The 114,326-nt window shown below is 38.8% G+C and carries 102 protein-coding genes, 1 tRNA gene and 1 pseudogene; 63 read left to right on the top strand and 41 right to left on the bottom strand.

All coding sequences use genetic code 11. The features are described 5' to 3' along the window. The 11 genes from M9949_10765 to M9949_10715 form a co-directional block, all read left to right on the top strand. On the top strand, positions 1-1,422 hold a 1,422-nt coding region (locus tag M9949_10765), incomplete at its 5' end, for a phage tail tape measure protein (GenBank protein ID MCO5251886.1). Positions 1,423-1,459: 37 nt separating this feature from the next. Further along, positions 1,460-1,765 (top strand): hypothetical protein, encoded by a 306-nt coding sequence (locus M9949_10760; protein MCO5251885.1) that lies wholly within the window; start codon positions 1,460-1,462, stop codon positions 1,763-1,765. A 76-nt stretch (positions 1,766-1,841) separates the two neighbouring features. Further along, entirely contained in the window at positions 1,842-2,123 is a 282-nt protein-coding gene (locus M9949_10755) for a hypothetical protein (protein ID MCO5251884.1), read from the top strand. A 194-nt stretch (positions 2,124-2,317) separates the two neighbouring features. Further along, positions 2,318-2,455: a hypothetical protein gene (locus M9949_10750; GenBank protein ID MCO5251883.1), complete on the top strand. Its 138-nt coding sequence runs from the start codon at positions 2,318-2,320 to the stop codon at positions 2,453-2,455. 132 nt (positions 2,456-2,587) lie between these two features. Next, a complete protein-coding gene (locus M9949_10745; GenBank protein MCO5251882.1) occupies positions 2,588-2,785 on the top strand; it encodes a hypothetical protein in 198 nt (65 codons plus the stop codon). 314 nt (positions 2,786-3,099) lie between these two features. Continuing rightward, positions 3,100-3,336, top strand: coding sequence for a hypothetical protein (locus tag M9949_10740; protein MCO5251881.1), 237 nt, complete (start codon positions 3,100-3,102; stop codon positions 3,334-3,336). Between the two features lie 72 nt (positions 3,337-3,408). Further along, the gene (locus M9949_10735) at positions 3,409-3,807 is read left to right on the top strand and encodes a hypothetical protein (protein ID MCO5251880.1); all 399 of its coding nucleotides are present in this window, start codon (positions 3,409-3,411) and stop codon (positions 3,805-3,807) included. A gap of 18 nt (positions 3,808-3,825) precedes the next feature. Further along, entirely contained in the window at positions 3,826-4,098 is a 273-nt protein-coding gene (locus tag M9949_10730; GenBank protein MCO5251879.1) for a hypothetical protein, read from the top strand. A gap of 78 nt (positions 4,099-4,176) precedes the next feature. After that, the gene (locus M9949_10725) at positions 4,177-4,425 is read left to right on the top strand and encodes a hypothetical protein (protein ID MCO5251878.1); all 249 of its coding nucleotides are present in this window, start codon (positions 4,177-4,179) and stop codon (positions 4,423-4,425) included. Between the two features lie 103 nt (positions 4,426-4,528). Then, positions 4,529-4,897 (top strand): hypothetical protein, encoded by a 369-nt coding sequence (locus M9949_10720; GenBank protein MCO5251877.1) that lies wholly within the window; start codon positions 4,529-4,531, stop codon positions 4,895-4,897. Beyond that, positions 4,894-5,058 carry a hypothetical protein gene (locus M9949_10715; protein MCO5251876.1) on the top strand — a complete coding sequence of 55 codons (165 nt, stop codon included), beginning with the start codon at positions 4,894-4,896 and terminating at the stop codon, positions 5,056-5,058. Before M9949_10720 ends, M9949_10715 begins: the two co-directional genes overlap by 4 nt. Positions 5,059-5,148: 90 nt before the next feature. On the opposite strand, the gene M9949_10710 is transcribed toward M9949_10715, so the two are convergent. The 8 genes from M9949_10710 to lysS all read right to left on the bottom strand — a co-directional run bounded on the left by M9949_10710 (position 5,149) and on the right by lysS (position 14,192). After that, a tRNA-Gln gene (locus tag M9949_10710) sits at positions 5,149-5,221 on the bottom strand. A gap of 93 nt (positions 5,222-5,314) precedes the next feature. Further along, a complete protein-coding gene (gene aspS, locus M9949_10705; protein ID MCO5251875.1) occupies positions 5,315-7,099 on the bottom strand; it encodes an aspartate--tRNA ligase in 1,785 nt (594 codons plus the stop codon). A 41-nt stretch (positions 7,100-7,140) separates the two neighbouring features. After that, on the bottom strand, positions 7,141-8,397 hold the full coding sequence (locus M9949_10700) for a serine/threonine-protein phosphatase (protein ID MCO5251874.1): 1,257 nt from the start codon (positions 8,395-8,397) through the stop codon (positions 7,141-7,143). 15 nt (positions 8,398-8,412) lie between these two features. Then, entirely contained in the window at positions 8,413-9,309 is an 897-nt protein-coding gene (gene dapA / locus M9949_10695) for a 4-hydroxy-tetrahydrodipicolinate synthase (protein MCO5251873.1), read from the bottom strand. A 110-nt stretch (positions 9,310-9,419) separates the two neighbouring features. After that, complete coding sequence (locus M9949_10690) at positions 9,420-10,721, bottom strand: aminotransferase class I/II-fold pyridoxal phosphate-dependent enzyme (protein ID MCO5251872.1); 1,302 nt, start codon at positions 10,719-10,721, stop codon at positions 9,420-9,422. A gap of 15 nt (positions 10,722-10,736) precedes the next feature. Beyond that, a complete protein-coding gene (locus M9949_10685) occupies positions 10,737-11,765 on the bottom strand; it encodes a site-2 protease family protein (protein MCO5251871.1) in 1,029 nt (342 codons plus the stop codon). After that, positions 11,765-12,667 carry a mechanosensitive ion channel family protein gene (locus tag M9949_10680; protein ID MCO5251870.1) on the bottom strand — a complete coding sequence of 301 codons (903 nt, stop codon included), beginning with the start codon at positions 12,665-12,667 and terminating at the stop codon, positions 11,765-11,767. Before M9949_10680 ends, M9949_10685 begins: the two co-directional genes overlap by 1 nt. Further along, positions 12,660-14,192 carry a lysine--tRNA ligase gene (gene lysS, locus M9949_10675; GenBank protein ID MCO5251869.1) on the bottom strand — a complete coding sequence of 511 codons (1,533 nt, stop codon included), beginning with the start codon at positions 14,190-14,192 and terminating at the stop codon, positions 12,660-12,662. Before lysS ends, M9949_10680 begins: the two co-directional genes overlap by 8 nt. Before the next feature lie 199 nt (positions 14,193-14,391). Here lysS and infC point away from each other — a divergent pair, with 199 nt between their 5' ends. Further along, positions 14,392-14,931, top strand: a complete 540-nt coding sequence (gene infC, locus M9949_10670; GenBank protein ID MCO5251868.1) for a translation initiation factor IF-3 — start codon at positions 14,392-14,394, stop codon at positions 14,929-14,931. Positions 14,932-14,936: 5 nt separating this feature from the next. Here the strand turns inward: infC and M9949_10665 are convergent, their stop codons facing one another. Beyond that, the gene (locus M9949_10665) at positions 14,937-17,309 is read right to left on the bottom strand and encodes a T9SS type A sorting domain-containing protein (GenBank protein MCO5251867.1); all 2,373 of its coding nucleotides are present in this window, start codon (positions 17,307-17,309) and stop codon (positions 14,937-14,939) included. Positions 17,310-17,414: 105 nt separating this feature from the next. Then, positions 17,415-19,790 (bottom strand): T9SS type A sorting domain-containing protein, encoded by a 2,376-nt coding sequence (locus M9949_10660; protein MCO5251866.1) that lies wholly within the window; start codon positions 19,788-19,790, stop codon positions 17,415-17,417. A 160-nt stretch (positions 19,791-19,950) separates the two neighbouring features. On the opposite strand from M9949_10660, the gene M9949_10655 reads away from it, so the two are divergent. From M9949_10655 to M9949_10620, 8 genes are all read left to right on the top strand, one after another. Next, positions 19,951-20,682, top strand: a complete 732-nt coding sequence (locus tag M9949_10655; protein ID MCO5251865.1) for a ribonuclease H-like domain-containing protein — start codon at positions 19,951-19,953, stop codon at positions 20,680-20,682. Between the two features lie 82 nt (positions 20,683-20,764). Further along, complete coding sequence (locus tag M9949_10650; protein ID MCO5251864.1) at positions 20,765-21,217, top strand: hypothetical protein; 453 nt, start codon at positions 20,765-20,767, stop codon at positions 21,215-21,217. Positions 21,218-21,230: 13 nt separating this feature from the next. Further along, positions 21,231-22,178 (top strand): N-acetylmuramic acid 6-phosphate etherase, encoded by a 948-nt coding sequence (gene murQ / locus M9949_10645; protein MCO5251863.1) that lies wholly within the window; start codon positions 21,231-21,233, stop codon positions 22,176-22,178. Continuing rightward, positions 22,175-22,801, top strand: a complete 627-nt coding sequence (locus tag M9949_10640; GenBank protein MCO5251862.1) for a tetratricopeptide repeat protein — start codon at positions 22,175-22,177, stop codon at positions 22,799-22,801. The genes murQ and M9949_10640 overlap by 4 nt, the downstream gene beginning before the upstream one ends. Before the next feature lie 15 nt (positions 22,802-22,816). Then, positions 22,817-24,475: a DUF6029 family protein gene (locus M9949_10635; GenBank protein MCO5251861.1), complete on the top strand. Its 1,659-nt coding sequence runs from the start codon at positions 22,817-22,819 to the stop codon at positions 24,473-24,475. A 22-nt stretch (positions 24,476-24,497) separates the two neighbouring features. Further along, on the top strand, positions 24,498-25,340 hold the full coding sequence (locus M9949_10630; protein MCO5251860.1) for an Omp28 family outer membrane lipoprotein: 843 nt from the start codon (positions 24,498-24,500) through the stop codon (positions 25,338-25,340). Positions 25,341-25,384: 44 nt separating this feature from the next. Then, entirely contained in the window at positions 25,385-25,669 is a 285-nt protein-coding gene (locus M9949_10625; protein MCO5251859.1) for a DUF2007 domain-containing protein, read from the top strand. 3 nt (positions 25,670-25,672) lie between these two features. Then, positions 25,673-25,906 (top strand): NifU family protein, encoded by a 234-nt coding sequence (locus M9949_10620; GenBank protein ID MCO5251858.1) that lies wholly within the window; start codon positions 25,673-25,675, stop codon positions 25,904-25,906. Positions 25,907-25,910: 4 nt separating this feature from the next. On the opposite strand, the gene M9949_10615 is transcribed toward M9949_10620, so the two are convergent. Then, entirely contained in the window at positions 25,911-27,518 is a 1,608-nt protein-coding gene (locus M9949_10615; protein ID MCO5251857.1) for a hypothetical protein, read from the bottom strand. A 208-nt stretch (positions 27,519-27,726) separates the two neighbouring features. On the opposite strand from M9949_10615, the gene M9949_10610 reads away from it, so the two are divergent. After that, a complete protein-coding gene (locus tag M9949_10610; protein MCO5251856.1) occupies positions 27,727-28,263 on the top strand; it encodes a helix-hairpin-helix domain-containing protein in 537 nt (178 codons plus the stop codon). A gap of 67 nt (positions 28,264-28,330) precedes the next feature. After that, complete coding sequence (gene gcvT, locus M9949_10605; protein ID MCO5251855.1) at positions 28,331-29,428, top strand: glycine cleavage system aminomethyltransferase GcvT; 1,098 nt, start codon at positions 28,331-28,333, stop codon at positions 29,426-29,428. Positions 29,429-29,489: 61 nt separating this feature from the next. Here the strand turns inward: gcvT and mcrC are convergent, their stop codons facing one another. The 6 genes and pseudogenes from mcrC to M9949_10575 form a co-directional block, all read right to left on the bottom strand. Continuing rightward, complete coding sequence (gene mcrC, locus M9949_10600; protein ID MCO5251854.1) at positions 29,490-30,563, bottom strand: 5-methylcytosine-specific restriction endonuclease system specificity protein McrC; 1,074 nt, start codon at positions 30,561-30,563, stop codon at positions 29,490-29,492. 28 nt (positions 30,564-30,591) lie between these two features. Beyond that, positions 30,592-31,608, bottom strand: a complete 1,017-nt coding sequence (locus tag M9949_10595; protein MCO5251853.1) for an AAA family ATPase — start codon at positions 31,606-31,608, stop codon at positions 30,592-30,594. A 39-nt stretch (positions 31,609-31,647) separates the two neighbouring features. Beyond that, a pseudogene (locus M9949_10590) lies at positions 31,648-31,893 on the bottom strand (winged helix-turn-helix domain-containing protein). A 1,456-nt stretch (positions 31,894-33,349) separates the two neighbouring features. Further along, complete coding sequence (locus tag M9949_10585; GenBank protein ID MCO5251852.1) at positions 33,350-34,474, bottom strand: anhydro-N-acetylmuramic acid kinase; 1,125 nt, start codon at positions 34,472-34,474, stop codon at positions 33,350-33,352. Between the two features lie 92 nt (positions 34,475-34,566). Then, on the bottom strand, positions 34,567-35,139 hold the full coding sequence (locus M9949_10580) for a hypothetical protein (protein MCO5251851.1): 573 nt from the start codon (positions 35,137-35,139) through the stop codon (positions 34,567-34,569). 22 nt (positions 35,140-35,161) lie between these two features. After that, on the bottom strand, positions 35,162-36,181 hold the full coding sequence (locus M9949_10575; protein ID MCO5251850.1) for a Gfo/Idh/MocA family oxidoreductase: 1,020 nt from the start codon (positions 36,179-36,181) through the stop codon (positions 35,162-35,164). 166 nt (positions 36,182-36,347) lie between these two features. Here M9949_10575 and M9949_10570 point away from each other — a divergent pair, with 166 nt between their 5' ends. Together M9949_10570 and acpS are read left to right on the top strand one after the other, a co-directional pair. Then, a complete protein-coding gene (locus M9949_10570; protein ID MCO5251849.1) occupies positions 36,348-37,094 on the top strand; it encodes an NAD-dependent deacylase in 747 nt (248 codons plus the stop codon). Then, the gene (gene acpS, locus M9949_10565; protein ID MCO5251848.1) at positions 37,091-37,465 is read left to right on the top strand and encodes a holo-ACP synthase; all 375 of its coding nucleotides are present in this window, start codon (positions 37,091-37,093) and stop codon (positions 37,463-37,465) included. The genes M9949_10570 and acpS overlap by 4 nt, the downstream gene beginning before the upstream one ends. 3 nt (positions 37,466-37,468) lie before the next feature. On the opposite strand, the gene M9949_10560 is transcribed toward acpS, so the two are convergent. After that, the gene (locus M9949_10560; protein MCO5251847.1) at positions 37,469-37,885 is read right to left on the bottom strand and encodes a secondary thiamine-phosphate synthase enzyme YjbQ; all 417 of its coding nucleotides are present in this window, start codon (positions 37,883-37,885) and stop codon (positions 37,469-37,471) included. Between the two features lie 121 nt (positions 37,886-38,006). On the opposite strand from M9949_10560, the gene pheT reads away from it, so the two are divergent. From pheT to M9949_10530, 6 genes are all read left to right on the top strand, one after another. Then, positions 38,007-40,421 carry a phenylalanine--tRNA ligase subunit beta gene (pheT, locus tag M9949_10555; GenBank protein ID MCO5251846.1) on the top strand — a complete coding sequence of 805 codons (2,415 nt, stop codon included), beginning with the start codon at positions 38,007-38,009 and terminating at the stop codon, positions 40,419-40,421. A gap of 19 nt (positions 40,422-40,440) precedes the next feature. Next, the gene (locus M9949_10550; protein ID MCO5251845.1) at positions 40,441-42,084 is read left to right on the top strand and encodes a hypothetical protein; all 1,644 of its coding nucleotides are present in this window, start codon (positions 40,441-40,443) and stop codon (positions 42,082-42,084) included. 112 nt (positions 42,085-42,196) lie between these two features. Continuing rightward, complete coding sequence (locus M9949_10545; GenBank protein ID MCO5251844.1) at positions 42,197-42,481, top strand: cell division protein ZapA; 285 nt, start codon at positions 42,197-42,199, stop codon at positions 42,479-42,481. 375 nt (positions 42,482-42,856) lie between these two features. Continuing rightward, positions 42,857-44,416, top strand: a complete 1,560-nt coding sequence (rny, locus tag M9949_10540; protein ID MCO5251843.1) for a ribonuclease Y — start codon at positions 42,857-42,859, stop codon at positions 44,414-44,416. Between the two features lie 194 nt (positions 44,417-44,610). Then, entirely contained in the window at positions 44,611-46,641 is a 2,031-nt protein-coding gene (locus tag M9949_10535; GenBank protein ID MCO5251842.1) for an agmatine deiminase family protein, read from the top strand. Between the two features lie 290 nt (positions 46,642-46,931). Further along, positions 46,932-48,200 (top strand): carboxypeptidase regulatory-like domain-containing protein, encoded by a 1,269-nt coding sequence (locus M9949_10530; GenBank protein ID MCO5251841.1) that lies wholly within the window; start codon positions 46,932-46,934, stop codon positions 48,198-48,200. A gap of 98 nt (positions 48,201-48,298) precedes the next feature. Here the strand turns inward: M9949_10530 and M9949_10525 are convergent, their stop codons facing one another. Continuing rightward, positions 48,299-49,225 carry a DnaJ domain-containing protein gene (locus M9949_10525; GenBank protein MCO5251840.1) on the bottom strand — a complete coding sequence of 309 codons (927 nt, stop codon included), beginning with the start codon at positions 49,223-49,225 and terminating at the stop codon, positions 48,299-48,301. A 118-nt stretch (positions 49,226-49,343) separates the two neighbouring features. On the opposite strand from M9949_10525, the gene M9949_10520 reads away from it, so the two are divergent. The 3 genes from M9949_10520 to M9949_10510 are packed head-to-tail and all read left to right on the top strand — an operon-like array spanning position 49,344 to position 52,316. After that, positions 49,344-50,672 carry a hypothetical protein gene (locus M9949_10520; GenBank protein ID MCO5251839.1) on the top strand — a complete coding sequence of 443 codons (1,329 nt, stop codon included), beginning with the start codon at positions 49,344-49,346 and terminating at the stop codon, positions 50,670-50,672. After that, positions 50,662-51,411, top strand: coding sequence for a 3-deoxy-manno-octulosonate cytidylyltransferase (kdsB, locus tag M9949_10515; protein MCO5251838.1), 750 nt, complete (start codon positions 50,662-50,664; stop codon positions 51,409-51,411). Before M9949_10520 ends, kdsB begins: the two co-directional genes overlap by 11 nt. Then, on the top strand, positions 51,408-52,316 hold the full coding sequence (locus M9949_10510) for an alpha-1,2-fucosyltransferase (protein MCO5251837.1): 909 nt from the start codon (positions 51,408-51,410) through the stop codon (positions 52,314-52,316). The genes kdsB and M9949_10510 overlap by 4 nt, the downstream gene beginning before the upstream one ends. On the opposite strand, the gene M9949_10505 is transcribed toward M9949_10510, so the two are convergent. From M9949_10505 to M9949_10485, 5 genes are all read right to left on the bottom strand, one after another. Next, on the bottom strand, positions 52,317-52,754 hold the full coding sequence (locus tag M9949_10505; GenBank protein ID MCO5251836.1) for a hypothetical protein: 438 nt from the start codon (positions 52,752-52,754) through the stop codon (positions 52,317-52,319). Then, complete coding sequence (locus M9949_10500; protein ID MCO5251835.1) at positions 52,751-54,184, bottom strand: aldehyde dehydrogenase family protein; 1,434 nt, start codon at positions 54,182-54,184, stop codon at positions 52,751-52,753. The genes M9949_10505 and M9949_10500 overlap by 4 nt, the downstream gene beginning before the upstream one ends. A 1-nt stretch (position 54,185) precedes the next feature. Further along, complete coding sequence (locus M9949_10495) at positions 54,186-54,635, bottom strand: CoA-binding protein (protein ID MCO5251834.1); 450 nt, start codon at positions 54,633-54,635, stop codon at positions 54,186-54,188. A 70-nt stretch (positions 54,636-54,705) separates the two neighbouring features. Next, positions 54,706-55,524: a haloacid dehalogenase-like hydrolase gene (locus M9949_10490; protein MCO5251833.1), complete on the bottom strand. Its 819-nt coding sequence runs from the start codon at positions 55,522-55,524 to the stop codon at positions 54,706-54,708. 151 nt (positions 55,525-55,675) lie between these two features. Next, positions 55,676-58,999 (bottom strand): S8 family peptidase, encoded by a 3,324-nt coding sequence (locus tag M9949_10485; GenBank protein ID MCO5251832.1) that lies wholly within the window; start codon positions 58,997-58,999, stop codon positions 55,676-55,678. A gap of 290 nt (positions 59,000-59,289) precedes the next feature. Here M9949_10485 and M9949_10480 point away from each other — a divergent pair, with 290 nt between their 5' ends. Continuing rightward, positions 59,290-60,297, top strand: a complete 1,008-nt coding sequence (locus M9949_10480; GenBank protein MCO5251831.1) for a hypothetical protein — start codon at positions 59,290-59,292, stop codon at positions 60,295-60,297. A 78-nt stretch (positions 60,298-60,375) separates the two neighbouring features. Here the strand turns inward: M9949_10480 and M9949_10475 are convergent, their stop codons facing one another. Further along, positions 60,376-60,717 (bottom strand): STAS domain-containing protein, encoded by a 342-nt coding sequence (locus tag M9949_10475; protein MCO5251830.1) that lies wholly within the window; start codon positions 60,715-60,717, stop codon positions 60,376-60,378. A gap of 53 nt (positions 60,718-60,770) precedes the next feature. On the opposite strand from M9949_10475, the gene M9949_10470 reads away from it, so the two are divergent. Then, the gene (locus tag M9949_10470; protein ID MCO5251829.1) at positions 60,771-61,817 is read left to right on the top strand and encodes a glycosyltransferase family 9 protein; all 1,047 of its coding nucleotides are present in this window, start codon (positions 60,771-60,773) and stop codon (positions 61,815-61,817) included. 110 nt (positions 61,818-61,927) lie between these two features. Further along, on the top strand, positions 61,928-62,929 hold the full coding sequence (locus M9949_10465) for a Gfo/Idh/MocA family oxidoreductase (GenBank protein MCO5251828.1): 1,002 nt from the start codon (positions 61,928-61,930) through the stop codon (positions 62,927-62,929). Here M9949_10465 and M9949_10460 read toward each other — a convergent pair whose 3' ends face one another. The 6 genes from M9949_10460 to M9949_10435 form a co-directional block, all read right to left on the bottom strand. Further along, positions 62,930-67,141, bottom strand: coding sequence for a choice-of-anchor D domain-containing protein (locus M9949_10460; GenBank protein ID MCO5251827.1), 4,212 nt, complete (start codon positions 67,139-67,141; stop codon positions 62,930-62,932). A 108-nt stretch (positions 67,142-67,249) separates the two neighbouring features. Beyond that, positions 67,250-68,038 (bottom strand): prolipoprotein diacylglyceryl transferase, encoded by a 789-nt coding sequence (gene lgt / locus M9949_10455; protein MCO5251826.1) that lies wholly within the window; start codon positions 68,036-68,038, stop codon positions 67,250-67,252. Between the two features lie 4 nt (positions 68,039-68,042). Further along, on the bottom strand, positions 68,043-68,921 hold the full coding sequence (locus tag M9949_10450) for an NAD(+)/NADH kinase (protein ID MCO5251825.1): 879 nt from the start codon (positions 68,919-68,921) through the stop codon (positions 68,043-68,045). 21 nt (positions 68,922-68,942) lie between these two features. Further along, positions 68,943-69,902 (bottom strand): 6-phosphofructokinase, encoded by a 960-nt coding sequence (gene pfkA / locus M9949_10445; protein ID MCO5251824.1) that lies wholly within the window; start codon positions 69,900-69,902, stop codon positions 68,943-68,945. Between the two features lie 78 nt (positions 69,903-69,980). Then, entirely contained in the window at positions 69,981-70,868 is an 888-nt protein-coding gene (era, locus tag M9949_10440; GenBank protein MCO5251823.1) for a GTPase Era, read from the bottom strand. A gap of 7 nt (positions 70,869-70,875) precedes the next feature. Continuing rightward, the gene (locus M9949_10435) at positions 70,876-71,154 is read right to left on the bottom strand and encodes a DUF3098 domain-containing protein (GenBank protein MCO5251822.1); all 279 of its coding nucleotides are present in this window, start codon (positions 71,152-71,154) and stop codon (positions 70,876-70,878) included. A 153-nt stretch (positions 71,155-71,307) separates the two neighbouring features. Here M9949_10435 and rsmI point away from each other — a divergent pair, with 153 nt between their 5' ends. From rsmI to fmt, 5 genes are all read left to right on the top strand, one after another. Further along, complete coding sequence (rsmI, locus tag M9949_10430) at positions 71,308-72,723, top strand: 16S rRNA (cytidine(1402)-2'-O)-methyltransferase (GenBank protein ID MCO5251821.1); 1,416 nt, start codon at positions 71,308-71,310, stop codon at positions 72,721-72,723. 93 nt (positions 72,724-72,816) lie between these two features. Continuing rightward, complete coding sequence (gene ade, locus M9949_10425) at positions 72,817-74,454, top strand: adenine deaminase (protein ID MCO5251820.1); 1,638 nt, start codon at positions 72,817-72,819, stop codon at positions 74,452-74,454. Beyond that, a complete protein-coding gene (gene dut, locus M9949_10420; protein ID MCO5251819.1) occupies positions 74,451-74,903 on the top strand; it encodes a dUTP diphosphatase in 453 nt (150 codons plus the stop codon). Before ade ends, dut begins: the two co-directional genes overlap by 4 nt. Continuing rightward, positions 74,900-75,673: a sulfite exporter TauE/SafE family protein gene (locus M9949_10415; protein ID MCO5251818.1), complete on the top strand. Its 774-nt coding sequence runs from the start codon at positions 74,900-74,902 to the stop codon at positions 75,671-75,673. The genes dut and M9949_10415 overlap by 4 nt, the downstream gene beginning before the upstream one ends. After that, a complete protein-coding gene (fmt, locus tag M9949_10410; protein MCO5251817.1) occupies positions 75,664-76,587 on the top strand; it encodes a methionyl-tRNA formyltransferase in 924 nt (307 codons plus the stop codon). The genes M9949_10415 and fmt overlap by 10 nt, the downstream gene beginning before the upstream one ends. On the opposite strand, the gene M9949_10405 is transcribed toward fmt, so the two are convergent. Then, positions 76,584-77,882, bottom strand: a complete 1,299-nt coding sequence (locus M9949_10405) for a bifunctional folylpolyglutamate synthase/dihydrofolate synthase (GenBank protein MCO5251816.1) — start codon at positions 77,880-77,882, stop codon at positions 76,584-76,586. The two genes, fmt and M9949_10405, sit on opposite strands and share 4 nt — an antisense overlap. Positions 77,883-77,927: 45 nt before the next feature. On the opposite strand from M9949_10405, the gene M9949_10400 reads away from it, so the two are divergent. The 6 genes from M9949_10400 to M9949_10375 all read left to right on the top strand — a co-directional run bounded on the left by M9949_10400 (position 77,928) and on the right by M9949_10375 (position 81,740). Beyond that, complete coding sequence (locus M9949_10400) at positions 77,928-78,668, top strand: SDR family oxidoreductase (protein ID MCO5251815.1); 741 nt, start codon at positions 77,928-77,930, stop codon at positions 78,666-78,668. Then, positions 78,668-79,129 (top strand): hypothetical protein, encoded by a 462-nt coding sequence (locus tag M9949_10395; protein MCO5251814.1) that lies wholly within the window; start codon positions 78,668-78,670, stop codon positions 79,127-79,129. Before M9949_10400 ends, M9949_10395 begins: the two co-directional genes overlap by 1 nt. Positions 79,130-79,219: 90 nt before the next feature. Beyond that, positions 79,220-79,774, top strand: coding sequence for a deaminase (locus M9949_10390; GenBank protein ID MCO5251813.1), 555 nt, complete (start codon positions 79,220-79,222; stop codon positions 79,772-79,774). Continuing rightward, the gene (locus tag M9949_10385; GenBank protein ID MCO5251812.1) at positions 79,761-80,426 is read left to right on the top strand and encodes a hypothetical protein; all 666 of its coding nucleotides are present in this window, start codon (positions 79,761-79,763) and stop codon (positions 80,424-80,426) included. Before M9949_10390 ends, M9949_10385 begins: the two co-directional genes overlap by 14 nt. After that, positions 80,413-81,303, top strand: a complete 891-nt coding sequence (locus tag M9949_10380) for a glycosyltransferase (GenBank protein ID MCO5251811.1) — start codon at positions 80,413-80,415, stop codon at positions 81,301-81,303. Before M9949_10385 ends, M9949_10380 begins: the two co-directional genes overlap by 14 nt. A 65-nt stretch (positions 81,304-81,368) precedes the next feature. Then, positions 81,369-81,740, top strand: coding sequence for a hypothetical protein (locus tag M9949_10375; GenBank protein ID MCO5251810.1), 372 nt, complete (start codon positions 81,369-81,371; stop codon positions 81,738-81,740). Here the strand turns inward: M9949_10375 and M9949_10370 are convergent. The 3 genes from M9949_10370 to pgi all read right to left on the bottom strand — a co-directional run bounded on the left by M9949_10370 (position 81,729) and on the right by pgi (position 85,255). Next, the gene (locus M9949_10370; protein MCO5251809.1) at positions 81,729-82,871 is read right to left on the bottom strand and encodes a DUF1624 domain-containing protein; all 1,143 of its coding nucleotides are present in this window, start codon (positions 82,869-82,871) and stop codon (positions 81,729-81,731) included. The genes M9949_10375 and M9949_10370 overlap by 12 nt on opposite strands. Continuing rightward, complete coding sequence (locus M9949_10365; protein ID MCO5251808.1) at positions 82,864-83,196, bottom strand: hypothetical protein; 333 nt, start codon at positions 83,194-83,196, stop codon at positions 82,864-82,866. Before M9949_10365 ends, M9949_10370 begins: the two co-directional genes overlap by 8 nt. Before the next feature lie 427 nt (positions 83,197-83,623). After that, positions 83,624-85,255, bottom strand: coding sequence for a glucose-6-phosphate isomerase (gene pgi, locus M9949_10360; protein MCO5251807.1), 1,632 nt, complete (start codon positions 85,253-85,255; stop codon positions 83,624-83,626). A 110-nt stretch (positions 85,256-85,365) separates the two neighbouring features. Between pgi and M9949_10355 the strand changes: the two genes are divergently transcribed. Then, on the top strand, positions 85,366-86,739 hold the full coding sequence (locus tag M9949_10355; GenBank protein ID MCO5251806.1) for a deoxyribodipyrimidine photo-lyase: 1,374 nt from the start codon (positions 85,366-85,368) through the stop codon (positions 86,737-86,739). After that, the gene (locus tag M9949_10350) at positions 86,687-87,028 is read left to right on the top strand and encodes a hypothetical protein (GenBank protein ID MCO5251805.1); all 342 of its coding nucleotides are present in this window, start codon (positions 86,687-86,689) and stop codon (positions 87,026-87,028) included. Before M9949_10355 ends, M9949_10350 begins: the two co-directional genes overlap by 53 nt. A gap of 4 nt (positions 87,029-87,032) precedes the next feature. Here the strand turns inward: M9949_10350 and M9949_10345 are convergent, their stop codons facing one another. After that, positions 87,033-87,383: an ArsC family transcriptional regulator gene (locus M9949_10345; protein ID MCO5251804.1), complete on the bottom strand. Its 351-nt coding sequence runs from the start codon at positions 87,381-87,383 to the stop codon at positions 87,033-87,035. A gap of 142 nt (positions 87,384-87,525) precedes the next feature. On the opposite strand from M9949_10345, the gene M9949_10340 reads away from it, so the two are divergent. Further along, the gene (locus M9949_10340; GenBank protein MCO5251803.1) at positions 87,526-88,101 is read left to right on the top strand and encodes a superoxide dismutase; all 576 of its coding nucleotides are present in this window, start codon (positions 87,526-87,528) and stop codon (positions 88,099-88,101) included. A gap of 273 nt (positions 88,102-88,374) precedes the next feature. On the opposite strand, the gene M9949_10335 is transcribed toward M9949_10340, so the two are convergent. Next, positions 88,375-90,732, bottom strand: a complete 2,358-nt coding sequence (locus M9949_10335) for a hypothetical protein (protein ID MCO5251802.1) — start codon at positions 90,730-90,732, stop codon at positions 88,375-88,377. 208 nt (positions 90,733-90,940) lie between these two features. Here M9949_10335 and M9949_10330 point away from each other — a divergent pair, with 208 nt between their 5' ends. Continuing rightward, positions 90,941-92,479 (top strand): YifB family Mg chelatase-like AAA ATPase, encoded by a 1,539-nt coding sequence (locus M9949_10330; GenBank protein ID MCO5251801.1) that lies wholly within the window; start codon positions 90,941-90,943, stop codon positions 92,477-92,479. Here M9949_10330 and M9949_10325 read toward each other — a convergent pair. From M9949_10325 to M9949_10315, 3 genes are all read right to left on the bottom strand, one after another. After that, positions 92,476-93,858: a hypothetical protein gene (locus tag M9949_10325; protein MCO5251800.1), complete on the bottom strand. Its 1,383-nt coding sequence runs from the start codon at positions 93,856-93,858 to the stop codon at positions 92,476-92,478. The genes M9949_10330 and M9949_10325 overlap by 4 nt on opposite strands. Positions 93,859-94,004: 146 nt before the next feature. Beyond that, positions 94,005-96,311, bottom strand: coding sequence for a TonB-dependent receptor (locus M9949_10320; GenBank protein MCO5251799.1), 2,307 nt, complete (start codon positions 96,309-96,311; stop codon positions 94,005-94,007). Positions 96,312-96,444: 133 nt separating this feature from the next. Next, a complete protein-coding gene (locus tag M9949_10315; protein ID MCO5251798.1) occupies positions 96,445-96,822 on the bottom strand; it encodes a hypothetical protein in 378 nt (125 codons plus the stop codon). A 175-nt stretch (positions 96,823-96,997) separates the two neighbouring features. Between M9949_10315 and M9949_10310 the strand changes: the two genes are divergently transcribed. From M9949_10310 to M9949_10285, 6 genes are all read left to right on the top strand, one after another. Continuing rightward, positions 96,998-97,465 carry a 2TM domain-containing protein gene (locus M9949_10310; GenBank protein ID MCO5251797.1) on the top strand — a complete coding sequence of 156 codons (468 nt, stop codon included), beginning with the start codon at positions 96,998-97,000 and terminating at the stop codon, positions 97,463-97,465. A 33-nt stretch (positions 97,466-97,498) separates the two neighbouring features. Beyond that, complete coding sequence (locus M9949_10305; GenBank protein MCO5251796.1) at positions 97,499-98,425, top strand: squalene/phytoene synthase family protein; 927 nt, start codon at positions 97,499-97,501, stop codon at positions 98,423-98,425. 4 nt (positions 98,426-98,429) lie between these two features. Beyond that, positions 98,430-99,326: a squalene/phytoene synthase family protein gene (locus tag M9949_10300; GenBank protein MCO5251795.1), complete on the top strand. Its 897-nt coding sequence runs from the start codon at positions 98,430-98,432 to the stop codon at positions 99,324-99,326. 77 nt (positions 99,327-99,403) lie between these two features. Then, entirely contained in the window at positions 99,404-99,877 is a 474-nt protein-coding gene (gene nuoE, locus M9949_10295; protein ID MCO5251794.1) for an NADH-quinone oxidoreductase subunit NuoE, read from the top strand. Positions 99,878-99,971: 94 nt separating this feature from the next. Further along, positions 99,972-100,853 carry a rhomboid family intramembrane serine protease gene (locus M9949_10290; protein MCO5251793.1) on the top strand — a complete coding sequence of 294 codons (882 nt, stop codon included), beginning with the start codon at positions 99,972-99,974 and terminating at the stop codon, positions 100,851-100,853. A 46-nt stretch (positions 100,854-100,899) separates the two neighbouring features. After that, positions 100,900-101,928, top strand: coding sequence for a deoxyhypusine synthase (locus tag M9949_10285; GenBank protein ID MCO5251792.1), 1,029 nt, complete (start codon positions 100,900-100,902; stop codon positions 101,926-101,928). Between the two features lie 102 nt (positions 101,929-102,030). On the opposite strand, the gene M9949_10280 is transcribed toward M9949_10285, so the two are convergent. Further along, positions 102,031-103,113, bottom strand: coding sequence for a PLP-dependent cysteine synthase family protein (locus M9949_10280; GenBank protein MCO5251791.1), 1,083 nt, complete (start codon positions 103,111-103,113; stop codon positions 102,031-102,033). Between the two features lie 297 nt (positions 103,114-103,410). Between M9949_10280 and M9949_10275 the strand changes: the two genes are divergently transcribed. The 6 genes from M9949_10275 to M9949_10250 form a co-directional block, all read left to right on the top strand. Further along, entirely contained in the window at positions 103,411-103,968 is a 558-nt protein-coding gene (locus M9949_10275) for a cupin domain-containing protein (protein ID MCO5251790.1), read from the top strand. Between the two features lie 149 nt (positions 103,969-104,117). Further along, the gene (locus M9949_10270; protein ID MCO5251789.1) at positions 104,118-105,407 is read left to right on the top strand and encodes a hypothetical protein; all 1,290 of its coding nucleotides are present in this window, start codon (positions 104,118-104,120) and stop codon (positions 105,405-105,407) included. Positions 105,408-105,555: 148 nt separating this feature from the next. Beyond that, on the top strand, positions 105,556-106,734 hold the full coding sequence (locus M9949_10265) for a T9SS type A sorting domain-containing protein (GenBank protein MCO5251788.1): 1,179 nt from the start codon (positions 105,556-105,558) through the stop codon (positions 106,732-106,734). A gap of 144 nt (positions 106,735-106,878) precedes the next feature. Then, positions 106,879-110,220 (top strand): PAS domain S-box protein, encoded by a 3,342-nt coding sequence (locus M9949_10260; protein MCO5251787.1) that lies wholly within the window; start codon positions 106,879-106,881, stop codon positions 110,218-110,220. A 9-nt stretch (positions 110,221-110,229) separates the two neighbouring features. After that, complete coding sequence (locus tag M9949_10255; protein MCO5251786.1) at positions 110,230-113,052, top strand: ATP-binding protein; 2,823 nt, start codon at positions 110,230-110,232, stop codon at positions 113,050-113,052. 74 nt (positions 113,053-113,126) lie between these two features. Then, on the top strand, positions 113,127-114,326 hold a 1,200-nt coding region (locus M9949_10250; protein MCO5251785.1), incomplete at its 3' end, for a hypothetical protein.

The following is a 114,326-nucleotide window of genomic DNA, read 5'->3' as shown; positions in this document are numbered from 1 at the left end:
ATTGTTGGCTCTCTTGACAGATTCGTACAACCTTTCGTAGAGCTTGACAAGCAAGTAAAAAATATCGGCACCTTGGGTGTGAAGAATTTTGAAGAGTTTGCCTCATTAGCTACGAATCTAAGCAAAACCGTACCAGATAGCGCCGCCAACATTGCCTTGGGTGTTTATCAAGCAGTATCGGCAGGTATATCAGGAACAAATCAAGAAATTATAAAGTTCACCGAAACAGCCGCTAAAGTTGCTGTTGCAGGTGTGGCGACAACTGAACAGGCTGTAAATGGCTTAACAAGCGTTCTGAATGCTTATGGACTAAAAGCTGCGGACGTATCCGGGGTTTCAGACGGTTTCTTTGCCGGGATTAAGTTAGGTAAAACAACGTTTAATGAATTGAATGGTGCACTCGCCAACGTAATACCTTCGGCAAGTGCAGCAGGCGTAAACTTCGACGAGGTTGTAGCATCAATCGCTCAAATGACTGCTTTGGGGGTCCCAACAGCACAAGCAACTACTCAAATCCGGTCTGCACTTGTAGAATTGCAAAAACCGACAGGCCAATTGCAAGAGTTCATGAAAAAGCTTGGTTTGTCAGCGCAAGATATGCAAGAAAAACTCTCAAATCAGGGTCTAATTGCTACATTGCAGGAACTTGAAAAATCAGCAACTGCTCAGGGCAAACCGTTTAATCTTCTGTTTGGTTCTATGGAAGCCGGATCTGCTGCTGCCTTATTGACAGGAAAGAATGCAGAACGTGCTACTCAAACATTAGCAAGTGTACGCGAGGAGATTGAAAAAGGTGTTTCAACCGAAGCGTATGATGTAGCGGCTCAAAGCATTGATGTCAAAACAAAGATATTCCTTAACAAAATTCAAGCAGGATTTTCTCAAGTTTTCGATACGATTGGCACAGGTGCGGTCACCGCAATAAATTCTTTCTCTCAAATTGGACCGGCAATTGCATCTTTTGCAGGTTTTAGCCAACTCCTGCCATCAAAAGCGGACATGGTTGAGGGACTTAAAGATTTTCAGAAAACATTAAATAATAAAACTTTGCCTGCAATAAAAAGTTTCTCTACATCAATAACAAACTTAATACCAGGACTTGCTACCTTTGGGACCTCAGCGTCAACTTCTTTTGGTGCGGCAGGTGCGGCAGGTGCAGCAAGTGGAACTGCAACATCGGCAGCTTGGATGACAGCATTGGCTCCTATAGTAGCAGTTATTGCGGCTGTTGTGGCCTCTGGTGCACTTTTCTTGTATCTTTATAACAATGTTGAGGGATTCCGAAACCTGATAAATGGTGGGTCGGGGAAGTGGCGGAGTATGGTTTCACTCGGCTGTGGGATATTTTTAAAGAGAGTAGGCGATATATTCTTTCATATGGGGCAGCAATTTTCGAAGGTATGGTTCTGCTGTTTAGGTTAGTGATTGATGTAATTTCCGGCACGTGGGAAGCTTCAGCATGTCTGGAGAAGCAATAACTGTTGAAGACGTGATTAATGCTTTGGGTGTCGCATCTGATTTTGTGACCAATCAACTAACTTTGATGAGCAACAATAGACGGCTTTGTTGCAGGATAAAATCTGTCACCGGTTCAGTTTCGAATATAATTAAAGCAATTTTTTCAGGCAACATTGGCGGTGAAGCAGTTAAAGAATTCGGCAATATGGGCAGCAATGCCGGTAAAGCGATACTTGACGGCGCAAATGAGTCGTTGCGAGATGCTAAATTTGAAGATATAACAAAAGCATTAGAAGAGAATTGCTGACGGCATCAAAATCAATGCGAAAATTCAGGAAATTGAAGGTATTGATACTTTAATTGAAAATTATCAAGACACTACTTTGCAAATCAAAACTTTGCAGGCGAAGCCTGAATCAGATTTGACAGAAGATGAGCGTAATCAACTTCAAATGCTCGAAGAAAAAGCTAAACAAACGGCTGATGCAATCGGCAAAATCGTACCTGAAGCAAGAGAAAACTTCAGAAGGATTACTGATGAATCGGGTAATCTTGTAAAGGTTTACGATATCAACATTGATAAACAAAAGAACTTGCTGAGGAGCGAGAAAAAGCATACAAACAGCAACAACTTGATGACCAAGCAGCATATACACAAGGCTTGACAACTCAATCCGATAGACTTGGTAGACCAGACCTCCGTAAACTAAAAGAAGCTGAAGCAGAAGCTAAAAAATTATGCAGCCGGCAATATGATGTTTGCTCTGCAAAATAAAAAAGTAATTGAGTTAAAAGATGGAATTCAAGCAACGCGTGATTCTATGGTAGATTCATTTCTACTAAAGGAGCTAAAGCAGGTTTGCTGACAAGTGATGCAACCAGAAAAATCGGCAAACAACTTGGGCTCAATAGTGCAAGTATCGTTGATGCTAAAACCCAACAAGGCGCATTTACTGCCGAAGTGGAAGGCACTGGCGAAGCAGTTAAAAAGCCTTAAATCGTTCTCGGAAGCCATGAATAAAGCCAAAAAAGGACAAAGTGAAGCAACAAGCGCGTTGGCTGAGTTGGCAAGACAGCTTAAAAATAACGAGATTACGCGTGAAGAATACGAAGAAAAGAGAAAAATGAATTGATTGCCGGTAAAGCAGCGAACAAAGAAGTGTTGTTTTTGACTGAACTCGAAAAACAAGCTAAAAAAGACTTAGGAATCCTCGAAGGTCAACGAGCCAAAACAACAGCAACAAATCTTTTCAGAATGCAAAAAAACTATTCGACACAGAAAAGAAAAGCATCACTAACGCGCTTGAGCAAAGCGTATAATTGCTGAAACTTCACGCTTGAAATCGGGTCGTGAAAAACAATAATTGATGATATTGCAGCACAAAAAGATGCGATAAAGGCTTTGCAACAAGAGAAGGGATGTTCTTCAAGAAATTTACAAACTCAAACTCGATGCGAATGGCGTTGTGGTTGATGTAGGAATTAAAACTTGGTAAAGATGAGAAAAAATCAGACGTAATTGATGGCATAAATGACCAAATTACTCAGCTCAACAACTCCATTTCCAAAGAAAAGAATAAGGATATTGAGCTAAATTTAAAGCAAATTGGAAGATGAAGAATTCGTAAAAAACTCGACGAATTGGCATTATCTGAGTTGCGTTATGAGATCGAACTCGGAATTAAACTTCCAGAGGATTTAGTTGCTAAATTAAAAGAAAGTCAATCTAAAATTACAAGCACTATTGTTGAAGAACAAAAAACTATTGATGCTTTATTATCGGAATTAGGCTCTGAAAAAGGAGAAAATCAACTGACAGCCGAACGTCGTGCTGAAATCGAATCCGAAATTAAGGACCGTAAAAAGCAAGTTAGTTGATTTGAAAAAAACAGAGTTAGGACGGTAGAAAGGGAGATTAATTCTGAAGAAAAAGCCATACGCACAAAACGTATGCAGGACTTGCAAACACAGCATCATGAAGAAATGCAGTTGATTGAAAAGCGTAAACAGGCTGAACTTGAATTAAATAAAGCAATTATCGGCTCATCATCCGGCGCACTCGACAGAATTTCTGATGTCAGACATAAAAACCAAATCGAGAAATTGGAGGAGATGAAGGAAGCTGAAATCATTACAGAAGTTGAGTATAATAAACGCAAGGAAGATTTAGAAAGAGAGCATCAAAATAATAAAAAGGCGATTCAGGATGCCGCAAGAGGTGCAGAGATTGAAGCTCAGAGACAACATGATTTAGCTTTACTAAATGAACAAAGAGCACGGGAACAGGCTATACTTAATGCTATAGACCCAACAGATACAAAGCCATTGAAGCCCAAAGAGCGAAATTAGGAAGGGATGATAAGGTAATTGCTGAGAAGGGAGATATTTTATTGGCATCTGCTGAAGCGTTGCAAGGAAGTATTGGCGATATTTTCGTTTCACCTTTTCGATGGCGGAGAAGCAATGAAAGATTCCGCCAGGACAATGTTGGTAAATATGGGTGGTATTTTGAAAGCAGCGGTAAGTGCTGCCGTCTCAAAACTAATAATTTCTTTGTTTACATCCACGACCGGATTTTGGGCTGTATTGACAATCCCTATGATTAAAGGGTTGGTTACCGCTGCTATGAATACCATTTAGGACCGGCATTATCTGCACTCAGTAGTTTTCATACCGGTGGGCGCGTGGATAGTCCAACTGTAGCAATCGTGGGTGGATATGCATTTCTTAGGACGTCCGGGGGACGATACTGAATGGATATTACGCGATGACCATCTTTGGTTGATTGTAACAGAAGCCGTTCGCCAACAAGAGCATCATTTAATGAATGCAGTTAAGTTGTTATCATCAGATTTCTCGCAAGAAATGCAAAAAATGGCGAATAATTTAGATTTGGGTTATTATGGGTTTAATGGAGACAGATGTAACTGTAGAAAAGCACCTAAGACAACTCGAAATAGTAAATAAAGGACTTTCTCGAATTAATGAAGGAGTTAATCTCCTCGAAAAATCCTTAAACACTCAATTGTCGCCTGATAAAACAATTAAATTATTGTCGGAAATGTCAAAAATGATGAAAATACAAGTTGATTATCAGACCGAAGTAACAGATGCAGATGAATATTTACAACAATACGGTCAACAAGAGCTAAAAATTCGTTCATTTGCAAGTGGTAGTGGGTTTTTAACTAAACCGGAGTTGGCACTTGTGGGCGATGCAGGGAGTAATAACCCGGAAATCGTTTTAAATAATCCTCAGCTACAAGCGTTGATAAGCGAAGCATCGAAATCAGGAAATGAAATGTTAATCCGGAAGATGGATCAATTAATTAATGTTGTAGAAAGTCTGGATTTTGATGTATATTTGAATTCACAAACTGTAACTGATGAAGTAAATCGTGAAAATAATCGCCGAAAAAGGAGAACAAATATATCATGACAATAATTAAAGCAGATGGTGTTTATTTACTTAATAATAAGATATTGCGAAAGCGATTAATTAAGAGTCTTGAGAAGAATCAAAACGACGGAAAAATCACATTAAGAAAAACTTTGATGGATGAAACCGAAAAGATGATAAAAGAGTTGAAATATGACTGACTTTTAAAATCATTTTGCACGCATTTTGCACACGCCCACTACGAAAAAAGCCTCGATACAGATGTATCAAGGCTTTTCGCTCCCTCTGAGCTGCCCCGTCAGGACTCGAACCTGAACTCTTCTGATCCAGAATCAGACGTGTTGCCGGTTACACTACAGGGCAATTGCGTTACAAAAATAGCGAATATTTCGCATATGCAAAAACTTTTTTGTCCGAAAAGTCACAAAAAAGCGATTTTTCTTAATTTTTTTTCATTTAGTCCGGATTTTGCTTCTCAGAAAGCAATTTCAAGCCCAATTCTTTGAGTTGCTCATCGACAACAAATGACGGCGAACCATCCATGAGAGATAGTCCACTGGTGGTTTTGGGGAATGCGATTACGTCGCGGATGTTGTCTGTACCGGCTAATGTCATCACGATGCGGTCTAATCCAAGTGCTATCCCGCCGTGTGGTGGTGTGCCGTATTTGAGTGCCTTGATGAAGAAGCCGAATTTGTCCTCGATTTCCTTGTCGCCCAATCCCAACTTGTTGAACATTTTTTGCTGCAAGTCGCTGCTAAAGATTCGTATGCTGCCACCGCCAAGCTCGGCGCCGTTGACAACTAAGTCATAGGCTTTGGCTCGGACGCTTCCCGGGTCTGTGTCTAAGAGTGCGATGTCTTCGTCCATGGGCGATGTAAATGGATGGTGCATTGCCACCCAGCGCTCGTTGTCTTCGTCGTACTCGAATAGCGGGAAGTCTATCACCCAATGGAATGAGAATTTGTCTTTGACGGCGTCCATAATGCCCAATCTCTTGGCACATTCGAGCCTCAAAGCTCCCAAAATTGTTTGAGCACGGCGCTTTTTATCGGAGGAAATGAGGACTAAATCGCCGTCTTGGGCGTTGAGTTGACTTCTCAGTTGGCTGATTACGGCTTCGTCTAAAAATTTCGCAATCGGTGAATTGACTTCGCCATTTGCAAATTTCATCCATGCTAAGCCTTTGGCGCCGTATTTTTTGGCAAATTCTGTTAATTCGTCAATATTTTTGCGTGACATTTCGCTGCCACCTTTGACGTTGATTGCCGCTATGATTCCGCCTTCGCCGATTGTGTCGTTGAATACTTTGAATTCTGTGCTGCGTACTGCATCTGTGATGTCGGATATTTCCATGCCAAATCGCAAATCGGGTTTGTCGCTGCCGAATCTGTTCATTGCTTCGTCGTAGCTCATTCGCATAAATGGTGCTGCAACGTCGTAATCGAGCACTTCTTTCCATAATTCAACTATGAAGCCTTCGATTAAATTCAAGATGTCGTCGCGGTCAATGAATGACATTTCGACGTCAATTTGGGTGAATTCGGGTTGGCGGTCGGAACGTAAATCTTCATCACGGAAGCACTTAACGATTTGCATGTAGCGCTCGAATCCCGATAGCATCAGGATTTGCTTGAATATTTGCGGTGATTGTGGCAATGCGTAAAATTTGCCCTTGCTGATACGGCTCGGCACAAGGAAATCGCGTGCTCCTTCCGGAGTGGATTTCATCAGAACGGGTGTTTCTACTTCGATGAAATCATTCTTCTCGAAATATCTATGACATACTTGATAAGTTTTGTTTCTGATTGCGAAATAATTTTGCATTACGGGGCGACGCAAATCCAAATAGCGGTAACGTAATTTTGTTTCTTCGCCTGTTTCGATGTTGTCATCAACCGGAAATGGCGGCAATTCGCTTTTGTTTATGATGTCGAAATCTTCGACTACGACTTCAATCAATCCTGTCGGGATTTTTGTATTTGGGTTAGAGCGGCTTCGGACAGTTCCTTCAGCCCATAGTACAAATTCGTCGCGAATGTCTTTGGCTTTTTCAGCCAAATCGGGACGATTTTCGGGTTCGATAACGATTTGAACCAAACCCCATCTATCTCGCAAATCTATAAATATCAATCCGCCTAAATCTCGTCTCGATGCCACCCATCCGTTTAAAACTATTTTTTTGCCTTCATCTTCCTGACGTAAAATACCACAATTAGTATTTCTTTTTTTAAATAACATTAATTTCTCCAAATAATTAATTATCGTTTGATAATTATTAATTAATTCATATCTCTTTTAATTATAACTAAGGTACGGTCATCGGTATAATCATTTCCGGTGGCGAATTTCTGAACATGTTCAATAATATGCAAAGTCATTTCTTTGGGCGGTAAATCTTTATATTTTTTAACTAATTCGACCAATCTTTCTTCGCCAAAAAAATCGCCCTCTTTATTTGAGGCTTCAGTAATTCCGTCTGTGTAAATTGCCAAAATATCGCCGGGGCGCATGATTATATTTTCTACATTAAATTTCTGATGTTTTACAATGCCGAGTAATCCGCCTGTGGGTTGCAAAAATTCATGAGTATCTTTGTCTCGGCGGTAATAAATTGGAGCACAGTGACCGGCATTTGCGTATAAAACGAGACGATTGCTCGTGAGAGTCAATTCGCAATAAAACAATGTCACAAATCTTTCATAAGGAAATGTTTCGTAAATCAATGTGTTAAGCCGCGAAAACAGGGTTGAAATCTTAGGAGTGAATGCTTGTGCCATTCGCATCGCACCGGAAACGAACAGAGCTTGAATTGCCGCCGGAAGTCCTTTGCTTGCCGCATCGCTAATTACGATACCGATTCGTTCTTCTTCATCGTCGTTATTTTTGAGATAATCGAAATAATCTCCCCCGACATCACTATCGGGAATGCAGACACCGTAAATTTTATAATCTTGAAATTCGAGATAATGCTCGGGCAATAAATTGCGTTGTATTTCAGAAGCTTTTGTTATATCTTTTTGATATTTTTCTTGCTGTTGGCGCGAATTCAATCCTTGGATTGTAATCGTAGCAAAGCTGGAAATTACTGACAGTGTTTCGTAAAATGATTGCAAAATTTCGTTTGCATTAAATCCGAGTACATATTTAAAAAATTTTCCCTTCCCTGTTTTTATTATTTCGCCAACACCCGTAACCGAATAAATCACAATACCTTTTTCAATTAGTAATGGGTCAACTTCTCGGTTTAATGTAGTTCGTTTTTCGACCAATTCATCTAAAATTGGCTGTTCGGAAATTTTGACTTCGTAATTGTCGGGAATTTTTTGCACATTACCGTGCTGATAACGCAGAACATAAGTTCCGTTGGGAATGTTCGCTTCCCAAATTCTACCACCAATGATTTCAAATTGGTCGTTACTGACAATTTCGGAAACTAAATGCTTCAAAAATTCAAGTTCATTCTTAAAGTTGCCGGTGGTTATCCGTTCAACTAATTTGTAAACATCTCTTTGGTTTACTGTTTCACCGTATTGCATTAAAATCCAAAATAATTAATTCAACAATCCTACTTCTTGAAGAGCAGTTTTGATTAGTTTTTTGTTTGGTGCAGTAATCGGTACTAATGGTAATCTTAAATGTTCTTTAATCATTCCCATCAATGCCAAAGCTGCTTTTGCCGGAGTAGGATTGGATTCGGAAAAATTCAGAATCATCAAATCCAGCAATTTGTAATGTAGCTCGCGAGCATTATCCCATTTTCCTTTCAATGCCAGTCTTGTCATTTCGGAAAATTCAGCCGGAGCGTAATTTGATATAACCGAGATTACACCCTTGCCACCTAATGCGATAATAGGTAAAGTCAGCACATCATCTCCCGAGAAAAGGTTGAAGCCTTCGGGAGCATACTTCATAATTTGCGACATTTGCTCCAAATCCGCAGATGCTTCTTTGGTTGCGATTACATTCGGGCATTCTTCGGCTAATCGCAATTGTGTTTCAGCCGTAATATTGATACCTGAACGCCCCGGAACGTTGTAGATAATAATCGGAATATCTACTTTTTCGGCAATTGCCATGTAATGATTATACAAACCTTCCTGAGTGGGCTTATTGTAGTACGGAGCTACGAGCAATACACCATTTGCACCTTGTTCCTTTGCCAAAATTGTCAAGTCAATGGTCTCAAAAGTGTTGTTGCTACCCGTGCCGGCGATAATCGGAATTTTGCCGTCGGCAATTTCGAGTGCCTTTACTATCAAAGCAATTTTTTCAGTTTTAGATAGTGTGGCGCTTTCGCCGGTTGACCCGCAAATCACCAATCCTTCTACTTTTGATTCAATCTGATGTTTGACTAAACGCTCGAAAGCATCAAAATCAATAGACAAATCTTTGTTAAAAGGCGTTACCAAAGCCGTAATTGTGCCTCTAAGTTTAGAATTAATCATCATTATTCTCCCGTAATCGTTTTATAATCATGTTATAAAAATTAAATCATTCCATTGGGGTTGATTTAATTTTACAAAATAACATTTTCTTTCCAACAAAAAAAGCTATTATTTTACAAATCACCTAACCATTGTTCAAGTTTTTCAAATGCTACAGAAATATTTCCGCAATGATTTAGGACAAAATCGCCATCTAATGGACGTATTCCATTGTTTTTTCGTGATGCTTCCAAAGCTTCGGCACCATTAAAATCAACAAAAGCAATTCGCGAAGTCAGTTCTTCGGGCTGACGACCGAAATCTGTACCGGGCAACATCGCAAAACCTGTATCCTCAAGCAATCTCTCGCAAAGCTCTACTGAAGTGTAAATATCTTTGGATTTCAGTTTTTCTCTGTAAAATTCAAAATCCGGGAAAATGTAGAAAGCTCCATGAACTGTTGGGTACGTAATATTCAATTTATCGAATTTGTGGGAAATGAATTTGTAAATTTCACGCAAAACGCGTCGCGCATGGTATAGATAGTCGTCCATCCAGATTCCGCCATTAAAAGCAGTAACAGCGGCATATTGAATAGGTGCACTTGTAGAAGTGAATGTTTCGCTCGCTACGGTAGAAATTGCATCACGCAGCCAATATAGATTCTCCGGGAATGAAAATGCCCCCAATCTCCAACCGCCGGCACCGCACCATTTACTAAGTCCGGTGCTGATAATTGTGCCTTCGGGATAATACCTTGCTATAGAAACATGTTGATTATTGTAATGCAATAGCCCGTAAATTTCATCTGAAACTAAAATCACCTGATATTTGCGGGCGACTTCAGCCAATTCTTTCAATCTTTCGATAGAATATGTGCTACCGGTAGGATTTGCAGGGTAATTCAGAATCACAACACGTGGTTTCTTTGGGTCTGTCCTGCAAATCATATCTAATTTTTCAGGAGACAATCTGTAATTTTCTTCTTTTTTTGTGGGAACCCAATGCACATGGCGTCCGATAATTCTGGCTTGAGGCGAATATGACACCCAACTTGGAGTCGGGATTATCAAATCTCCGTAATAGACTAATTGGAGCAAAAATATTAGTTCCTTCGAGCCGGGACCGATTATTATATTTCGAGGAGATGAATCCACTTTTTGTGTTACGCTCAGAAAATTCGCGACTGCTTCTCTTAGCGGGTATAAACCTCTAACGGGCTGGTAATCTTTTTGAAAAGCATTATCTTTAAGAGTTTGGACGACGTTCTCCGGCACAGGGAACGGAGATTGCCCGAGCCCGAATCTGTAAACGGGTTTGCCTTCGGTTTTGAGTTTGGCGCATTTTTCGTTAATAGCTAAAGTAGCAGATGTAACCAAACCTCTTACGTTTAGATTCAAATTGATTTGCAGCTCGTCTATTCTACTTTTTGACATTTTAAAATTCCTGAATTATTCAATAATATAAATTCCTGAGTATGAAAAACTCAAAAACAATATGACGAATGAAACCCAACCGATTATCATCCTTTTGGTTCCGATTGGCGATTCATCTTCAACTTGGGGGTGTCTCAGCTTGATAAAGAACTTTGCAATCAATCCCCAAATCAGCCACCCACCCCAACCTTGGAATGCAATTGGAAATAGATTATACAAAAAATTGAGAGGAGGCAAGAAAATATCTTTCAAAAATATTACAAATTTAACATCGGATTGTAAACTCAAAAATTCCCGTGCAAATGATAAAATCGCGAAAAAGCCGATTGTCATCAAAATCCACCAAGTGATTTTAGCGATTTTGAATTGCATTTTTCTGCCAAACATTGCGTACGATATGTGTCCACCATCAAGTTGACCAATCGGCATCATATTCAAAGTAGTCACAAATAGCCCAAACCAACCGACATTCAAGAAGGGATAATGATAAATTTCATTCATCGGTGGCAAAAATCCATTACTCGTATCAATCACATTTGTCAGAAAAGAATAAAGCATCGTATTGCCAAAATGCAAACCGTGAGTAGGAATTATGCCATTGTGTTCGAGCAAATATTCAGGGTGAATAGCGTAAATAAAATCAATTGGCGGAAGATTGTTCAATCCGTATATAAGATAAAGCACACAAACCACAAATCCTGCTAATGGTCCGGCGACACCAATATCGAATAGAGCCTTTCGGCTTAGAATTGGAGTCCGAGTTTTGATGACTGCCCCGAAAGTGCCGAAATTGATTGTGAAAGTAAAGGGAAATGGAATGTAATAGGGCAATGTGACATCTACACCATGTAAACGTGCTGCAAAATAATGCCCAAACTCATGGAAGGATAAAAATATCATCACCAAAGCAGCGTATTCGATGCCATAAATCCAATTCGTGATTTCCCAAAAGTCTTTGAACGCCCATTGAGCCCCTGCCATCATACATGTAGCGAAAGTTGCTATAAAAAGCAACAAATGGATTGCAATCGTGCGAGCTTTCATTATTTTTCGTCAGCTTTATCGGATTTAATTTGCAATACTGTCTCTGAAAGCTGCTTGCCACCCTTGATACCAAAATCAAGAGTACGTATTGGGAATGGAATCGTAATATCATTTTCATTGAAAGCAGCTTTGATTTTTATAATTGCATCGCTCAATGAATGTTTGTAGTCCGGCTCGCGGTCATATGCAATCCAGTAACGGCACATGAAATTAATTGAGCTATCGCCAAATTCGGTAAAGAAAAATTCTACCGGCTTGTCTTTCAATCTGCCATCAATCGAATTAATTGTTTCGAGGACAACTTTTTTGACTTTTTCCAAATCTTCACCGTATGAAATACCAACTTCGACTACCACACGTCTCGTTCCGGTGGCGGAATAATTGGTCAGAGGTTGTTGCAATACCAAGCGACTTGGAATCAGGACTTCTTGCCCATCCAAATTGTTAATGGCAATCGAACGGAGTTTGATTCCTTTTACAGAGCCAAAAATGCCATTCGATTCGATATAATCACCGACTCGGAACACTTGCTTCATGGTGATATAAGCCCCCGAAAAGATATTTGCCATAATATCTTGGAAAGCGAATGAAATCCCCAGCCCGATTATACCCGCACCGGCAAGTAATTTATTGACAGTACCGTCTAATTTCAAAATTCCCAGAGCTATAAGTAAACCAATAGTGACAATTGTCACATAACTTATATTAACTATCAGCTTGTAAACAGGGTTATAGTCAATAGTTTTTTCGAGAAGCCTGACCAAAGCACGTTTTAACCAACGGAAAAATAGAATATATACAAGTAAAAACAGAATGGCAGCTATCAAATTTGGAAATGTGCTCCAAAAATTTATATACCAAGTATGAAGTTGCTCTAATATTAATTCTATTGCACTATCCATTTTCGCTTTGCTCGGCTTTTTTTACTTTTTCTGGTCGCATTTGAGGGAAAAATAAGACGTCGCGAATAGAAGTTTCGCCTGTCATCAACATTACCAATCTATCAATGCCTACTCCCAATCCTGCAGTCGGAGGCATTCCGATTTCCAAAGCATTCAAGAAATCTTCATCAACGACCATTGCTTCATCGTCGCCGTCGGCTCTAATACGGGATTGTTCTTCGAGACGCGCTCTTTGGTCGCGTGGGTCATTCAATTCCGAGAAGCAATTCGCAATTTCGCTACCGTTTACAAATAGTTCAAAACGCTCTACCAAACCGTCTTCAGTACGGTGTTTTTTGGCTAAAGGCGACATTTCAATCGGGTAATCAACTACGAATGTAGGCTCTATCAGGCGATGCTCCACTTTTTCACCAAAAATCAAATCGAGAATTTTCATCGAGCTCATCGTTTTGTCGGTTTCGATTCCCATTTCCTTTGCGGCAGATGCAAGCTCGTCACGCGATAGACCTTTCAAATCTTTGCCTGTATATTCCTTGTACAAATCAAACATCTTAGCACGTCGGAATGGCAGCGCAAAACTTATGCTATTATCGCCGAGCGTGACATTTTCGCTTCCGTTGACTTCTTTGCAAATTTTATTGATTAATTCCTCAGTCAGTTGCATCATCCAATTATAATCCTTGTAGGCAACGTAGATTTCCATTGCAGTAAACTCAGGATTGTGCATCTTGTCCATACCTTCGTTACGGAAGTTTTTGCTGATTTCGTAAACGCCTTCAAAACCACCCACAATCAATCTTTTGAGGTATAGCTCATCTGCAATACGCAAGTAAAGCGGAATATCGAGTGCATTGTGGTGACTCACAAATGGGCGTGCAGTAGCACCGCCATAAATAGGTTGCAAGATTGGAGTTTCTACCTCGAGCCAACCGCGACTATCGAAGAAATTTCGCATTGTGCTGATAATTTTTGCTCGCTTGACGAAAGTATTGCGGATTTCGCTATTGACAATCAAATCAATATAACGCTTACGATAGCGAGATTCCTTGTCGGTAAAGGCATCGTGGACAATTTTGTTGCCGGCTTCGTCAACTTCTTCTTTCGCTACAGGAAGTGGTTTGAGAGATTTCGCAAGCAATTCTTGAGATTTAACATGAACCGAGATTTCGCCCATCTTCGTTCTGAACACGTAGCCATGCACTCCGATAATGTCGCCAATATCGTATAGTTTTAAATTATCATAATTTTCACCTATTTCGTCTTTCTTGAAGTATAGTTGAATTTTACCGCTTTGGTCTAAAATGTGGCAAAAAGTAGCTTTACCCATACGGCGGAAACTCATGATTCTCCCCGCGATACTTACTGATGCGAAGTTTGCAGGATTTTCATCGTCAAAATTGTTCAATATTTCCGATGAATTGTGAGTTTTCTCGAATGAATATGGATACGGGTTGATTCCTTTGGACTCTAATAGTTCAATCTCTTCAAGCCTTCTTAATTCGGGGTCTATGTGTTGTTCTGTCATATTTTGAAAAATAATTTTCGTTTAAGTTGAAAATAAACATGCAAATTAACAAAATTTTGAGGTAAAATAGCACTATGTGGTTTTTTTTTATTATTTTTAACAAATAGAAATACTGTATTTAGCACAATTTTGTATTATTAACATTTTGAGGAACTGATTGAAGTCAATTTATTTCGCGCATTTTGTAGCCCCAAGGGGTATGAAAGAACCACAAAAATCTCACAGGACTAACAACGAAATTAAAGTACCCGAAGTACGTGTCATTGATGCCGAAGGTGAAATGCTTGGCGTTATGAAAACTCGTGACGCTATTAAACTTGCTGAACAAAAAGAGCTTGATTTGGTAGAAGTTGCACCAAAAGCCGAACCACCGGTGTGTAAAATCATTGATTTCGGCAAATTTGCATATGAATTGCAGAAAAAAGATAAGTTGCAAAAACGCAACCAAGTCCAACAGCAAATGAAAGAAGTCAGATTCAAATGGAGAACTGACACTCACGATTTTAATTTCAAAGCTCGTCACGCCCGTGCTTTCCTCGAAGAAGGCAACAAGGTGAAGGCTTCCGTTATGTTCCGTGGTCGCGAAATTACTCACCAAGAAATCGGCAAAGAACTCTTGATGCGATTCATCGAAGAATTGCAAGATATAGCTAAAGTTGACGTATTGCCCAAAATGGAAGGCAGAAATCTGTCTGTTATTCTATCTCCTGACCCAACGAAAATCAAGAAAACGAAATAAATTAGCTATTGCAGAATAATTTTTTCTACTAAGAAATTTAGACCATCGGTGACATGAATGAAATACATTCCCGATGGTAATTTTTTATCTGCTAAATTAATCGGGACTGAACTTGCATCCGTTTCTAACTCTGCCCGATAGATTTCTTCACCTACAAGGTTACGAATTATAATCGTTCGCGGAACAAAATGGGCGCAATGCACTGTCAGCAAATCTCTTGCCGGATTTGGGTATATAAACATCTGTGGAATGGTCAAATCCGAAACTGACGACACATAATCATCATCTCCACCGGACTTTACCTCTCCGGAGGGTTTGTAATTTGTGTTAATAATTTCAAATGGCTCAGACCAAATTTCACCACATTCATTCCAGAATTTGTATTTGTAAATGCCGGATTTGAGATTTGTGTTGTAGCCACCAATGTAGAAAGCATGGAATTTTTCGAGGTAACCGGTGATTTTACGTTCTTCAACTTTTCCCAAGGGTTCATCTTCGAAATACAGTTGTGCATACAGTATTGGTCCATGCGAATAAACAGCACAATTCTTATGTGGCAAGTAGTTGTCTTGATTGACTATCGTTGGGGGGAATTGCTTTCTAACTTCAGGCGAACCTTTGACTTCGAGATAAATTAAGCCCAAATATTCGAGTTCTCCGCTTTCTTTATGTTGTCGCCAAGCTTCGTAGGAACCGGTATCATCCACTATTACCCAAGTAAAATCAAGTTTATGTGTTCCGTTGCCTTTGATACGGAAATTGGGAACAAGGGACTTCTTGTCTTTGTGCCAAATGTAATTGTAATTTTCTTCACCATCATTTGCTTTTTCAAATTCGAGGACTCCTTTGTCGAAAGTGCAATAAATGACATCTTCATTGCCCCAATATACATTTACAGTATTAGTTACCAACGTTGTGCAAGGATGCGTGATAACGCAATAATATTTGCCAACGTCAGATGGCACAGCCATGCGTGGAAAGCCTCTTTCTCCCAAATCATAATTCGAGGCGGACATATGATATTCGGATTTGACACTCGAGTCATCTTGGAACCACTCAAATTTGCACAATCTATTGCTATAGATATAAGTCCTGAGTTCGACTTGACCGGCATAAAAATTAGCTCTATCAAGAACAACAAAATCCTCCGGCTGTCTCGTAATAAAAGGTAAAAAAGCAGGGTCTATTGTGAATAGTTGCGAATTTTGAGAAATATCAAATTCCGGCATCGTTACCCTGCAATAATAGGCTATCGCATCTTTATTTTGAACGTCGTTTATCTGAAGTCTTTTGGTTTTGGTTCCTACAAACTTTTCTGATTCTTTAACCAGCCTCAGCCCGGTATTGTACCATTGATATTCTAATTTGGCATCAACCAATGTTTCGACTTCTACCTCGAGATATGCAGTGCCGCCTTCGCAATCGTCGTAATCAAACCCAATATTGTGAATTTTCATATAAAAACCATCGCCAATAGAGGTGTAAATAGTATCCTTTCCGCAGCGCCCCTCAGCGATGCAAAAGTATGTGCCTCTGTCGGAATATACCATATCTTTAATTATCAAATGGTCAGACCAAGCTCCGCTGATTCTGCCGCCATCTTTGAGTGCGATGATTTCCGGCACTCTTGTAAAAACATTTAAAGTGTCGCGATACCAGCGAAATTTAGTATTTCCGGCTTCTTCCAAATCCAAGGAGTGAATTCCCACTTTGAATTCTGCCGTTGCTTTATATGTCCATTGTTTACTAAGCGGGGCAACTGTAAATTGAGTTTTTGTTGATACAAATACGCTGATAGGACTGCTCATAACTGATTGACACGAATAATCGGATGATACGACGCATTGGTAAGTGCCATTTAATTCATACTCTGCATTCTCGAAAATCAATGCTGTCTTGTTCGCACCGGGGATTAATTTCCCGTCTCTGTACCATTGATATTTTAGTCCGCTACCATCGGCATCAATCTTCAACACGATTGGCTCGCCTTTGCATACAATTGCAGATTCGGTTTGGGAAGTGATTTTCGGAGTAGTGGCGATTCGTATATTATCAACTCTCGCTATTTGGTCGCTTAATTCGCCGTTGTCAACAATGATGTTTAAATCTATATCATACCAATAAGGGTCATCAATAATCAAAGTAAATTCGTTTCCGCTAAAACTATTGGTCAACAGTTTTGATTCGCCGAATTGATATTCAGCCAAGCTAATTCTTACGTTTTCAACATTATCGCTGAATTTGATAATAAGTGGAGAATCCGAACAAATTACAGAATATGGCTCCGGGCTGACAATATCAAGTTTCTCTTGAGCAAATGAAATTTGAAAATGAAGAAGCCCAATTATGATTAATTTCAAAATATTATTTCGTGACATAAACACTCCGATTGAATTCATACCATTGTTTTTTTTAGGCAAAGAACATCTATTCAGATATTATAAACATCTAATTTAACTAAAAGCACAGAACGGTTTCTAAGGCTATTCGACTATAAATCTATCATACAGAATTCGAGAACCATCTGTTGCTTGAATGAAATATGCGCCTTTAGGCAAATTATATCCTGATAAATCTATTATCACCGAATTAGAATGGTTTTCGATTGCTATTTTATCTATTTCGACGCCTAATAAATCTCTAATAGTTATAACTGAAGCTTTTAAGTCCGCAAAATGTACAGTCAGATAATCTCTTGCCGGATTTGGGTATATAAACATCTGTGGAATTGCAAAATCCGAGACAGAAGACACATAATCATCGTCTCCACCGGGCTTTACTTCGCCCGAAGGCTTATAATTTGAGTTAATAATTTCAAATTGTTCAGACCAAGATTCGCCACATTCATTCCAGAATTTGTATTTGTAAATGCCGGATTGTAGATTTGTATTATAGCCACCAAGATAGTAAGCATGAAATTTGTGGTTGATATTTGTAATTTCACGAACTTCAACTTCACCCAAAGGGGCATCTTCATAATAAAGTTGGGCAAATAGCATAGGTCCATGCGAATAGACAGCACAATTCTTCTTTGGCAAGTAGTTCCCTTCATTGACTATCAAAGCGGGGAATTGCTTTCTAACTTCAGGCGGTCCTTTGACTTCGAGATAAATTTTGCCCAAATATTCGAGCTCTCCGCTTTCTTTATGTTGACGCCATACTTCGTACGAACCACTATCATCAACTATTACCCAAGAAAATTCGAGTTTATGTGTTCCGTTGCCTTTAATTCTGAAATTAGGTACAAATGGTTTCTTTTCCTTATGCCAAATGTAAGTGTATTTTTCTTCGCCATCTTTAGCTTTATCAACTTCGAGGACACCTTTTTCGAAATTGCATAGAATGACATCGTCATAACCCCAAACTACATTTACGGATTTAGTTGTCAATGTTGTACATTGGTGCGTTATAACGCAGTGATATCTCCCGACGTCCGTAGGGACAGCCATACGAGGATTCCAGGGTGGTCCGATCAAATAAGTCGAACTTCCCATACTATAACCAGTGTTGACTAAGGTATCATTTCGGAACCACTCAAATTTACAAATTCTATTACTACTGATTCCTGTCAAAATGGCAAGTTGTCCGATGTATAAATTTTCGCGGTCACGTACTATATAATCTTTCGGCTCGCGTATAATTTCAGGAAGGTAAGCAGGGTTAATTGTGAAAATTTCCGAATTTTGAAATATATCATATTTCGGCATTGTCACCCTACAATAATATGCTTTTGCATCTGCTTTTTGCACATCATTAATTTGCAGCTTTGATGTTTTTGTCCCCACAAATTTTTCTGATTCTTCAATCAGTCTCAGCCCTGTGTTGTACCATTGGTATTCAATTTCGGCATCCACCAATTTTTCAACCTCAACTTCGAGAAAGGCAACGCCGCCTTCACAATCGTTATAATCATATCCTAAGTTGGTAATTTTCATGAACAAGTCATCACCAATAAAGGTGTAAATAGTATCCTTTCCGCAGCGTCCTTCAGCAATGCAAAAGTATCTGCCTCTGTCGGAATGTATCATATCCTTGATTATTAAATGGTCAGACCAAGCTCCGCTGATTCTGCCGCCATCTTCAAGTGCGATGATTTCAGGCGACAAGGTATAAATATTTAAAGTATCGCGATACCAGCGAAATTTTGTGTTTCTGGCTTCCTCCAAATCCAAAGAGTGAATTCCAACTTTGAATCCTATAGTTGCCTTATATGTCCATTGAATATTGAGCGGTGCAACTGTAAATTGAGTTTTTGTTGAAACAAATACGCTGATAGGACTGCTCATAACTGATTGGCACGAATAATCGGAGGAAACGACACAATGGTAAATGCCAATTAAATCATGCTCTGCATTCTCGAAAATCAATGCAGTTTTGTTTGCATCGGGGATTAATTCACCGTCTCTGTACCATTGATATTTTAGACCACTACCATCGGCATCTACTTGCAAAACGATTAGTTCGCCTTTGCAAACAATTGCAGATTCGGTTTGGGAAGTGATTTTCGGGGATATGGCAATTTTTAGTGGGGCTATTTGTGTCAATAATTCTTGTGTTTGAGAATTTTCGATTACAAGTCCTATCTCTTTATCATACCATGCAGGGTCGTTAATTTCCCAAATGAAAGTCGAGCCCGTGAATGATTTTGCCAATAGCTTCCTTTCATGGAATTGGAAATCAATGAGGGAAATATCGACAGCTTGCGTCATGATTTCCTCGAATTGCACGACTAATGCATCGTCTGAGCAAATGACGGCTCCTGTAGCCGGGCTAATGAGCGTAATCTCTTCACTATGCAAATCTGCATAAAGGAACATCAACACCACCAAAATTGAAAACTGTAAACTTAAATTTTTCATGTTTTTTATTTCCTGAATTCTCCTTACTGTAAAAAACAAGTGAAACTTCGTTTTGTTACATTTGAAAGCCATTTTTTTTTTCAAATCGGTAGAAATAAATTAGGTCAATCGCTATAAATTTGATATTTTTAAATCAATTAGAACTTATAAATTGAAAATAATGAATGAATATATAGTTTTTGATATAGAAACATCGTCTGTCAATTGGGATGAACTTAGCAGTTCGCAGCAAGAATACCTGATTCGGAGGGCAGATACACCAGAGGAAATCGAAAAAACCAAGTTTGAAATGTCTCTATCGCCTTTCACCGCACAAGTAGTTTGTATTGGGCTAATCTTTGCACAAAAAAATGAATTAGGCGAATTGGATATCAAAGCCAAATCTGCTTTTTCGGCAAATAACTCATTTGACGAAGATTCACCATTGGAAAAAACTGAACTTGCCGATGGAACGATAAATTTAACCGGCAATGAAAAAGTCATTCTCGAAAAATTTTGGAAAACGCTCGAAGGGCACCCAAGGGCGATTTTGCTATCGTTCAATGGCAGAAATTTCGATTGTCCTTTTTTGATGCTGCGCTCGGCATTGTTGCGTGTGAAAGCATCGCGAAATCTGATGCAAGGTACAAAATTCAATTACGATAAGCATATTGATTTGGCAGACCAATTGACTTTCTTTTCGGGCTCATTTTACGGTCCCACTCGGCGATACAACTTCGATTTCTATTCCCAAGCTTTTGGCATAGTATCTCCGAAATCAGCCGGTGTTGACGGCTCGATGGTGCCACAACTTTTCCGCGACGGCAAAACCGATGTTATAGCCGAATACTGCATGAGAGATGTGGTCGCTACGTGGGAATTATACTTAATTTTGCGTGAGTATTTGATGTAAGAAATATATTAAAATTGAAGTGGGTATTTTGTAACTTTATATCGCTTTCTACGGTCTTTTGATTATTGTACATGGAGAAAAAATGAAAATATTTTTAAAAATTACGATTTTATTGCTGTTGATGATGTCTATAAGTGGATGTTTTGAAGAAAATCCGACTTATATCGAAAATTATGAAATCAACATGCACACCGAATATTTCACGCTTAATCCTAATTTTTGGGAGCAAGACGAAACGACAAGTTTCCAATGGTTCCAAAAATATGCAGTACCCGTGCACAAATTATACAACCCGCAAAATATGTCAGTAATGTGCTACTACAAGAATCGTTATGGCAATTGGGAAGCACTACCTTCAACCAGAATATTCTGGACTGACGAAGGAGTAATATATTCCGATGAGCTTTGGTTCTCCCATGATGCACAATTTCTTTATATTGACTACCGAAATACGATACCAACAAATCCTTTACCACCACAAGACCCATTAAATATGAAAGTCGTATTTATTGACAAGGGTGTAATCAAACAATAAATTAAGCCGAAGCATGCATCCGAGCGACTTATTTAACGAAATATCATCACTGCGAACCGAGCAAATCAATCGTCGTACAGTCACAATTGACGAAATGACGACAGCCGAAATATTGGCTCTCATCAACGATGAGGACAAGACTGTGGCTGCTGCCGTTCAGATGGAATTGGAGCATATCGAAAAAGCCGTAGAAATGATTGTAGATGCTTTTCGTAACAGCGGGCATTTGATTTATGTAGGTGCAGGCACAAGCGGCAGGCTCGGAGTGGTTGATGCTTCGGAATGTCCTCCTACTTTTGGTGCTGCCCCCGAGATGGTCCGTGGAATAATTGCAGGTGGCAAAGAAGCGGTTTTTCGTTCGCAAGAGGGCGCAGAAGATTCCGAAGAATCCGGCAAACAGGCTCTGATTGAAGCGAATATTACCGACAAAGATATTATTTGCGGGATTGCAGCATCAGGCAGGACGCCATTTGTAATCGGAGCTTTGAAATATGCTGAATCAATCCAAGCGGCAACAATTTATATTTCGACATCTTCAAAAGAGAGCATCACTAAATATGGTGTCTCACCCGACGTGATAATTGCACCAAATGTAGGTCCCGAAGTGATTGCCGGAAGCACGAGAATGAAATCCGGAACAGCCCAAAAGTTGATTTTGAATATGCTGACAACTACTTCATTTATAAAAATCGGTAAAACTTACGGCAATGTGATGGTAGATTTGCAGCTTACAAATCAAAAACTTCGCGAAAGAGCCAAACGAATTCTCATTGATATAGCCGGAATTGAATATTCCGAAGCAGAAAATTTGCTTGATAATGCAAAAGGGCATGTAAAAACTGCATTATTAATGAAATTAAGTGATTCAGATTATGATACTGCCCAAAAATTTCTTAATTTAGCTGATGGAAAAATTAAAATTGCGTTAAAAATGATTAAAGATAAGGATTTGAATTTATGAAAAAATTATTGATGATTCTCATCATATTTTTTGGCTGTCTCAGTGTTCATGCTCAACAGCAGAGCATATTGCAAACTGCATATAATGCGTTAAAAAGCAAGAATTATGATGTATCAATCCAGAATTATACAAAAGCCATAGAAATAAACGACCATTATGCACCGAGTTACTACGGGCGTGGTTTGGCTTATTATTATACAGGAAGCTACAGACAGGCACTGCTTGATTTTAACAAAGCTATCGAATTGGATAAGACCATGAAAGATGCTTACTTTGCAAGAGCACTATGCAACACCCAAACATCTGATTATAACAGAGCTATCGAAGATTTGACAAAATTAATCGAGATGAATCCAAAGGATGCAACTGCATATTATGCTCGTGGCAATGCTTATTATTATTTGGAAAACGATTTATTTGCGATGCAAGATTACAGCAAAGCTATTGAGCATGACCCAAGTTACGGGAAAGCTTATTACGGCAGGGCTGTTGTCAGAAAATATCTCAAGCAATATGATTCCGCTTTGAAAGATTTTGACCAATACCTCGAATTAAATGGCAATTCCGACGGTTTGCAAGAGGAAGTGAACCGATTGATAGAAGAAATTTTAGCTCAAAACTAAACAAAAGGACTAATTATGAAATTGATAAATACTGCTCTAATCATTTTATTATTTATTGGAACGCAAAATGCCATAAGTCAGGGATTTGGCGATGGCGGCACCTTGAGTGGCAATTTTCAAATTGATGCTCAAACATATAACGCCGATTCTGTAATCGGCGCTCCCAAAGTTGATGAGCAAATTCTAAGCAATGCATATTTGAACTTGATTTACCGAAATTCAGATATTGAAATCGGTTTCCGCTACGAGAATTATATGAATCCTTTGTTAGGATATGACCCAAGATTTCAAGGGCAAGGCATCGCTTCTCGTTATATTCGATACAATACCGAAATGCTCGACATCACCGCAGGTGATTTTTACGAACAATTCGGAAGCGGACTAATTTTCCGTGCTTACGAAGAGCGTTCTCTCGGATTTGACAATGCCGTTGATGGTATCAGAGTCAAATTCCGTCCTACCGCCGGAATAGAATTGACGGGTTTGCTCGGCAAACAACGTCTATTTTGGGACAAAGGTGCCGGAATTGTGAGAGGAGCAAATCTCAATATTGATTTAAATGAATTGGCAGAAGAAATTTTACCGGATGATTTGAGCGTTCGGCTTGGCGGTAGCCTTGTAAGCAGATTCCAAACAGACAGAGACCCATTTCTCAGATTGCCCGAAAATGTGCTTGCTTATTCGGGACGATTGTCAGTTTCGTCAATGTCATTCATGTTCGATGCCGAATATTCCTACAAATATAATGACCCAAGTAGTACGAATAAGCTGAATTACAATCCGGGTCAAGGGCTATTGCTAACGGGTTCCATCTTTGGTGATGGATTTGGCTTTTCGCTCAACACGCATTGGGTGGACAATATGGATTTCCGGGGCGACAGAACAGCAAGGTCGAATGAATTGTTAATCAATTTCATCCCACCGCTTACGAAGCAACACGGCTACGCTCTATCAGCATTCTATCCTTACGCATCTCAACCAAATGGCGAAGCAGGTGTACAAGCCGAATTTACTTATAAAATCCCCAGAAAAACATTCTTAGGTGGCAAATACGGAACTACTCTTGATGTAAATTTTTCATTAGTCAATTCTATTGATTCTACCGGAATAGACAAATACACTTATGATGCACCATTTTTGGGAATTGGCGACAGAACTTTTTTCCGCGATATAAATTTTGATATTGCTCATCGTTGGTCTGAAAATTTCAAAACAAATCTCAATATCGTAAGTCTTATGTATGATAAGGATGTAATGGAAAATGAAGGAGCACCTAAATACGGTAAAGTCAACGCAAACATTATAATTCTGGATATGACTTACAATACGAGCGAAACAAATGCTATACGCATGGAGTTGCAGCATATGACATCATCGCAGGATTCGGCTTTTTTTGAGCCGGACAACGTTAACGGGGATTGGTTCCATGCCTTGTTGGAATTTACAGTAGCACCGAATTGGTTCTTTACGATTTACGACCAATACAATTACGGAAACGAATTCGAAGACAAACGCATACATTATTTGAATGGCTCGGTAGCTTATCTGACAGGTCCTACTCGCATTCAAGTCGGGTTTGGCAGACAACGCGGCGGTATAATTTGTGTAGGCGGAGTTTGCCGTGCAGTACCGGCTTCTAACGGCTTATTTTTATCATTAACTACATCATTTTAGATTGATTTTTGGGAGAATAAAAATGAAAACATTAAAATATATAATTCCGTCGCTTATACTAATTTCCATGCTGTTTTATTCATGCGATATAATCGAGCCGCCGTACGAAGAAAATTTCACTCCTGTAGAAATTGATTCGACTAAGAAGAAAGTGCTTATCGAGGATATTACCGGATTTCGCTGCGGCAATTGCCCTGAAGCAGCAGCCTTAGCTCACGAAATTGTCGAGCTATACCCTAACAATGTCATTGTAATTGCAGTTCATGCAGGTGCTTTAGCGGTACCTACTCCATCACGTAAGTATAATTTCCTAACTCAAGCCGGACAGGATATAGCAAATAGATTCAATCTGCCTGCTACACCATATGGTTTGATTAACAGAAAAGCTGTTGGCGGTCAATTTCTATTAAGCCCGAAAGCTTGGGCAACCGCAGCTACGGCTCAAATTCAACTTGATGCAGTCTATAAGTTAGAATTAGCTGCGGAATTTGAGGGTTCGAGCAAAACGATTAACCTCGAAGCAAATGTAAAGGCGCTGGCAATGGGAGCGAACAATCATTTTATCGCGGCATATATCATCGAAGATAGTGTGATTCAATATCAACAAGACGACAGGCTTTATCCCAACATTCATGTCGAAGATTTCGTACATATGCACGTTTTGAGAAGTGCTATGAATGGTTCGTGGGGAACTGAACTCAGCGATGAACCCTTGCTGCTTAACCAAAGCATCAAGAAGAATTTATCATTCACTATTCCTGAAGAAAAAGACTGGGTGCCTAAGAATCTTTCGCTCGTTGTTATGATTCGGGACAACGATACAGAGGAAATCTTGCAGGTTGAAAAAGTGAAATTGATAAAATAATGCGACAAAAAATAAAATGCACTAATTGTTTGAACGAAATTGAAATGAGTTCGATTTGCCCTATTTGCGATTCGGAAAATGAAGTCACATACGATAAGAACAAGGAGTGGGAAGTAGTTTATACTACCAATAATGTAATAGAAGCGGAAATGTTTGCTGCAAATATCGAGGGTGCCGAAATTCCTGTTCATGTGATGTCTCAGATTGATTCAACAAGGATGTTCACTGTTGGGGACCTGGCAATTGTCAAAATATTTGTGCCCTATCCATTCCTACTTGCCGCTTCTCGGATAATTAAGTCAATTGAAGACACCGATATAGAAGGCTGAGAAATGGACAATGATATAAAGCGAAAAATTCAAGATGTGATTGAAAATGACATCAAAGGATTTATAGAAAGCGACGGTGGCAAAATTAAGTTTATGGGATTCGAGGACGGAATTGTCAAAGTTCGTCTCTCCGGAGCTTGTGCACATTGCTCGGCGATAGATTATACTTTAAAAGGCGGAATCGAGAAGATTTTGCAACTTCAATTGCCTGAAGTCAAATCTGTAGAATTAGTCTAAAAAATTATTCTAAGTCAATATCTCTGCCGAAAACTGTCGGCAATTTATAGTCATGATTGCCAAATGCCGAAAATAATTGGCGAGTGGAAAATATTATACCGCCAAATCTCTTTTCGTCCATATTATATGCGAAATCAACTCGAAAAGTATGACTGGGCGACGCTGATTTCGTAAAATGAATACGAAAGCCTGCACCAATCGAGCTATGAAATTTTGAATCGGTAATCTTAGTTTCTCGCTTCCAAACCGAACCAATATCATAAAAAATGGCACCCGAAAAATTGAATATCCAAAAAGGTAAATCCGGGAACCATCGTAGTTCAGTGTTCGATAATAATCTGTTGTCGCCGACTAATTCATTAGCTCTATAGCCGCGCAAACCACGCAAATCATCCAGAATCAGTTGCCTGAATGCAAACCAATTCCATGTGGTTTGTTGCCAAATTCGGGAAGTTAATATCAATCCATCGGCAATTTTATAAAATGCAGTACCAAGGAAGTCCTGATAGGTATATTTTGCAATACTACCTTTGAACGATGTCGCTCCTGTCATCATAGCAAACATATATAAATTGTCGCTATATCGCGAGATTTCGCCTTGTGCACCAACATAGAAGAGATTTTCGCCATTTCTACCCAAAGAGAAAATCTTGCCCAAAGTTGCTGAGCCATAGCCACCAACCGGCATATCTTCGAGATTGTAATAATTTATTTTCCTGACTGTATAAAAATCTTGCGACACCGATGAAAATTGCAATAGAAATTTTCCGGAATTATCGTATGCTTGCCTTACTCCGAGCGATCCTCGGTCAGTTTTGTCCAATTCGACACCAATTGCTGCAAAAATCCTGTCGTGTCGCATCCAAGCTCGAGATATTTGGAATTTGCCAACTTGAATATGAAATGGGTCGAGAATTTTATCCTCAGTTGTATTAAAAATAAAATTACTACCGAAGGAATTGGCAAATGAAAGTCCATAAGAAAACTTGGTATCTAAGGTTCTGAACGGTTTGCCCAATGCAGCGAATTGGTCTGTACGATATTGATTAGCAGTCAATGAGAAATTCCCGCCAATTTCGCTTCGGAACAAGCGCCTTTGAGACAAACTCAAATTGCCCTGCCAGCCTATGTCATTCACAGACCGATATAAGGCTTCGGCACCTATGTAAGTGCCGGTACCTGCAAAATTATGTTCTTCGAGCCGCGCACCATAATTAACTTCACCGCCGCCCGTTCCAAAAAGTAGAGCAGGATATGTTGACCAGCGGTCTTTAGTAGTTATGAATACGTCGTAGGAATTAAAACCGATGGAATCCACTTCCAATACTACATCTGTGAATAATCCAATCGCCCTAATATTTCTCTCAGTTTCCATCAAATAGTCATAGTCTGTCATTTCGTTCTCGGCAAATAACAATTCGTCGCGTATGATATACTCATAAGTCCTAGTATGCAACGAATTCATCAACGGCGAAAGAAAGAACCAATCAGGGTCATTTGGTTCAAACACCTCACGTCTCTCGATGTATATCTTACCAACTCTAATTTCCGAAGCCGGCAATTCGAGACTGAGAATAACAATCACTGACAACAAAATAAAAAATCTAATCATATTTTTCCGAATTCATATACCAAATAAACGATATAGTCCAAATATTAATGGACAAACAAAAGAATTCAAAAATACAAATCAATAGTGTTTATGCGATTATCAAAAATGAAAATTTTTATAAAAATTAGAAATTTTATTTGCATAAATGGTAGCAGTCTATTAATTTAGTAATATAGTAAACGATGTTCCGATAAAATCATTCTGCAAAATGAATCTATTGGATATAAAAAGCAAAATCAAAAGCCTCACAATGATGACAGGTGCGGAGCTTACTGCCGTATTTATTATCCTATCGGGACTTGCAGTCGGGTTGATTTTCAATGCAACATCCGGCAATTCAAACCACAAAAGCTCCAATAATATTGATTCGCTGCAAAAGCAATTAATCAGTTCCGTAACCGAGCAGTTTCGTGATTCAGCAGTCGGTATTGAAGTAAAGGAAATGGCGATAGTCAATGAAATCGCTCCCGAAAGTGATTTGCTTGCAGAGGCACAAGAAGTAACTTTAGCCAAATCTGAAAATAAGTCGGTGTTTGCATCCAAAGGCTCCGTAAAATTGATAGACCTCAACAAAGCATCGAGAGTACAATTGATGCGATTGCCCGGAATTGGCGAGAAAACTGCCGAAAAAATCATCGAGCACCGAACTTCAAACCCATTCTCCAAACCCGAAGATATTATGGACGTGAAAGGAATAGGACCCAAGAAATTCGAGAAAATGAAAGACATGATTGAAGTTAGGTAAAAATTCCTTAATTTTATGTTTTGAAATTGTACAAATTGAAAGAAAATTAATTCGAGGTAATAAAACAATGATTAAGACTACAAAATTTACAGAAATTCACAAGTCGCTCAATGCCAAGATGGTAGAATTCGCGGGCTTTACAATGCCTATTCAATACCCGGGCGGTATCATTCACGAACATAATATTATCCGCGAAAAAGTCGGCATATTTGATGTTTCGCATATGGGCGAATTTGAAGTAAAAGGACCACAAGCATTAGACTACGTTCAGAAAATCACTACAAATGACGCTTCCAAACTTACTATCGGCGCTGTCCAATATTCGGCGATGTGCTACCAAGACGGCGGAATCGTTGATGATTTGCTCGTTTACAAAATTGCCGACGACGAGTATATGCTCGTTGTCAATGGTGCAAATATTGACAAAGATTGGCAATGGTGCGTGGACAACAAAAGCGGTTTCGATATAACATTGAAAAATTCATCTGACGATATCAGTCTTTTAGCACTCCAAGGACCATTTTCGCGAGATACTTTGTCAAAATTGACTGATTCGGATATAAGCGAAGAAAACCAAAAGTTCTACAGTTATCAAATGGGCAAAGTCGCCGGAGTTGATATGATTATTTCCCGCACAGGTTATACGGGCGAACTCGGATTCGAGCTTTATTTCGGTGGCGATGAGAACACTGCCAAAAAGGTTTGGGATGCACTTATGGATGCCGGAAAAGAATACGGCATAGAAGCTGTCGGATTGGGTTGCAGAGACACGCTGAGACTCGAAAAAGGCTACTGCCTCTATGGTAATGATATTGACAATACTACAAACACAATCGAAGCAGGTTTGGGTTGGATTACCAAGATTAACAAAGGTGATTTCAACGGAAAAGAAGTGATTTTGAAAGTAAAAGAGAACAAGCCAAGCCGTCATTTGGTCGGATTTGTGGTAGCTGCCGATAAATTCATACCACGTCACGGTTACGAAATATTTTCCGGCGACACGCAAATCGGGCACGTTACAAGTGGAAATCTCTCTCCTACTCTCAATAAGCCAATCGGGATGGGTTATGTATCTCCCGAATTCCGCGAAGCAGGCTCAAGCATAGAAATTGCTGCTCGCGGCAAAAGATTCCCGGCAGAAGTCATTAAAATGCCCTTTTTGTAGGAGTTAGGACTATACATAAAAATACTCCTGCCAATTAGTGAGGTAAGGGGGGGATGAATGTTTAATGTTGAGGCTCTGAATCTTTTTCCAGTTCAATTATTTCTTTTAAACGTGATGAAATATCTCTCCAATCCGAATGTAAGTTAACGGTCCTAATCAATATTTTATGCCCCAAGTATTGAAAGTTTAAATTATAATCATTTGTGATTTTTGGGTAAAGCAAAATACCTGTTGCGTTAAGAGTTTTCGATTCCTCGTTTTGTTGGTTCAGAAGATATGCGAATAATTGGTAAAGATTGGCTGATTTTATAATTTCCTTACCATATCGAATTGACATTGTTTCGCGGTAAAACTTGGCATCAATGATGATTTTTTCTTGGTCATTTTCTAAAGTTATGTCAGTTTCCATTTGTGGCAAATATTTGTTATTTTCATTGTCTGTGTTATCAAATTGCCACTTGATAGTTTCCTTTTTTACTGTTTTATATTTCCGTTGTTCAATTTTGTAAAAGTTTCTAATAAACGATTCAAAAAGTTGATTCATTTTATTTTCATCTCTTGTGAAGTCTGAAAATTTGAAATGACCTTGTTCTTCAGAAGGGAATGTGTTTTCGTAAACTATTTGACAAACATTCATTACAAAACCGTAGAAACGGTTGTTCCTGTTAAGTTTTACTTGCTTGAACAAAGGCAGTGTGATTTCAATTAGCTCAATTCCTGCTAACATTCTTTGCAAAGAAACTAGTTCTCTTTTTAGTTTATTATCAAGACCTTTGGTTCTAGCTAGTCTATAAATCGTTGAGACAAGAATCCGGTTTGAAATTATGTTGATTGAGAAGTCGTCAAAAGTACATATGGTTCGCTGTTTAAAAAGGAGATTGCTTTTGAGTGTCCGACTAATTTGAATTTTACCTTTGATACCCGCTAATTCGACAGTATGGTCAATATAATTTTTATCAATGCCTCTTTTAAGAAGCATTTTAGTAGCATTGATTAAGACCTTAGCAAAAAGGTCAAGCAATTCTGTGTTGCCATCAATTGATACATTTACTCTTTCCTTCTCGTCTAACTTGTTCCAAGAATAGCAGAGTAAGTAATAAATATTTTGAATAGGTATTTCAATTGGTGCTTGCATATTATTGAATATTTTCACGTTGTTGCGGTTAAATCTTCCTCTTTAATACGTCGAGCTGTGTTTGTACTGTTGCAGCTTCATCAAACCAGATTTCTTCTAAAAGAGGTTTTAATTCAAAATTCAAAATCTCCTCCCACCATTGATTCTCATCTTCATCAAGGTTAAATTTACAAAAATAGCTATGACCAATTTGAAATCCTTCACCAAGATTTATATCTTTCTTGATTTTGCTATTGACTTCAGTTATAGATAAGCAAATATGATTAACCATATCATCCGATAATTTTTTCTCTAAAAGGAAGGTACGGAAATTACCACTATAATCCGGTTGAAGAGTGACAAAAGCAAATCTTCTTCTTAATGCGTAATCAACAATTGCCAAAGAGCGGTCAGCAGTATTCATAGTCCCAATGATATATATATTTTGGGGAACATAAAAACGGTCTTCTTCATCTTCGGCATAAGTTAGCTTCAAGGCAAACTTCTCTTCTCTTTTGTCGGCTTCAATCAGCATCATCAATTCGCCGAATATTTTACTCAAGTTCCCTCTATTTATTTCGTCAATAATGAAAAAGAAAGGTCTGTCAGGATGAGCTAACGCTCTTTGACAGAACAAATAGAAAATTCCATCTTTTAAATCAAAGCCACCATTTTGGGTTGGTCTTAAGCCTTGAATAAAGTCTTCATAGCTGTATGATTGGTGGAATTGAACCATTTCAATGTTTGCATCATTTATCTCATGCATCATTTCATATGCCAATTTTCGAGCGATAAATGTCTTGCCAACTCCCGGAGGTCCTTGCAGAATTATGTTCTTCTTTTTCTTGAGCAAAGATACTGTCTGTAAAAAGTCTTGTTCGCTAATAAAAGGCTTGTCGGAGTCTTCCGAAAAGCTGTATTTCTCAACGTCAATAGCAATTTCTTCTTGAATATCTTTGTCTGCAACAAATTCATCGTCTTGCTTTCTGAAGCTCGCCTGAACAAACTTGAATAATTCATAAGCTTCTTTGTCAGTGAGTGTTTTGTTTTTTCCATACTCTGTCAAAGACCATATTCCACGTTTATCATTAGAAATCAAGTCTCCATCTTTCAAATAATTTCTTGCCCATGCAACTTGATTGTAAATAAGAGGCACACCAGTTTTTGATTTTTGTTCTAATTCCTCTCTTGTAAAATTGAATTCATCAATTACTAGTTTAGTTATCTCAGAAGGTTTTCCTTCACCAACCTTGTTTAAAACTTTTAAAAGTGGGTTGAAAAATCGTAAGAATTTTGGACCTTGTTTGTGGTTTTCAGATTCAGATTTTTCAGAACCATTAGTATCAAACATCAAATCATTTTCAGCAAATACTTCTGCAAGTTCCGGATACAATCTAACATATTCATTTAAAATAAATTCATAAACAGAAGTAGGACTAAATGTATCGGGTCTGAAAAGAGTGATGTAAGTTCCACCTTTACTTCCTTTATGAGTTTTAGAGGTATATTTATAAACTTTGTCAGTAATCCATTTGATTTTTCTACGGTGATTATACCCACCGGCATTCTCTTCATAATAGTAATCACTTTGAATGACTCCTATTCCTATACAAGTATTAACGCCCTTACTAGCAAATATAACATCACCGATATTTGCTGATTTTAGAAGCCAAGCGTTCCAAGTCTGATTTGATTTATTATCTGCTGCCAATCCGGCTTTTAAGTTTACATCTGCATTTGAATTACACATAGAAATATCACCGACATTTAAACTTTCAAATCGAATTGCAACAACTCCTTCATTATAAAATTTATCCCATTCCGAAGCTTGTCTGCCTGGCGAAAATTTGAAGTAATTGCGATTTGATTTGTCAACATTGCTTATGTTCTTTATACTTTCATTGTTCAAAAGATTCAAGTGAATGATTTTGTCGCCCATTTCTTCAAATACTTTGATTATATCTTCAAATGTATTTACAGGCTTTAGCTTGTTGGGCTCAGGTTTAGTCACAGATGACCCCGCATATTGACCGGCAACAGAATCTTTATCAAATTGAACAAAAAACTGATAGCTGTCTTGATGAGAGGTTTTATATTTAGGATATAAAGCTAACCAACAATATGTAGAACCAAAGTTAGCTGTACCATTAAAGTTGACAGTGTGAAGATTATAGTCATATAGTTTTAGTTTTTCTTTTAAATCATCGCCAATAATTTGAAGAAAATAAGAAACTGTGTCTTTAACCGTGTCTCTGAAAAAGAATACATAAAGTATTCGCCAATAATTATTCCAAGCAGTAAAGTAGTCACTGTTCCCAGTAAGGGCTTTATAGTTTGTTAATCCATTTTTGAGTTTTTCAGAATATGAATCAAAATAATCAACATCCTTTGTTCTGATTCTATCCTTAATTTCATTGACAAGTGATCCGCTTACCTTCTGCGATTGTAAAAGTCTTCTGGCTATTTCTGCTCTTAGTAAGTTGACTGGCTTAAAATCCTTTTTTGGGTTGCCATACTCATTGTAAATTTCATCGACTACATTTTTAGGTAGATTATTAAGTGCATCGTATAAATCATCTTGATTTTCGGCATAACTGCTATACTGCTTTGCTAAGTCTGTTATGTATTGAAATTGTTTATTCATATAAATTTTTCTCTAATTGTTTTTTCGTCTTCTTCACATTATTTTAAACAAAATTAGTGATTCATTCCCCATAATTCAAAACAAACTAACATGTTCTCCCTGAGCCGCCTCCAACCATAATTGTAGATATAATAATAGTTCTATGGCGTCACCACTCGTCGCCCTACATTTCATAGCGGCTGCCGAGTATAGTTCGGCGGGAGGCTCCTGTTACAAGGGGCAAGTTTCCGGGCAAACGCTTTAAATTTAATAGTCCGAGATAGGCAAAGGCGATAGCTTCCTTGTAGTCCGAATGAATTCCCCAGTCATCACTTATTGATATTTCGAAATTGGGTAAACGCTTTTGCAATAATCGCATCATGAATTTGTTTGCGGCACCTCCACCGGAAACTATTATCTTGCCGCTTTGTGTGCAAAATGTTTCAATATTGTGGGCAATTGATTCGACTGTGAAATGTGTTAATGTGGCAACAACATCTTCAGCCAAGAAATGTTGGGCAACGATTTTTGCTAAAAAGTGTTGCCCGAAGCTCTCGCTGCCGGTTGATTTGGGTGGTATTTTGAAAATGAAATTATTCGAAAGCAATTCCACCAACAAATCATGTTTCAAAGTACCTGATTCGGCTACTTGTCCTTTGTCGTCAAAATTTTTGGTGAAATAATATTTCATTGCCAAATCTATCAACATGTTCCCTGGTCCTGTATCGAAGGCTTTGATTTTTTGCTTAGGCTTCATCGGCAGATATGTGATATTAGCAATTCCCCCTATGTTCAGGCTTATTACGTCTTTTTCAAGGTTTCGGAAATAGTCTTTGTCGAAAATTGGTACTAAGGGTGCACCTTGACCGCCTAAGGCAATGTCTGCCGAACGAAAATCGAATATAACTTTGAGTCCTGTCCGGTGCGATAGCAGGGGCGCATCAATCAACTGTAGTGTCGAACGGATGCTGTGTTCGCCCATAGCGATAGCCACAGGCTGATGCCAAACTGTTTGCCCATGTACGGCAATTGCATCAATATTTTTTAAAGCTATGTCGGACTTTAAGCATAATTCAATCACTGATTGAGCGTATAATTCGGACAATAATGACGATAAATTGGAAATTAGCGATACACTGATTTCCTTATTTATAACTTGCTCGATAAATTGTCGCGTAGAATTGCTGAACGGAAAAGTATTTGCAGCCAAAAGCTTAAATTCCATCGAATCAGATTTGGCATTAAAATCACATATCGCAACATCAACACCGTCCAATGATGTTCCGCTCATTATTCCGGCTATTACCATAATCAGCCCCTTTTGATTATGTTAGAAATCAATCAATTATCGTGCACTTCATTTTTCGGGCACGATTTCGCAAAATACGAAAATGTCAACTATTATTGTTCTTTGAGTTCATATGGCAAACCAAGGTGCATTTTGATTCTTTCCATCATCATAGATTCTTTAAATCCATTAGATTTCCAGAAATGAACTTTACTTGTGACATGGGATTCCATACCGCTAATTTCTCCGTTTAAAAGTACATAAACCTTGTCATCCGGAGTTTCTCGAACTATGATTTTATATTGCATCCGCCCATTAACCCATACTCCACCGCGAATAAACGGCAAATCGACAGAATAATATCTCATATTTTGGAGAGTTGTGTCGCCGACTGCAAAAATACAAAAGTCGCTTTGAATTGTCCCGCGGTACAAACCTTCGTCGTCTTGTCTGGTATTAGCAGTAATGATTGAACAGTTGATTTCTTCTATAGATTTCTTTGCAGCTTCCCATACAGTATCAAATGTTTGGTCGAGAGTCATTTCATACTTGTCTTTAAGATAAGGGAAGTTGTCTTTAGTTTCGATTGTCTGACCTCGCCAATCGTCTTGTGCAATCAACGATGGGGCAGAAATTATTATGCAAATTAATGAAAATAAAATCGAATTTGTAAATAAGTTTTTCATAATATACCTCAATATTAAAATTCTAAAAATCAATTTCTATAGGAATACCACCGGATTTCATTGATTTATCGGCGGCTTCGAGTATTGCAACCACGTACAATCCCGACTTTCCATCTGTATCAGTATCCACCTCTTTGACGATACAATCATAGAAATGGTTACATTCCTCTTTAAGGGCTTCGTAGTTTTTAATAGCAGGCGACATCATATCGCCAATTCGATATTGGATAAGTGATTCGTAAACATCTTCGCGAGATTTCATTTCAATTCCGCTGTCGAAAATTTTGATTTTCTCGATAGGTTCCATATCATCGAATACGAGCATTTTCCGATTGCCACCGATGATAATTTTGCGAATTTTGACCGGTGAGAGCCAATTAACATGTAAATTCGCCATCATGCCGCTTTCGAACCGAATATTCAAATATGCGATAGATTCGATATCGTTATTATTATATTTATAGGGCGAGATGCCATGTGCAGAAACAGCAACGGGCTTACGGTCTAACAAATATTGCAAAATTGACAAATCGTGTGGAGCCAAATCCCAAAGTACATTGACATCGTGCTGGAAAAGTCCCAAATTTATTCTGACTGAATCAAAATAGTAGATTTCGCCGAGTTCGCCGCTTTCGATTATAGATTTAATTTTGCGGACAGCGGGAGTATAGATAAAAGTATGGTCAACATGCAGAATAACTTTCTGCCGCTTGGCAGTTTCGACGAGTGTTTGTGAGCTTGCAGCGTCAGAGGTCAGAGGTTTCTCGACCCAAGTATGTTTGCCGGATTCAAGTGATCGCTTTGCCAAATCAAAATGCGTATTGACCGGTGTTGCGATTGCTACGGCATCAATAGATGCATCGTCGAAAATTATTCCGGCGTCAGTGACAGCTTTTGCGTTCGGGTAAGATTTTGCAATCTTCTTCAAATGCTCGGCATCAATGTCACAAATGTATTTTAAATTCCAATTCTCCGATGAATTGAAGTTCCTAACTATGTGATTTCCCCAATACCCACAACCAATTACAGCAACATTTTTCATTTTTTCAAGAACATTTTGTTATTATGTAAATTTCATAACATAAATTTATGAAATTCTTTTCAGATTTTCATAAAAAATCGAATAAAAGAGAAATTTTTACTTTGAAATCAATATGAAATCAAAATTTGATTGGATTGTTTATATTTGTAATCATATGGAGAAGAAAATGGATATACCTGAAAAATTAATCGAAATACTGAAAAAAGCTAAGAATGTGGCTATGTTGACGGGCGCAGGAGTGAGTGCCGAAAGCGGAATTAAGACTTTTAGAGACCCCGACGGTTTATGGACAAAGTTTAATCCTGCCGAATTAGCAAGCATTGACGGCTTTATGTCCAATCCCGAACTCGTTTGGGAATGGTACCAGCACCGCAGAGCTATAGTATTCGATGCAAAGCCAAATCCGGGACATTTTGCAATTGCCGAAATGGAAAATTTGTTCGACAAATACACATTAATCACTCAAAACGTTGACAGATTGCACCAAACAGCAGGAGCAACAAATGTACTGGAATTACATGGCAACATAATTGATAATCGTTGCTTAAATTGCAATCGTGATTTCGAGGGTGAAACTTCGTTAGCCGACAAAATTGTGCCTCGATGCACTTATTGCGGGGGCTTAATCAGACCTTGCGTAGTGTGGTTTGGAGAGATGTTGCCCGAAGTGGCATTCATGCAAAGTGAATTGGCAGCAATGCAAAGCGATGTATTTTTCAGCGTAGGCACATCGGGAGAAGTCTATCCGGCAGCAAGTTTGCCATTTGTTGCTCAAAACTATGGTGCAAAGATAGTGGAAGTCAATCCCAATCACACCTCAGTCAGCGATAGTATGGATTTTGTTTTGCGGGGAACTTCATCTCAGGTGTTGCCGTTAATTGTAGAAAAATTAAAAAATCAGGAGACAAAATGATATTTGGAATAGGGACTGATATTGTAGATGTAGAGCGAATCAAACAAGCGATTGAAAGTTATGGACAACGGTTCTTGGATAGAATTTATACCGATACAGAGCAGGAATACTCCGAAAGCTTTAATGACAAAAAATACGTTCATTATGCAGCGCGATTTGCCGCAAAGGAATCATTCAGCAAAGCAATTGGGACAGGCATCACCAAAGGTTTCAAATTCCGCGAAGTGGGAATCAAAAACGAAACAAGCGGCAAACCAATAATGATGCTCGAAGGCGAAATGCTCGAACGATACGGTAAATACAAAATTCATGTGTCGCTATCGCATACTGATGCCAATGCAATAGCTTATATTCTCATAGAAGGCGAGTAAAATTTACTCGCCGATAATTTTGACTAAAACTCGTTTGCGACGCATCCCGTCGTATTCGCCGTAAAAAATTTGCTCCCAGGGACCGAAGTCAAGTTTGCCGGCAGTAATCGCAACAGTGACTTCGCGACCCATGATTTGGCGCTTCAGATGTGCATCGGCATTATCTTCGAATCCGTTGTGACGGTATTGTGAATGTGGCTTTTCGGGTGCCAATCGCTCCAACCACACTTCAAAATCACTATGCAAGCCGCTTTCGTCATCGTTGATAAAGACAGAAGCGGTGATATGCATGGCATTCACAAGAACAAGTCCCTCTTTTATGCCGCTATCCGACACACATTTTTCGACTTCCGGTGTGATGTTTAAGTAGGCTCGACGTGAATTTGCATTGAACCAAAGTTCCTTTCTGTATGATTTCATAAAAAACTCCAAAAAAATATTAAAAAGAATGACAAACATAATATATTTTTTTTAGAAAAATGATTAAATTGCAAGTCTGAATTAGGTTAGAGATTAATAATAAATATGAGATGTTCATTTTATGCTTTTATCGTTTAATTGGTTAAAAGAATTTGTTGATATAAAATCAAGCCATCTTGAATTAGAGGGCATCCTGACTATGTTGGGACTGGAAGTTGACGCTATAAATGATTTATCCGGCAAATACGCAGGGTTCGTTGTTGCCGAAGTAGTGAAAAAGGAAAAACACCCCGACGCAGATAAATTATCAGTTTGTGAAGTTTATGATGGGTCAGAAAATTTGCAAGTTGTGTGCGGAGCACCAAATGTAGAATCAGGTCAAAAAGTAGTTTTCGGCAAAAAAGGTGCAGTTGTGCCAAACGGGGGATTCAAACTCGAAAAACGCAAAATTCGCGGAGTGGAATCCAACGGCATGATTTGTTCGCAAATTGAACTTGAAATGGGCGAAGATGCCGCAGGGATTTGGGTATTGCCCGAAGATGCAACCGTTGGGATGTCTTTCGCAGATTACTACGGCTTGAATGATGTAATCTTCGAAATCAGCATTACGCCCAATAAAGCAGATTGCCTGAGCCATTTGGGTGTTGCACGTGAACTCGCTGCATACTATGGTAGTTCAGTCACAATGCCGAAAGTGGAAATGTACGAAAATGATGATGATGTGAAAAGCGAAATTTCAGTCGAAATAGTTGATGCTGAATTATGCAATCGTTACACAGGAGCAGTAATCAAAAACTGCACAATCGGTCCTTCGCCGGAATGGATGCAAAAGAGATTGCTGAACCTTGGATTCCGACCGATTAATATCGCTGTGGACGTCACAAATTATGTGCTAATCGAAATGGGGCAACCGCTCCACGCCTTCGATTTAGCGAAAATTTTGGGGAATAAAATCATTGTTCGAGCTGCACAAGAAGGCGAAAAATTCACTACGCTTGACGAGAAAGAACGCACACTCGATGCGCAAATGCTCATGATTTGCGATTCCAAACGTCCGGTAGCAATTGGTGGAGTTATGGGTGGTATGAATAGCGAAATTTCAATCACTACTATTGATATTTTGCTCGAATCTGCTTTTTTCAATACATCTTCGGTTAGAAAGACATCGAAAAAACTCGCTCTGCAGAGCGAATCATCATACCGATTTGAGCGTGGCGTTGACATAGAAAATGTTCCTGTTGCGTTGATGCGAGCAGCCGCTTTAATAGCCGAGCATTCAGGTGGCAAGCTTGTCAAGGGCTATGTTGATACATACCCGAAGAAGCATATTCCGCTTGAAATCAGCCTGAATTTTGGCAAAGCAAGGCGATTGATTGGAATTGACATCAGCGACGATAAAATTTGCGAGATTTTGAACAAATTGAATTTCGTCACAATTACCCGAAATGATAATTCTGCTACTTTTCGTGTGCCGGCTTATCGTGTTGATGTGAGCTATGATGTAGATTTGATTGAAGATATAGCGAGATTGCATAATTACGACAATATCGAGCCGAACTACAATTCGATGATTGATTTCGAGCACGAAAGCATTGCGACTCATCTAACGGTGCCGCCCTTACGCAATAGAATTCGCAAATATATGGTCAGCAACGGATTTAATGAAATAGTAACACAAAATCAAATTGACCCGAAATCGGCAGAAATTTTTTCGGATTCGCCCATTATTTTGGCTAATCCTCTTGGGGAAGAATTAAGCAGAATGAGAACTTCACTTTTGCCTTCAGTACTCAAAGTGATTTCCAACAATATCCGCAAAGGCACTAAAGATTTGAAAATCTTCGAAATCGGGAAAACTTTCAGATATGGAGATGATTCCGATTCATTTTTGGAAAATATTATCGAAAATGAAGAATTGATAATTGCCATCAGCGGAAGCCCGGCGCCAATCCAATGGACTCAGCAACGAAATTCGAGCGATTTTTATGACATCAAGGGTATAATACAAGATTTGATGGCAGCGATGAAAATTCAAAAGTACAAATTTGAAGAAGCGGGCAGCACAACCGGCTTTACAGCAATGTCCTTGAACGTCAAAGTTGGCAATCGTGTTATTGGCACTTTCGGTCAAATTGACCCCAAATTTGCACAAATGTATGATTTGGAGCAACAAGTTTTTGCCGGTATATTGAATTTGAGGCTTATTTATGGCACTGAAAACACAAAATATCAATACCTCAAGGTCAGCCCATATCCCGGAATCAGTCGAGATTTGGCTTTCATCTTCGATTCGTCGGTCAAATCTGCAGATATAATGAATTCAATCAACAAGAACGGCGGTGTATTTCTTGTCGGTTTAGATGTTTTCGACCAATTTATTGACAAAAAATTAGGCGACAACAAAAAAAGTCTTGCTTTTACTTTGAATTTCGCCTCTATGACAAGGACATTGACAGATGATGATGTCGAGCGTGATATTATGAAAGTTTGTGAAGTGATAGAATCAGAGTTTTCGGGAATATTGAGAAGAAGTTGAACTAAAAAAAATAGATAGTATGAGCACAGATAACAATCGTATTGACAGTAAGCAAGCATCTCCGGCAGACCCCGAATTGAATAATTTGGTAGTAAAACTTTGGGAATTGGTAAGAAATGCCGGCGAAGGTATAACAGACTTGCGTGCAAAGTATGCCGAATTAGAGTCAAAATACCGAAATGCAGAGCGGAGTCTGACTGACCGCAATAATTATCACGAAAAATCGGAGCAAAAGCTAAATTCGCTTGAGAAAAAAGTCGAGGAATTGAATTCTCAGCTATTTGCAAAAGATAACCACATCCAAATGCTTTCAGAAAGTTCTAAAGAAATCACTGAACTGAAAGCTAAATTAGCAGAAATGGAAAGCAATTTGAGCCAAGTGACTCAAAAAAATACTTTGCTAAAGGAAAAAGCTGCATTTCTGCCAAAATTAACTGATGAACTCGAAGCTGAAAGATTGGCAAATAGGAAAAATGAGCTTACTTTGATTGAAATGAACAAAAAAATCAAAGAATTGACTTCACTCAATGCAAGTTTCAGCATAGTTCAGAAAGAGCTCGCACACAAAAATTTTGTGATTAAAGAAAAATCGGAAAAAATCGAGCAACTCAAAGAACAATTGGAAATAAACAAGAGCAAGGTAATAAATCTCAAAAATATCGAATCCGAACGAAACGATTTGTCCGAGAAATTTGCCAAACTCGAAGAAGAGTACCGATTGTTGAGAAATAGACAGAGCGAAGATTTGCAGATGCTCACGGTCGAAATCGAAGACAAGAACAATAATATCAGAGAACTTGGCTCAAAATTGCAAGAAGCAGAGAATCTGATAGACCAGTTGCGGAATTCGGGCAATAATAAGGATGTGTTGCTGAAAAAATTGGGCGATAATTCTTCAGCATACGAATCAAAATTGTCCTCATTGCAGTCAATTATCGAAACTAATATCGCCGATATAAATAAACTGAAAAGTAAAAATGCCGAATTGGCAAGAATGTTGAACGTTCTGAAAGAGCAGCAACAATTGAATTTGATGAAAGACAGGCATAATTCCGAACTCGTGCAGAAAATCGAAGAAACCGAAGCAGCGATGGTCTTGCTCCAAAAAGAACGTGACAGACTTAAAAAGCTGAACCAAGGCATGAGCGATGATTTGGAACGAACTCGCACATCGCTGAATGAAAAATTAGACTTGATTGACGAATTGACTAAAGAAGCAGAAACCCTTCGCGGGCAACTTCAATCACAAGCAGATTTCGATGAAATTGAAAAGTCAATCGCCGAAAGCGAAGCAAAAATTGAAGATAACGGCGCCAAAATTGAAGAATATGAAGCGAAAATCGAAGAATTGAAATCGGTAATCAGCAAAATGAGTGAGCAAATCATTCATTCCAATACAATTGAAAAACGATTTGACGAATTGAACGAAAAACTGAACAAAGCAACTAACGAGCTAACAGTCAAAGACATCAGCTTGACTCAATCTCGCGAGCAAGTTGATGAACTGGAAAAATTACTCAAGAAGCGATACGAACAGATTACGATATTAGAATCGGAATTGAACGAAATTTACGACAAGGCAAACAGCAACAAGGCTAAGTTTGCGGGATTGACAAACAAAATAGACAATTACATAATGCAAATTGATGAATTCTTAAAATGAAATTAATGAATAGTTAATAATTTTTCTTTTATCAAAATTGCATTATTTTTACGAAAGTGTAATAGTATCAAATTATAATTTTGAATTTTGTATAATAATTGACAACGAAAAAATGGCTGAGAAAAGTTTTAAAGTTACAATAGGCGGTGTAGAATACAAGCTAACGGGCGATAACGAAGATTTGTTACGCCGAGCTGCATCCGAAGTAGATACACATTTCAGCCAAATCCGCGAGCAATACAGCGTGTCGGTATCGGTAAATACATTATCGGTACTATCGGCATTGAATATAGCGGAAAACAAAATCAAATCGGATGAGAAACGGAAATCTGATAATGAATATCTGAAAACTGAATTGAACCGCATGTGCGATACATTAGAACAAGTATTAAAATAAATGTGCTCTAAGAACATTTATAAAGTATAGACGGTTTACCGTACGTTATTTGAAATACAAAGGCTGGATTTTTGCTGCATTATACTATCGTTGTCAACAGTATGTTAGAACTATAGCTTTACTTAGAGGGATTAGTCTCAGATTATTAATAACAGGCCTCAATATGCTTCGGCATAAGCCCCGTGTGGGCTCGGTGGAAGTTAGAGATAGTCGGGCTATTTTACCCAAAAATGACATGAGAGGTTCTCTTCTTCTCAAGACCCGTTGTCTGTATCGAAAGATACTAATTCGGAAGATAGTATTTTGCAGCTTTTTTTTTATAGTTAAATTTTAATAGTTTACAAGAATAGTTTTTTAGGGAGGAGTGTTTAACAAATGGATATAACAGTTATTATCATTAGTAGTATTGCAGGCTTTGTGGTTGCATATCTCATAGGGAATTTCTTTAGTGCAAAAATGACAAAGGCGAAAATCGCCGAAGCTGAATCAAGTGCGAAGAATATTGTGAGAGATGCAGAAAATGAAGCTAAGTCAATTTTGAAAGAAAAGGCATTGGAAGCGAAGGAAGAATGGCATAGGCGCAAGCAAGAGTTCGAAAACGAAGCTCATCAAAAGAGACTTAAACTTCAGGAAATCGAAAGGGCTGTCAAAAAACGCGAAGAAGGGATTGACCAAAAATTGGATACGATCTTAAAAAAGGAAAAGCAAACTCAGTCATTCGACGAAGAACTGAAAAAACGCGAAGAGCGAATTAAGGATAAATTCAAGGAAGTGGACTTGCTTGTTGAAGAACAAGCCAAAAAGTTGGAGCAAGTTGCAGGTTTGTCGCGAGACGAAGCCAAACGCCAACTTATGGACAGCATAATTAACGATGCTAAATCGCAATCTGCAGTTCAGGTTAAGCAGATTCGCGAAGAAACCAAATTGAAAGCTACTCGCGAATCGCAAAATATCATAGTTCAAGCGATTCAGAGAACGGCTTCTGACCATAGCGCAGAAAATACCGTATCGGTAGTGACGCTTGACAGCGATGAAATGAAAGGGCGGATAATTGGTCGCGAAGGGAGAAATATTCGTGCCTTCGAAGCAGCTACGGGCATTGACTTGATAATCGATGATACACCGGAAGCAGTCGTGATTTCAGGATTCGACCCGTTCCGTCGTCATGTGGCAAAAGTGTCTCTCGAAAAATTGATGCTCGACGGACGGATTCACCCGACCAGAATTGAAGAAGTAGTCGAAAAAACTCGTAAAGAGCTCGAATCCGAACTTGGAAACATCGGCGAATCAACAATTATGGAATTAGGCATTCAGACAATGCACCCTGAATTGCTAAAATTAATCGGCAAAATGAAATACCGTACAAGTTACGGGCAAAATTTGCTCAATCACTCAATCGAAGTATCGCACCTATGTGCAATAATGGCGGCTGAGTTGGGATTGGACGTGCAATTGGCAAAACGCGCCGGATTGTTGCATGATATGGGTAAATGTATCGAACAAGACCCAAGTCCTCACGCACTTATCGGGTTCGACCTTGCCAAAAAGTACAAGGAAAAGCATCTTGTATGTAACGCAATCGGAGCCCACCACGAAGATATCGAAATGGAATCGCCGATTGCAGTATTAGTTCAAGCAGCAGACAGTATAAGTGGAGCTCGTCCGGGTGCTCGCCGCGAGTCACTTGAAAATTACGTCAAGAGATTGCAAAAACTTGAAGAAATCGCCATGAGTTTCATAGGTGTATCTAAAACTTTTGCTATCCAAGCCGGTAGAGAAATCCGCGTAATCGTCGAGCCGGATAGAGTAGATGATGCTTTGGCAGACCAAACAGCTTTTGAAATTGCTCAAAAAATCGAAAGTGAAATGGAATTCCCCGGGCAAATCAAAGTTACTGTCGTTCGCGAACGTCGTAGCGTAGCAATGGCAAAGTAAATATTCTCAGAATTTAGATTTTTTTAAAGCTGCTTCAACTATGGAGCAGCTTTTTTGTTACTTTTTGCACATAATTTCACATTACATGTTCTAAATTTAAAAAATTTCACAACAAATAGATATTTTCACAAAATCAGGCGTACTAATATTTAATTCGCTCCGTCACTATATTTTTTTAACAATTTGAGAAATTTATGCGACGATATTTTACTCCTTTATTGGCGGCATTAGTCTTGCTTTCTGCTGTCACACTCTTTGGCGAAACTAATCCAAACGAGGCTAAACAAAAAGCTATCCAAAAACTGAAATCATTAAAACCGGACGAATTCCTAAAACTCCACAAACCAAAACGCCCAAGCGAAGAAAATTTATTAATATACAAGGAAGCCGCCAAGTTAATTGCTCCAAAAGGGGATAACCGTCTCCAATCTAAAGAAGAATTTAAAATGGATTCTCTGCCGCCCTCATTCCGCGTTCCGGGCGAGTTTGAAGAATCGCAAGCTGTCTTGGTTTCTTGGCCCTCTTATGCTTATGATGCCAAAGGAAACTTTGTTGAACCGTTTACTCCCGGAGTAGGCGTAAAGTTTAAAGAAACCGGTGGCTTTGAATTAGTAGAAATCGTAGGCTATGAGCTTGATTTATTTGAAGATAGTCCCTTTCCAATTTTATGGGCTGAATTAATTGATGCAATCCAATATGAATGTACAGCTTGGATACGCGTTGCAAATTTGGAGGATACAGTTAAGTTGCATGAATACATGAATTCAATCGGTAAACCATTGTATAATTATGAATTTCTAAGCGACCCCGATGGTGAAAATGCCTTTTGGACACGTGATTTCGGTCCTTATGGTGCTTACGATAATTCAAATGACAGTTTGTTTTTTATCAATGCCCAATATTACCCAATAAGACCTATAGACAATGATTATCCGGAGCTATTGGCATCAAATAAGGGTTATAAATTTTTTAGTTCGCAACTTGAAACCGAAGGCGGAAATATCATAGCTGACGGCAAAGGAACAGCATTTTTTGGCGACGTTATATATTGGAATAATGCCGATAGCGTTGGACCGGGTTTGGTAATTAAAGAGCGATGGAGTACTGACAGAACGCGTGAGGAAATGACGAAAGTTTTCAATTTAAAGAACAGACATATTTTGAATTCGCTGAATTGCGACGGCGGAACAGGGCATTTGGACATATATTTGAAGCTAATTGACGATGAAACATTTATTATCACCAAATTCCCCGATAAATATAATTCAGTCAATTTTCCGGATTATGCTTTGATAAACAATAACAGGAAAGCAATCAGTGAACTGAAATCAGTGCATAATACGCCGTATAAATTTCTGGAATTGCCATTACCGACAGATGACAACGGAACTCAAAACAGAGTTAGATGCGAAACATTCCAACAAGATGCACGCGGATTTATCAATGGATTAATAGTAAATAAGTCATTTATTTTTCCTTCATATTCTGACGATATTGATGGCAATTCACAGCAAACGCAAGAAGTTGTAGAGCTTCTGAAATCATATTTGCCCGGATACAGAATTGTACCTATTGATAGCAGAGTGTTATCGCCACTTGGTGGAGCACTTCATTGCATAACGATGCAAATTCCCGCCGATAAACCGGTTTATATCAAGCACAAAGCAATTCGTGGAACAGTTTCGACAAAAGCACCTTACGAAATTGCGGCAGTAGTTGAGCATAGCGACAGTCTTGTGAAAGTAAATTGTCATTGGCGAATCAAAGACCAGCCGGTTTGGTTTATAGCATCAATGCAAGCATTGGATTCCCTTTATGTCGGTTTTATCGCAAATGGAGTTCAGGACGGGCTTGAAATTGAATATTATTTGCAAGCCGAAACTGTGAACGGTAAAATTGTAAACTATCCGATAACTGCTCCAGATGGATATTTTGGTTTCAAATATATGGACCCTGCAAGCGTAGCCGATTTTACAGGTGTTGAAATTGCAATTTCGCCCAATCCGGCAAGCGAATATATTGAAATTAATAACAACCCTACGGTAAACCGTAGTGTTGATGAAGTTTCTGAAATTAAAATCTACAATAAACTTGGGGAATGTGTAAGTAACCACCCTCCGACAGGCTCAGGGAGCGGGAATTTAAGAATAGATATTTCTCATCTTTCCGCCGGAGTATATTATTTGAGAATCGGAAATCGCACGGAAATGTTTGTGAAGATATAGTTTAAAGATGTGCCACATCTGGCAGGTGTGGCACATTTGAAACGTCAGGACAAAACGCTGTTCTGGTGAGACGAATTTATTTATTTTGTAAATATGAGATTTTTTTTAAATCGTTTGAGATTTTTTCATCATTCATGTGTCTTAATAAATATAGAATATTGGTAGAAAAAAAGTTTATTTTTGAAGACTTGAGTTTGAAGATTATCGAATTCGGATTGCCGGAAATAAGCAATTGACGAGAATGTTTTAATGGATGAAATTATTTGTATCATTTTATAAATGGGTGTTCAATGAAAAAGATTTTTGTATTCTTAAACCTTATTTGCTTTTTATTTCTATCATGCTCCGAAGATCCTGCCTCTCCAACAGATGGAATGATAGTCGGTTATGTAATTGACCAGAGCTCCAAGGTACCACTCAAAGATATATTTGTTTATTCTGAACCACCGACCGAAACTGTTGTTACTGATGAAAACGGCTATTTTTATCTCGGTAATGTAACACCGGGAGATTATAGAATTATAGCAACAAACCCGGATTACTATATGGCAAATGTATCAATTAGCGCCAAAGCCGGAAAAGAGTCACGTGCATATATTCATATTACATCAAAAGTGGACGGGAACACTCCTCCTGATAGTCCAATTATCACATATCCTAATAATGAAGCCATTGTTAACAGCACGAGTATAACAATAGAATGGGAGTGTGAGGATGTGGATGGTGATAAACTCAGCTATGACGTCTATTTAGATTTTGTAAATCCACCTTTAAAAAAAGTTGCCTCTCGTATTAACGCAAAAAGCTTTATTACTCCGCAATTATTGGATTCATCGAAGTATTATATCAAAATCGTGGCTTATGACACATATGAAGCGATGTCTGAAAGTTCTGTATCGAATTTTACGACTCGATACGACCCCAAAGCACCAGCAGGAGATATCCTTTTGCATTTGCCACTAAATGCTACTCATTCTGATTCAGGTCCATTTGAGCTTCCAACCAATGCCACAAACTTGTCATACACAAACGATCGCAAAGGTAACCCTATGAGTGCAGCATTATTCAACGGAACGAACTCAAAAATTACTATCTCCAGCCCAAAAGTAAATATCGGACTGAATTACACAATTATGTTTTGGTGTTATCTCGAAAGTTCAATGGGAAAAATCAATAATACCGACAATGTTATATTGGGTATATGGGGTGCGGCATCGCCAGGAAATGCAAGTTATTCGTTTTATATGTACAATGAAAATACTTTCATTTTCAGAGTTTGTAGTGGCACAGATTATAGTTCAGATGTTAGAGCTATAATACCGAGTAAACCCGCTTGGTATCACGTCGCCATGACCTCGATAGACGGAAAATTGACGATATACTTAAATGGAGAACCGAAAAGTCAAATTCCATATGCTGTAGCTCAGCAATCAGTATTACCATTAATAATCGGCAGCAGCTATGACGGCTCTTCCTACTTCAAAGGTGCTCTAGACGATATCTATATCATTTCGAAGGGTTTGAGTCAAAGCGAGATTGTTAAAATAATGGAAAATTAAGCGAAAAGATGTCGCAATGCGAACTTTGCGGTTAATTGTTTTAATCCTGTTCATCACGAAATCCTGATAATCCTGTTCAAGATGGACAAGGCTTCCCCCTATCCTTTCCTCAGTTGCTCGAAGAGTTCTTTTTGTTTGCTTGTGAGATTTTCAGGCAATTTGACTTGCAATTTGACGAATAAGTCGCCCTTTGTGGCTGGGTTGTCGTATTTGGGCATTCCGAGACCTTTGAGCTTGAGTGTTTTTCCGGATTGTGATTCTTTGGGTATCGTGATTTTGACTTTGCCGCCGAGTGTTTCAATTTGGGATTGACCGCCTAAAATCATTGTATAAAGGTCAACGACTGCTTCGATGTACAAATCATCGCCTTTTCGTTCATATTTTGCGTGGGGCTTTACTTTCACTTTTATGAGCAAATCTCCCGGGGCGCCACCGTGAGAAGCGATATTTCCTTTGCCGGGGATTTTCAGAATTTGTTCATCTTTTGTGCCGGGTTTGAATTTAACTTCCATTTTCTCGCTCGAGGTGCCTATTAATTTCGTTGTGCCGGCGTAAGCTTCTTCGAGCGTGATTTCAATCTCCAACTCTGCATCTTTCCCTTTTTGGGCTGTTGGTGCTTGTGTTTGGGCTTGTGTGAATGGATTCCGTCTGCCGAATCCACCGAAAACCCTATCAAAAAAGTCGGAAATCCCGCTTCCGGTATCGAAATGGTCTCCTGCGGAATGCCCTGTTCGCCGAGATTGTTGTTTTGCCATCCATTCCGTCCAATCGAAGTCATCACCTGTGCCTCCGGTTTCGCGATGACGATTCCAAGTGCTGCCAAGGTTGTCGTATTTTCTTCTTTTTTCAGGGTCGCTCAGTACGGCGTATGCTTCGCTGATGTCTTTAAATTTCTTGTCGGTATCGGAACCCTTGTTTGCATCGGGATGATGCTTTTTAGCCAGCTCGCGGTAAACTTTTTTAATTTCGGCAGCTGATGCCTTTTTGTCCACACCAAGTATCTTATAATAATCTTTGAAATCCATTGCTTTTTTCTCATATTTTTCAAGTAACAATTTAATTACGTATTTTTGTACTATTTATTACTATTATTGGTTTTGGTTGATATTTTTTTGCAAATTTGAGGGAATTCGAAGCATAAAAATGTTTTTTTACAGATTTATATATAATATCATAATTCATGTCGGGAACTTGTTTCTGGCTTTCAGAGGGCATTCAGACCCCAAAATTGCCGAACGCAAAAATAATGTCGGCAAGTTGTTGGCTCAAATGCCTGTGAAAGCAAATGGTGAAAAGCGAATTTGGTTTCATGCTTCGTCTATGGGCGAATTTGAGCAGGCAAAGCCAATTATCGAAAAAATCAAAGCACAAACACCGAATATTAAGATTTTCTGCTCATTTTTCTCGCCGTCGGGATTTTTGAACCAGCGACATTACGAATTTGCCGATTATGTTTTTTATATGCCTATTGATACCAAATCCGAGGCAAAATCTTCTATCGCCAAGATTCAGCCGGACTTGGTAGTTTTTGTTCGATATGATGTTTGGTTGAATCATTTGGTAGTTCTGAAAAAGCTGAATATCCCTACTTTTTTAATTTGCGCATCGTACCCAAGCAATGTGAAATTAGCATCGAGCGCATTGCTCAAACCATTTACGAGATATATTTACTCGTATTTCGATAAAATTTATGCCGTTAGCAAGTTGCATGGGGATTTGTTCAGAGGGATTGGTGTCAAAACGGATATCATTGATTCGAGCGATACAAGGCTCGATAGAATCAGCTCCCAAGTGGCAAAAGCACGGGTCAATCCGATTATTCCGATTGAATTTACAAAAGATACGATGACACTTGTGGCTGGGAGCACTTGGGAAAAGGACGAGAATATGCTAATCGAAGCTATCGAAAATGTGAATAAGTCTCTTTTCCGAATTCGGATGATTCTTGTTCCTCATGAACCAACTATTGAAAACATCGAGCGGCTCCAAAAAAGTTTAAGAAATCATGTTTTATTGAGTTCCTTGAATTTTGAAGATATTGAAGAATTCGAAAAATTGGGTAATAATCACATAATTGTTGATAGTATCGGCAAGCTTTTATTTTTATATGCAAATGCGGATTTTGCATACGTTGGGAATGGTTTTGGAAAATGTGTGCATAGCACTTCGGAGCCAGCCGGATATGGATTGCCGATTGCCACTGGACCGAACATTTCGGGCTCGCCTGATGCAACTGAATTGCATAGAATCGGTGCTTTGGAAGTGATTGAAAATGTTGACGAATTGTATAATTGGCTTAATATGATGTTGGAAAATCTCGAACGAAGAAGCACTCAAGGTGATTCTGCGCTAAAATATGTTAATCAGGGCAAGGGCGAAGCTGATTTAATTTCAAAAGATATTCTTGGCTTAATCGCCAATAAAAAGTACGATTCAGGTTTGGATAAAAAGGTTTTGGAAAATGAAAAATAAAGTTGTTGCACTAATTCCTGCGAGATATGACTCTAAGCGGTTTCCGGGTAAATTGACTGCGTTGCTCGGCGAAAAGAGCGTCATAGTTTGCACTTACGAAAATGTGCTAAATATGGGGATTTTCGATGACGTTATCGTCGTCACCAATAGCCATATTATCCGCGATGAAATTGATAAAGTGGGTGGCAAAGTGATTTTCAACGATAGCATTCATCCGTCCGGAACTGATAGAATAGCCGAAGTTGCCAAAGATTTGGACTACGATATAATTATCAATGTGCAAGGAGACGAGCCATTTATCGGGAAGAAATCTCTCGAAGACCTGATTAAGGCTTTCGATTCCGATGATGTTAGCGTTGCGACTTTAGCTCAAAAGCTTGAAAGTGAGGAAGCAATTTCAAATCCGAACAATGTGAAAGTGATTTTAGATTCAGAAAATATGTCGCTATATTTTTCGCGTTTGCCTATTCCGTTTGCGCGGGACAAAGGTACAGAAGTAGAGCATCTGAAGCACATTGGAGTTTATGCCTTTCGCAAGGAATCTTTGCTCAAATTCGTTGCGCTCCCGATTGGGAAATTGGAGCAAATCGAAATGATAGAGTGTTTGCGATTTATCGAAAACGGAATAAAATTGAAAGTAATTTTGACAGAAACAATTGGTATTGAGATTGATACCGAATCAGATTTGCAAAAAGCAAAAGAATATTTAAAAACAAGTAATGACAAAGTGGGAAAATGATAATAGTTAAAATGATGGGTGGGCTTGGCAATCAGATGTTCCAATGGGCTTTGGGCAGAGCGCTTGCCATCAAAAACAGCTCAGAATTCAAAATTGACGTATATTTTTTGATAGAAAGGCAACCTCGCAAAAATTTTACTATCAGGACATACGATTTAGATGTTTTCAATTTGAATGCTGAATTTGCCACAAAACCAGAGTTATCAAATTATCCATTGCCAATGTTTGGGAAATTTGGTATTTTTCTCGTTCATTTGAAGCAAATGTGGCGCCGAAACATCAACACAAACGGCTATAATTATTTGATTCAGACAAGATTCGACTATGACCAGCAAATTGATAATGCTCCCGTAAACAGCTATTTGGAAGGCTACTTCCAGACCGAACGTTATTTCAAGCCATACGAGGACATTATCCGAAAGGATTTTGAATTTCGGGACCAACTGAGCGGAAAAGCTTTCGAAATGGGACAATTGATAAAAGAAAAACAATCTGTGGCGGTTCATATTCGGCGTGGTGATTACGTTTCAAACGCGAAGGCAAACAGAACTCATGGTGTATTGGGAAAAGAATACTACGACAAAGCTATGGAGACGATTGCTTCTAAAGTCGAATCACCGCACTATTTTATCTTTTCTGACGATAACGAATGGTGCAGGGAAAACTTTGTCTTTGGGGAAAATATGACTATAATCGAAGATGAAATCAAGGGAAACAAATTCCAATTTTCACTCAATTTAATGTCTCAATGCAAACACGCTATCATAGCCAATAGTTCCTTCAGTTGGTGGGGTGCATGGCTCTCTGCCAACCCGGATAAAATCGTAATCGGTCCCGAAAACTGGTTTCGTAATCCCGACTTGAATACTAAAGATATAATGCCCAAAAGTTGGCTCAAAATCTAATTATAAGGGATACTTCGAATACATATAGAGTATCACTTTATTGAAAATCCTATTCAATTTTGTAATGGAATTATTGATTTCGTCCGAGTATGATTCTCGGTTTTCATCGAGAAATTTGTCTAAATATACTTTTTGGACTAATTTGAACAAATTGCTCATAAATCTGCCACTTTTTCCGTATTTACTATCGTAAATGCTATCTACAGACGAATGCTTTTTAAAAACAAAGTATGCTGCTTCATCATAATCGGCTTTTTTTTCGCCGTAATATGACTTCAATATTTTGTAAACAGCTTCTTCGTGCAATACATCTGAAGAAATCAAATAGTAGTATTCATCAGCAATTTCGATAAGCAATTTGTCAATTTTTTTGCCGAAAGTTTTTATTCTAAGTATGAATAGTTTTAAGTATAAATTGTAAAATAAGCCTCTAATCATAATGGTTTACGTTTGATAATAATCAACTTTTCTTCTACAAGGTCGTTAATCGAATATTTGATGCCACCAACTTTGAATCCCGATTCTTTCGCACCGCCAAAGGGCATCCAATCAACTCTGAAAGCAGTTGAATCATTGATAATTACAGCTTTGGAATCAATTAAAATTGCATAATTCATCGCCATATCAATATCTTGCGTGTAAATTGCATTCTGGAACGAAAATGGAGTTTGGTTGCATTGAGCTATGATTTCGGAAATATCATCGAAAGTATTAATATTAATTACAGGACCAAAAACTTCCGAGCTCATGATTTTCATATCGTAATTTGTATTTTCTATTATAGTCGGTTCGATGCAATTTTTGCCTATTCTGTTGGAACCTAATAAAACTTTTGCACCCATGGACTTGGCTGCCTCTATCCAATCCAAAACTCTTGTCAATTCAGCTTCGGTAATAATCGGTCCGACGTCAGTCAAATCATGATTTGGGTCGCCGGTGATAAGATTTGATGTAGCTTTGATTAATAATTCCTTAACATTTTCATATATTTCACGGTGAATGAATACATTTTGGGTCGAAACACAAACTTGTCCCGCATGATAAAAGCCACCTTTGATAATGCCCGGAATTGCACGAGTTAAATCCGCAGATTTGTCAATTACAGCAACGGCAGTTCCACCATGCTCAAGAGCATATCCTACACCCGGAGCAACAAGCTTGGGGATTGCCCATCCAATTTCTGCACTCCCGATGAATGTCACAAATCGAATTCGCGGGTCGCTGATAACTTTCTCGATTTTGCTGCCTGCGACGGGCAACACATTTATGATTCCGTCCGGAAGTCCTGCTTTGGTGAAATAATCGCAAATCGTAAGGCATGATAATGGCGTTGTTGATGCAGGCTTGACGATAAGGGTATTCCCCGCTGCGAATGCGGTCGCAACCTGATGACAAATCAGATTAACGGGATGATTGAAGGCGCTAATCGCAAGTACGGGACCAAGTGCTTGTTTAATCGTAAAAGCGATATGGTCTTCGGAGCCTTTGGCTCTATCCATAGTAAGTTGATCGCCATTCAAATTTAGCGCTTCGTCGGCTGACATTTTGACAGTATTTGCGGCTCTCGAAACTTCGATTCGAGCGTCTTTTACGGGCTTTCCGCCTTCCGCAGCTATTAAATGTGCTAACTCTTCGTGATTGCTCTGAATTAATTGTGCTACGTTGTACAAAATTTCCGCTCTTTGATAAGCAGGCATTTGTTTCATGACATTATCAAAATTGAACTTTGCATTAGCAACAGCTTTTTCGATAGCATTATCATCAGGCACTTCTATTCGCCCGACGATACGACCGTCATACGGGCTTATAACATCTCTAAAGTTATTGCTGGGCTCGGCGCCGGAAATCTTCATTTTAAATTCGAACATCTTATGCCTTATTCTTATCAATTCTTAAAATATTATGGATAACGGAGTGGAATTTGTGAATTCCACTGACTGATGGTAGATACATTAATACACACCTTCCACTGATGAAATTTTTATTCCTGCTTTTGAGCAAATTCAAGACTTCGGGAGTGTCAGAACCTTGATATATCCAAAAGTTCTCTAAATTCTTGTCAAGTGCATCTTGTACTGCTTGCATAGTTTGTTCTTTCGGGGTCATGATAACTACTGATTTTACTTGCGGAGGCAAATCTGCTACACTCGGGAAATAGTTGTCATCTTTGGTAAATTTAGGATTGACACCGTAAACACGGTGCTCAAGTGCGAGAAGTTCTTTCTCGATTTCACGGCTGAAAGCTTTCTTATCGGTGGACAAACCGACTATTGCCAATTCCTTTTCATTCAGAAAATAATTAATCCTATCAGTTAACATAATTTACTCCCATAAAATTGAATCATTTTTAAGTGATTTACAATTGCTAAAATACGAAAGAACTCGCAAACTAAACCACAATTTTACGTATAGAATCGGTCAATTCGTCGTGAATCATTTGCCAATTTGATTCGGGACCTTTTTTGATTATTACCAAGCCCAAAGAGTCTGTCATTTTCATCATCGGTATATCGCCGAAAGAATCACCGCAAGTAAGCACAATTTTTGAATTCGGATACATCGCTTTTAATAATTCTACTTTGCCATGATTCCAAGTAATCGGTGGTATTAGCTGCGAGTCGAGATACTCGATATAATTATCGTCCACAATCAAATGGCTCTTTATTCCGAAAGCGTTGTCGGGATTGATTCCCAGATAATTATTCGCTATGTACCGAACCGAATAATGTGCTGATGCCGACACGACTGCTACCTTGAATCCTGCTAATTTGAGTACGGTCGCCAATGCATACATATTTTGATTGACTTTGGGAGCCTTGAATTTGAATGTTTCGCCTTCGATATTATATTCAATATCATAGTCAGGATGATTGAGCAGATAATCGCAAGTACTATAAATGCTGTCAAGTGTTATACCTGCCATCGCTATGATGATTTCCGAATAAGCGTTCAGATGGTCGCCTGCTCGCAGCATCTCATTATATTTTTTCCAAGATAAAGGCAAATCCTTTCCTTGGCTTAAAAAATGCAGATAAAGCGATTCGCAAATATCGCCATCGAGCAATGTCCAATCCATATCAAATACTGCAAGTGGCGGATTTGCTTCATCAAATGTGGTGTCCTTGATTAAGGAAACAATTGTTGATGCAATTTCATAAGGCAATTTTTCAAGAATTTTATCTATATAAAGTTGTTTTGATTCAATCATTTTATTTTATTTCGAAATTATTCAATTTGTGTTGCTAACGAAGTAAGCGTTTTTAGCTTGTAATTTTACCAAAAATTAATTCTAAATATGCCATAAATACAAAAGCTCCCGGAAAATCGCCGAGAGCCTTTGTGAAAAAATCTAATTATATTTATTTCTTTATAATTTTAGTCGTAGCTTTGTCCGAATCGCTTTCGACCACTATCAGATACGTACCTGAGGCTAAGTTGTTGAGCTTAAGCTGAGTATCTACGTTCCAAACCGAGTGGAACAATTCTTGGCTAAGAATATTGCCGCTAAGGTCAATAACCGAAACAGTAGCATTTGTTTCTTCAGCAAAATCTGCAACAACGTTCACAAAATCTGGTGCGGGATTTGGGAATGAAGCCATAACCATATAGCCATTGTCTCCGGCAATGAATTGTTCGTCAATAGCCTCTTTGCGAAGTGAAACGACTACCATCATTTGTTTTGTTTCACTCAAGCATCCGGTATCATCGGTACAATTTACATTAAATCTGTGGATACCGATTTTTGCTAACCAATTTTGAGATTCCGATTGACTTAATGCACCGCCTTTGTCTGTGGACCAAAAGTAAGTGTTATTCGGGTCGTAATCCAACACAAAATCATCTAAATTGATTATACTGTTGCGTTTTACAGTTCTCATGAATGGCACATAAACTAAAGGTGGCTGAGTAACTGTCAGTTGCAAAAACTCGCTATGCTGTAATCCGGACATATTATCTGTAACAGTCAGTTTATAGTATGTATTATATGATGGGCTTATTACAGTGGGCGTTAAAACATTCGGGTTGGATAGCCCGTATGCCGGATGCCAATTGTAAGTGTAATTGCCCGAGCCACCGGTAACGGTGAGATTGCCGTAAGTACCACTTTGGCAATCGCTTCCCCAATTATTACCTAATTCTACAGGAATAGTTTTACAAGTGGTCAAATCAATCAAATCAATTTTCAATGGTTTAACTAAACCGAAAAAGTCGAGAATTTTAGCCATCGCAACGTCTCGAGTGGATGGACATGATGCATCAACTAAGTGCCCTATTGAATATGTAGATGTAACTGTTCGGTGTCCTGCCGGACTATTACATGCTACCATAGTATTTCCCCACCCGACATTTTCGAATAAGGAAAAACCACCCGCCGAAGTGTTAGGGAATAATTTATCTGTCATTGTGGTAAGCGGTTGCGTTGTATTGAAATAGGTCAAACCGTCTGCAAAAGTGCCCGCAATGCCTTTAAACTGATTGATGGGGTTCGCTCCGGCTGAATATGACGCTGACTGTAGTCCGAACATATAGCCCATGTATGAGCCTAAACCCATTGAGCCGAAGAACTTTTGTGAAAAGTGTGATGATGCTTCTACGTAAAGACGTCCGCCTGAGGCAATAAAATAATAAATAGCATTAAAGTCGGCTGATGTCGGGGTATATACAGGCGATTCAGAATGGTGACCATAGCTTATGAAAGCAGCTTTAAACCCGCTTAAAGATGGAGGTAATATATTCGTGTAAACAGCATCGTAATTATTTGCTTCGAGATATTGTTTAATATAAGCTCCACTTTGGAAATTTGAAGCAGGGTTCGGTTCATAGACGAGCACTCCACCGGCGACAACAATATCGAAATATATCTTGTCGGGATTGAGCATTTCATCTTCAGTTTCAATTTCAATATAAACTTTGGCGATTTTGGGTTTTGCATTCGGTTTCGCTTGTGCATTCATTCTATTTTGCAAAATGATTAAATCATCTCCTACAAGTTTGTGTATTTCATAAGAATTATCAGGAATATGTATGTCAGGGTCATCGCTTTTCAATCTAAAAGTCACTTTTTCCGAACCATTGAATTCGTTGAAATTAACCATATAAACCTTGATTCTGAACATTTCGCCCGGCTCAATCATATTATTGGCGTTATCGTCAATAATTTGCGAACTAAGCGGATACAGTCGTAATGGCTTACGGAAATTCAAATCAGTATCAGTTAGAGCACGATAGGCATTGATTCTGCCTTCGCCTAATTTGTTTTCAAACTGAGGATTCAAATGGTCAATCGGGTCAGAAGTCCCTACAATCCTTCTTTTTATCTGATTAGGAGTCCATTTTGGATAATAAGACTTCAACAAGCCGGCAAGCCCTGCAACCATAGGCGATGCCATAGAAGTACCTTGAAATTTTGCATATGAATTAACAGGAACAGCCGCAAGAATTCCGCCATCAACCGTGACATCGCCACCCGGAGCTGAGACATCAACGGAATGACCGTAGGTCGAATAATATGTTTTCTTGTCCTGCGAAGTTATTGACGCTACTGAAAGCACATTCGGATATGAAGCAGGAAGAAAATGATTGTCATTGTTGCCATTTCCTGAAGCGGCTACGAGTGTTATACCTAAAGAGTTAAGATAACCGAACATATCAATCAAAGCAGGCGAAAATCCACCACCGCCCCAACTCATATTAATTACATCTACTCCGATTGCTCCCAAATAGAGCAAACCTTGGTCAACATTATAAAGTGAACGTCCCGAGCTGTTGTGGCTGTGTTTAGTACCTACAAACTTCACATTCCAACTGATTGATGCCACGCCGATGCCATTATTTGTGGCGCCTGCTGCAATACTTGCTACGTGAGTGCCGTGTCTGTTTTGAGCAGAACCGTTAGGGTCGTTGGGTGCAGTGCCGTCAGCAGTGTAGAAGTTGAATCCTAATACATCGTCTATATAGCCGTTACCGTCCGAATCTTTGCCATCAACCGCTGCAGGATTGATAATTAATCTTCCGCCTTGTTCGATTAGAATAGGCTCGTCTTTGTTAGTCCATTCGGCTTCGTTAATCTTAAGATTGGGCAATAAATCGGGGTGATACCATTGAAGGCCCGTATCGTGAATGCCAATCAATACTTCGCGAGTGCCATTTTCCCCTTTGTGAATTGCCCAGGCAGCTTCGGCTTGAACTTGTGCAAATTGGAACATTTGGCTATATGATTCGTCGTTAGGCATATCGAAAGCCTCATAAACCCAGATTGGTTCAGCAGATTCGATGTTTTCATCGCGAAGCAAAGCCGTAATTACACGATTGTGGTCAATAGCTTCATCAATATAAATCGTATAATACCGCTCCAATGCTTGGATGTATTCTTGCACCAATGGTACATCTGCATTCGGCAATCTGTAATTGGGTTTGATTTCGTCAAATGAGCGTTCCGTTTTATATGTCCCGAATGAACGTAGAGTATTGTCCAAATTTGCTACACCAAAGAATCCGTTCAACGAATTCGGAGCCGATTGCATCATCATTGCTCTGGCTGATGCATCGTCGGTCAGCTTTACTTTGATAATTCCGCGTACAAATTTGTTCCCGAATTGGTCATATCCGTAATTACCGTCAATTCCGTAAATGGAATTGACTGCGAAGAGCATAAGAAAAAGTAATAATAATGAAGTTTTCATGAGGGTTCCTCTAAATAATATTCTAAAAAAAGGGGGTAATATTCTATTTTGATTGTAATCATAATGTGGTTTTGGATGGTATTTTGACTCAACTAATATCTTTGAAGCAAAATGATGGAAATTTAATCATATTTCGTCAACTTATCTATTGTTTAACTTGAAATTTCTTATTAATCAAATTTACAAAAAAAATCTTATACCCAAAAATTAATTTAATTCGTCAAATATTTTGTGCTATTAACTGTTTTAGTCATTTTCTTGTTTTGTTTAAATTTGTATGGAGTTTTGATATGCTTACTTTTCGTACTTTAACTTTCATTGTGGTATTATTTGCTATGGAATATGCCGCATTTTCTCAAGCCCCTTTTTATCGAAGATTTGAAGGAAGATATGGAAAACAATCCATGGTTATCAACTTTTCATATCAAGCCGGTGGGCTAAGTGGTAATTTTTATGTTAAAGACAACCCTGTTGTTAAGGAGTTTGGAGGGAAGAGTACACTTGCCGGTACTTATGCATATTTTGAAATTTTGAGTGATTCAGCTCAGGTAGATACTGATGCTACCGAAACATTGAGCGGAGTCCTTGCAGGTCCTAAATTTGATGGGTCTCACCGAATTGTCGAAACGAATCAGTCAACTCAATTTTCGCTCAGAGAAGGCTATAAGGACGCTGCAGAAATTAAGCTCAATACGATTCGTGATGATGTCCGAAAGTCCGACTACGGGATGGTATTGTACATTACAATCAATTACCCCTTGATAGGCGAAAAAGTTTTCGATGACGCTGTCAAAGTTTTTACAGATTCTTTTATTGGCTCCGGCAAAAAACCCATGATGGATTACCTCGACGAGTCTATTGCAAAATATAAAAAAATCGTAGCAGATACCAATATCGCCGCGCCGGCACGCAAAAACTATCGTATAATGACCGATATTCAGATGAACGACCGCAATATTGTTTCGGTTCATTTGGCAGGAACTATCAAAGAAGATGAAAAACCGGAAATAAAAAGCGACTTCATCTTGAATTACAACATAGAGTCAAAATCCGTCATAACAACGGATAAAATTTTGAAGGGAGAATGGATTAAGTTAGTCAACGATAGATTTATAGAAACATTTAAAGATGATAAAATAAAATATCAAGCTTCTAATATAGTTGGCAAACAAAATTTCATAGTCCAACCCGATGGAATTAAATTTCTCATTACCGATGACAAACATGTTCCAATTCATCAAATTAAGTTGAATTACAACGAATTGAACGAGTTCTTGACAGGAAGTTTACCCTTATAATCTAAACAAAAAATAATAAACACTCCGAATCAGTTCATGGACGATTCGGAGTGTTTCGTTTAATACCGCACAACAATGCTATTGTTCGAGTGCTGCTAAAGCCTCGTCGATTGTCGGATAGAACTCAAAAACTTCATCTATCTTGGTCATTGACATCAAACTTTTTACAAATCCCTTCACCCCTACCAGAATAACAGGAATTGCATGCTCGCGAAGTTGTCTGTTAGCAAGTAACAAGGCGCCAAGCCCGGAACTGTCCACCGCATCTACGTTTGACATATTCACGATGAGAGCTTCGATGTCCGGTTGTGCCAATACAAGCAACTTTGCTTTGAGTTCGGCTGAAACATCAGATTCGACTGATTTGTTTTTCATGTCAAGAATGACAATGTTATCTTTATATTCAACTGTATAATGCATAAAAAATGCTTAAATTTGTTTTAGAAAATTAGGAAAAAATATATATACAATATATGAAATCATTGAGTAATCCAAAAATATTTCTTATAAGATTGAGTTCGATTGGCGATATTATTCTTACGACGGCTCTAATCCGAATGATTCGGAATTCGCTTCCCGAACACGAGCTATATTACATTACCGATGATAAATATAGCTCGATACTTAGATATAATCGCCATTTGAACGGAATAATCGTTTATAACAAGTCAATGAATGTCGCAGAGACTATCAATTTTGGAAGACAATTAAACCCCGAAATGACCGAAAATGATTTTGTGATAGATTTGCATAATAATTTGCGAACCTCGCTTATCAAATTTTTCCTGAAGGCAAAAAAAGTATCAGTCTCCAAAAATAGAATTTTCAAACTTGCACTGACCACATTTCAAAAGAATATTAGTGGAAATCATTTGAGTATTCCGCAGCTTTATTTTGATACAGCCTCAAAAGTGCTTAAACTTAATGATGATGGATTAGGATTGGAGTTTTGGCTCGAAAGCGACAAAGCCGCAGGGAAATACTTACCACATGAACGTCAGCAAGCAGTTTCGGATACGCCGAAAATTACGATTGCACCCGGAGCGACATACTTCACGAAACGCTGGCTACCGGAAAATTTTCTTATGGCAGCTCAAATGCTGAATAAAAAATTCAACGCCGAAATTTCATTGGTTGGTGGCGATTCCGACATCGAATTGTGCCAATATATCGAAGAAAATTTCAAGCAGGGCGCAATTTCCAATCATGCCGGAAAATTAGACCTTGTGCAAAGCGCCACAATCGTTCGCGAGAGTGATTTGCTTCTGACTAACGACACAGGAATGATGCACATTGCTGCAGCCATGCAAACGCCTGTTGTAGCGATATTCGGCTCTTCTGTAAAAGATTTGGGATTTGTTCCTTATCGAACTCCAAGTGTTGTGATTGAAAGCGAATTAGATTGCCGTCCATGTTCGCATATTGGCAGGAGTTCATGTCCAAAGGGTCATTTCAATTGTATGAAATCAATTTTACCCGCACACGTTGTCACAAATATCGCTCAATTACTCCGAATATGATAGTAAAAGTGGCTTTTTTGAAAAATATTTTTAACTAAACATAAATTCGTATTGCTTATCATGCGGAATTTCACGATATTTGTAAATAATTTGATTATTCGGAAAAGAAGATGACAGAAGTTAAAATTGGATTAATTGGTTCAGGGGAAATCGCACAAAATTTCCACTTGCCGATACTGCACCGCTTGCCAAATGTAAAAGTTATTGCCATTCACGACAAAAATATCACAAAGGCTAAACTAATTGCTGAAAAATATGAAATACCTTATGTATGCGAAACTTTGGGAGAAATTCTCGCAATAGATGAATTAGATGCCGTTGATATTTGCACATCTACTGATGCTCACTGCGATATTGCATTAGCTGCGATTGCAGCCAAAAAAAATGCTCTAATCGAAAAGCCGATTGCCCGCAATTACGAAGAAGCCAAAATGATTGAAGAGGCTCTCGTGGGCTCGAAATGCAAAGTTATGATTGGTACAAATCAACGATTCCGTTATGATGCTAAAATGCTCAAAAACTATGTCCAAATGGGCGAAATTGGCGAAGTATTCTATGTACAAGGTAGTTGGTTGCAACAAAAACGAGGCTCGGAATGGAGACATCAAATCGAAAAATCCGGAGGTGGAGTTTTGGTTGATTTGGGTATATCGTTGATTGATTCCTTGCTTTGGATTACGGGATTTCCTGAAGTCGAGGCTGTTAATGCTTCGATGTTCAAACACAAAACAAAAACAGTCGAGGACGTTTGCATTGCTAATGTCAGATTTAAAAATCAGAGCATCGCAACGTTGGAAATCAGTTGGTCACTCTTTAGTAGTCGAAGCAATTTCGCATTTAACGTTTACGGGAGTCAAGGTGCCGCAAAAATTAATCCTTTGAGATTGTTCAAGAGCAATGGCGATGTTTTCGAGCCGATTGGCAATGCCGAGACACTCTCAAATATCACTATTCATAGAAAATCATTTGAAAGCGAAATCAAACATTTTGTAAATTCGATTTTGGGATTTGGACCAATAATTTCAACTGTCTCCGAAGCTGTTCAAACTATGAGAATTATTGATGCAATGTATTTGTCGGCACAAACGAACCAAGAAGTTAAACTAAGCTAATTACTTCGCAATCATAATTTGTTGCGTTTCCGAGTATGGTCCTGATTGAATTTCGATAAAGTAAACACCCGAACTGATGTCATTTAGATTGATATTCAGTTCGTAATCACCTTTCGATAAATGGCTGTCAAGTGTCGTTTCAATTACTTTGCCCAATGAATTTGTCAGTTTAATTGTTGTATGGGCATCAATTGCCAAGGTAAAATTCAAAACCATAGTACTGTTTGTAACGGGATTTGGACTGACGCTTGAGAATTTATATCTCAGGTCGGACATTTCAAATTGTCTCAAATCATCGGCACAAACCGGTTTGATATTGATTTTGGCAGGAGTTGGTGCCAATTCTGCACAATAATTATTTACAGGTGTCGCTTCGATTTCGATTAGTGAATATTTCATTAAACTATTTGGATAATAGGCATCAAAGGACATTTCGAATAATTCACCAGCACCTGTCAATGAATATGCACCCAAAGAACGCACTTTAAATTGGTATAGTCCCGGGCTTGAAGCACCCGGGACCGCTTGAATTTCAAATCTCCCCTTCAATAAATCCGAAGGAACGATGAAATTTTCAGTCGGTTTCAGAATTTGAGCGTCATATTTGATACTGACAATGAATTCGTTCAAATCTGCTTTTTCAAAATCAATGTTTGAATTGAAATTAGCTTTTACTGTAAATTCTGAACCGATATCCACAGATTGCTCAATCGGTGAAATTTTTATATTGGCGGTATAAAGTATCACTTCGCCAAATAATTTGGCAGATTTCGCATTTGTCAAATCATTCAAATCAGCATAAATAATTTCAGCAACTGAATTGGAATTCGTGGTTGGAGTATATAAAACTTCTACAGAACGCATTTGACCGGGCGACAAATTGAACCCTTCGACATCTGTTGCATTCGCAAAAGTAAATTCCGGAACGGCTTCTTTGAAGCGGAGTGGAGCAATTTGAACGTCTTGGGTGCCATTATTGCGTACAGTACTGATAATTACATCTGACGAATTTGAACATGCCTTGCCCGAGCCGCCCTGCACGCTAATTTCTTTACTTAATCCATATCCCAAAAGAGTGATTTTGCCTTGCTCTAAGGCATCGCCCACCACTATAATTTCAGAGCTGTACGAGCCTTCGTTTTCGGGTACGAAATAAACATCAATCAATATAAATTCACCCGGAGCTAACTTTGTCGGAATTGGAACTATATCCATATCAATATTGAAACCTTGCGAACCGTATTCATTTTTAATCGTTGAAATTTCATCGCTGTCGAATTGAAAATCGTAAATCATCAAAGTATCTGCAAATTCCCATTCGGAATAGCCCAAATTTTCAACTTTCAATTTGATTTTCTTAGGTGTAGAATAGCTTCTGACCGGAACAGTGTCAAAATCCAAAATCGTATTGCGAATTTTGGGAGCTACACCGAATCCCGCTAATTCTGACTTAGTTTGATTGCCAAAAGAGTCGGTAAAAATTAATGTCAGCTTATGATTGCCTAATGTTTCGGGGCGGAATCTGACATCAAATACATGTTCGGAGCCTGCATTAATTGTCAAATTGTTGAATTGCAGGCGGTTAAACTCAAATGATTCACCATTTAGTTCATCAATTTGCTCAACTTGGCGAATTGTAATCGGAGCGTCGCCGGTATTACGGATACTTAAACCACCTGATTCATTATCGACTGCGTAAGGACCTGCCGGGAAATCGAATCTGTGTATGCGACGTTTGTTCCAATCGAAAGATTCGGCTACCAAACCGGGCTTCACGCCTCTTGAGTTGATTATCCTGCAAACACTATCTTTAGTTGTGGCATCACTCGAGAAAATTATTTCATCACTGTAAGTAGCTTCAGCAATTGGAGTAAAATGAATCTTGAAGGAATAATGCTGATTTGGAGCAATAATTAGCGGAGATTTCGAGAAATCATGTTCGATTTCCACTTCAAAAACATCGTTGACGGGTTCAGTAAAACCAAAAACTTGCAAATCCGAAACACCTGTATTATTGATTACCGCCGTAATTGTCTTGCTTTTACCCATAGTTACATCGCCAAAAGAAACATCCGGCACTTCGATAACGGGATTACCCACGACTGCTTCGATATGAGCCAAATATACAGCACCGCAATCGCCAACATATCCGACTGAATCTATAAAAACACCATTCCCTGATGCTGTAAATAAGACTTCTACTTCAAGCTCTTGCTTTGATTGAATATCTGTGGGCATATCGGGTTTATTCGTGATTTCAAATCCCATTGTACCGGATTTAAGTCTAATGTCTTTGAGCGCGAAAGCAGAATCAGAATTATTTTTTATACTAATTGTTCTGCGGCTTGTTTCATATTGCTTCATCGAGCCAAAAAATTCATGAGCCGGTTTGGCTGCAATTTTTGGAGCAGTATATCTGATGACAACATCGCGAGTATTCAGAGATTGGTCCCAGAAACTAAGTACTGCGATAGCATCATCATTAATATCTTGCACTCTCAATTTCCAATTCATTTCCGATGTTTTGCCGGGAATAATTTTGTCAAATTCATCTTTAATAATATTTTCAGACTTATTGGAATAATATATTACACCTGCAAGATTAGACCTCACTGAGGCATCTTTTGGCAAATCTGTAGTCTTGCCGCTAATGATACCCATGCAATCTATGCTCCACGTAACCTCGGGTGCAAGAGTGTCTTCGGGGTGCAATCCTGACGCAAGTTTGAGCCCTGCGGGATAGCCGTATGATTCTTTTTCGTTATTGCCAATCAAATAAGCCATAAATTTATGTTCATCGGAACTGACATCAAAAGTGCCATAATCAGGCAACTTCACCGTAATTTGCATCTTGTCTTTTTCGCCATCGGAATAGAAATCGCCCGTAATAAGGGGATTCATATCCTTGATTTTCGATTTTTGGAATTGGGTTCCGTCGTAATGCCCTACGTAAATATCGTCCGGAATTTCAGACTCAACATTGGTTTCGGTAACTAAGGTCAAATAATTGGAATTGAATTTTGAATCGTTTGGCAATCCGGGCAAAATGAAACGCACATTGCTTTGAGAATGAACATCAGCACCCAATATTGACATAAATGGAGCACCCGAAGGCAATGGCAAACCGTCCTCGACGACACCGGTATTGTACATGATGACCATAGTTGGTTTGTCGGATTTAAGGTTATCGCCTTTTCCGGTTTTGAAATCGCTATCGGGGCGAATCTCGATAAATCCTTCGCCCAAAATACCACCTGCTGTATTAATCGTTGCCGCAGGAATTCCGTTTATGTTGATATTTGTGTTGTTTTGCGATGCAAACACCCGCAGCAAAGGACTATACTTTCGCCCCGGGAATTTTGAAATCATGTAATTGGTTGACCAAAATTTTGTAGGCAGCATTTGTTCCAAAATGTAACCACATTGCTTATTTTCCATCGGTACATTTGAGCATTGGTTTGCTGTAAGGACTGAAACAGGCAAATTGGACGAGACTTTGCTACCGCTCAGGTCACTATTGCGACCCATAGATGAAAATAGCCATACGTCGCCGCTGTTTAATGTTTTCGTGACTTTTTCGCCTGGTGTAAGCCCATCAGATGTTGATGAAGATGCCGTTCCACCCATTTCAAATGTAACTTCCGTTCCGTCGAAAGGTGCTACGATACCGGCGAGAGATGGGAAAGAATTATATGTCGGATAATATTGCGAAGCATCACCGTATGATGCTATTTGGTATTCTGTGCCTAAAGCTGAGACGGGCAATGCCAAACAACCTTCTGAAGATTGCTTATATCGTACCACAACAAAAAGTGTAATCGGATTATCAGAAACCACTTTGATTGCACTATTTCGGAAAATATTGCTTTCGACTACAGGGTCAAATGCAGTTTTTAAATAAGCTTGGGCAATTTCGGGTAAAATGGAAATGACATCGGGAGTGTTAGCTGCTAAGTTGATATTGCGAGTAAAGCCTTTGCCGGCGACAGTTACAGTAATTTTGCTGTCCCAAGGCGATGCAACGAATAATTTGACAAAATCGCCCGTAGTTGAATTATCTGTCAAACCCGGAGGAATTGTCAGCCAAAACTCAGTACCATAGTTACTGCCTTTGACAAATTCGGGCAATGACTGCAAAAGTTCATCATCAGTCTGTGAAAAGACTGAGTTGAAAGTGCAGAAAATAATCAAAAGTGTAAATAATCGCTTCATAATTCTTTCCAAAATCGTCATTTAGCTCACAATTAATTAAAAATACGAAAAAATATCGTATTCCTATATATAATGACACATGAAAAGGCAAAATGTTCCAGAAATATTTTATTTTTTTTGCGATCTGATAATAAAATACAATCCAATCAATACTAAAGGTATGCTCAAAAGCTGTCCCATCTTGAATGAATCATCTGTTTCGAAGGCTGCTTGAGCAGTTTTGAAATATTCTAAAAAGAAGCGTGAGCCGAAAATCGTAGTCAAAAATACACCAAATAATAAACCTTTGGGAGTATTTTGTTTGTACTTGTTGTACAGAGCATATAAGAAAACAAAAATTGCGAGATACGAAAATGCTTCATAAAGTTGGACGGGATGTCGCGGGATGTTATCAATATTGCTGAAAATTATAGCCCAAGGCACATCAGCGGGCAAACCGAGTATTTCGGAATTGAAAAAGTTGCCCATTCGAATAAAAAACCCTGCCAAAGCGATGACGATTACGATTCTATCTAAAATCCACATCGTATCTATGTCCACTCGTTTTCGAGCATATAGCCACAGAGCAAACACTATACCCACAGCCGCACCATGGCTTGCCAATCCGCCCTGCCAAATATATAAAATTTTAATGGGGTCGGCGAGGTAAATTTCAGGCTCGTAGAACAAGCAATGCCCCAACCGAGCACCAATGACAGTTGATAAAATCATCGTTATAGACAAGGCATCGAGGTCTTTTTGAGTTTTGTGTTCGATTTTGAAAATTCTTGCCATTATGAAATAGCCAACGACAAATCCCATTGCAAATAAGAAACCGTACCATCTGGGTGCAATCGGACCTAAGGAAAAAATCTCGGGAGATATACTCCAGTCAATATACGCTAAAACATTCATCATTAATTTACGTAATTTTTGTTGTATTTAAAGTATTAGCTGCCCAAAGCATCTTAGTGCGTAAGACATCATAATATGAGCTGTCGTGTGGTTTGATTAATTTCACGCGTGATTCGGATAAAGAAATTTTGACATTGTCATTGACATCAAGCGTCGTAACTGTTTCGCCATCCGCCACAAGGATTGCTCCACCACCGGCTTCGGTAATATTGCAGGTAATACAGTTATTATCGGGAATTACCAATGGGCGTAATGTCAAAGTATGCGGTGAAATCGGTGTAACGCAAATCACTTTTGCCGATGGTGCGATAATTGGTCCTGAACAAGACAATGAATAAGCGGTCGAACCGGTTGGCGTAGTGATGATAATGCCATCAGCACGATAGTCGCCGACATAGTGTTCGTCGGAAAAGACTCTTGCAGTAATCATTTTTGATGTGTCTTTCTTTTCAATCACAAAATCATTGATAGCGTAAAAAATCTTTCCACCAATTGAAGTTTCGAGCACAGAGCGGTCAACTACTCTATAGTTGCCGTCTAACAAATCCTTTATTGACTTTTCTAAATCTTCGACTGAATATTCGGCTAAGAAGCCCAATTTACCAACATTGAAACCCATGATGGGGATATTTGCATTCAACAGTAATCTGGCAATCGTTAGTAACGTACCATCGCCGCCGAAAGAAATTATCATGTCAGCGTGTTTTTCATATTCGCTGATGTCATGCAACTTTACTTTGGACTTGACATCGGGGTCAAGCGTTGTATAAAGTTCATTTCTGACGATACAATCAGCACCACTATTGATGATTAAATCAACAGCCTTACGAGCAAAAAATTTTGCCTCGGGCTTGTCTTTATTTGCATAAATGGCGATTCTTTTCATTTGCTCGACTTCATATAATTTTTATGCCAAAATATCGGCTAATTCGTGGAAATATGACTTCAAAGGTTTAACTTTAGTCCATGTTTCTAAGAGTGGAGTATAAGTAATTTCGTTATGAATTCTACCTATCATAATGTCTGTTTTGCCATCAAGAATTGCATCAACAGCAGCTACTCCAAGGTGACTTGCGAGTACTCTATCGCGAACGCCCGGGCTGCCACCACGTTGAATATGCCCTAAGATTGTGACCTTGGTATCAACATCGTATAAATCATGCAATTTCTTGGCAATTTCTGTTGCACCGCCTTCTTCATCTCCTTCTCCAACGAGAATGATAGTGCGTCTTTTTTTGCCTTGCTTCAAAATTCTCTGATAAAGCATATCCATGTTTGTTACAGTTTCCGGTACTGCGATATATTCTGCACCGCATGCAATACCTACGTCCATAGCGATGAAACCCGCATGTCGTCCCATAACTTCAATCAAAAACACTCTGCCGTGCGAATCTGCTGTATCACGAATCCTGTCAATAGCTTCTGTAGCAGTATTGACGGCAGTATCGTAGCCGATTGTATAGAATGTGCCGTACAAGTCATTGTCAATGGTGCCCGGAGTGCCTATCACTTGGATTTTATGTTCTTCCCATAAAGCGTGCAAGCCTCTGAAAGTGCCATCACCGCCGCAACCGATTAATCCTTCTATGCCATTTTCTTTCATTCGTGCAGCCGCAGCAGCTCTGCCACCGGGGTTCATGAACTCTTTACAACGAGCTGTCCGAAGGATTGTCCCGCCGCGTGAGATAATGTTTGCTGTGGCTTTTCTGTCCATCTTAATAAAATCGCCGTCAATTAGCCCCGTAAAGCCATTCTCAACGCCGTAAATTTCAAGTCCGTGATGAAGTGCCGCTCTGACTACTGCTCTGATATGAGCATTCATTCCGGGCGCATCTCCACCACTTGTCATTAATGCAATTCTTTTCATTTTTATTTCTTATCCGGTTTTAATTTATTTTTAAAACTAATAATAATTTTATTTTTATAAAAATCCAATTTGTGTTAATTAGTAACCGAAGTTCTTCAATTTCGACTTATCATTGCGCCAATTTTGCCTGACTTTAACGAAAAGTTCAAGATAAATATTGGTTCTCAAATGGTCTTCTATCATACGACGAGAAGTTTCGCCAATTTGTTTGATTTTGTTTCCATCAGTACCCACAACGATTTTCTTTTGCGATTCGCGTTCTACCACAATATCGGCGGAAATGTACCATTTGCCGCTTTCTCGCTCTTTGAATTCATTGATTTGAACTTCGGTAGAGTAGGGTATTTCGTCTGCAAAAATATTGAAAACGTTTTCGCGAATCAGCTCGGAAACAAAAAATCTTTCGGGCAAGGTGCTCAAAAGGTCGGAATCGAAATAGAAGGGGCTTTCGGGCAATAATTCCTTGATTACCTGAACTAATTTCTTAATGTTATCCTTGTACAAAGCGGACATCGGGACAATTTCGTTGAAAATGCCCATTTTGTGATACTTTGCTATCATTGGCAAAGCCGCTTTTTTGTTACTCAAGGAATCAATTTTATTGAGCACAAGAATCGTTTGCCCTTTGAAATTTTTGACAATTTCGAGCAATTTTTCATCAATTTCTTCAGCTTCTTGTTTTTCCAAATCAGATACAAGTACCAAAACATCGCTTTCGGCGACAGATTCGGCAACGTAATCCATCATGAATTCTTGCATCATGTAGCGTGGCTTAAGCAATCCCGGAGTATCTGCAAAGACTATTTGGTAATCATCTTCGGTCAAAATGCCCAAGATTTTCCGTCTTGTAGTCTGAGGCTTGGGATTGGTAATAGAGAGTTTAGTACCCAGCAATGCATTCAACAGGGTGGATTTCCCTGTGTTTGGTTTGCCGATAATCGAAACAAATCCGGCACGTGTTTGCATGGTGGTACTAATTTTCTGTCTGCTTTTTACCGAATTGCTTCAGCAACGCAAATGGTATCAACACAAAATAACCGATTACCAAAAGCATCGGTGCTACTTTCACAGCCCATATATTATTCCATTTGCCGTCAACCGTTGCCGGGTCTTCAGTTATACCCGTTGCCATCAACAGATAGCCTAATAAAATCACGCCTAATGCAATCGCAAAAAGCTTGAAGTTTCCTGCTTTAAGCGGGAATTCCCAAATTACTTTTTTGGCTGTAGTTTTAATTACCTTTTTTGCCATAGCTCAATCCGTATTTTTCCAAAGTTCAAAGATAATAATATTTTATCAAATGCAAGTATATTTTCACATTTACAAATATAAATGGACTGAATCAAATTATTTTTTCGTTTATTTGCTGTTTGGGACTTTTACGTTATTATAAAACAATAGGTTATGGAAAGTAAAGAAAAACGGGGCAAATTGATTTTAGTTTCAACCCCAATCGGCAATAAGGACGATTTCACTATCAGAGCAATTGAAGCTCTCAAAATGAGCGATTTCGTTATTTGCGAAGAATTGAAAATGGGCGCCAATATATTACGGCAAATCAATCTTTCGAAGGAATTTTACACTTTGAATGAGCATAATGAACAAGAAAATGCAGCTGAACTGATTGAAATTATCAAAACCGGCAAAACTGCCGCACTGATTTCTGATGCCGGTACACCACTTTTTGCCGACCCGGGAAGGATTTTGCTCAAGTTGGCACTCAAATCGGATATCGAGATTGAGGTTGTTCCCGGTGCATCGAGTATAATGACAGCGATTGTAAGATGCGGATTTGATTTGCACGAATTTGTCTATGCGGGCTTTTTGAGCCGAAATTCTGATGATAGAGTCAAAAAAATCAAAGAATTATCCTACGAACGCCGTACCATAATTTTGATGGATACACCGTACAGACTACTAAGTCTGCTCGAAGATTTGAACAAAGTGATGCCCGAAAGAAGTGCCTATTTGGGCATGAATTTGACGATGCACTACGAAACGCATCATTACGGCACATTTTCCGAGCTATACAACAAATTGAAAGATGAGAAAATCAAATCTGAATTTGTGATTTGTTTTGAAGGTAATTTCAACACTTCTTATAAAAAGCAAAGCTCCGAAAGAGGCGAATACTCTTCCGATAACCGTGATAGTCGCACAGAAAGTGGTGGCGACCGTCCACCACGCAGAGATTACGATGACCGTCCACCACGCCAAGAATATGGCGACAGACCTCCACGTAAAGAATATGGCGACAGACCTCCACGTAAAGAATACGGCGACAGACCTCCACGTAAAGAATATGGCGACAGACCTCCACGTAAAGAATACGGCGACAGACCTCCACGTAAAGAATATGGAGATAGACCTCCACGTAAAGAATATGGCGACAGACCTCCACGTAAAGAATATGGAGATAGACCTCCACGTAAAGAATGGAGCGACAAACCACCACGTAAAGAATGGAGCGACAAACCACCACGCAAAGAATGGAGCGACAAACCTCCACGTAAAGAATGGAGCGACAAACCACCACGCAAGGAATGGGGCGACAAACCACCACGCAGAGAATGGAGCGACAAACCACCACGCAAGGAATTTGGCGACAGACCTCCTCGCAAAGAATACGATGACAAACCAAAAAGAGATGATGGTGATTTCTCAAGAAGTAGAAGTTCGTGGTCTAACGACAGCGAAAGACCTCCACGTAAGGAATTTGGTGGCAAACCAAAAGCTTTTGGCTCTGGTGTTAAACCATTCAGACCAAAAAAAGCCGGTGGTGATTTCCCCAAGAAAAACCGTTTCACCAAAAGGAAATAGTTTGATTGTGAATTATAATTTTTAAAAAAAATTATAAACCATATCTTACACTTTTTCGTTTTGAAGTTTTTAGAATTTTTGGAGTCGTCTTTGATGAAATCTTTCGAACTCGAAGGGAAAATCGTTGACATTCACAATGAAAGGATTTTCCCGGGCAAAATAACTGTAAAGAACGGCATTATTGAAAATATTGAAGAAATCGAAGATTCAATCAATTTGTATTATATAATGCCGGGATTTGTAGATGCTCACGTTCATGTAGAAAGTTCTATGATAGTGCCTTCCGAATTTGCACGGCTGGCAGTTGTGCATGGCACTGTAGCAACAGTATCCGACCCGCATGAAATTGCAAATGTGCTCGGTATCGAGGGCATTCGCTTCATGATTGACAATGGCAGCAAAGTGCCCTTCAAATTTAATTTCGGAGCATCTTCGTGCGTTCCTGCAACTACTTTTGAGACCGCAGGAGCCACGATTAGTGCAGATGAAATCGCACAACTTTTAGCAGACGACCGCATTAAGTATATGTCCGAGATGATGAATTTCCCGGGTGTGGTTTATGATTTCCCCGATGTTATGGAGAAAATCAACATTGCACATGCGAGCGGAAAACCAATTGATGGTCATGCTCCGGGCTTGCGAGGTGACGGACTCCAAAAGTACGCTTCAGCAGGTATTACGACTGACCACGAAAGTTTCACCTATGATGAAGCAAAAGAAAAAATTGGATTTGGGATGAAAACCTTAATTCGCGAAGGAACTGCTGCTAAAAATTTCGAGGCGCTGCACGCCCTAATTTCCGAGCATAATGATATGGTGATGTTTTGTAGTGATGACAAGCACCCCGACGATTTGGTTCTCAATCATATAAATCAAATTGCATCTCGTGCGATTGCCAAAGGGCATGATTTATACGATGTTTTGAGGGCGGCTTGTGTCAATCCTGTCACTCACTACAATTTGGATGTCGGATTATTGCGAGAAGGCGACCCCGCAGATTTGATTTTAGTCAATAATTTGACCGATTTCGATGTTTTCCGAACTTATGTTGACGGCGTTTTAACATCGGAAAATGGGAAATCACTGATTGAGCGAGTCGAATTTGCAAATTTGAATCAGTTCAACTGCTCGCCAAAATCACCGACTGATTTTGAAATTAAATCGAATGGCAATGGCAATCTCAATGTTATCGAAGCGTTGGATGGTGAATTGATTACCAAAAGAATTGTTTTACCTGCAAAAATTGAAAATAATTTGCTTGTAAGCGATATCGAAAATGATGTACTCAAACTTACTGTTGTCAATCGTTACCAAGATGTCAAACCTGCTGTGGCATTTATCCGAAATTTCGGGTTGAAACGCGGTGCAATTGCTTCGAGTGTCGGACATGATTCGCATAATATAACAGCTGTCGGCGTTGACGACGAATCCCTTGCGATTGCCGTAAACGCTGTAATCAAGCTCAAAGGCGGCATGGTGCTTTACGATGGAAACGAAACTTACGAAATTCCCTTGCCTGTTGCCGGCTTGATGAGTGATGGCGATGGTTATCTTGTCGCCGAGCAATACGCTACAATCTCTCGCAAGGCGCGTGAATTAGGTTCGCCGCTTCATTCGCCATTTATGACGCTATCTTTTATGGCTTTGCTCGTCATTCCTTATATCAAGTTGAGTGATAAGGGTTTATTCGACGGTGAAAAATTTGAATTTATGGATTTACAGGTATTATGAAAATAAAAATAACAAGAATCAACGAAAAAAACGATTTACCTTTACCAAGCTATGCAACCGGTGGCTCTGCCGGAATGGACGTTTATGCTGATATTTATGAGCCAATTACAATTGCATCGCAGCAAACTGTGATGATTCCAACAGGATTGGCAATCGAATTGCCCGAAGGCTATGAATGCCAAGTAAGGTCGCGGAGTGGTCTTGCAGCAAAATCCGGCGTTTTTGCCTTAAATGCACCCGGCACAATTGACCCCGATTATCGTGGTGAAATAAAAGTAATCTTGTCGAATTTCAGCAACAAGGATTTTGAGGTTAAACGTGGCGATAGAATAGCACAATTGGTGATAGCACAATTTGTACGTGCAGAATGGAATTTGGTTGACGATTTGAACAATACAGAACGCGGAAGCGGAGGCTTCGGGAGTACGGGGATTGAGGGTAGGAAGTGATTGAAATCATCAAAATTGGAGTCATTGCATTAATTTCGGGTTTTGCTTCAAGTATGTTTGGTATTGGTGGTTCGGTAGTGTCATCGCCGATGTTAGCGGAATTTACAAAATTGACTGCTATTCAAGCTTTTGCTACGCCACTTTCGACGGCATTTTTCTCATCTGTTGCGGGCAGTTATGTCTTCTTTCGCAAAAAAATGATTCACTTCAAAATTGCTTCTCTTACGCTCATTACAGCAATTCCGGTTAGTTTGATTATCACAAATTTGACTCAATACATGAATGCAGATTGGCTTCTGACAGGAAAGACATTTTTGTTGCTCTTTATCGGTTTGCAGGTGCTATTTGCTCGATTTTTGCCGCAAAGAGATTTTGGTGGCAAAGTCAAAGATGGCACTTTGTTATGCCTTAGCACAGGAGTTTCTGCGGGAATTATCAGCGGATTATTTGCTATCGGCGGTGGAATCGTCTTTGTGCCCTTATTTGGGATGATTCATGGGTTGAAATTCAAAAATGCAGTCGCAACATCACTTTTCGGTGTAATTTTCATTTCTCTTTTCAACTCTATTTATCATTACTTTTTGGGAAATATTCACTTGCCGACAGCAATTCTACTCGCATTATTCGTACTTCCGGGTTCATTAATTGGAGCGAGAATTTCATCCGAAATGAAAGCCGGATTTTTGAGTAAGTTATTTGGCGTCTCAGTGATTATATTTGCAATGTATTTTATTAGCAACCAATTTTTCATGAATTTATTATGGACTTAAAAATTGTATTCATGGGCACTCCGGAGTTTTCAGTTCCGGCGATGGAAGCCGTTTACGAAAAATACGGCTTGAGTGCTGTGGTTACTGTACCTGATAAACCGAGCGGACGTGGACTGAAACTTGGCGAATCTCCCGTCAAACGAACTGCACTCAAATACGGGATACCTATCTTGCAACCCGAAAGCCTGAAAGATGCCGCATTTATTGATAATCTTGCCTCTTTCGAACCGGATATAATATGCGTTATCGCATTTAGGATTTTGCCCAAAGCAGTTTACGAACTCGCTCGAATCGCTTCATTCAATGTTCATGCTTCACTTTTGCCAAAATATCGCGGCGCCGCACCGATTAATCATGCGATAATGAAAGGCGAGACCGAATCAGGGCTATCGACATTTATCTTGCAAGAAAAAGTTGATACGGGGAACATTTTGCTCCAACATTCTGCCAAATTCCCATTTGGGACAAGTGCGGGCGATTTGCACGATTTATTGATGAATATGTCGCCCAAAATTACGCTCGAAACTATTGATTTGCTAAAGTCAGGCGACTTCACTCCGCTCAAGCAAAACGACACGGAAGCAACTCCTGCACCGAAGATTTTCCCGCAAGATTGTTTCATAGATTGGAATAAGCCGACAATTGAAGTTTTGAACCAAATTTATGGATTATCTCCATATCCCGGAGCGAGAACAAATTTCAACGGACAATTGCTCAAAATCATCTATGCAACTGCTTCAGGCAATACAAAACTTCAGCCCATGCATTATACCATCGAAGGTAATAGATTTCTTATAGCTTGCTCGGATGGTGCGATTGCGCTGGATAGAATCATTCCCGAAGGAAAGCGGGAAATGAAAGCAGAAGATTTCTTGAAAGGCTACCGTGGCGATAAAACGGGAATTTTGTCTTAGAGCATTAATTCTGACATCTCCCCTGCTAAGTAAAATGAGCCGGTGATTATTGTATCTTCATCTGAGATTGATTCGTAAGCCGATTTCACATCTTCAAATTGTTTAATTTCCGCAAATTGCATTTCGTTAGCCATTTTTGCAATGTTTTCGGGTAATTCGGCTCTGTCAATTTTCAGCTTCGGCAAAAATAATCGCTGTGTAATTGGCTTCAAAATTTCCAACATTGCCCTGATGTCTTTGTCTGACATGACCCCAAAAATAATTGTGAATTTTTGCTTATCGGCTGAATATAAATTTATCGTTTTTAATAATTCGCTGATTGCTTCAGGATTGTGCGATACATCGAGCAGAAGAAGCGGCTTTTCGCGAATTGTCTGTATTCTGCCTGTTAGCCCCGTGTTTTTATAAACATTTTCAATTCCCTTTCTAACAGTCATTTCATCAATCATATAGCCCAAATCCATGAGCAAATCTATTGCAGTAAGTGAGCTTTTCAGGTTGCTTAATTGATGATTGCCCGGCAAAACGCTCACAATGTCGAAACTTCTCTTCGCCGAAACAGCTCTCGCAGATGTTTTGAAATTTGAATTGTATGAAATATTCTCAAAATTGTATATATCTCCGGCAAAAATCAATTCAGTATTTGCTTTTTTAGCTGCATTTTGAAAAACGTGAGCAAGTTCCACAGCGGATTCTCCGATTATACAAGGCGTCTTAGCCTTAATAATTCCGGCTTTTTCAAATGCAATGAGCTCTTTCGTATCGCCCAAAAATTCCGTGTGGTCAATTCCAATGCTTGTGATGATGGATAGCAGCGGCTCGAGAATATTGGTCGAATCGAATCTCCCGCCCATTCCGGTTTCGATTACGCAAATGTCTGTCTGATTATCCGCAAAATATTTGAATGCCATTACTGTTGTTATTTCGAAAAACGTGCAATCAATTGATTCTGCAAAATCGAGCAATTCTTCAGTATAATTTACGATTTCTTCGTCGCTAATTATTTTCCCGTTTATTCGGATTCGTTCGTTAAAATCCACAAGATGTGGCGAAGTATATAGCCCCGTTTTCAAGCCGGATTCCGTCAAAACCGATGCAATTACGGATGCAACGGAGCCTTTGCCATTGGTTCCTGCGATATGTACTGACTTGATTTTCTTATGCGGCGAACCCACAAATTCCGAAAGCTGTAATGTCCGCTCCAATCCCGGTTTGATGCCAAGTCTCAGCTTGGCAAACAGTCGCTCTAATAAAATCCGCTTTTTCGATACAATATCCTTGCTTTCGGTTGTCATTTTATTTACATTATTTAAATTTACAATTATTGATTTGGCAAAATTATGAAAGAAATTTTAAAAGATAAGATTATTTGTATTAGTGGCGTAACAAGTGGAATTGGATTGGCGATGGCGAACGAATTCATTTCGTGCGGAGCGAAAGTGATTGGATTCGGCTCTAAAACTGCCGATTCCTACCAAAACCGTGAGGATTTCGACAAAAATGCAATGAAAGACGGGCGATTTGAATTGGTAGATTGCGATTTGAATTCCGAGCAATCCGTTCGCGAGTTAGTGCAACACATCATCTCCGTTCACGGACAAATTGATATTTTTGTCAATAACGCAGGAGTTGGCAATTTCAAACCAATATTTGAAACTACGATTGAATCATTCGACGAAATGATGAACACAAATTTACGTGGAGCATTCCTCTTGATGCGTGATTTCGGGAAAATAATGGTCGAGCAACATTCGGGGATAATTCTAAATATCAATTCCGTTACAATCAATGAAATTTTCACTTCTTGTGGTGCTTATACCGCGACTAAAGCCGGTTTGAAGGCATTGTCGGACACACTGCGTAAGGAAATAAGGCATAGCGGTGTAAAAGTGGTAGATTTAATTCTCGGGGCAACGGTCTCTAATATTTGGAGCCAATCAGCACTTGACAAATTCTCGCAAAAGATGATTTCCTCGGCTGCCGTAGCAGATGCTGTCGCAGCGAATTTGGCAATTTTGATAGCCAATCCGGAGTTGATGATAGAAGAAATAAAAATTAAACCACAACTCGGAGATTTGTAATGAAGTTTATAGGATTGATTGCCATATTGCTGATTTTGTTGTCTTGTTCGCCAAGTGCAGGACCGGAAGGCGATACGGGCTTTGTGACATTCAATCTGTCGGGAGATGTGCAACTGCAATTTATTTCGACGAGCATCAAAGCTAACGAGAAGACTATCAACCAAGCATTTGACGTTACGAGTTCGATGAGAAGCGGCAACAGGCAACATTCATTTCTAATTGCAATTTATGATGAAATCATTGTCGGTGAGTATATGAATTTGGACGGTGGAAATTATATCATAGTGACTATTGACGGCACGACGAAGCAAAATTACCGTAGCGAATCATTTCGCATCAGATTTGAGCAATATGACCAAGCTAAAATATTTGCAGAGTTCACCGCCGAAATGTATAATATTGACGACCCGAGCAAAACTTCCAATTTGCAGTCCGGAAAAATTGAAGTATTCCGAAAATAAGATTAGCTTTTTTATGATTTGACAAAAATATTTTATAAATTTGTCAAGTAGGATATTGCAGAATTATTTAATGATAATTTAGGGCGACAGATGAACAAACGACCTGATTGGGACCAACTATATATCACAATGTGTTATTTAATCGGCATGAGAAGCAAAGACCCTGCTACTCACGTGGGCTCGGTGATAGTTGACAGCGACAATGTGCTTGTTTCGACGGGCTATAATTCATTGCCTCGTGGTATTGAATCCGATACTGAAAATAAGCGACTGTCTCGCGATGGTGGTGAAAAATATTATTGGATTGAACACGCCGAAAGAAATGCTATTTACAATGCAGCACGTCGCGGCACTCAGTTAAAGGGTTGCAAACTTTACGTCCCATGGACTCCTTGTACTGATTGTGCTCGTGCAATTATCCAAACAGGTATTTCCGACGTTATAATTCACCAAAATGGTCAAGATTTCTATGACGTCCATACAAACGGAAAATGGATAGAATCATACCAAAAAACGCGGGCTATGTTTCTGGAAGCAGGTGTAAAAGCTCGTTACGTCGAATGCAATATAGTTGTGCCCGAAGTTTTGATGAATGGACAGTATTTAGCTTCTTACGATAAGTTGAATTACAATGAAACGATATAGTAACATATTTTTTATCGTTTTTCTAACGCTTGCGAGTTGCGTATCAAGTACGAATTTGCGTCTGTATTATTACCCGGTACACGATTTAGAACGTGGCAATGTTTACGCTTTTCGGTCAAGCGAAACTTTCAATAGAAATTTTTTTGTGGCACTCAAATCTAGAATTGAATCCGGGAAGCAATATATGTATATCGAAATGTTCGATGCTGAATTTATATTGCTCACAAGTGCTAAAGAATTATTGACTGAGGAAAGGGCTGAAGTAGTCGAATTTGGCGTCAATTTGGATAGTATTGTCACTTATATTGACATAAAGTCCGAAATGTCCTTTTTCTGGGATTTCACCGAACCGTCGCATTTTTCAGCAAAATTGGAAAATAATGAATTCAAAATCGAAAGAATGTTTCAAAATGCTTTTGTTAATTACAATTACCAAGGAGTTGATTATCCTGCGGCACATATCACACAAGATGGAAGCGGCGAATTATACAAATCTGCAATGTCGGAGTATAATATGACCGATTTATATTTCGCTAAGGGAATCGGAATGATAGCATTCAAAATAGCAAAGCCCGGCGGTAAAAAGGAAGAATTTGTTTTGGATAAAATGCTGAACATGAATGAGTGGAGGGTTTTACGTGGAGTTAACTGATGCAAAGCTGCTTTCGGCGGCGATGATTGTAAAAAATGAAGAAAATGATTTACCCGGATGCCTCGAAAGCCTGAAAAACATTGTTGACCAAATCGTAATCGTTGATACAGGTTCTACTGATAAAACTAAAGAAATTGCTTTGGCTTACGGTGCCGAAGTGCATGATTTTGAATGGTGCGACGATTTCGCAATCGCAAGAAACGAATCGCTAAAATATGCGACAGGGCAATGGATTTTGTACATTGATGCCGACGAAAGATTATCGCCCGACAGTCAATCGTTTATCAGAAAATTAATTAGCAAAGCCAAACCCGAAATCGGTGGATTTATCACTACTATTATTAGTAAATATACCGAGGATGACGGCTCAATAGCTACATATAAAGGGAAATATCCGCGACTTTTTCGTAATTTGGGTTATCCCGATTTGCACTTTTTCGGCAAAATTCACGAGCAAATTTCACCATCTATTTATGAAAAGGGTTTCGATATTATTGAATCCGAAATTATTATAAATCATGAAGGTTATGCAATCAGCAAAGCCGAAATGAATATAAAAGTCGGGAAAAATCTTAATATTTTAACCGAACACATTCGCCAAGAGCCTGAAAATGGATATACTTGGTATCAGTTGGGCAATACACTTTATCAGATGAAAATGTATGAGCGAGCAATTGAATGCCTCGAAAATGCTCTCAAATGCGGAAATTTGACTAAATTTCTTTCGGCAAATACTGCACTTGCACTCGCCAATATGTATTTATCAAAAGATCAAACTCTCGTTGCTCGCAAATGTTGTGAATTAGCATTGCTTTATTTGCCCGAATTTAATGCCGCAAATGTGCTTTTGAAGCATATTACAAATTTAAATAAATGATAATAAAATCGATTTTATAAGTTTGATTTGATATTGCGTTTATGCTATAATAATTTTGTATCGTTATGGCAAAGAAAAATATAAATAATAATATCAAAGATCTAAAAGCTAAGAATTTAGCTATACTTATCAAGCTGAATCTGAATTTTAATAAATTGACAGAAGACTCCCTCAAAAGCGAAAATGATTTGGATAGCTCGCTGAAATTAACTCAAAATTACTGTAAAACTATTACTGAAATATCAAAATTAATCGAAGCAATGAACAACGCAGTTGATAGCGAAAGCGTCGGGCGAGACATAAACGAAATTATCAGAAGCGACCCGCAGGCTTTTGAATTAGCTTCTCAAATGATGAACCGATTGTATGAATTAGAAAATTACATAGAAAATAACATAGAAAATAACATTGAAAATAGAACAAAATTAGTTATGTAATTTGCTTTTAATTTTTTGAAATAAATCTTTAGATGATTGTTTCAATCCATCAATATATTTCACTAAAACTAAAAAGAAAATGATTAACAAAACAGCAGCTAAAATGCTCTGCCAAGGTACAAATGAATATTTGTAATAGTGCATAAATCCATTATTCAGAGCCGTACCGTAAATAATGAAAATATGTACAACGTATATCATCATCGTCTTTTGCCCTGTTTTAGCCAATAGTTTGGGTATTTTCACTGAATTTGCTATGAATGAAATAACACCGCAAATAATTAAAGTATTACCCAAATGATAGAAAAGAAAATTATTAAAGAGTAGATATTTCAAATTCATATCGCCGGTTAATTTGAATAAAATTTCTAAAATGCCACCCGAACCGTAATGCAATATCAACCCTAAAGCGAGGATAACGAAAGTAAAGATATAATTAAATGCAATATTGACATTTTTGGATAATATATAGCCCAAAAGCGCACCCCATAAACTGAATCCCATCCAAGGAATAATTGTGAAATTGGCTCCAAAATCTCTTGTAAAATAAGTGGCTATCGGCAATGGGAAAATAGCCAACCAGTCAACATCTAAAGTTGAAGGATAAAAATAAAATAGCGATAATGCCGATAAACTTAAAAATATCCAAATTGGAATTCGCGTAATTTGATGGATTATATAAAATGTAATTATAGTTAAAATGGAAATTCCGATACAATGCAATACATCAGCAGCAAAAGAGTACCTGAATTTCATAAAATCCAAATCATGGAGATTGGCAAGGATATCAAAATTAAATCTGAGTAAATATCCAAGAAATATAAGTATTACAAATCTTTTCAGCCCTTTGCCTACTCGTTCATTTTCAGTGAATTTTACTTTTTTACGCATTAATAAATATGTAAAAATAGTGCCCGAAGCAAAGAAAAAGACGGGGGCAGTGATTCCCCTCATATGATTCCATAAATTATAGAAAAAATCCCCGGTATCACGAAATTCCATTGCAAGCGTAGCATCAATCATATGCCCTTGCACCATCATCAAAATAGCATACGCTCTCACCAGGTCAATGAAGTGCAATCTGGGCGATTCTTTGCTATGGTCCGGGACATTGGGTAAAAATCTATTCATATTGCTTTTTCCATTCTTTTACGGTATCAAATGCAATGTTTTGGATATAATCGGCTATTTCGGGGTCAATGCCCATCGTGTAACTGCTTTCATTTGCATTCAAATCTGTCAAAAATGAATAAAAAACGCAAGCTGATAAATAGCCACCTACATTATTAGGGTGCTTGAAATCGGTATATAGGTCTAAATCGGGGCGTTCGTTACGAACTTTGTTCCATACTAAGCCCACGGGAACGACTTCGCATCCGAGTTCGTCGGCTATTGCAGTGTATGAACCTGCAAGCATTGCCGCCATTCCCGGGTCGTCTTTGTATTCCCAAGTCATGAAAAATATTGTCTTGGCATTTGTCCCACGTATGATTCTTTCGAAAACCTTCGCATAATTGTAAAAACTTTCTCTGTTCAGTCAAAGGAGAAGTGCTGTATTCCTGCAAAACAACGTAATCCCATTTGATGCTTTTAATCTGAACAACTGCATCGCCTTTACGATAGTGCCCCGAAAGACGCTCCCCGCCGGGAGCAATCCTCATTGAACGGATTTTGAGCGGTGTATCGGTGCTGTCAAACATTTTGGTTAGTATTTTATCAAGCCCGCCGTTTGAGTGAGTCAAGCTATTGCCAATAAATAAAATATTAAGCGGATTTGCAGTATAATCATTCGGACGGTTAGTGCAAGCTCCGACGAATAATATCAATCCGATAGTTAGAAATAAATATTTTATGTATTTAGCTTTTACTCTCATTAATAATAGCTATCCAATTGAATTATAATGATTAATAAGTCCATTTGTCGAGCCGTCATGAGATTGAGTTTTAATTTTATTATCCAATTCGGGATATATTGATTTTGCTAATTGTTTGCCTAATTCCACTCCCCATTGGTCGTAGGAATTTACATCCCAAATTACACCTTGCACAAACACCTTATGTTCGTAAATTGCAATCAACATCCCTAATGATTCGGGTGTCAATTTATCAATCAATAGCGTATTTGTGGGTTTGTTGCCCGGAAATAATTTATGAGGCAATAATTTATTTATTTCACTTTCGCTCAAATTTGCAGCACTGAGTTCGAGTTTGACTTCATCAGCATTTTTACCCATCATCATTGCTTCAGTTTGAGCAAAGAAATTTGACATAAGTATATTATGATGCTCGGCAGTCGGATTCAGAGATTGTGCAAATGCTATGAAATCAGCCGGAATTGTCGCGGTGCCTTGGTGCATTAGTTGGAAAAATGAATGTTGCGAATTGGTACCGATTGTTCCCCAAATCACGGGACCTGTGGCATAATCAAGTTCGATTCCATCACGGGAAACTCGCTTGCCGTTGCTTTCCATATCGAGTTGCTGCAAAAATTCCGAAAAGCGTTCCAAATATTGGTCGTATGGAATCAAGGCATGGGAGCTAAATCCCCAATAATTCACATACCAAATGCCCAACAATGCCATCAGGACAGGGATATTTTGCTCAAAAGGTTTGTTGCGAAAATGTGTATCCATTTTATAAGCACCGGTTAGCAATTCTTGAAAATTATCGAAACCGATGTAAAGTGCGATTGGCAGCCCGATTGCAGACCATAAGGAAAATCGCCCGCCGACCCAATCCCAGAATTCAAACATGTTTTCACTTGGGATTCCAAATTCGTTGCAAGCTTTGTGATTTGTCGAAAGTGCCACAAAATGCTTCGCAATATCGGCTTTAGACGCACCTGAATTCAAAAACCACGCTTTGGCAGAATTTGCATTTGTCAGCGTTTCCCAAGTTGTGAATGTTTTGGAGGCGATTACAAACAGCGTAGTTTCGGGTTTAAGTTTCCGCAAGGTTTCCTCGATATCAGTTGCATCAACGTTAGATACGAAATGAATATTGATTTTGCCGGAAGCATATTTTTTGAGTGCGCTGCACACCATTTTTGGTCCTAAATCCGAACCGCCTATGCCGATATTGACTACATCAGTGAATGTTTTGTCTGTGTAGGAGCGTAATTTGCCACTATGAATATCATTTGTAAATAGCTGCATTTGCTCGAGAACCTTTCTGATGCCGGGCATTACATCAACACCTTCAAAATATACCGGTTCGTCGCTTCTGTTGCGTAATGCTGTATGCAGCACCGCCCGATTTTCAGTAATATTAATCTTCTCGCCCTTGAACTGAGATTCGATTTTTTCGCTCAAATTCGCTTCGCGAGCCAATCCAACCAACAAATCGAGAGTTTCGCTTGTGACAAGATTTTTAGAATAATCGAACAGAAATTGCTCCCAACGAATTGAGAAACGCTCGAATCTATCGGCATCTTTCGCAAATAATTGCCTCAAATGCATACTTTCCATCAAATTGAAATGATTTTTCAATTTTTCGTAGCTTTCAGATTTCGACATTAGCATAATAAAAACTCTATTATTTACAAAATTACAATCTCAAAATTACTTATTTATAATGATATGACATAGAATAAATTGTTCCGTCTCCACTCCGTCATTAACTTAATATGATAGACGATTTCAACATAGAAGATAGGGTAAGGCTGATAAATCAAGGAATTGAGGGCAACGGAGATGTTGTTTATTGGATGAGCCGTGACTGCAGATTACACGATAACGCGGCTTTGTTGTTCGCCCAATCAATTGCAATCGCTAAGAAGCGACATTTGCGAATAATTTTCGATGGTGATTTTATCGGTGTTTCCCAGCGGCAAAAGCCGTTCTTGCTTTACGGATTGCAAGAACTGGCATCGAATTGCAAAGATTTCAATTTGAGCTTTGAATTTCTAAATGGAGAATCAACCAAAACATTTGCAGAATTTTCAAAATCGAATAAGGTCTGTTGCCTAGTTACAGATTTTTCACCATTGAAATATAACAGAGCCCTGAAAAGTAGATTCTGTGAAATTGCCACCGTCCCGATTTACGAAGTTGATGCTCATAATGTTGTCCCGCTGTGGCTTGCATCGCCAAAGCTCGAATTTGCGGCTTATACGATTCGCCCGAAAATTACAAAATTATTGCCAATCTATTTAACTGAATGTCCGCAATTGCAGATTCATCCTTACGGCACTGCCGAAATTTGTTCATTTGAAAACTTCTTTGATGGCGACAAGGAACTTTCAAGCGGTGAAACGAAAGCAAAAATTAAATTGTCCCAATTCATCGAAAATAAATTGGATACCTATGCCGAATTGCGGAACGACCCTTCGCTGAATTTCCAATCGGGACTATCGCCCTATCTTCATTTTGGGATGATTTCTGCACAGCGCGTGGCTCTGGAAGTCCATAAAGTAGATGCTAAACCCGATTCAAAAGCTGCTTTCCTCGAAGAGCTCATCATTCGTAAGGAATTATCGGATAATTTTTGCTATTATAATCCGAATTATAACAATTTCACGGGCTTTCATACTTGGGCTCAGAGCACTTTGAACGAACATCGACACGACGTGCGGGAGTATCTCTATTCTTTCGAGCAATTTGAAAATGCCGAAACGCATGACAAATACTGGAATGCTGCACAAAAAGAGATGGTGATTACGGGCAAAATGCATGGATATATGCGAATGTATTGGGCTAAGAAAATTTTGGAATGGACTCGCTCGCCCGAAGAAGCTTTGGATTTTGCAATTATTTTGAATGATAAATATGCTAAGGACGGCTGTGACCCGAACGGCTATACGGGCATTGCATGGTCAATCGGCGGAGTTCATGACCGTGCTTGGAGCGAACGGCAGGTCTTTGGCAAAATTCGTTTTATGAATGATTCGGGATTAAAGCGTAAATTTGATATTGAAAAATATGTTGAAAATATAAAACTTTTACAAAATGAGAATAATAATATCGGCAATTCTGTTCATAGTCTTTTTGGCAGCGTGTGAATCTGAAGATTCGCGAATTGAACGCTACACAGACATTTACTACGACATCATGGTCGCAAAGGAAACCTATCTCGATTCGGCGCTTGCTGCGGGAGCGATTGACAGCATAATGAAGCATTATGGATATGACATCTCGACTTTCGAGAAGGAATCATACGAATTGTTCATGAAAGACAGGAAAAATTTCACAACGATAATTGATTCGGTCAGGAAGCGTGCTGAAGCTGAAATGCGACGAATTTTATCCGAAAAAGAAAAAGCGAGGGACACCACCACAGTTAAGGACTAATCCTTTACTTAAGCGAATCCGCCCATTGTTTCCATTTTTCGGGAGTATTGCCTACACTGGCGTCGCCTTTGAATCGCAATATCGGTGTCCGATAAAGATACGGGATTTCCAACAAAGTCTCGAACGCATCGAATACGCGATGGGCGTAGCCATTTTCTTTGTAATATTTGCCGTCGGTGTCAATCAAATCCTCAATGTTTATCTTGCGTAACACACTTTCCAACTCACCTTTTGAAAGATTTTTCTCCTCGAGATTGATGAATTGAATCGCAATCTTCCGCTCTTTGAAGTAGCGAATAGCTTTTTGTGTTTCACGGCATTTTTTCGTACCGAATATTTGAATTATTACCGACATTTCATTTCACCAATTGTAAAAAAAATGTAGTCGAACATAGAGCAAAATGATTTTGAGGCATGTCAAAAAAACAATTTCAGGCTTCTTAAATCGTTTTAAAATACTGTTATCTTATAATTACACATAATCTGGGAGCACTAAAATGGCATTCGTATTAAAAGATTTACCCTATGCAAAAGACGCATTAGCACCGCATATTTCCGAAGAAACAATGGAATTTCACCATGGTAAGCACTTATTGGCATACGTCAATAACACTAACAATTTGATTGCAGGAACAGAATTTGAAAATATGCCGCTCGAGGACATCATTCGCAAATCTCAAGGCGGATTGTTCAATAATTCGGCACAAATCTGGAATCACGAATTTTTCTGGGATTGCATGTCGCCCAATGGTGGCGGAACGCCCTCAGGAAAAGTACTGACAGCACTCGAAGGAAGTTTCGGCTCATTCGATTCGTTCAAAGAGCAATTCTCGAAAGCAGCTGCAACTTTGTTTGGCGCCGGTTGGGCGTGGCTTGTCAAGGAATCAGACGGCAAATTGGCTTTGGCTACTTACAGCAATGCCGGTAACCCATTGGTAGATGGCAAGACAGCATTGTTGGGTCTTGATGTTTGGGAACATGCTTACTACATTGATTATCGCAATGCGCGCCCCAAATACATCGAACACTTCTTCGAGTTGATAAACTGGGACAACGTCGCCAAAAAATTGTAACGATTTGATGGGTGTGTTGATTTGATGATTTCGTAGGGACAGAACAGCTTTCTGTCCAAAACATAGCCCACAAATTTATACGTGGGTTAAGAAAATGAACGTAAACATAGGTTTTAACCGTGGGTGAAAACAAGACCTCCACCCCGTCTGCTTCGCAGACACCCCTCAAGAGGAGAATTAATTATAGTAGGGACACGGCGTTGCCGTGTCCCTACTGTTATCTTCACCCTCGAATGAATTCGTGGGCTATGTTTTTGTTCATACTTGCTTCTTCTATCTCGAAATCAGGAATTTATTTACAAATATGTTGTTATTTGCTTTCCCGACCATGAAGTATGCTCCGTTTGAAATATTCTGAACATCAATGAATTGGTCGTGCTGCCCGGTTAATAGTCGCTGCCCTTTGATGGTATAAATTTCGTACCAATCTATTTGTTCACTTAGTTCAATATGGGTGTCATGAACAATCGGATTCAAAATGTATTGCGTTTGTTCGAGTACGTTTTTGCTGTCAACACTTGTAGCTTTGGGCAAATTCATTTCAAATATTCCGCTAAATCTGCTGGCAAACCAAATTTTATTGCCAATTTGTACGTAATTATCCAAAAAAGGAGTAAATTGGACTAAGTCTTGAGTAGGGTAAAAAATTTGGACATCATCATTACTTATTTTCAGAAAATATTGTGGCGAAATTATCCAATCATTTTCATATGTATCAAAGGTAATAAAGGAGCTAATAATTTGTAAATCGGCTCCAAGTATAATATTTTTGTATTTTTGATGGTCCCATTTCCCTGCATTATAAACTGAATGTCCGCCATCTAAAGAATAACTGCCATGATTGATTGTCCAGCCTGATACTTGTTGAAAGTTTAATATTAAATCATTATTATTATTAACACTTAAGTATCGGCGCTTATTTGTGAAAGGAGCATCTTTTCCGTCTGAGACTAATATTGGTGATAATTTTTCCCCATTTATATCATAGATATACTGTGAGCTTAAGTCAATACGAATGGTACCGTCTCTCATACAAATGCCTCTTTTGTCGGGACCTGTGGTGTACTCAGGTATGTTACGAATTATGACGTGAAATTCGCCATCATAATATTTCCAAAATTCATGAGTTAGAATATTTTTATTCTCTTCAGGGGAAAATTTGCTGATTGACGCACCTACCCACAAAGCACCGGTAGAGTCGCGGCAATATACTTTGTATCGCTCTTCTTGCAAAATATCCGGAATAAATTCAAGAAAACTGATTCTCTCCCATTTAGTCCCGTCCCATTTCCACAAATTATCATTTAAAGATAACAAATAATTGCCTTCATTATCTACATATAATCCCGCATCCGGATATTGATATTCATAAGTTAAGCTATATGGGACATCAAAACTATTCCAATTTACTCCATCGTATTCTTGAATGACAAATTTCAGTCCAACTTGACCTAAAGCTACTAATTTATTGTTTTTTGTGTCGTAATCTATATCAACAAATAAATTTGAAGAAGGTCCATTACTTTCATAAATGGCTGGTTCGGGATTGTTGTACCATTCTATTCTATCAATTTTGACGACTATTAATTCATTCTTTTCATTTTCTTTAACAATTCTTATATCTTTATTTATTAATACCTGCTGTTCTTCAAATAAATCTTTTTCGGGGTCATATGTGTATATTGCGTTGTTGACCACAAGATAATATACTTGATTACCTTTGAAAAAGTATGCTTGGCTTAATATCTCTTCTGAAATGGTATGCAATATTGTTTCTTCTTTCGTTGTTAAATCGGTTTTGATGAAGTGATTATTCGTCAGGACATAAAGCATTCCGTCGTCATCGTAAAAATCTCTTACTACGGAAAGAGCAAATGAAAATTGATTGTCCCAAGGTAGCAAATTACCGTCAACGAATCTATAATTGCCGCCGTAAAAGCCGTTTGCCCAGATTTCTCCTTGGACATCTCTTATTCTTAAAAACAGAGCCTCTTTCACTTGGGCATAGCCCGGTAATCCGGGAGCAATAATATATTCGGGACCATCCTCTGTCATTTTAAAAATTACATTTGTACCTGTGTACATTAGATTTATGAAGCCTATTAAATCACCATTTGATTCAATAAAACCTCCGGCATCATGTATTCCTTGGCTATCACCGATGGAATAGCTTTCTTTTCCGGTACTTGTTATGACTTCTATTCGTGGTTCCCGATTTTTGATTAGGTAAATATTGCCATCTTTTACATAATGTTCAGCTACACTCGAAGCAATTTTAACGGCTTTACCATCCTTCATCATAAACATATCAGCACCGGCACGATAGAAATAGAGTACTCCTTCTATTTCAAAAAAAGTCTTGATTGAATTATACCGCGCAGAGTCAAATTCGATATTCTTGATTGCACCACTTTCTTTATCAATGCTATATACGCCCAATGAATTAGAAAACACGATGCCATGGTGTGTGCTGGAAAAAATTCCCGTTATGCCTGAATAGAAATTACTATGGTTTATAATTTCAATCTTGTCCGACTTGGATTCTGTATGAAATATCAACAGCAATACAATTGCTAACGATTTGAAACAAAAGAGCGGCTTTGACGAAAAAACTTTGTTAAAATCTAACATTTGAACCTCAAATCTGTGAATATATTTACATTTAATACCATTATTTATATTACTGACATACTCTTAATTGTAAAAGACACAGAAAGTATCCAAAAGTTACATTAGATTTTAAAAAAATATTTGTCATATCTGCTAAAAATTCACTTTTTGTGATGATGTTTCGGAAAATGTTGCTATTTTGGATTTTTTGAAATATTGCACGGGTAAAATGTATTCGAGATTATATTCATCATCGCTGATTGGAATCAAAGGATTCGTCGTAGAAATTGAGACGCACTTGGACAACCAGCTTCCGGCATTCAACGTCGTAGGGCTTCCCGACTCCTCGGTGAAGGAATCCCGCGAACGAGTGACCGCCGCAATCAAAAATTCGGATTTCATTTTCCCGAATAAAAAAATCACCGTCAATCTCGCTCCGGCTGACGTCCGCAAGGAAGGCAGTGCTTTCGATTTGCCGATTGCACTCGGGGTGCTGTGCTCCACCGGAATTTTAGAATACGATAATCTCAGCGAAATCATTTTCCTTGGTGAATTATCGCTCGAAGGCACTTTACGACCGATTCACGGGACTTTGTCAATTGCTGTCGAAGCTCGCGAAAGAGGCTTCAAGAGGCTTGTCATTACTGAAGAAAATGCTCCTGAAGCCGCTTTGGTGGACGGATTAGAAATCATCGCCGTTAAGAATCTGCGCCAATGCGTGGATTTCCTGAATGGCGAAATCAAAATTGAAACCACGAAAGTAAATGTTGACGAACTGTTCAGCACTGCAAAATCGGACGAATTCATCAATATGAGCGACGTCAAGGGTCAAGAAGCGGTCAAGAGGGCGCTCGAAGTATCGGCTGCGGGTGGTCATAATATGCTGATGATTGGACCTCCGGGCTCGGGCAAAACGATGCTCGCCAAACGCATTACAACGATTTTGCCGCCACTCTCGATTGAAGAATCGCTCGAAACGACGAAAATTCATTCGGTTGCGGGATTGCTAGCCGACCGAAACGCCTTGATTACGATGCGTCCCTTCCGTTCGCCGCACCATACAATTTCCGATGCGGCTCTTGTGGGCGGTGGTATGAATAAGATTCGTCCGGGCGAAATTTCATTGGCTCATCACGGCGTTTTGTTCATGGACGAATTGCCGGAATTTGCCCGAAATGTGCTTGAAGTGCTGCGTCAGCCAATTGAGGAGAAAAATATAGTCATTTCGCGAACAAAAATGACAATCGTTTATCCGGCGAATTTCATGCTAATTTGTTCGATGAATCCCTGCCCATGTGGCAATTTCGGCGACCCGACAAAAGAATGCACTTGCACTCCGCAGAAAATCAAAAATTATTTGGGAAAGATTTCCGGTCCGCTATTGGACAGAATTGATATTCATGTCGAAGTTCCGGGCGTAAATTATAAAGAGCTGTCGTCCGAACGAGTGGGCGAAAGTTCAGCAAATATTCGTGAACGAGTAATTAAAGCCCGCGATATTCAAATTGACAGATTCAAAGGCACGGGAATATTCAAAAATGCAGACATGGGCACAAAGCAACTGCGCAAATTCTGCAATTTGGACTCCGCATCGGCAGAGTTGCTCAAGATTGCAATGTCTCGATTGGGCTTATCTGCACGGGCATACGACAGAATACTGAAAGTAAGCCGCACAATCGCCGATTTGAGCGATAGCGACTCAATTCAAGCAATGCATATCAGCGAAGCAATTCAGTACCGCAGTCTCGACCGTGAATACTGGCGTTAGGCGATGTGAAGTTCGCGGTTTAATCTCGGGAAAGAATAAACGGGTTCGCCTTCGGAATTAAAATTGAGTTCGCCTTTCAGCTCGACGACTAATTTTTCGAGCACTTTTTTCGCATTATCGATTGCTGTATTATCAGAAATATTCGCATTTCTGAGAATATCGCTTAGCTTGGCTTGTTTGCCGTGATTGCGAACAAATGCCCCAATTAATTTTTTGCGTAAAATATTATATTCACGTTTTCTATTTTTAGCTTTTGTAATAAATACTCGGACAGCCGGAATAATAAAAAATAATGCCGAAATTACCAATGGAAAATATCCCAATATCCAAGCGACCCACGAATACTCGTTAAGCGAATTAATTGTAACTAATTGCTCCTCGTATGAAAATTGGAATTCTTGGTCAGAATTAAATATATTTATTACTATTATTGACATCACTAAATTAAATGTATTCATTGCAGCAATTGCAAAATTTCTGCCTTTCGTATTTCCGGTAACTTCATAAGGTGCTTCGACTTCGTCTTCGTAAAATACAATTTTTCCGCCTTCCAAATCCTTGCTGACTTTATTCATCATTCCGGTAAAATCGCCCACAATCGAGCCTTCGTTGTCAATATACAAATCGCCATTGAATCTCGAAGCATATTCTGCCAAACGAGATTCGGCAACTTCATAATTCACACCTGACAAAGCCACGATATGCCCTGCGGTAATTTTGCCATTATTTTTGCGTATAAATGCAGCGGCTTCTTTGGCATCATCAAGCGGGTCGTATTCAGGGTGCTCGGGACCGAATACAAAACTAAATATCGAGAAAATGAAGTTTTTCCCTTTATTTTTTTCGGGTTCATAAGTGCGGTATCTGTAGCCATATGGGTCGGTATGATAGCTTAAAGCCCGCGACCACATCATGAAGTAAAAGACCTGGAAAATCCCTCGGAAAATCCCACCAATTATGTCGCCAAAATCAAATTTGGAATCGCGGCTGTTATCTCCTCTACTCGCCAAAAGGATTGCAAGCAAAATAAGGGCAAAAACAACTGTGTAGAGAATCATGATAACGCCGACAGATGCTTTATACACAAATGTAAAGCCTTTCCAAATGACATCGAGCACAGACATTAGGACTTCTTTGAAAGTCTTGGAGCCGCGTTTGTGTAGCGGATATTTGAAAAGGAATTGCAGCCTACCACTTTCGCGGTCCATAGTTACGCGAGATTCGTAAAGTTCAATCAAACGCGAAACGCCATCGTTGATTTGGTCGAGCGAAAAGCCCGTTTCTGATGCCGCATCTTCGGGCGAGAGCTTGCCTCGTGCCTTTTTGACAACTCTTTCTAACTCAACAACAACCTTACGGTCTGCATTTTTCGAATCCATTTTTATTCCCTGACTTTATCGCATTAAAACAATAATGACGTTATTTAAGCCCTTGTGATTGTCACAAAATGACGAAATTCGTGGAAAACTAAAAAAATAAGCCCGGCATTTTAATCGGGCTTATTAGTTTCAGTAATATTTTTCGTTTACAGCTTCGTTTTCATCTCGAAATAGGTTGTTCTTGGGCGAACCGGACCATAGATGTAATATGGGTCACGAGTGACACCACGGTCTTTGTCGGTCTGGAAACTGTTCATAATATTATGCATCCCAATTCCGATTTCGATAAATGGTGCAGAACTCACAATATATGAGACTTTGCCGTTTAATTCCACGAAAGCAGGTGTTTCGCGTAATCTGTTTAATGTATTGATTGAGCCGTCCGGTGTGATGCCACCTGCAAAATGCGGCACAAACATAGGTCCGGAAATCACTGCGGACATGTCAAGCGTCCACGATTTGCCGAAATATTTAGATGCTGAAATGAAACCGTACAAATTTGGGCTTTTGAGTAATTTATCTGTAGTATGAATTACATCATCTTCCTCAAACCAAGCGTAGGATTTGTCGAATTTGCTTTGTTGGTAAGTCATTCCGGCTACAAAGGAGAAATTGTTCATCATGCTTGTTTGTAATTCAAAGGTTATTCCCTGTACTTCGGCTACATTGCCATTCCGACGCTCGAGCAACAGGTAATTATCTTCAGTTAAGCCAACATATTCGAGCACGAATACATTATCAAGATGTGTGTAGAACAAGTCCGTAGATATTGCAAATGGTACATCGCCAATCGAAAATGAGTAATCCGCTGAAAAATTCACGTTTTGCGAAAATTCAGTTTTCAAATCATCAGCCATTCGGATAACTTGCAAATCACCGGCTAACAAATTGATATGCAAATCTTCATTGAATGCCTGTGGCGCTCTGAATCCTGTTGAATAACTTGTACGCAAGGTAAAAGTGCTCCAAGGTTTGTACAAAAGACTGGCTCTCGGGCTGACTACGAAATTATCTAAAAAGTTGTGACGGTCAATTCTTGTACCCAAAACAAGGCTTATGCGGTCAGTCATAGTAATGTCATCTTGAACATAAAAGCCGTGCTCGCGAGTGATTTGGTCTAAATAAAGATTGTAGCCCGACAGTTTGTCACTCATATTGTCATATTTGAATTCATACCCGGCGGTGATGATATGCTCTGCACCTAAAAAGTATGGAACAACTTGCGATAGCTGAACTCCCGTTATGAATGTAGAATTATCGGTAGTGCCATAGCCGTTGGGGTCTTGATTTGCTCCGTAGTAATTATCGCGGTTAGTGCTTTGCATCGAAACGTAAGTGGACATTTTGGTATAATTACCGAAAAAGTTCTCGTAGCTGATTTGTCCGGCGTTTGTAATGTGATTGATTGCTTCAGTCAAATCCGATAGATGATACGGAAGCTCAAAATTATTGCCTCCGCGGCGTTTATCGGAAACTATATGATATTGCACACCGATGCGGCTTTGGTAATCGGGCTTATAGAAAGCACGGGCCCCAAAAGTAGTTACCTTCAGTTCGGGAATATCGCTGATGCCGTCGCCGGTTGCGTCCCATGCTTCGCGTGTGCGATTCATCCCAAACAAATAAACACCCATATTTTGTTTGTCGTTGATGACCGAGGTATTGAGATTGATTGTATTATCCGATTTTTCATTATTTGTGAATGATTGATTGAATCCGGCTTCGAAGGAATTGAGATATGGGTCGCGAGTGATAATATTGATTACACCTGCTATAGCACTACCACCATACAGAGCCGAGCCTCCACCGCGAACGATTTCGATGCGGTCAATCATATTGGATGGGATTTGTTCCAATCCGTAAACAGCATTGAGCGATGAAAACACAGGACGGCTGTCAATCAAAATTTGCGAATACTGTCCACCCAGCCCGTTCATTTTCACTTCGCTCGTTCCGCAATTCTGACAATTAGATTCAATTCGCAAACCGGGTTGGAAGCTAAGTCCGTCACGCAAGCTGACCGATGAAGTTGATTCGAGAACTTTGCTCGACAGAACGGAAACCTTCACAGGTACGTCCTCGTAAATTTTTTCGGAGCGAGTAGCCGTAACGACCAAATCCGGTGTTGTGAGATTGGTTTCCACCATTCCGACTTCAATTTCCAATTCGTCGCCGTCAGTATGCTCGAAATTGATGTCATACGAAAATGGTTCATATCCGATTGCCGAAACCAAGACTTTGAATTTCCCGTCAGGAATTCCTCTCAGCACAAATTCACCTCTGCTATTAGCAATGGTACCCAATGTAGTATTGGCAATTCTAACCGTCGCACTCGGTATTACGTTTCCGTCGCCGTTCTTAGTCCGAACGACTCCTCTTATAGTGTGGTTGTGCGAAAATGCTTCATTTGAAAAAACTACAAATAATAAAAGTATATAAATTATATATTTCATGGTTGATTTTTATTTATAAATTAATAATTACGGCTTTCTATAAACCGTTTAAATTGCCTCTTAGAGCAGAAGCGAACTATGTTTGAATAAACATCGCCATCACGAGGTGAAAGCTCTTAATAGATGCTGAATTTTAATATTGGAATGATAGGGGTGGAGCGCGTAGAGATTTGAATGAAACAAGGAAATTATCAATTATCGGGGATTGATACGTTTTCAAATTCCGGACAAAACTGTCTTTGATTGCCAAAGCAATCACTACAAATGCTAAAGTCGCAAGAAGCAGATTTGTCAGCATTTGCAACATTAGAAAATCCAAATCACTATGTGCGTGATTTTGGATAGGAATAGAATTTGAGCTATCGGAATGAGGGTGGGCATGCCAAAGCATGAAACCGCTCTCGGTGATATGGTAGTGACCGTTTGTGGCAGTATTATAAGCAATCAACAAAACTGCAATCATTACGATTACACCCGTTGCTCTTTTTATCTTATCCCACAAAAATTTCATCTTTTCCTATAACTTAATCCTTACTCAATACGTATATAATACGAAAAGGTTTCGATAAAATTTTGATATGATTAAGGGAGTTAGCGATGGAAACACAATTTCTATATTTAAACAATTTGTTTGCGACGGAAGATTTTCTTACTTTTGAGCATAAATCATTTGTTGCAAGGTGTTTATGAGTGAAAAATTATACAGTAAGGAAGATGTTGACCGGATTTTGAAGCGTGCTATTGATGCTTCGCCTTCCTATAGCGGCTCTATTACGGAATCCGAGCTATTACGCATTGCATCAGAACTAAACATTGACCCCGCTCAGGTACGGAAAGCAATGACTGAAGATGTTGCTGTCAACGAATTCGAAAGCGCCAAAGAAATATATCGCAAACGCAAACGTTCGTCGTTCTATGAGCATCTCACTGCGTATGTCATTGTAAATGGATTTTTAGTTGGGATTGATTACATGACTCCCGGAATTTCCTGGTCAATTTTCCCGATTCTGGGTTGGGGTATAGGCTTGGCTTTTGATTTCGTAGATAGCTTTTTCCCGAGCGAAGAAAAAGTCGAAAAGGGAGCCCGAAAGCTGATGAACAGCAAAAAATGGAAGAATATTCTCGATAATTTGATTGATGCATTCAATAGATGATTCAAAATTATGAAATGAAATACAAAGTAAAGTTTGAAAATAGTAGCCGATAAAAAGAGCCTTTTAGAACTGACTCTGCCTGATGGCGGCTCTTTTGCATGCACCAATATTGACGACGCCTATCAGTTTTGTCAAAAAATCGCTAAGGCTCATTATGAAAATTTCCCCGTTGGCTCGGTTTTAATCCCTCAAGAAACACGCAAATACTTCTACTCCGTATATTCATTCGCCCGAATAGCCGACGATATTGCCGATGAACTTGCTTTTTTGGATACGGAGCAAAGAGTTCAAGCTTTGCAATCATTTCTGGCAATTTTGACTGTAGATGGAGATACTCATCTGACAAATCCGATTGCTATGGCACTTCGCGATACTATGAAAGCCAAAAATATTCCAATCGCACCCTTCGAGAAGTTGATTGCAGCCTTCATTTCCGATATTCGATTTGTCCAACCGGCTACATTTCACGAATCTCTGACATATTGTTCAAATTCTGCAAATCCGATTGGCGAGCTCGTTTTGCGACTCTTTGGTGAATATAACCAACAAACAATGCTATATTCGGATGCAATTTGTACGGGGTTGCAATTGGTCAATTTTTGGCAAGACATCTCTATAGATGTCCCAAAAGGCAGGATATACATACCCAAAGACATTTGCGACAAGTACTCCTTAGACTTTTCGGATTTCCCGAAGAATTTAGATGACAAAAATTTTGAAAAAAGTTTGGAAGAAATCTATAATTTTACAAATAATTTTTTTTCATTTGGAAAAAACTTAATAAATTGCTTAATTGCAAAACGATTAAAGTTAGAAATTGCAATAACTTTTGAAAGTGGGGTAAAAATGTTAGAAAAGTTGAAAAAATTAGAGATAAATGTCAAACATAAACGTGTTAGCATAAATAAGGGAGATTTCCCGACGATATTTTATAAAGCAATTAGGAATCATTTGTTATAAAGAGATGGAAACGATAGACCAAATACAACTTGCGAACTACGAAAATGTAGAGCCTCCAAAGCTGGAGCGTTCAAACTTTTTGTATTCTTTCAAGTTGTTGCCCAAAGAAGAGCGCAATGCTATCACTTCCGTTTATGCTTTTTGCAGCTATATTGACGATATAGTTGACGGCTCTCCAAACATCAACAACAAATCTGTCCAAAAGAAACTTGACCGATTGTCATGGTGGGAAAATGAAATCGAAAAAATTTACGCTACAAGGACATTATCACCGATACTATTTCCGTTCCAAGCGGCAATATACCGTTTCGACATCCCTAAGCAATACTTTCTGACTTTGATTGACGGTGTCCGCACTGATTTGATACGCAATCGTTACGAAACCTTCGACGAGCTAAAGCATTATTGCTATAGCGTGGCGGGAATTGTCGGACTAATTAGCATCGAAATCTTTGGGCACAGATACGAAGAAACCAAAAATTACGCAGTTAATCTCGGCTATGCATTGCAAATGACAAATATACTCCGCGATGTCAAACATGACAAAGACAGAGGCTATATCTATTTGCCGCAAGAAGACCTTGACAGATTCGGCATCACTGAAAGTGACATTTTCGAGGAACGATACAATGATAATTTTATCGAGATGATGCGTTTCCAAACAGGCAGAGCTCGGGAATATTTTCACAAAGCTCGTACTTTCTTGCGTCCGGACGAAAAACCGACTATAATCGCCGCTGAAATCATGGATTCAATATACTATCGATTACTCGAAAAAATCGAACTTTCCGAGTATGATGTCTTCAGACGTCGCATCAGAGTATCTGCTTTGCATAAGTTCATGATTACTATGAAACATTGGCTTTCGGTCAAAATGTTAATTAACCGAACCAATAAATGATTTTAGAGTAGAAAGATTTATGATAAATTCTTATTTTTGTAAACAGTTTGAAAATTTATTGAAATAACGGATAAAAAATGCAGATAGAGTTTACTACAGAAGAACTACAAGAAGTTCAGCACCACATATCGAAATATCCCGAAAAGAAAGCGGCACTAATGCCCGTATTATGGATGGCTCAAAAAAAATGGGGCTGGCTGTCGCAAGATGTAATGCACTACGTCGGCGGCTTACTCGATTTACCGGCATCTCATGTCGAGGGTGTTGCTACATTCTATACAATGTATTTCAAAAAACCCATGGGCAAATACCATATTCAAGTATGCACCAACGTATCTTGTATGTTGCTCAAAGGTAAGGAACTTTACGATTATACCTCGAACAAACTCGGACTCAAACACAACGAACGCTCGGAAGACGGAATGTTTTCGCTTGAGGAAGTCGAATGTATGGGTGCATGTGGCGGAGCGCCGATGATTGCAGTTAACGAAGACTTTTACGAATACATGAACAATCAAAAAGTTGATGAAGTTTTGGATAATTTGAAGTAAATTTCAAGTTTTCTGAAAAAATATTCAGAATTCTTGTGACTTTTTGACTCTTTATGTGTTTATAACTATAGAGAGATACAAATTTTAGAAAAAGATGCCGATTAGAAATAAAAATAGTATTGTTTTCTCGAGGGTTTTCCTGCTAATAGTAGGGATAATCTACTTCGTAAATTATATCTACGCAAATATTTTGCCTGATATGCTCTCGCTCCGACCGAACGACGTGTTGGACAATTTGATGATTTGGAAGCTGCTCACGTTTCCATTTACTCCCGGGACAATAGAGGCGATGCTACTTTTTGCAATGACATTCTACTTCATTTCCCCAAAACTCGAAGAAATTGTTGACCAATTCCGCTATCCATCATGGCTGTTTCTGCTTTCCATTTTGCATGGATGCGCCATGACACTGATTTTCTGGAAAACTGATGTGGTAATCGCCGGAATGGAAGGAGTGGCATTTTTCGTGCTTACTCTGTACCTGTTTCTCAAGCCCAAGTCAATGGTGGAATTTATGAAATTTCCTCCACTTTCGACAGTTTTATTCACAGCCGGGCTGATTTTCCTTTGGTTCGGGATGAAAATAGTCAACGTCACAGGCGGAATCAATACACAATTTATACCACAATTTTCATCAGCACTCTTTGGGATTACACTCGGAGCATTGATATATTTGCAAATCAGATTAGCAAGCAACCACAGAAGCCGCAGCCGTGTGGACAGATATGATAGCGACTTGAAAGTCCCAAGACCCGAAGAGCTTTCGGTGGCACTGATTTCCAACACAAAATTGAAAAAGCAGTATAGAACTTTGGAAGATGAATTAGAAACTGAATTGTATTCGTTACTATCGGATGACCCTGCCGAAAACGAAGAAAAACTCAATGAAATACTCGACAAAATTGCCGTTCATGGCAAAGACTCTTTATCGCCTTATGAAAACAGGTTCTTGGAAGAGTATTCCAAGCAATTATGATTTCGAAAAAAACATTCCATATATTATAAATCAAAATAGGTGAATCATGGCTGAAAGGACAGATTTTCTAAATCCTGATATGTTGGTAGAACATATTGACATAACAAAAATTAACACCATTCCATTGGTAGAATCAATGGGCAAAATGGCATTTCAATCACGCAATTTGCACCGTGCCGCAACGATTTTCGATATGGCAGTATCGGATGTGAATTGCTGCAACTATCTGACTTTAGCCGGCTCATTAGTTAGTGCAGGTCTGAAGAAAGTAGTAGTAGATTTGCTTGAGAACAACATGGTGGACGCAATAGTTTCCACAGGAGCAAATATCGTTGACCAAGACTTTTTGGAAGCACTCGGATTCAAGCACTACCAAGGCACTCCATTTGTGGACGACAACGACCTAAGAGATTTGATGATTGACCGCATTTACGACACATATATTGACGAAGAGGACTTACGCGTTTGCGATATGACAATAGCCGAAATCGCCAATAATTTGCCCCCGCGCCCATATAGTTCACGCGAATTTATCGTAGAAATGGGTAAATGGCTCGTTGCCAACAACAAAGGGCATGGCTCAATCATTCGTACCGCTTACGAAAAAGGCGTTCCCATTTTCTGTCCGGCATTTTCAGATTCATCCGCCGGATTCGGATTGGTGCATCATCAATATTTCCGCGGAAATGAAGTAGTTTCGATTGATTCCGCAAAAGATTTCCTCGAACTTACAAAAACAAAAATTGAAGTCAAAACCAGCAGTTTGTTCATGATAGGCGGCGGTGTACCAAAGAATTTCATCCAAGACGTAGTAGTCGCAGCCGAAGTATTGGGATTTGAAGCGGAAATGCACAAATACGCAGTTCAAATCACAGTTGCCGACGAACGCGACGGCGGGCTTTCGGGCTCAACGCTGAAAGAAGCCAGCTCATGGGGCAAAGTCGAAACAACTTACGAGCAAATGGTCTTTTCCGAAGCAACAATCGCCGTTCCACTAATCGCCAGCTACGTTTACCACAAAGGCAATTGGCGTCCACGCACCGAACGCCGCTTCAACGACATGTTGGATAAATAAGAACACAGAAAATTTTTATAGAAAAATCTGAAACCACTTTGCACAAAAGTGGTTTTTTTTGTTTCGGATTTGTTACAATTTACAGAGCGAGAAATTCCCCTCTTAAGGTGTGTCTGTGAAGCAGACGGGGTGGAGATTGGCGATATTGGTCATCTCTATACATTCGCTGGGGGAGCAGCACCTTGCACATACTCTTTTAAATGCGGTGTAGTAGGACAAATCAACATCAATTGAAATGAAATCATTTTTTATTGCTTCAATTTTGAGCAAATCGGTACTCAGATATTTTTTATTGTCGTCGGGGAAAACGGTTACTACTGTTGCATCAGAGCCGATTTCATTCTGGATTTTCAGTGCTGCCAAAAAATTCGCTCCTGATGAAATACCAAGTCCTAAGCCCAAATCGCAGGATAATTTTTGTGCCATGATTATCGAATCGCCATCATCTATATCAATAACCTTGTCCAAGGAGTTCAAATCCAAAACAGCGGGTATGAATTCATCTGAAATGCCCTGAATGCGGTGTTTGCCAACTTTATGCCCTGTCGAAAGTGTCGGCGAATTTGCAGGTTCCATTGGTCGAACGATAATGTCCGATTTCTTGGATTTAAGATAGGCACCGACACCCATAATTGTTCCACCTGTGCCTACTCCAGCTACGAATGCATCAGGCGTTATCCCGCGATACATCAGCTGATACCATATTTCGGGACCTGTCGCATTGAAGTGTGCTTCGGAATTGTCATGATTGGCAAATTGTTGTGGCAAGAATCCACCAATTTCAGTTGCCATTTCTTCGGATTTTGTAATGCTCCCCAGAAAACCGCCTTCCTCGCGTGTGACCGAATGAATATCGGCTCCAAGGCTTCTAATCAAGTCCTTTCTTTCTTGGCTCATCCAATCAGGCATGAAAATGACAACTTTATGCCCCAAAGCTCTGCCGATTGCTGCAATTGAAATTCCTGTGTTGCCACTTGTGGCTTCCAATATGACTTGCCCGGGCACAAGAGCCTTGCGTTCGTAAGCTTTCTTTAGAATGTGCATAGCCATTCTGTCTTTGATTGAGCCTGTCAGGTTGAAGTTTTCTGCTTTTGCATAGAGCTTTCGTTGTTCGCCCTTATAGTTGAAGTGAATGCACATGATTGGTGTATTGCCAATCAAATTAGTAAATCCGAAAAATTTCATATCAATTTCCGGAAAGTCTTTATTTATCATAAATTACTATAAATATCATTTAGAAAATTGGTTTCAAATCAATCTCAAAAATACAAAATTTAGCAAATATTGACATTTTGTAACAACATCAAGTCAGAAAAACTGAGTTATTATTTTGGTGAATTAACTCAATAGGCTTTTTTCGGTTTAGCTTAATCCATTTTTCATTTGCAAAATTGATGTTAATATATTATGTTTGCCAAATCTATTATTTATAGTGTGCTAATTTTCATGTTAGCGTTGCAAAAATTATAAAGGAGTTTTTGAATGCCGCAAAAAGGTCAAGTCTTAGTGAATCCCGTCTCGGGTGACTCTTATGAGTTTTTGGAAACTTCCAATGAGACCAACGGGGAACGAATTTCAATAAAAATGGTGCTGAAAACGAAAGGGCTATTAGTTCCCAATCATTTCCACGTTTTGCAAGATGAAACTTTCGAAGTGCTTGAGGGCAAGCTAACGATATGGTTTGGCGGCAAAATTCATATTCTTAATGCCGGTGAGACAATGACTCTCCCAAAGGGCAAGTCGCACAATCACTACAACGATAGCGATGAAACACTGACTATGATTCAAACAGTCACTCCGGCGCTTGATTTTGAATATTTGATGGAGAATCTCATCGGGCTTGCCTCGGACGGACTGATGAAAAATGGCAAAGCCGGAATATTTCAAGAGTTGGTGACTTTGAAGTATCTTGATAGCAAAAGTTTTCTTGCCGATGTTCCCGTTGGAGTTCAAAAAGTATTGATGAACACCGTCGCTCCAATATCGCGGATGTTTGGGTATCGTGCTGTTTATAAAAAATATTCAGGATTTGAAAAATAGTATAATGAAACTGTTGCCTTAGAACAAAATTTCATTTTAACATATTCAATATGCTCAATAGTGCTTAAATACTAATAATGAGTATAATTTTGTAGATTTGTGTACTTTTGTATATTCAATTTCAATCCTATTCCGAAAGAGTTCAATAAATGTATTTGACAGAAAGTTATAAAGATTTGTTCAAACAAAGGAATTTGGCATCATTGGGCAAAGCACTTTTAATGCTCCCGAGATTCATACGGGACGTAATCCGAAGCGGCAAGACTGAAGAATTGACTTCCTTTATGTTTTGGGAAATGAAGCATCAACTTGGATTGTTCGGGAAATCGAAATATCTGAAATTGTCTAAACAAAGCTCATATGAACTTGAAGTTTTGGAAAGCTCTCTCGATGATTTAATTGAAAATTCTAATACTCGAAAAAAAGCGAAATACTCCGTTTATAAGTGGTGGAAAGTATTTCACAAAGGAAATTTGTTAGTTGGCGCTCTAATTGAATCAAAAAATCAAATCAGCGTAGTTGACCGTGAAAACGGCACGATTGCTCACTTTGCAAAATTTGATGGTGAAATCATGTCCGTCTTTGTATCCTCCGAAAATATAATCTATGTTTGCACTTTCGGATATGTCTATCGCGGAACGGTGAATTCCGAATTCGTCAAAGTCGTAGATTTCGCATTCCGGCTCAGTTACTTCCGAAATAATTGTGGTATGACAGAACTTCCTGACGGCACTTTGATTGTGTCCGAATATGGTGTTTTGTGGGAAAATGGCAGATGGGTTAGTCTGGCATATTTGTACATAAGTCGCGACAATGGCTTAACTTGGAAAGCGACTGATTTCTTGATTAAAGATGACGTAAACAAACATGTTCACCTTGTTAAATATCTTAAAAATTTGAATAAACTATGCCTTACTGATGGCGATAATCACAAAAGATTGCGTTTTAACGATACATTACAAGACCTCGAATCCATTTCCCGAAAATCAGGCGATGATGGATGGCGGACAATTAATAAACATCATGTAGGTATGGGTGGGCACACTTCTGTTGTAGAATTTGACAATTCTGTATTCTTCGGGTCGGATTATTTGGGAGGAACAAATTTTATGATTCGAAGCGATGATTCCTACAATTTTTCATATCAAGTTCTCCCTAACCCTTACCGAAGGAATGCAATTAGTCATTTAATAACTAAAAATGGCGGAACCGGTGTCGAAATTTGGGCATTTATTGCCGATTTGGGCAATTTCAATCATACAAAAGGCTTAATAATGTATTCGTCTGATGGTGGGCAGTCATGGAATCAATTTTTTGAGTATGATGGCAACGACTATGTAATCGAAATTGTGTCTGCGGCAGATGAAATTGTGGATTCAATTTTCATAAGCCTCACCAATAAAGCGTCAGGAGTATACACTGTGATAGAAGTGCATTAAATTTTCACAGTTACTAAAAGTTAAGGACATGTATAGACTTTTCTTCGGAAAGCCTAAGATAATTGTTAATATTGTGTGAAATAATTTTGTAAACAAATGAATATTTTTATTATATTTGCTATTATTAATTGTTTATTTGGAGTAATTTATGAAAAGTTTTGTACTATTTATTGCCTTTTTATTAATCTTTGCATTGTCTGCCAATGCTCAAATCACAATCAATCGTGCCGACTTTACGTTTAATCCAAGCGTAGGATATAATTCTACTCAGGTATGGGAAGGTAGTTTGACACTGCCGACCGAAGGCGAGAATCAAACTTGGGATTATTCAGAAATTGAATTGGGTTTCCAATATGCAGAGGGCATATTAGAAGCGGGCACTGATAGTGAATTTGAGGGTGCAAATTATTATAATATGTCCGGACAAAGTCCATTCGGTGATTTTCAAGAAATCACATTTTGGTATCAATTGAATGACGAACGTTATGTAACTTTAGGGAGAAAACTTGGTTATACGACTTCAGAATTAAGTGGCGTGACCGGTAATTCAATGGATTCTATTGTACTTGTCGGTAATACTGATGTTTATGCTCAACCTGTATGGTCATTGAAATTCCCGATGACATATGGCTTGAAAATGGAATCGGATTTTGAACTTACCGTAGATTTTGAATTAACTGTACAAGCCTATGGTATTGATAAGGTGCCCGGATATAATCGTCAAGAATGGCAAACTGAATGGGAAGTTGCAGGTTGGGGAACTTTGATAGTACCCAATCCTAACGGTGGCGACCCAATTAGTGTTGAGGCATTATTAGTAAAAAATACAGAGATTTTCGACGATAACTATTACCTAAACGGACAACTTGCTGCTGAGATGTTGACAGATGCATTCGGATTGACACAAGGACGAGTTTATAGTTACACAAATTACAGGTTTTTTGCAAAAGGTTTGCCCCGTTCAGTTTTGGGCATGAGATACAGCAATGACACCGAAACTTTTACAAGCAGTTCAATGTCCACCGATGTTTCAAGCATCGCATCAGTTTCAGAAGCTCAAACTTTATTTCCGATTGAAGCAAAAGTATTCCCAAATCCCGTGTTTAACCAATTTAGTATCCAATTCGACAAGACAGATTCGCAAACATGGACTATTGAAGTATTTGACAATTTAGGCAAAAATCTACAAGTAGTTCAAATTACAGATGAAATCGGCGAAATTACCAAAATTATTAATTTAGAAAATTCGGCTGTGGGAATAATTAATTTCTCAATCAGAAATGCTAACGGGCAAATTATGACAGCAGGCAAACTCATTAGTGGGTAATATAAATGCAAATTATTTGGCATCAATAGTTAATATTTTTTCATTAAATCCAATTAGTATATTAATTGGATTTTTTTTCATTTGGTATATCAGATTTTTTTATGTAATTTAGAAGTTAGCTTTTTGAATATTTAGGTACATATAATGTCGTTAGAACCGAAAAATGGTTTCTTCAACAAAAGGATGCTGATAAGTTTAGCATCAATTTTGAGCCTGTTGATATTGATAGGAGCATATTTGTTCTACCAATTTGAAAAGCGAGCTGCTTTTAATGAAAGCTCTAAAGATATCAAAGCGATTGCCGAAATGAAGCTCAGCCAAATTGAAATGTGGCTTAAAGAACGGACAGGCGACGCAATTGTTGTAGTCAAATCCCCTTTTTATAAATCTCGGGTAAAAGCTTTCTTGAATGACACTTCAAATAGTGAGTTAAGAGCAAATATAATCACTCGTTTACAACCCGCACTTGAAAATTATCATTATGAGAATATTTTTCTGTTAAATAAAGACGGGAAAATTATTTTGTCTGTTGAGAATTTTGATGACGAAATTGACAAGATTACAAGTTCATTTGCTTCAAAAGCTATGGAAAATGGCGAAATCACATTTACTGATTTTTATTATTGCCCAACTCATGATGCAGTACATTATGATATCATCACACCACTGACCGACGAGCAAAACAAAATATTTGCTGCACTTGTCTTTCGTGTAAACCCAAATAATTTCTTATATCCACTAATCAAGCGTTGGCCCACAATTAGTGAAACTTCCGAGACTATACTCGTGCGTCGTGAAGGCGATAGCGTTTTGTTTCTGAATGATTTAAACCATAGTGAAAATAAAAATCTTAGCCTTAAAATACCTTTAAGCATGACTACGCTACCGGCGGTAAAAGCAGTTAAGGGCTATTACGGTTTATTCGAGGGAATTGATTATAGAAACGAAAAGGTTCTGTCATATATAACTCCCGTTCCCGGAACGGCATGGTACATGATTGCAAAGATTGACAAAGACGAGGTTTTCGAAGATTTTTACGCCCGTACGAGATATCTCACTGTGTTTACTATATTTCTAATCTTCTTTATATTCACCGGTGCTGCATTTGTTGCGGCAAATTATCAGAAGAATTATCTGGGCAATATTATAGCTAAAGAACGAGAAGTATTCAGGTCCAAGCTCGAATTCCGTACTACATTGTATAGCATTGGCGATGGAGTCATAACAACAGATGATAAAGGCAATGTTCAGGTAATGAATGCAATTGCAGAGGAGCTTACAGGTTGGACTGAAGATGAAGCAAAAGGGAAAAAATTAGACGAAGTATTTGTAATAGTGAATGAAGATACTAATGAGACCGTTGAAAATCCTGTAGAAATTGTTCTGAGAGAAGGGCAAATTGTCGGGCTCGCTAATCATACTTTGCTGATTTCTCGTGACGGCAGAGAGATTCCAATTGCCGATAGTGGTGCTCCGGTAAGAGATTTGGAAGATAAAATATCAGGGGTTGTACTCGTTTTCCGCGACCAAACCGAAGAAAGGTGTATGCAAAAGGCTCTCGAAAAGAATGAGAAAATGCTGCGTAAAACTGAAAATATTGCCAAAGTCGGCGGTTGGGAATTTGATGCTTTAACTTTAGAAGGCTCTTGGACAGATGAAACGGCTCTGATTCACGACCTCGACCCGGCAGATAATACTAATGTGCAAATTGGACTTAAATATTATACCGAAGATTCTCGTCCAATTATAGAAAACGCGATTAAAGAGGCAATTGAATTAGGTAAACCTTACGATTTGGACCTTGAAATTATTAGTGCAAAGGGCATTAGAAAATGGGTCAGGACAATCGGTCATCCTACTTTTAGAGAAGGAAAAGTAGTAAGAATGAGCGGGTCCTTCCAAGACATTACAGACCTGAAAATGATTGAATTGGCATTGCGTGAAAGCGAGGAAAACCTTACCATTACACTGAATTCCATTGGCGATGGTGTAATTTCGACTGATAGCAAGGGTATCATCAAGGGAATCAACCCAATAGGAGCCAAATTAACCGGTTGGGAGATTGAGGATGCAATTGGCAGACCATTCAAGGAAGTCTTCAAAATATTACATGCCGAAACATTAGAGCCTGTCGAATGTCCGGTTGACCAAGTCTTTTTAACTAAAGCCATCGTGGGACTTTCAAACAAGACATTATTAATTTCAAAAGATGGCACTGAACGCAATATATCCGACAGTGCCGCTCCGATTAGGGATTATGATGGCATTATTCGTGGTGCTGTTGTAGTATTTTCCGACGTAACTGAAACTTACAAATCGCGACGTGAAATTCGCGAAAGCGAGGAAAAATATAGAAACCTAATAGAGCTTTCTACCGATGCAATTTTCATCAATCAATCCAACAGCATAGTTTATGCCAATCCATCATGCTTAAAAATATTAGAAGCAGATTCGGCAGAACAAATCATTGGCAAGTCACCTTATGAGATTTTCCATCTCGATTATCATGAGATTATAAATCATAGAATTCAGACAATGTTAGCTGATTATAAGCCGGTAGAATTGATTGAAGAAATAATCATAAGTCTCAAAGGAAAACAAGTAGCTGTCGAAGTTACTGCTGCCCCATTTGAATTGAAAGGCAACAAAGCTATTCAAGTGATAATGCGTGACATTAGCGAACGAAAAAAGGCTGAAAAGAAAATTCGCGAAAGCGAGGAACGATACCGTTTGTTAATCGAACAAATGGAACAGGGCTTGGCAATCCACGAAGCAATCTTTGACGAGAGTGGCAAAATGGTGAATTACAGATTTATTGATGTAAATCCCGGATTTGAAAAGCTGACGGGATTGAAACGTGATGACATTATTAATAAAACAGTCTTCGAAGTCTTGCCTAACACAGAACAATATTGGATTGATACTTATGGTGAAGTTGTAAAAACCGGCAAACCCATACATTTTGAAGATTATTCGGCAGAGTTAGATAAATATTACGAAGTCAGAGCTTATAGTCCTCAGCCAAATCGTTTTTCAGTAATATTTACGGATGTCACTGATAGAAAGAAATCATTGTTAGCTCTTGAAAAGAGCGAAAGAAACTACCGTGAAATATTTAATTCTACAAGCGAAGCTATTTTCATTTATGATGCCAATACCGGACATTTGATTGATGCTAACGAAACTATGGTAAATATGTACGGATATGATTCGGTAGAGGATATACTGAAAACCACAATAACCGATAGAAGTTCCGGTATTGGAAACTATACGGGTAATGTCGCTTTTGAAAATGTGCTTAAAGCAAAGACCGAAGGACCGCAGATTTTTGAATGGCACGCTAAGAAGAAAAATGGTGAGCTATTTTGGGTTGAGGTATCATTACGCGATACTGACATTGGTGGTGAGGATAGAATACTCGCCGTTACAAGAGACATTAGCGACCGCAAGAATGCCGAAATCGAATATGAGAAAAGCGAATCCTGATTCCGCAATTTGGTCGAGGGTGCCTTTGATGGTATTTATATTTTACGTGAACATGGCTATGAATATGTAAATGATAAGTTCTGCCATATTACAGGTTATTCAAGAGAAGAAGTGACTTCGCCGGATTTTGACTACAATGTATTTTTGACAGACAGAAGTAAGGCTTTAATAGAAGAAAGGTTTAACGCAAGAAAAGAAGGGCGCCCTATACCAAGTATTTACGAAACAGAAATCAAAACAAAACTCGGAGTAATTAAAAATGTCGAAGTAAGCACGGTCCAGCTTGATAATGAAGGTGAAGTTGTGGTGATTGGAATCATGAGAAACATCACCGAGCGAAAGAATATGGAAATGAAGCTCAGAAGACAACTTCTTTTCGAGCAATACATAATTCAAGTCTCAACAAAATTCCTAAACACAAGAATTGAAGATATAGATGAATTGATTGATACAACTCTCAAAGGAGTGGGCTTACTCGATGAAGTTGACCGCTCTTATTTATTCTTGTTGTCCAAAGACCGAAAGCTATGCTCCAACACAAATGAATGGTGCAGAGAGGGAATTGAAGCTCAAAAAGAATCGTTTCAGAATATGCCGCTTGCAGATTTTCCTTGGTGGATGGAAAAAATCACTAATAACGAAATTGTACATATTCCTCGAATTAGAGATTTGAGAGATATGGATGGTATCAATGCGGCTGAAATAGAAGTTCTGGAAATGGGTGGTGTCCAATCCGTGATTGTACTCCCCCTCAAACGCAATGGTGATTTGATTGGATTTATCGGATTCGATGCCGTTCAAACCGAAAAGCAATGGCATGACGAAGATATACTTTTACTGAGATTATTAGGCGAAATTCTCGTAAGTGCATTTAATAGGCTTGACATTGAGCAAGCCCTAAGAGATTCGGAGGAATTATCGCGAAATACTCTTGACGGGCTTTCAGCTCATATTGCTATTGTCAATACGAACGGTGAAGTAGAGGCTGTAAACAAAGCTTGGCGGGATTTCGCTGTTGAAAATCATGCAATATTAGCCAATGTTTCCGAAGGCTCCAATTACTTGGAAGTTTGCGATATGACTTTGGGTGAAGAAAGAGTTATAGCGATAGAGTTTGCCTTTAACGTCCGGAAAGTACTGAATGGCGAATTAGAATCCTATGAAATGGAATACCCATGTCATTCGCCAACTGAAAAAAGATGGTTTGTGGCAAGAGTTACGAGATTCCCCGGTGAAAAAGACTCCAAAGTAGTAATCGCACACGAAAATATTACTAAACGAAAGTTGGCAGAAATGTCGCTAAAAGAAGAACAAGACAGGCTCCAACTTGCACTATATTCTGCTAATTTGGGATTATATGACCTAAATGTACAAACCGGTGAAGCTATTGTAAATGACGAATATGCGGTTATGCTTGGCTATGACCCTGATGAATTTGTCGAATCTCACGATAATTGGATAGAGAGAATTCATCCCGAGGATTTAAAACCGACGATTGATTATTACAACAAATACATTGCCGGTGAGATTGGCGAGTATAATGTCCATTCTCGTCAACGCACAAAGAGTGGTGATTGGATGTGGATACATTCGGTGGGGGCAATTATTGAATGGGACCAAGATGACAAACCGCTGCGTATGATTGGGATTCATCAAGATATAAACGATGTTAAAATGCTGCAAGAGCAAATTATCCATGCTCGTGATAAAGCCGAAGAAAGCGATAGATTGAAGACTGCATTCTTACAGAATATGTCACACGAAATCCGTACGCCACTAAATGGAATAATCGGGTTCTCGGAATTGCTTAAAGACAACGAACTTTCTACTGAGGAACGCAACGAGTTCACTGCAATCATTCAAGCAAGTGGCAGAAGATTGATTGAAATTGTCAATAATGTGCTCGACATTTCAAAAATCGAAACCGGACAGATGAACATACGAAATCATGCGTTTTCGATTAATACAATCATCTATGATTCCCTCGATTTCTTTACTCCACATGCTAAAGAGAAATCCTTGTTACTAAAATATCATGTGGGATTGGAAGATGACGATAGTATATTTATTTCGGACTCGGTCAAAATTCAACAAGTTTTGACAAATTTGATTAATAATTCGATTAAATTTACTGACAATGGTTCAGTGGAATTTGGCTACGAAGTTCTTGATACTGAATTACTTTTCACCATCAAAGATACAGGTATTGGCATAAGTGATGAATACAAGGAGCGCGTTTTCGAGAGATTCATACAAGCAGATTTGACCACCACCCGTACATACGAAGGCTCGGGCTTAGGATTGTCCATCTGCAGAGGTCTCGTTGAATTGATGGGTGGCAGAATTTGGCTCGAATCTGAATTGGGTGTAGGAACTACTTTTTATTTTACAGTTCCATTTATTCCCGATAGGCAAGTTGAAACACCAATATATGAGGTCGGTAAAGATGCAATTAAATCAAGTCACGTAATATTGATTGCCGAAGATGATATCACCAGCTTTATGTTGCTCAAAACAATACTCAAAGAGCATAAATTTGAAATCCTGCACGCCTCAAATGGGGAGTTTGCTGTTGATTTTGCTCAAAAGCGGGAAGACATCAGCGTGGTACTGATGGATATCAGAATGCCGATTATGGACGGAATGGAAGCGGCGGGTTTGATTAAACAATTCCGACCGAATTTGCCGATAATTGGGCAAACTGCATTTGCTTTCAGCAACGAAAAATCCGAGATTCTGAGTTCGGGATGCGATTATTATATATCCAAACCTATTGATAGCAAAGAATTGCTTTCATTGCTTGTTACGATTTTGGAAACTAACCATAAATAGATTCCAAAGCTTTACAATATTATTTAGTTTCTCCGATTACTATTCGATGAATATAAGCGGATTTTGATTTGGAAATGAAGAATAAAGATTGGTTCCCATGGCTTTTTGCTATTGGGTATCTTTTGCTGAATGTGATATTCACATCTAAGGTTTTTTCTTTATCCCATGATAGTATATTATATTTTTGGGAGATACTCGAAAGATATTTCGTGCTTCATCCGCATCATTTGTTATTCTGCCCAACGATGACTTTTGGAAGTGATTTGCTGACCAATATCGGGTTCCAATCTACTCAATTTGCTGTTAATTTCATCAATTCCGTTGCTACAACTTCTACGCTTGTCATAATTTATTTTATTCTCAGGAATAATCTCGGATTGAATTTATTTACTGCTCGAATTGCAGTGCTACTATGTGCATTTTCTTATGCCAATTGGTTTTATGCAATCAATATCGAAACTTATCAGCTGCCCTTAGTATTCGTTTTTGCATCGATTTATATGATTACAAAGCGTACAGTGAGCACTCCAGATATTATTCAGGCAGCATTATTTGGTGGAATTGCGGTACTTTTTCATCAACTTCATGCTTTGATGGGTCTGGTTGTTGTTCTATATTTTGCACTCACTGGATTGAAGTCCAATCTTAAAAAAATCATAATATTTTCGATTATTTTCAATTTTGTTTGGTTCGTCGGATATGCAATCGCATTATATATTTTGGGCTATGATACATTTGATAAAGTGTCATATTGGTTCTTCTTATATCATCATGAAGCTAATTCGTGGTCGGGATTTGGAGTGCAATTTTTCATAAAGCCCTTAATTGGTATCATCCGTTCGGTAGTGTCCATTCATGGATTGCTTATCGAAGGGCAGCTGAATTCGATGTTGTTTCGGTTGTTTGCCGAAAAAGATTTGTCCGACGATGCCTTTATTGTCCGAAATTTTCGGACATTTGATTTTTGGCTCTATTTCGTAATGATAATTTCGCTTTTTGCCACGATATTCTATGTTTTTGCAAGCCAAATCAAAAGCATTGCCCGAGTATTTTCGACAAATTCACGATACCTATTCTTTGCAATTTTCATGCTGATTTATGCCGTGTTCTTTGTGTTTTGGGACCCTACAAATATGGAATTCTGGATACCGCAATCAATCCTTTTCTGGATTTGTTTCGCAGTACTTGCGGGGAAAATCACACCTAAAAGGCGAGGGATGATTTTGGCAATAGGAGCGGTTGTTCTTCTATTTTTGCTAAATTTCCGATATACA

It is taken from the genome of Candidatus Kapaibacterium sp., assembly GCA_023957315.1.
Classification (GTDB): Bacteria; Bacteroidota; Ignavibacteria; order Kapaibacteriales; family UBA2268; genus PGYU01.
The sequence above is the reverse complement of the archived record's forward strand: the minus strand, read 5'-3'. Positions and strand labels throughout refer to the sequence as shown.

Excerpts from the sequence above, each read along its gene's own strand:
- M9949_10760 (MCO5251885.1), top strand. The coding sequence starts at position 1,460 with ATGTCTGGAGAAGCAATAACTGTTGAAGACGTGATTAATGCTTTGGGT.
- M9949_10735 (MCO5251880.1), top strand. The coding sequence starts at position 3,409 with ATGCAGGACTTGCAAACACAGCATCATGAAGAAATGCAGTTGATTGAA.
- M9949_10725 (MCO5251878.1), top strand. The coding sequence starts at position 4,177 with ATGCATTTCTTAGGACGTCCGGGGGACGATACTGAATGGATATTACGC.
- M9949_10720 (MCO5251877.1), top strand. The coding sequence starts at position 4,529 with ATGATGAAAATACAAGTTGATTATCAGACCGAAGTAACAGATGCAGAT.
- M9949_10715 (MCO5251876.1), top strand. The coding sequence starts at position 4,894 with ATGACAATAATTAAAGCAGATGGTGTTTATTTACTTAATAATAAGATA.
- aspS (MCO5251875.1), bottom strand. The coding sequence starts at position 7,099 with ATGTTATTTAAAAAAAGAAATACTAATTGTGGTATTTTACGTCAGGAA.
- M9949_10700 (MCO5251874.1), bottom strand. The coding sequence starts at position 8,397 with ATGCAATACGGTGAAACAGTAAACCAAAGAGATGTTTACAAATTAGTT.
- dapA (MCO5251873.1), bottom strand. The coding sequence starts at position 9,309 with ATGATGATTAATTCTAAACTTAGAGGCACAATTACGGCTTTGGTAACG.
- M9949_10690 (MCO5251872.1), bottom strand. The coding sequence starts at position 10,721 with ATGTCAAAAAGTAGAATAGACGAGCTGCAAATCAATTTGAATCTAAAC.
- M9949_10685 (MCO5251871.1), bottom strand. The coding sequence starts at position 11,765 with ATGAAAGCTCGCACGATTGCAATCCATTTGTTGCTTTTTATAGCAACT.
- M9949_10680 (MCO5251870.1), bottom strand. The coding sequence starts at position 12,667 with ATGGATAGTGCAATAGAATTAATATTAGAGCAACTTCATACTTGGTAT.
- lysS (MCO5251869.1), bottom strand. The coding sequence starts at position 14,192 with ATGACAGAACAACACATAGACCCCGAATTAAGAAGGCTTGAAGAGATT.
- infC (MCO5251868.1), top strand. The coding sequence starts at position 14,392 with ATGAAAGAACCACAAAAATCTCACAGGACTAACAACGAAATTAAAGTA.
- M9949_10665 (MCO5251867.1), bottom strand. The coding sequence starts at position 17,309 with ATGTCACGAAATAATATTTTGAAATTAATCATAATTGGGCTTCTTCAT.
- M9949_10660 (MCO5251866.1), bottom strand. The coding sequence starts at position 19,790 with ATGAAAAATTTAAGTTTACAGTTTTCAATTTTGGTGGTGTTGATGTTC.
- M9949_10655 (MCO5251865.1), top strand. The coding sequence starts at position 19,951 with ATGAATGAATATATAGTTTTTGATATAGAAACATCGTCTGTCAATTGG.
- M9949_10650 (MCO5251864.1), top strand. The coding sequence starts at position 20,765 with ATGAAAATATTTTTAAAAATTACGATTTTATTGCTGTTGATGATGTCT.
- murQ (MCO5251863.1), top strand. The coding sequence starts at position 21,231 with ATGCATCCGAGCGACTTATTTAACGAAATATCATCACTGCGAACCGAG.
- M9949_10640 (MCO5251862.1), top strand. The coding sequence starts at position 22,175 with ATGAAAAAATTATTGATGATTCTCATCATATTTTTTGGCTGTCTCAGT.
- M9949_10635 (MCO5251861.1), top strand. The coding sequence starts at position 22,817 with ATGAAATTGATAAATACTGCTCTAATCATTTTATTATTTATTGGAACG.
- M9949_10630 (MCO5251860.1), top strand. The coding sequence starts at position 24,498 with ATGAAAACATTAAAATATATAATTCCGTCGCTTATACTAATTTCCATG.
- M9949_10625 (MCO5251859.1), top strand. The coding sequence starts at position 25,385 with ATGAGTTCGATTTGCCCTATTTGCGATTCGGAAAATGAAGTCACATAC.
- M9949_10620 (MCO5251858.1), top strand. The coding sequence starts at position 25,673 with ATGGACAATGATATAAAGCGAAAAATTCAAGATGTGATTGAAAATGAC.
- M9949_10615 (MCO5251857.1), bottom strand. The coding sequence starts at position 27,518 with ATGATTAGATTTTTTATTTTGTTGTCAGTGATTGTTATTCTCAGTCTC.
- M9949_10610 (MCO5251856.1), top strand. The coding sequence starts at position 27,727 with ATGAATCTATTGGATATAAAAAGCAAAATCAAAAGCCTCACAATGATG.
- gcvT (MCO5251855.1), top strand. The coding sequence starts at position 28,331 with ATGATTAAGACTACAAAATTTACAGAAATTCACAAGTCGCTCAATGCC.
- mcrC (MCO5251854.1), bottom strand. The coding sequence starts at position 30,563 with ATGCAAGCACCAATTGAAATACCTATTCAAAATATTTATTACTTACTC.
- M9949_10585 (MCO5251852.1), bottom strand. The coding sequence starts at position 34,474 with ATGGTAATAGCCGGAATAATGAGCGGAACATCATTGGACGGTGTTGAT.
- M9949_10580 (MCO5251851.1), bottom strand. The coding sequence starts at position 35,139 with ATGAAAAACTTATTTACAAATTCGATTTTATTTTCATTAATTTGCATA.
- M9949_10575 (MCO5251850.1), bottom strand. The coding sequence starts at position 36,181 with ATGAAAAATGTTGCTGTAATTGGTTGTGGGTATTGGGGAAATCACATA.
- M9949_10570 (MCO5251849.1), top strand. The coding sequence starts at position 36,348 with ATGGATATACCTGAAAAATTAATCGAAATACTGAAAAAAGCTAAGAAT.
- acpS (MCO5251848.1), top strand. The coding sequence starts at position 37,091 with ATGATATTTGGAATAGGGACTGATATTGTAGATGTAGAGCGAATCAAA.
- M9949_10560 (MCO5251847.1), bottom strand. The coding sequence starts at position 37,885 with ATGAAATCATACAGAAAGGAACTTTGGTTCAATGCAAATTCACGTCGA.
- pheT (MCO5251846.1), top strand. The coding sequence starts at position 38,007 with ATGCTTTTATCGTTTAATTGGTTAAAAGAATTTGTTGATATAAAATCA.
- M9949_10550 (MCO5251845.1), top strand. The coding sequence starts at position 40,441 with ATGAGCACAGATAACAATCGTATTGACAGTAAGCAAGCATCTCCGGCA.
- M9949_10545 (MCO5251844.1), top strand. The coding sequence starts at position 42,197 with ATGGCTGAGAAAAGTTTTAAAGTTACAATAGGCGGTGTAGAATACAAG.
- rny (MCO5251843.1), top strand. The coding sequence starts at position 42,857 with ATGGATATAACAGTTATTATCATTAGTAGTATTGCAGGCTTTGTGGTT.
- M9949_10535 (MCO5251842.1), top strand. The coding sequence starts at position 44,611 with ATGCGACGATATTTTACTCCTTTATTGGCGGCATTAGTCTTGCTTTCT.
- M9949_10530 (MCO5251841.1), top strand. The coding sequence starts at position 46,932 with ATGAAAAAGATTTTTGTATTCTTAAACCTTATTTGCTTTTTATTTCTA.
- M9949_10525 (MCO5251840.1), bottom strand. The coding sequence starts at position 49,225 with ATGGATTTCAAAGATTATTATAAGATACTTGGTGTGGACAAAAAGGCA.
- M9949_10520 (MCO5251839.1), top strand. The coding sequence starts at position 49,344 with ATGTTTTTTTACAGATTTATATATAATATCATAATTCATGTCGGGAAC.
- kdsB (MCO5251838.1), top strand. The coding sequence starts at position 50,662 with ATGAAAAATAAAGTTGTTGCACTAATTCCTGCGAGATATGACTCTAAG.
- M9949_10510 (MCO5251837.1), top strand. The coding sequence starts at position 51,408 with ATGATAATAGTTAAAATGATGGGTGGGCTTGGCAATCAGATGTTCCAA.
- M9949_10505 (MCO5251836.1), bottom strand. The coding sequence starts at position 52,754 with ATGATTAGAGGCTTATTTTACAATTTATACTTAAAACTATTCATACTT.
- M9949_10500 (MCO5251835.1), bottom strand. The coding sequence starts at position 54,184 with ATGTTCGAATTTAAAATGAAGATTTCCGGCGCCGAGCCCAGCAATAAC.
- M9949_10495 (MCO5251834.1), bottom strand. The coding sequence starts at position 54,635 with ATGTTAACTGATAGGATTAATTATTTTCTGAATGAAAAGGAATTGGCA.
- M9949_10490 (MCO5251833.1), bottom strand. The coding sequence starts at position 55,524 with ATGATTGAATCAAAACAACTTTATATAGATAAAATTCTTGAAAAATTG.
- M9949_10485 (MCO5251832.1), bottom strand. The coding sequence starts at position 58,999 with ATGAAAACTTCATTATTATTACTTTTTCTTATGCTCTTCGCAGTCAAT.
- M9949_10480 (MCO5251831.1), top strand. The coding sequence starts at position 59,290 with ATGCTTACTTTTCGTACTTTAACTTTCATTGTGGTATTATTTGCTATG.
- M9949_10475 (MCO5251830.1), bottom strand. The coding sequence starts at position 60,717 with ATGCATTATACAGTTGAATATAAAGATAACATTGTCATTCTTGACATG.
- M9949_10470 (MCO5251829.1), top strand. The coding sequence starts at position 60,771 with ATGAAATCATTGAGTAATCCAAAAATATTTCTTATAAGATTGAGTTCG.
- M9949_10465 (MCO5251828.1), top strand. The coding sequence starts at position 61,928 with ATGACAGAAGTTAAAATTGGATTAATTGGTTCAGGGGAAATCGCACAA.
- M9949_10460 (MCO5251827.1), bottom strand. The coding sequence starts at position 67,141 with ATGAAGCGATTATTTACACTTTTGATTATTTTCTGCACTTTCAACTCA.
- lgt (MCO5251826.1), bottom strand. The coding sequence starts at position 68,038 with ATGATGAATGTTTTAGCGTATATTGACTGGAGTATATCTCCCGAGATT.
- M9949_10450 (MCO5251825.1), bottom strand. The coding sequence starts at position 68,921 with ATGAAAAGAATCGCCATTTATGCAAATAAAGACAAGCCCGAGGCAAAA.
- pfkA (MCO5251824.1), bottom strand. The coding sequence starts at position 69,902 with ATGAAAAGAATTGCATTAATGACAAGTGGTGGAGATGCGCCCGGAATG.
- era (MCO5251823.1), bottom strand. The coding sequence starts at position 70,868 with ATGCAAACACGTGCCGGATTTGTTTCGATTATCGGCAAACCAAACACA.
- M9949_10435 (MCO5251822.1), bottom strand. The coding sequence starts at position 71,154 with ATGGCAAAAAAGGTAATTAAAACTACAGCCAAAAAAGTAATTTGGGAA.
- rsmI (MCO5251821.1), top strand. The coding sequence starts at position 71,308 with ATGGAAAGTAAAGAAAAACGGGGCAAATTGATTTTAGTTTCAACCCCA.
- ade (MCO5251820.1), top strand. The coding sequence starts at position 72,817 with ATGAAATCTTTCGAACTCGAAGGGAAAATCGTTGACATTCACAATGAA.
- dut (MCO5251819.1), top strand. The coding sequence starts at position 74,451 with ATGAAAATAAAAATAACAAGAATCAACGAAAAAAACGATTTACCTTTA.
- fmt (MCO5251817.1), top strand. The coding sequence starts at position 75,664 with ATGGACTTAAAAATTGTATTCATGGGCACTCCGGAGTTTTCAGTTCCG.
- M9949_10405 (MCO5251816.1), bottom strand. The coding sequence starts at position 77,882 with ATGACAACCGAAAGCAAGGATATTGTATCGAAAAAGCGGATTTTATTA.
- M9949_10400 (MCO5251815.1), top strand. The coding sequence starts at position 77,928 with ATGAAAGAAATTTTAAAAGATAAGATTATTTGTATTAGTGGCGTAACA.
- M9949_10395 (MCO5251814.1), top strand. The coding sequence starts at position 78,668 with ATGAAGTTTATAGGATTGATTGCCATATTGCTGATTTTGTTGTCTTGT.
- M9949_10390 (MCO5251813.1), top strand. The coding sequence starts at position 79,220 with ATGAACAAACGACCTGATTGGGACCAACTATATATCACAATGTGTTAT.
- M9949_10385 (MCO5251812.1), top strand. The coding sequence starts at position 79,761 with ATGAAACGATATAGTAACATATTTTTTATCGTTTTTCTAACGCTTGCG.
- M9949_10375 (MCO5251810.1), top strand. The coding sequence starts at position 81,369 with ATGGCAAAGAAAAATATAAATAATAATATCAAAGATCTAAAAGCTAAG.
- M9949_10370 (MCO5251809.1), bottom strand. The coding sequence starts at position 82,871 with ATGAATAGATTTTTACCCAATGTCCCGGACCATAGCAAAGAATCGCCC.
- M9949_10365 (MCO5251808.1), bottom strand. The coding sequence starts at position 83,196 with ATGACTTGGGAATACAAAGACGACCCGGGAATGGCGGCAATGCTTGCA.
- pgi (MCO5251807.1), bottom strand. The coding sequence starts at position 85,255 with ATGTCGAAATCTGAAAGCTACGAAAAATTGAAAAATCATTTCAATTTG.
- M9949_10355 (MCO5251806.1), top strand. The coding sequence starts at position 85,366 with ATGATAGACGATTTCAACATAGAAGATAGGGTAAGGCTGATAAATCAA.
- M9949_10350 (MCO5251805.1), top strand. The coding sequence starts at position 86,687 with ATGAGAATAATAATATCGGCAATTCTGTTCATAGTCTTTTTGGCAGCG.
- M9949_10345 (MCO5251804.1), bottom strand. The coding sequence starts at position 87,383 with ATGTCGGTAATAATTCAAATATTCGGTACGAAAAAATGCCGTGAAACA.
- M9949_10340 (MCO5251803.1), top strand. The coding sequence starts at position 87,526 with ATGGCATTCGTATTAAAAGATTTACCCTATGCAAAAGACGCATTAGCA.
- M9949_10335 (MCO5251802.1), bottom strand. The coding sequence starts at position 90,732 with ATGTTAGATTTTAACAAAGTTTTTTCGTCAAAGCCGCTCTTTTGTTTC.
- M9949_10330 (MCO5251801.1), top strand. The coding sequence starts at position 90,941 with ATGTATTCGAGATTATATTCATCATCGCTGATTGGAATCAAAGGATTC.
- M9949_10325 (MCO5251800.1), bottom strand. The coding sequence starts at position 93,858 with ATGGATTCGAAAAATGCAGACCGTAAGGTTGTTGTTGAGTTAGAAAGA.
- M9949_10320 (MCO5251799.1), bottom strand. The coding sequence starts at position 96,311 with ATGAAATATATAATTTATATACTTTTATTATTTGTAGTTTTTTCAAAT.
- M9949_10315 (MCO5251798.1), bottom strand. The coding sequence starts at position 96,822 with ATGAAATTTTTGTGGGATAAGATAAAAAGAGCAACGGGTGTAATCGTA.
- M9949_10310 (MCO5251797.1), top strand. The coding sequence starts at position 96,998 with ATGAGTGAAAAATTATACAGTAAGGAAGATGTTGACCGGATTTTGAAG.
- M9949_10300 (MCO5251795.1), top strand. The coding sequence starts at position 98,430 with ATGGAAACGATAGACCAAATACAACTTGCGAACTACGAAAATGTAGAG.
- nuoE (MCO5251794.1), top strand. The coding sequence starts at position 99,404 with ATGCAGATAGAGTTTACTACAGAAGAACTACAAGAAGTTCAGCACCAC.
- M9949_10290 (MCO5251793.1), top strand. The coding sequence starts at position 99,972 with ATGCCGATTAGAAATAAAAATAGTATTGTTTTCTCGAGGGTTTTCCTG.
- M9949_10285 (MCO5251792.1), top strand. The coding sequence starts at position 100,900 with ATGGCTGAAAGGACAGATTTTCTAAATCCTGATATGTTGGTAGAACAT.
- M9949_10280 (MCO5251791.1), bottom strand. The coding sequence starts at position 103,113 with ATGAAATTTTTCGGATTTACTAATTTGATTGGCAATACACCAATCATG.
- M9949_10275 (MCO5251790.1), top strand. The coding sequence starts at position 103,411 with ATGCCGCAAAAAGGTCAAGTCTTAGTGAATCCCGTCTCGGGTGACTCT.
- M9949_10270 (MCO5251789.1), top strand. The coding sequence starts at position 104,118 with ATGTATTTGACAGAAAGTTATAAAGATTTGTTCAAACAAAGGAATTTG.
- M9949_10265 (MCO5251788.1), top strand. The coding sequence starts at position 105,556 with ATGAAAAGTTTTGTACTATTTATTGCCTTTTTATTAATCTTTGCATTG.
- M9949_10260 (MCO5251787.1), top strand. The coding sequence starts at position 106,879 with ATGTCGTTAGAACCGAAAAATGGTTTCTTCAACAAAAGGATGCTGATA.